General features: G+C 63.3%; 99 protein-coding genes (2 of these 99 cut by a window edge). 48 read left to right on the forward strand and 51 right to left on the reverse strand.

The features are described from left to right. Both ACT6VE_RS09775 and ACT6VE_RS09780 read right to left on the reverse strand, forming a co-directional pair. On the reverse strand, positions 1-362 hold the beginning of the coding sequence (locus ACT6VE_RS09775; RefSeq protein ID WP_444798420.1) for a polysaccharide deacetylase family protein. 376 nt of this gene lie to the left of the window's left edge; only the first 362 of its 738 coding nucleotides appear in the window; its start codon is at positions 360-362; its stop codon lies beyond the left edge, outside the window. After that, complete coding sequence (locus ACT6VE_RS09780) at positions 359-1,459, reverse strand: glycosyltransferase family 4 protein (RefSeq protein WP_444798421.1); 1,101 nt, start codon at positions 1,457-1,459, stop codon at positions 359-361. The genes ACT6VE_RS09775 and ACT6VE_RS09780 overlap by 4 nt, the downstream gene beginning before the upstream one ends. A 169-nt stretch (positions 1,460-1,628) precedes the next feature. Here ACT6VE_RS09780 and ACT6VE_RS09785 point away from each other — a divergent pair, with 169 nt between their 5' ends. From ACT6VE_RS09785 to ACT6VE_RS09800, 4 genes are all read left to right on the forward strand, one after another. Further along, entirely contained in the window at positions 1,629-2,972 is a 1,344-nt protein-coding gene (locus ACT6VE_RS09785) for a nucleotide sugar dehydrogenase (RefSeq protein ID WP_444798422.1), read from the forward strand. Positions 2,973-2,974: 2 nt separating this feature from the next. Continuing rightward, positions 2,975-3,460, forward strand: a complete 486-nt coding sequence (locus tag ACT6VE_RS09790; RefSeq protein ID WP_444798423.1) for a class I SAM-dependent methyltransferase — start codon at positions 2,975-2,977, stop codon at positions 3,458-3,460. Positions 3,461-3,465: 5 nt separating this feature from the next. Next, the gene (locus tag ACT6VE_RS09795; protein ID WP_444798424.1) at positions 3,466-5,142 is read left to right on the forward strand and encodes a metallophosphoesterase family protein; all 1,677 of its coding nucleotides are present in this window, start codon (positions 3,466-3,468) and stop codon (positions 5,140-5,142) included. A gap of 188 nt (positions 5,143-5,330) precedes the next feature. Then, a complete protein-coding gene (locus tag ACT6VE_RS09800; RefSeq protein WP_444798627.1) occupies positions 5,331-6,785 on the forward strand; it encodes an NAD-dependent succinate-semialdehyde dehydrogenase in 1,455 nt (484 codons plus the stop codon). A 71-nt stretch (positions 6,786-6,856) separates the two neighbouring features. On the opposite strand, the gene ACT6VE_RS09805 is transcribed toward ACT6VE_RS09800, so the two are convergent. From ACT6VE_RS09805 to otsB, 6 genes are all read right to left on the reverse strand, one after another. Beyond that, the gene (locus tag ACT6VE_RS09805; protein ID WP_444798425.1) at positions 6,857-7,048 is read right to left on the reverse strand and encodes a DUF3008 family protein; all 192 of its coding nucleotides are present in this window, start codon (positions 7,046-7,048) and stop codon (positions 6,857-6,859) included. 56 nt (positions 7,049-7,104) lie between these two features. Continuing rightward, entirely contained in the window at positions 7,105-7,305 is a 201-nt protein-coding gene (locus tag ACT6VE_RS09810; RefSeq protein WP_444798426.1) for a hypothetical protein, read from the reverse strand. 174 nt (positions 7,306-7,479) lie between these two features. After that, entirely contained in the window at positions 7,480-8,511 is a 1,032-nt protein-coding gene (locus ACT6VE_RS09815; protein WP_444798427.1) for an ABC transporter ATP-binding protein, read from the reverse strand. Next, positions 8,499-10,193, reverse strand: a complete 1,695-nt coding sequence (locus tag ACT6VE_RS09820) for an ABC transporter permease (RefSeq protein ID WP_444798428.1) — start codon at positions 10,191-10,193, stop codon at positions 8,499-8,501. The genes ACT6VE_RS09815 and ACT6VE_RS09820 overlap by 13 nt, the downstream gene beginning before the upstream one ends. A 19-nt stretch (positions 10,194-10,212) precedes the next feature. Beyond that, positions 10,213-11,190 carry an ABC transporter substrate-binding protein gene (locus ACT6VE_RS09825; RefSeq protein WP_444798429.1) on the reverse strand — a complete coding sequence of 326 codons (978 nt, stop codon included), beginning with the start codon at positions 11,188-11,190 and terminating at the stop codon, positions 10,213-10,215. A 103-nt stretch (positions 11,191-11,293) separates the two neighbouring features. Beyond that, positions 11,294-12,109: a trehalose-phosphatase gene (gene otsB / locus ACT6VE_RS09830; protein ID WP_444798430.1), complete on the reverse strand. Its 816-nt coding sequence runs from the start codon at positions 12,107-12,109 to the stop codon at positions 11,294-11,296. Positions 12,110-12,214: 105 nt separating this feature from the next. Here otsB and ACT6VE_RS09835 point away from each other — a divergent pair, with 105 nt between their 5' ends. Further along, positions 12,215-13,297 carry an ROK family protein gene (locus ACT6VE_RS09835; protein WP_444798431.1) on the forward strand — a complete coding sequence of 361 codons (1,083 nt, stop codon included), beginning with the start codon at positions 12,215-12,217 and terminating at the stop codon, positions 13,295-13,297. Here the strand turns inward: ACT6VE_RS09835 and ACT6VE_RS09840 are convergent. From ACT6VE_RS09840 to ACT6VE_RS09915, 16 genes are all read right to left on the reverse strand, one after another. Next, complete coding sequence (locus tag ACT6VE_RS09840; protein WP_444798432.1) at positions 13,294-14,787, reverse strand: FAD/NAD(P)-binding protein; 1,494 nt, start codon at positions 14,785-14,787, stop codon at positions 13,294-13,296. The two genes, ACT6VE_RS09835 and ACT6VE_RS09840, sit on opposite strands and share 4 nt — an antisense overlap. Before the next feature lie 25 nt (positions 14,788-14,812). Beyond that, positions 14,813-16,228 carry an LLM class flavin-dependent oxidoreductase gene (locus ACT6VE_RS09845; RefSeq protein ID WP_444798433.1) on the reverse strand — a complete coding sequence of 472 codons (1,416 nt, stop codon included), beginning with the start codon at positions 16,226-16,228 and terminating at the stop codon, positions 14,813-14,815. 280 nt (positions 16,229-16,508) lie between these two features. Then, positions 16,509-17,723, reverse strand: a complete 1,215-nt coding sequence (locus tag ACT6VE_RS09850) for an SfnB family sulfur acquisition oxidoreductase (protein ID WP_444798434.1) — start codon at positions 17,721-17,723, stop codon at positions 16,509-16,511. Positions 17,724-17,746: 23 nt separating this feature from the next. Next, complete coding sequence (locus ACT6VE_RS09855; protein ID WP_444798435.1) at positions 17,747-18,787, reverse strand: isopenicillin N synthase family dioxygenase; 1,041 nt, start codon at positions 18,785-18,787, stop codon at positions 17,747-17,749. 39 nt (positions 18,788-18,826) lie between these two features. Continuing rightward, entirely contained in the window at positions 18,827-20,200 is a 1,374-nt protein-coding gene (locus ACT6VE_RS09860; protein ID WP_444798436.1) for an LLM class flavin-dependent oxidoreductase, read from the reverse strand. Between the two features lie 31 nt (positions 20,201-20,231). Further along, positions 20,232-21,497, reverse strand: a complete 1,266-nt coding sequence (locus tag ACT6VE_RS09865) for an SfnB family sulfur acquisition oxidoreductase (protein WP_444798437.1) — start codon at positions 21,495-21,497, stop codon at positions 20,232-20,234. A 76-nt stretch (positions 21,498-21,573) separates the two neighbouring features. Beyond that, entirely contained in the window at positions 21,574-21,921 is a 348-nt protein-coding gene (locus ACT6VE_RS09870) for a MetQ/NlpA family ABC transporter substrate-binding protein (RefSeq protein ID WP_444798628.1), read from the reverse strand. Then, the gene (locus ACT6VE_RS09875; protein WP_444798438.1) at positions 21,812-22,351 is read right to left on the reverse strand and encodes a MetQ/NlpA family ABC transporter substrate-binding protein; all 540 of its coding nucleotides are present in this window, start codon (positions 22,349-22,351) and stop codon (positions 21,812-21,814) included. Before ACT6VE_RS09875 ends, ACT6VE_RS09870 begins: the two co-directional genes overlap by 110 nt. Positions 22,352-22,371: 20 nt before the next feature. Beyond that, positions 22,372-23,031: a methionine ABC transporter permease gene (locus ACT6VE_RS09880; protein WP_444798439.1), complete on the reverse strand. Its 660-nt coding sequence runs from the start codon at positions 23,029-23,031 to the stop codon at positions 22,372-22,374. Next, positions 23,021-24,094, reverse strand: a complete 1,074-nt coding sequence (locus tag ACT6VE_RS09885; protein ID WP_444798440.1) for a methionine ABC transporter ATP-binding protein — start codon at positions 24,092-24,094, stop codon at positions 23,021-23,023. The genes ACT6VE_RS09880 and ACT6VE_RS09885 overlap by 11 nt, the downstream gene beginning before the upstream one ends. Before the next feature lie 5 nt (positions 24,095-24,099). Next, a complete protein-coding gene (locus ACT6VE_RS09890) occupies positions 24,100-25,332 on the reverse strand; it encodes an acyl-CoA dehydrogenase family protein (protein WP_444798441.1) in 1,233 nt (410 codons plus the stop codon). A gap of 233 nt (positions 25,333-25,565) precedes the next feature. Then, positions 25,566-26,927, reverse strand: coding sequence for an O-acetylhomoserine aminocarboxypropyltransferase/cysteine synthase family protein (locus ACT6VE_RS09895; RefSeq protein ID WP_444798442.1), 1,362 nt, complete (start codon positions 26,925-26,927; stop codon positions 25,566-25,568). 26 nt (positions 26,928-26,953) lie between these two features. After that, positions 26,954-27,253 carry a hypothetical protein gene (locus tag ACT6VE_RS09900; RefSeq protein ID WP_444798443.1) on the reverse strand — a complete coding sequence of 100 codons (300 nt, stop codon included), beginning with the start codon at positions 27,251-27,253 and terminating at the stop codon, positions 26,954-26,956. Then, positions 27,243-28,031 carry an ABC transporter ATP-binding protein gene (locus ACT6VE_RS09905; RefSeq protein WP_444798444.1) on the reverse strand — a complete coding sequence of 263 codons (789 nt, stop codon included), beginning with the start codon at positions 28,029-28,031 and terminating at the stop codon, positions 27,243-27,245. The genes ACT6VE_RS09900 and ACT6VE_RS09905 overlap by 11 nt, the downstream gene beginning before the upstream one ends. Further along, positions 28,032-29,033, reverse strand: a complete 1,002-nt coding sequence (locus ACT6VE_RS09910; protein WP_444798445.1) for an ABC transporter permease — start codon at positions 29,031-29,033, stop codon at positions 28,032-28,034. A 4-nt stretch (positions 29,034-29,037) separates the two neighbouring features. Then, positions 29,038-30,072, reverse strand: coding sequence for an ABC transporter substrate-binding protein (locus ACT6VE_RS09915; protein ID WP_444798446.1), 1,035 nt, complete (start codon positions 30,070-30,072; stop codon positions 29,038-29,040). A 248-nt stretch (positions 30,073-30,320) separates the two neighbouring features. Between ACT6VE_RS09915 and ACT6VE_RS09920 the strand changes: the two genes are divergently transcribed. From ACT6VE_RS09920 to ssuD, 5 genes are all read left to right on the forward strand, one after another. Beyond that, complete coding sequence (locus ACT6VE_RS09920) at positions 30,321-30,623, forward strand: XRE family transcriptional regulator (protein ID WP_444798447.1); 303 nt, start codon at positions 30,321-30,323, stop codon at positions 30,621-30,623. 371 nt (positions 30,624-30,994) lie between these two features. Beyond that, complete coding sequence (locus ACT6VE_RS09925; protein ID WP_444798448.1) at positions 30,995-32,026, forward strand: amino acid ABC transporter substrate-binding protein; 1,032 nt, start codon at positions 30,995-30,997, stop codon at positions 32,024-32,026. A 14-nt stretch (positions 32,027-32,040) separates the two neighbouring features. Beyond that, positions 32,041-33,225, forward strand: coding sequence for an amino acid ABC transporter permease (locus tag ACT6VE_RS09930; protein ID WP_444798449.1), 1,185 nt, complete (start codon positions 32,041-32,043; stop codon positions 33,223-33,225). Beyond that, entirely contained in the window at positions 33,222-34,271 is a 1,050-nt protein-coding gene (locus ACT6VE_RS09935; protein WP_444798450.1) for an amino acid ABC transporter permease, read from the forward strand. Before ACT6VE_RS09930 ends, ACT6VE_RS09935 begins: the two co-directional genes overlap by 4 nt. Positions 34,272-34,427: 156 nt before the next feature. Further along, entirely contained in the window at positions 34,428-35,597 is a 1,170-nt protein-coding gene (gene ssuD, locus ACT6VE_RS09940) for an FMNH2-dependent alkanesulfonate monooxygenase (RefSeq protein ID WP_444798451.1), read from the forward strand. A gap of 162 nt (positions 35,598-35,759) precedes the next feature. On the opposite strand, the gene ACT6VE_RS09945 is transcribed toward ssuD, so the two are convergent. After that, positions 35,760-36,338 carry a TetR/AcrR family transcriptional regulator gene (locus ACT6VE_RS09945; protein WP_444798452.1) on the reverse strand — a complete coding sequence of 193 codons (579 nt, stop codon included), beginning with the start codon at positions 36,336-36,338 and terminating at the stop codon, positions 35,760-35,762. Positions 36,339-36,387: 49 nt separating this feature from the next. Here ACT6VE_RS09945 and ACT6VE_RS09950 point away from each other — a divergent pair, with 49 nt between their 5' ends. Then, positions 36,388-36,912, forward strand: coding sequence for a dihydrofolate reductase family protein (locus ACT6VE_RS09950; protein WP_444798453.1), 525 nt, complete (start codon positions 36,388-36,390; stop codon positions 36,910-36,912). Positions 36,913-37,054: 142 nt separating this feature from the next. Here ACT6VE_RS09950 and ACT6VE_RS09955 read toward each other — a convergent pair whose 3' ends face one another. Together ACT6VE_RS09955 and ACT6VE_RS09960 are read right to left on the reverse strand one after the other, a co-directional pair. Further along, positions 37,055-38,800 carry a peptidoglycan D,D-transpeptidase FtsI family protein gene (locus tag ACT6VE_RS09955; protein ID WP_444798454.1) on the reverse strand — a complete coding sequence of 582 codons (1,746 nt, stop codon included), beginning with the start codon at positions 38,798-38,800 and terminating at the stop codon, positions 37,055-37,057. A gap of 207 nt (positions 38,801-39,007) precedes the next feature. Then, a complete protein-coding gene (locus tag ACT6VE_RS09960; RefSeq protein ID WP_444798455.1) occupies positions 39,008-39,373 on the reverse strand; it encodes a GAF domain-containing protein in 366 nt (121 codons plus the stop codon). A gap of 318 nt (positions 39,374-39,691) precedes the next feature. Here ACT6VE_RS09960 and ACT6VE_RS09965 point away from each other — a divergent pair, with 318 nt between their 5' ends. Next, a complete protein-coding gene (locus tag ACT6VE_RS09965; protein WP_444798456.1) occupies positions 39,692-40,657 on the forward strand; it encodes a DUF3616 domain-containing protein in 966 nt (321 codons plus the stop codon). A 24-nt stretch (positions 40,658-40,681) separates the two neighbouring features. Here the strand turns inward: ACT6VE_RS09965 and ACT6VE_RS09970 are convergent, their stop codons facing one another. Next, positions 40,682-41,149 (reverse strand): Lrp/AsnC family transcriptional regulator, encoded by a 468-nt coding sequence (locus tag ACT6VE_RS09970; protein ID WP_444798457.1) that lies wholly within the window; start codon positions 41,147-41,149, stop codon positions 40,682-40,684. 120 nt (positions 41,150-41,269) lie between these two features. Between ACT6VE_RS09970 and ACT6VE_RS09975 the strand changes: the two genes are divergently transcribed. From ACT6VE_RS09975 to lpdA, 3 genes are read left to right on the forward strand one after another with little or no spacing between them, the layout of a single operon-like run. After that, a complete protein-coding gene (locus ACT6VE_RS09975) occupies positions 41,270-43,348 on the forward strand; it encodes an alpha-ketoacid dehydrogenase subunit alpha/beta (RefSeq protein ID WP_444798458.1) in 2,079 nt (692 codons plus the stop codon). A gap of 2 nt (positions 43,349-43,350) precedes the next feature. Then, positions 43,351-44,562: a dihydrolipoamide acetyltransferase family protein gene (locus ACT6VE_RS09980; RefSeq protein ID WP_444798459.1), complete on the forward strand. Its 1,212-nt coding sequence runs from the start codon at positions 43,351-43,353 to the stop codon at positions 44,560-44,562. Continuing rightward, on the forward strand, positions 44,559-45,962 hold the full coding sequence (gene lpdA / locus ACT6VE_RS09985; protein ID WP_444798460.1) for a dihydrolipoyl dehydrogenase: 1,404 nt from the start codon (positions 44,559-44,561) through the stop codon (positions 45,960-45,962). Before ACT6VE_RS09980 ends, lpdA begins: the two co-directional genes overlap by 4 nt. 30 nt (positions 45,963-45,992) lie before the next feature. On the opposite strand, the gene ACT6VE_RS09990 is transcribed toward lpdA, so the two are convergent. The 4 genes from ACT6VE_RS09990 to ACT6VE_RS10005 form a co-directional block, all read right to left on the reverse strand. After that, positions 45,993-47,018 carry an acyltransferase family protein gene (locus ACT6VE_RS09990; RefSeq protein ID WP_444798461.1) on the reverse strand — a complete coding sequence of 342 codons (1,026 nt, stop codon included), beginning with the start codon at positions 47,016-47,018 and terminating at the stop codon, positions 45,993-45,995. Further along, a complete protein-coding gene (locus tag ACT6VE_RS09995) occupies positions 47,015-48,283 on the reverse strand; it encodes an O-antigen ligase family protein (RefSeq protein ID WP_444798462.1) in 1,269 nt (422 codons plus the stop codon). The genes ACT6VE_RS09990 and ACT6VE_RS09995 overlap by 4 nt, the downstream gene beginning before the upstream one ends. A 7-nt stretch (positions 48,284-48,290) precedes the next feature. Then, positions 48,291-49,547: a polysaccharide biosynthesis/export family protein gene (locus tag ACT6VE_RS10000; protein WP_444798629.1), complete on the reverse strand. Its 1,257-nt coding sequence runs from the start codon at positions 49,545-49,547 to the stop codon at positions 48,291-48,293. 64 nt (positions 49,548-49,611) lie between these two features. Beyond that, the gene (locus tag ACT6VE_RS10005; protein WP_444798463.1) at positions 49,612-50,289 is read right to left on the reverse strand and encodes a sugar transferase; all 678 of its coding nucleotides are present in this window, start codon (positions 50,287-50,289) and stop codon (positions 49,612-49,614) included. Between the two features lie 712 nt (positions 50,290-51,001). Between ACT6VE_RS10005 and ACT6VE_RS10010 the strand changes: the two genes are divergently transcribed. Together ACT6VE_RS10010 and ACT6VE_RS10015 are read left to right on the forward strand one after the other, a co-directional pair. Next, positions 51,002-51,325, forward strand: a complete 324-nt coding sequence (locus ACT6VE_RS10010; protein WP_069062835.1) for an exopolysaccharide production repressor protein — start codon at positions 51,002-51,004, stop codon at positions 51,323-51,325. Positions 51,326-51,435: 110 nt separating this feature from the next. Then, entirely contained in the window at positions 51,436-52,437 is a 1,002-nt protein-coding gene (locus ACT6VE_RS10015; RefSeq protein WP_444798464.1) for a glycosyltransferase family 2 protein, read from the forward strand. Here the strand turns inward: ACT6VE_RS10015 and ACT6VE_RS10020 are convergent. Further along, positions 52,434-53,384: a polysaccharide pyruvyl transferase family protein gene (locus ACT6VE_RS10020; RefSeq protein WP_444798465.1), complete on the reverse strand. Its 951-nt coding sequence runs from the start codon at positions 53,382-53,384 to the stop codon at positions 52,434-52,436. The genes ACT6VE_RS10015 and ACT6VE_RS10020 overlap by 4 nt on opposite strands. 60 nt (positions 53,385-53,444) lie before the next feature. Beyond that, positions 53,445-54,404: a glycosyltransferase family 2 protein gene (locus ACT6VE_RS10025; protein WP_444798466.1), complete on the reverse strand. Its 960-nt coding sequence runs from the start codon at positions 54,402-54,404 to the stop codon at positions 53,445-53,447. Between the two features lie 121 nt (positions 54,405-54,525). Between ACT6VE_RS10025 and ACT6VE_RS10030 the strand changes: the two genes are divergently transcribed. From ACT6VE_RS10030 to ACT6VE_RS10070, 9 genes are all read left to right on the forward strand, one after another. Then, positions 54,526-56,004, forward strand: a complete 1,479-nt coding sequence (locus ACT6VE_RS10030) for a lipopolysaccharide biosynthesis protein (protein WP_444798467.1) — start codon at positions 54,526-54,528, stop codon at positions 56,002-56,004. Positions 56,005-56,407: 403 nt separating this feature from the next. Then, positions 56,408-57,499, forward strand: a complete 1,092-nt coding sequence (locus ACT6VE_RS10035; protein ID WP_444798630.1) for an acyltransferase family protein — start codon at positions 56,408-56,410, stop codon at positions 57,497-57,499. A gap of 5 nt (positions 57,500-57,504) precedes the next feature. Next, the gene (locus ACT6VE_RS10040) at positions 57,505-58,290 is read left to right on the forward strand and encodes a glycoside hydrolase family 16 protein (RefSeq protein WP_444798468.1); all 786 of its coding nucleotides are present in this window, start codon (positions 57,505-57,507) and stop codon (positions 58,288-58,290) included. 19 nt (positions 58,291-58,309) lie between these two features. Next, positions 58,310-59,518 (forward strand): glycosyl transferase family 1, encoded by a 1,209-nt coding sequence (locus ACT6VE_RS10045; RefSeq protein ID WP_444798469.1) that lies wholly within the window; start codon positions 58,310-58,312, stop codon positions 59,516-59,518. After that, on the forward strand, positions 59,508-60,506 hold the full coding sequence (locus tag ACT6VE_RS10050) for a glycosyltransferase family 2 protein (RefSeq protein ID WP_444798470.1): 999 nt from the start codon (positions 59,508-59,510) through the stop codon (positions 60,504-60,506). Before ACT6VE_RS10045 ends, ACT6VE_RS10050 begins: the two co-directional genes overlap by 11 nt. Then, positions 60,503-61,423 (forward strand): glycosyltransferase, encoded by a 921-nt coding sequence (locus ACT6VE_RS10055; RefSeq protein ID WP_444798471.1) that lies wholly within the window; start codon positions 60,503-60,505, stop codon positions 61,421-61,423. The genes ACT6VE_RS10050 and ACT6VE_RS10055 overlap by 4 nt, the downstream gene beginning before the upstream one ends. Further along, positions 61,420-62,439: a glycosyltransferase family 2 protein gene (locus ACT6VE_RS10060; RefSeq protein WP_444798472.1), complete on the forward strand. Its 1,020-nt coding sequence runs from the start codon at positions 61,420-61,422 to the stop codon at positions 62,437-62,439. Before ACT6VE_RS10055 ends, ACT6VE_RS10060 begins: the two co-directional genes overlap by 4 nt. A gap of 4 nt (positions 62,440-62,443) precedes the next feature. Then, complete coding sequence (locus tag ACT6VE_RS10065) at positions 62,444-63,349, forward strand: UTP--glucose-1-phosphate uridylyltransferase (protein ID WP_444798473.1); 906 nt, start codon at positions 62,444-62,446, stop codon at positions 63,347-63,349. A gap of 87 nt (positions 63,350-63,436) precedes the next feature. Beyond that, on the forward strand, positions 63,437-65,791 hold the full coding sequence (locus ACT6VE_RS10070) for a polysaccharide biosynthesis tyrosine autokinase (RefSeq protein WP_444798474.1): 2,355 nt from the start codon (positions 63,437-63,439) through the stop codon (positions 65,789-65,791). An 18-nt stretch (positions 65,792-65,809) separates the two neighbouring features. On the opposite strand, the gene ACT6VE_RS10075 is transcribed toward ACT6VE_RS10070, so the two are convergent. The 5 genes from ACT6VE_RS10075 to ACT6VE_RS10095 form a co-directional block, all read right to left on the reverse strand. Further along, entirely contained in the window at positions 65,810-67,252 is a 1,443-nt protein-coding gene (locus ACT6VE_RS10075) for an amidohydrolase family protein (protein ID WP_444798475.1), read from the reverse strand. Between the two features lie 22 nt (positions 67,253-67,274). After that, complete coding sequence (locus ACT6VE_RS10080) at positions 67,275-68,993, reverse strand: dipeptide ABC transporter ATP-binding protein (protein WP_444798476.1); 1,719 nt, start codon at positions 68,991-68,993, stop codon at positions 67,275-67,277. Position 68,994: 1 nt separating this feature from the next. Continuing rightward, positions 68,995-69,891 carry an ABC transporter permease gene (locus tag ACT6VE_RS10085; protein ID WP_444798477.1) on the reverse strand — a complete coding sequence of 299 codons (897 nt, stop codon included), beginning with the start codon at positions 69,889-69,891 and terminating at the stop codon, positions 68,995-68,997. Then, positions 69,891-70,856 (reverse strand): ABC transporter permease, encoded by a 966-nt coding sequence (locus ACT6VE_RS10090; protein WP_444798478.1) that lies wholly within the window; start codon positions 70,854-70,856, stop codon positions 69,891-69,893. Before ACT6VE_RS10090 ends, ACT6VE_RS10085 begins: the two co-directional genes overlap by 1 nt. Positions 70,857-71,067: 211 nt before the next feature. Beyond that, positions 71,068-72,642, reverse strand: a complete 1,575-nt coding sequence (locus ACT6VE_RS10095) for an ABC transporter substrate-binding protein (protein ID WP_444798479.1) — start codon at positions 72,640-72,642, stop codon at positions 71,068-71,070. 158 nt (positions 72,643-72,800) lie between these two features. Here ACT6VE_RS10095 and ACT6VE_RS10100 point away from each other — a divergent pair, with 158 nt between their 5' ends. Next, positions 72,801-74,186, forward strand: a complete 1,386-nt coding sequence (locus ACT6VE_RS10100; protein WP_444798480.1) for an amidohydrolase family protein — start codon at positions 72,801-72,803, stop codon at positions 74,184-74,186. Next, a complete protein-coding gene (locus ACT6VE_RS10105) occupies positions 74,183-75,376 on the forward strand; it encodes an amidohydrolase (protein ID WP_444798481.1) in 1,194 nt (397 codons plus the stop codon). The genes ACT6VE_RS10100 and ACT6VE_RS10105 overlap by 4 nt, the downstream gene beginning before the upstream one ends. Before the next feature lie 76 nt (positions 75,377-75,452). Here ACT6VE_RS10105 and ACT6VE_RS10110 read toward each other — a convergent pair whose 3' ends face one another. After that, positions 75,453-76,013, reverse strand: coding sequence for a LysE family translocator (locus ACT6VE_RS10110; RefSeq protein WP_444798482.1), 561 nt, complete (start codon positions 76,011-76,013; stop codon positions 75,453-75,455). A 429-nt stretch (positions 76,014-76,442) separates the two neighbouring features. On the opposite strand from ACT6VE_RS10110, the gene ACT6VE_RS10115 reads away from it, so the two are divergent. The 13 genes from ACT6VE_RS10115 to ACT6VE_RS10175 all read left to right on the forward strand — a co-directional run bounded on the left by ACT6VE_RS10115 (position 76,443) and on the right by ACT6VE_RS10175 (position 91,569). Further along, complete coding sequence (locus tag ACT6VE_RS10115; RefSeq protein WP_444798483.1) at positions 76,443-77,921, forward strand: sugar ABC transporter ATP-binding protein; 1,479 nt, start codon at positions 76,443-76,445, stop codon at positions 77,919-77,921. Between the two features lie 56 nt (positions 77,922-77,977). Then, positions 77,978-78,982 (forward strand): ABC transporter permease, encoded by a 1,005-nt coding sequence (locus tag ACT6VE_RS10120; protein ID WP_069063723.1) that lies wholly within the window; start codon positions 77,978-77,980, stop codon positions 78,980-78,982. Positions 78,983-79,065: 83 nt separating this feature from the next. Beyond that, complete coding sequence (locus tag ACT6VE_RS10125; RefSeq protein ID WP_444798484.1) at positions 79,066-80,052, forward strand: substrate-binding domain-containing protein; 987 nt, start codon at positions 79,066-79,068, stop codon at positions 80,050-80,052. Between the two features lie 64 nt (positions 80,053-80,116). Continuing rightward, positions 80,117-80,890 (forward strand): SDR family oxidoreductase, encoded by a 774-nt coding sequence (locus ACT6VE_RS10130; protein ID WP_069062814.1) that lies wholly within the window; start codon positions 80,117-80,119, stop codon positions 80,888-80,890. A 35-nt stretch (positions 80,891-80,925) separates the two neighbouring features. Further along, positions 80,926-81,918 carry a dihydroxyacetone kinase subunit DhaK gene (locus ACT6VE_RS10135; RefSeq protein WP_444798485.1) on the forward strand — a complete coding sequence of 331 codons (993 nt, stop codon included), beginning with the start codon at positions 80,926-80,928 and terminating at the stop codon, positions 81,916-81,918. A gap of 15 nt (positions 81,919-81,933) precedes the next feature. After that, the gene (gene dhaL / locus ACT6VE_RS10140) at positions 81,934-82,575 is read left to right on the forward strand and encodes a dihydroxyacetone kinase subunit DhaL (RefSeq protein WP_444798486.1); all 642 of its coding nucleotides are present in this window, start codon (positions 81,934-81,936) and stop codon (positions 82,573-82,575) included. Positions 82,576-82,725: 150 nt separating this feature from the next. Then, complete coding sequence (locus tag ACT6VE_RS10145) at positions 82,726-84,840, forward strand: bifunctional sugar-binding transcriptional regulator/dihydroxyacetone kinase subunit DhaK (protein WP_444798487.1); 2,115 nt, start codon at positions 82,726-82,728, stop codon at positions 84,838-84,840. Positions 84,841-84,868: 28 nt separating this feature from the next. Continuing rightward, positions 84,869-85,504: a dihydroxyacetone kinase subunit DhaL gene (gene dhaL / locus ACT6VE_RS10150; protein WP_444798488.1), complete on the forward strand. Its 636-nt coding sequence runs from the start codon at positions 84,869-84,871 to the stop codon at positions 85,502-85,504. A gap of 138 nt (positions 85,505-85,642) precedes the next feature. Next, positions 85,643-87,226 (forward strand): Na+/H+ antiporter, encoded by a 1,584-nt coding sequence (locus ACT6VE_RS10155; protein ID WP_444798489.1) that lies wholly within the window; start codon positions 85,643-85,645, stop codon positions 87,224-87,226. 86 nt (positions 87,227-87,312) lie between these two features. Beyond that, positions 87,313-89,067 carry an alkaline phosphatase gene (locus ACT6VE_RS10160; protein ID WP_444798490.1) on the forward strand — a complete coding sequence of 585 codons (1,755 nt, stop codon included), beginning with the start codon at positions 87,313-87,315 and terminating at the stop codon, positions 89,065-89,067. Positions 89,068-89,138: 71 nt separating this feature from the next. Continuing rightward, the gene (locus tag ACT6VE_RS10165; RefSeq protein WP_444798491.1) at positions 89,139-89,603 is read left to right on the forward strand and encodes a hypothetical protein; all 465 of its coding nucleotides are present in this window, start codon (positions 89,139-89,141) and stop codon (positions 89,601-89,603) included. A gap of 2 nt (positions 89,604-89,605) precedes the next feature. After that, on the forward strand, positions 89,606-90,292 hold the full coding sequence (locus ACT6VE_RS10170) for an ABC transporter ATP-binding protein (RefSeq protein ID WP_444798492.1): 687 nt from the start codon (positions 89,606-89,608) through the stop codon (positions 90,290-90,292). Continuing rightward, positions 90,289-91,569: an ABC transporter permease gene (locus ACT6VE_RS10175; RefSeq protein ID WP_444798493.1), complete on the forward strand. Its 1,281-nt coding sequence runs from the start codon at positions 90,289-90,291 to the stop codon at positions 91,567-91,569. Before ACT6VE_RS10170 ends, ACT6VE_RS10175 begins: the two co-directional genes overlap by 4 nt. A 12-nt stretch (positions 91,570-91,581) precedes the next feature. Here the strand turns inward: ACT6VE_RS10175 and ACT6VE_RS10180 are convergent, their stop codons facing one another. The 4 genes from ACT6VE_RS10180 to pstS all read right to left on the reverse strand — a co-directional run bounded on the left by ACT6VE_RS10180 (position 91,582) and on the right by pstS (position 97,004). Then, positions 91,582-92,547 (reverse strand): magnesium and cobalt transport protein CorA, encoded by a 966-nt coding sequence (locus ACT6VE_RS10180; RefSeq protein ID WP_444798494.1) that lies wholly within the window; start codon positions 92,545-92,547, stop codon positions 91,582-91,584. Between the two features lie 27 nt (positions 92,548-92,574). After that, complete coding sequence (locus ACT6VE_RS10185) at positions 92,575-94,032, reverse strand: CYTH and CHAD domain-containing protein (RefSeq protein ID WP_444798495.1); 1,458 nt, start codon at positions 94,030-94,032, stop codon at positions 92,575-92,577. Between the two features lie 121 nt (positions 94,033-94,153). Continuing rightward, positions 94,154-95,884 (reverse strand): Na/Pi cotransporter family protein, encoded by a 1,731-nt coding sequence (locus tag ACT6VE_RS10190; RefSeq protein ID WP_444798496.1) that lies wholly within the window; start codon positions 95,882-95,884, stop codon positions 94,154-94,156. Positions 95,885-95,927: 43 nt separating this feature from the next. Further along, positions 95,928-97,004: a phosphate ABC transporter substrate-binding protein PstS gene (pstS, locus tag ACT6VE_RS10195; RefSeq protein ID WP_444798497.1), complete on the reverse strand. Its 1,077-nt coding sequence runs from the start codon at positions 97,002-97,004 to the stop codon at positions 95,928-95,930. A gap of 264 nt (positions 97,005-97,268) precedes the next feature. Here pstS and ACT6VE_RS10200 point away from each other — a divergent pair, with 264 nt between their 5' ends. The 4 genes from ACT6VE_RS10200 (at position 97,269) to ACT6VE_RS10215 (ending at position 100,454) form a co-directional block, all read left to right on the forward strand. Continuing rightward, on the forward strand, positions 97,269-98,075 hold the full coding sequence (locus ACT6VE_RS10200) for a 3-hydroxybutyrate dehydrogenase (RefSeq protein WP_444798498.1): 807 nt from the start codon (positions 97,269-97,271) through the stop codon (positions 98,073-98,075). 39 nt (positions 98,076-98,114) lie between these two features. Then, positions 98,115-98,858: an acetoacetate decarboxylase gene (locus ACT6VE_RS10205; RefSeq protein ID WP_444798499.1), complete on the forward strand. Its 744-nt coding sequence runs from the start codon at positions 98,115-98,117 to the stop codon at positions 98,856-98,858. An 11-nt stretch (positions 98,859-98,869) separates the two neighbouring features. After that, on the forward strand, positions 98,870-100,042 hold the full coding sequence (locus ACT6VE_RS10210; RefSeq protein WP_444798500.1) for a patatin-like phospholipase family protein: 1,173 nt from the start codon (positions 98,870-98,872) through the stop codon (positions 100,040-100,042). 133 nt (positions 100,043-100,175) lie between these two features. Further along, entirely contained in the window at positions 100,176-100,454 is a 279-nt protein-coding gene (locus tag ACT6VE_RS10215; RefSeq protein WP_444798501.1) for an amphi-Trp domain-containing protein, read from the forward strand. Positions 100,455-100,589: 135 nt separating this feature from the next. Here the strand turns inward: ACT6VE_RS10215 and ACT6VE_RS10220 are convergent, their stop codons facing one another. Both ACT6VE_RS10220 and ACT6VE_RS10225 read right to left on the reverse strand, forming a co-directional pair. Then, entirely contained in the window at positions 100,590-102,926 is a 2,337-nt protein-coding gene (locus ACT6VE_RS10220; protein ID WP_444798502.1) for a mechanosensitive ion channel family protein, read from the reverse strand. Between the two features lie 272 nt (positions 102,927-103,198). Further along, entirely contained in the window at positions 103,199-103,948 is a 750-nt protein-coding gene (locus ACT6VE_RS10225; protein ID WP_444798503.1) for an SDR family oxidoreductase, read from the reverse strand. 109 nt (positions 103,949-104,057) lie between these two features. Between ACT6VE_RS10225 and ACT6VE_RS10230 the strand changes: the two genes are divergently transcribed. Continuing rightward, positions 104,058-104,963, forward strand: coding sequence for a LysR family transcriptional regulator (locus tag ACT6VE_RS10230; RefSeq protein WP_444798504.1), 906 nt, complete (start codon positions 104,058-104,060; stop codon positions 104,961-104,963). A gap of 96 nt (positions 104,964-105,059) precedes the next feature. Here the strand turns inward: ACT6VE_RS10230 and ACT6VE_RS10235 are convergent, their stop codons facing one another. After that, positions 105,060-107,084, reverse strand: a complete 2,025-nt coding sequence (locus ACT6VE_RS10235) for a methyl-accepting chemotaxis protein (RefSeq protein ID WP_444798505.1) — start codon at positions 107,082-107,084, stop codon at positions 105,060-105,062. Between the two features lie 389 nt (positions 107,085-107,473). Continuing rightward, entirely contained in the window at positions 107,474-108,364 is an 891-nt protein-coding gene (locus ACT6VE_RS10240) for a dihydrodipicolinate synthase family protein (protein ID WP_444798506.1), read from the reverse strand. A gap of 233 nt (positions 108,365-108,597) precedes the next feature. On the opposite strand from ACT6VE_RS10240, the gene recX reads away from it, so the two are divergent. Then, complete coding sequence (recX, locus tag ACT6VE_RS10245) at positions 108,598-109,152, forward strand: recombination regulator RecX (RefSeq protein ID WP_444798507.1); 555 nt, start codon at positions 108,598-108,600, stop codon at positions 109,150-109,152. A 13-nt stretch (positions 109,153-109,165) separates the two neighbouring features. On the opposite strand, the gene ACT6VE_RS10250 is transcribed toward recX, so the two are convergent. Next, positions 109,166-109,462 (reverse strand): putative quinol monooxygenase, encoded by a 297-nt coding sequence (locus ACT6VE_RS10250; RefSeq protein WP_444798508.1) that lies wholly within the window; start codon positions 109,460-109,462, stop codon positions 109,166-109,168. 201 nt (positions 109,463-109,663) lie between these two features. Next, on the reverse strand, positions 109,664-110,857 hold the full coding sequence (locus ACT6VE_RS10255) for a helix-turn-helix transcriptional regulator (RefSeq protein WP_444798509.1): 1,194 nt from the start codon (positions 110,855-110,857) through the stop codon (positions 109,664-109,666). 148 nt (positions 110,858-111,005) lie between these two features. On the opposite strand from ACT6VE_RS10255, the gene ACT6VE_RS10260 reads away from it, so the two are divergent. Further along, positions 111,006-114,971, forward strand: a complete 3,966-nt coding sequence (locus tag ACT6VE_RS10260) for a tetratricopeptide repeat protein (RefSeq protein ID WP_444798510.1) — start codon at positions 111,006-111,008, stop codon at positions 114,969-114,971. 80 nt (positions 114,972-115,051) lie between these two features. Here ACT6VE_RS10260 and sctU read toward each other — a convergent pair whose 3' ends face one another. Continuing rightward, positions 115,052-115,343, reverse strand: the end of a protein-coding gene (sctU, locus tag ACT6VE_RS10265) for a type III secretion system export apparatus subunit SctU (RefSeq protein ID WP_444798511.1). The gene runs 824 nt beyond the window's last position; 292 of the gene's 1,116 nt are visible here — the last part of the coding sequence; its start codon lies off the right edge, out of view; it ends in the stop codon at positions 115,052-115,054.

The following is a 115,343-nucleotide window of genomic DNA, read 5'->3' on the forward strand; positions in this document are numbered from 1 at the left end:
AGCGTGGCCAGGGTTTCAAGGCTCGCGCCGAGTTCCGCCAGAACCTGCTCTTCGGGCCGGTGAGGGCCGAGTTCCTGGTTCTTTTCGCCGGAAGACGCATGGCTTTTGTGTGCCCAGCCGTGCACGGCAACAGAAGCATGGCTTTCCCTTGCCAGCCGGCCCACCAGCGCTTCGCCCGTGAGGGCTGGAATGACGGCGAGCAGCACCGGCACCGCATGCGCGGCCGTCAGGGCGAGCAGATGGTCAAGCGCTTCGGTGGGCTCGACGGCATCGTCGTCGCGCAGCCAGAGGCTGAGCGGCTTGCCGATATCCGCGCGCCGCGCGATCTCGTCCTGCAAGGAGCGGGTGGCTGCCGTCGTCATTGTTTGCGCGCTCCAATATGGCGTTGAAGGATGGCATCGAGCGTTCTGGTCGCCGCAGAAAGTGAGTGATCGTTCCGGACGCGGCTACGGGCATCGTCCGCCATGCGTTGACGCTTCTGCTCGTTGCCGAGAAGGTCCATGATGGCGGCGGCATAAGCCGCGTGGTCGCCGGGTGCCGTCAGGAGGCCGCTGATGCCGTTCTCTACGACTTCGGGAACACCTGCCGTCGCCCAAGCCACGACGGGAAGGCCGGCAGCCTGGGCCTCCAGATAGGCAAGCCCGTAGGCTTCGCCACATCCCGGCCAGACATAGACTGCGCCCCTTGCCAGAATTTTTGCCACATCGATGGGCTGTTTCTGCCCGAGCCATTCGATGCGCTCCCCGGCAAAATCCGCAAAGAACGCCATGACGTCGTCCCGTACCGGCCCGTCTCCGACAACCGACAGTGTCCAGGGGATATCCGTGATCTGCCGCAGGCTTGCCGCGAGTGCGCGATAACTCTCCATCTTGTCGCCGGGGCGCATCATGGCGACGGTGCCGAGACGGAACGGCTCCGGTTCAGCCGCTTTTCCGGTAAAAATTCCGTCATCGATAAAGGGCTTTAGCGTTGCCATCACCGCCTCCGGCGCAACCTCGCGAATCCCCTCCATATCCCGGGCGGTCAGGCCGATATTGACGGTAGCGCCGCGTATCGCCTCCAGCACCTTCGCCTGCATGTCGCGCCAGATACCGATGTTCCGGCGATGGGAATAGGATGCCTCGACCGTGACGTAAGGCAGGCCAAAGGTTTCGCAGAGCGCTGGTCCGATCAGGTCGGGCGCTTTGTAATACAGATGGTAGCAGAACCAGAGATCCGGCACGCCTTCTTCCCGCCAAAGGGCCGAAAGCCGAGCAATCTCGGCCTCGGCACGGCTTTGGAGGGCCCCATAGCCCGCCTCGTCCGCACTGTCGCCCAGCAAAGCACGAAGCTCCGAGGCGAGGTCGACGTCATGACCGGCGCGGCGCAGGCAGGTGATGATCTGCCGCGCCATCAGGCGGTCCCCCGATGGAACGGGGTGTTCCGGCGATTTCAGCGGGGCATAGAATGCAATCTTCATGAATGCCGGCGGCCTTGTTTTCGCATTCGTCGACAGAGCGACACCGGCGCCCGCACAGCTAGCGCCACGGAGCCAGAACGCAGCGTCACCTATATTTTGCGAGGCTTGACAGGCGGGGCAAACTCTCCCATCTGAACTCGCCGACCCTGTATATGAGCCCGGAGCACGGATGCCAACTGCCTTGCATGCTTATGAAACGCTGCTCGCGCGTATCCAGTCGCGTGAGGCGCATATCGGCGTTATCGGCCTCGGCTATGTCGGATTGCCGCTCGCCATCACGGTCGCGCGTGCCGGGTTCAGCGTGACCGGTTTCGACATCGATCCCGGCAAGATCATCGCGATCGATGCCGGGCGCAGCTATATCGAAGCGGTTCCGAGCGACATTCTCGCCGAAGAACACCGCGCCGGCCGATTCGGCGCGACCTCCGATTTCGGCAGGCTTGCCGACTGCGACGTCATCGCCATCTGCGTGCCGACGCCGCTGACCCATCATCGCGATCCCGACATGAGCTTCGTCGAGAAGACGTGCCAGGATATTGCCCGCACGCTGCGACGCGGCCAGCTCGTGGTGCTGGAATCGACCACCTATCCCGGCACGACCGACGGCCTCGTGCGTCGCACGCTGGAGGCCGGCGGCCTGAAATCGGGCGAAGATTTTTTCCTCGGCTTCTCGCCGGAGCGGGAAGATCCCGGAAACAGGGAATTCCAGACCTCGACCATCCCGAAGGTCGTCGCCGGCGATGGCGCCGAGGCGCAGACCCTCGTGGCCGCCTTCTACGGCGCGGTCGTCAAGACCATCGTGCCCGTCTCATCCACCGCCACCGCCGAAGCCGTGAAGCTGACGGAAAACGTCTTCCGCGCGGTCAATATCGCGCTGGTGAACGAACTCAAGGTGATCTACGAGGCGATGGGCATCGACATCTGGGAGGTGATCGATGCCGCCAGCTCAAAACCCTTCGGCTACATGCCGTTCTATCCTGGCCCCGGCCTTGGCGGGCATTGCATCCCGATCGACCCCTTCTACCTGACCTGGGCCTCGCGCGCCTACGAGCTGCCGACCCGCTTCATCGAGTTGGCCGGCGAGATCAACTCGGCCATGCCCCGCCATGTGATCGGCAAGCTTGCCGAAGCGCTCGACAGGCGTCTGGGCAAGGCGCTGAGCCGCTCGAAAGTGCTGATAATCGGTCTCGCTTACAAGAAAAACGTCCCCGATATCCGAGAAAGCCCCTCGCTCAAGCTGATCGAATTGATCGAGGAACGTGGCGGTTCGGTGGACTATTACGACCCCTACGTGCCCGAAATACCGCCGACACGCGAATATGGCGCCTTCAAGGGACGCCCATCGATCGTCTGGAGTGAGGATGCGGTCCGGGCCTTCGATGCCGTGCTGATCGCCACCGATCACGACAGCGTCGACTACGCGGCGCTCGCCGCATGGAGCGACCTCATCATCGACACTCGCAACGTCTTCGCCCGCCGCAACATCGCCGGCGACGCGATCATCAAGGCATAGCCATGAGCCGTCTGGAAAGCTTCATCCGCCGCATGTCGGCGCAGCGCGACGTGATCAACCATGTCAGCGAAACGCTCCCGCTTCCCGCCGACGGCGTCATTCTGGAGATCGGGCTCGGCAATGGCCGCACGTTCGATCACCTGCGTGAAAAATTCCCGGGCCGGCGGATCATCGCCTTCGACCGGGCGCTCGGGGCGCATTCGTCCTCCATGCCGGAGCCGGATGACCTGATCCTCGGCGAGATCGCGCAAACCGCCGAAGCCTATGCCGACGGAACCGCAGCGCTTGTCCACGCAGATATCGGCACGGGCTATGACGAGAAGGACGCGATCACCCTGACCTGGCTGCCGGACATCGTCAGCCGGGCGCTTGCAACGGGCGGCATCGCCATCAGCGGCCTGCCGCTCGACCACGCGGCGCTGGAGCCGCTGCCGGTCCCCGCGATCGTCGACAGCCGCCGTTACTTCCTCTACCGCAGAAGGGCCTGACGGCCATGCCGGCGGTCGCCGTCATCGCGGACGCTCACTTCCACGATATCGAAGGCGACTACGATTTCGCCGGGATTTCGGTAAACGGCCGCAAGCTGACGGTCAGGACCTGGGCGGATACGGCGGGCTCGTCGCGGGTTTTCAACGAGAGTTTTGCGGCACTCAAGGCGGCCCTGGACCGGGTGGTCGCCAAGGATATCCGCCATGTCGTGCTGCTCGGTGACTATACCGACGACGGCCAGCGCGAGACGGCAGCAAGCCTCGTCCGCCTGCTCGAACGCTACCGCGCCCAGCATGGGCTTTCCTTCTATGCCACGCCGGGCAACCACGACGTCTTCGGGCCGCTCGGCAAACACCGGGACACCCGCTACGTCGATGCATCCGGCGGCACCACACTGGTCACGAGCGATGCCGAAAAAGCGGCAAGCGATCCCGGCCAGCCGGTCGTTACGCCGAAAATGTACTGCGACGGCGTTCCCGCCGGCCTTATGGCCATGCGGGATTTCGGCTATTTCCGCCAGCCCGGCTATCTGCACTGGGAAACGCCGTTTGGCGAAAGCGACGAGCCGGATCTTCGCCAGCACGACCTTGTCTCCGCCGACGGGCAGACCGTGCGCCGGCTGATGGACGCCTCCTATCTGGTCGAACCGGAGGACGGCCTCTGGCTGCTGATGATCGACGCCAACGTCTTTGAGCCGCGCAACGGCAAGCGCGACATCGCCCGCAAGAAGGCATTCCTCGACAGTTCAGATGCCGGCTGGAATGCGCTGCTGCGCGTCAAACCCTATCTCGTTGACTGGATGGCGGACGTCGCCCGGCGCGCGAAGGAGCAAGGCAAGCAGTTGCTCGCCTTCTCGCATTACCCGGCGATCGACCCCTTCGAGGATGATACGGGCAGCGAAAGGACACTGTTCGGCGACACGACCGTGGCCAAGCGCACGCCCCATCGTCAAGTGGCGGAGACGCTGGCGAAGGCGGGCATCAATCTCCATTTCAGCGGCCATCTGCATGTCGAAGCCCGCTCAGGGCTTGATATCGAGGGCGGCCGGCTCACCAACATCGCCGTGCCCTCGCTTGTCGCCTTCCCGGCAGGCTTCGTTGTCGTCGAGACAGCGAGCGGGGCACCCGTGATCGAGAGCGTGTCGCTCTCCGGCGAGCCCCTCGATGCGGACCTCGTTTCGCTTTACCGCACGGAACAGCGCCAGTCCGGTACGGCGTCGGATTCTGCCCTAGAGGCAGATACTTACGGCGATTTCCTCTATCGCCACATGCGCTCCCTGACCATCCAGCGCTACCTGCCAAAAGAGTGGCCACCGGAAATGGCAGTGCGCGTGCGCGGCATGACGCTCTGGGATCTTAGTCTGCTGATGGCGGGCGGCACGGCCCACGCCGTCGAAGAGCAGGCATCGGCATGCGGCGTCGACGCTGCCCGGTTGCGGGATTGCCCGATGCTGGATCTCGTCGTGGATTGGTACTGTCTGCGCCAATCTCCGGCACAAGCACCGGATTACATTCTAGCCAAAACACTGGACTGCTACCGCTTCCTTGCCCAGACCTATGGCGCCCTGCATGCCCCTGCCCCGCATGAACCAAAAGGGTTCTTCGCCATCTTCCTCGGGATCCTGGGGCGCAGCCTGGAGCGCGCCTCGCAGGAGGCGTTTTCCTTCAAGTCCTGGAAATGAGAGCCACAGGAAATCAAGAGCGAGACGTCGCATTCGACGCTCTGACCTGTCATTTGTGTCGGTGACAATTCGTCCCTTCCCTGCCGAGACGAACGTCGGGCATTGTCTGGCGGAGAATTCAGCTGTAGCTCCCGAAGGTAAGAGCAGGACAGCCGGGAGGATACAACGTGAGTCTGTCAGAAAATCTTATGCGCCGGCTTGCCGAGCAGGGCCTGTTCGAACGCATTGCGGATGCCTCCTGGCTTGGCGGGCTCGCAAACCGGGCAACGTTCGAAGTCTTTAATCCCGCAACGGGTGAAATCCTGGCAGAGCTTCCGGATATGGGGGCCGAGGAAACACGCGCAGCGATCGAGCGGGCATCCGAAGCGCAGACCGAATGGGCGGCGCAGACTGCCCGCGAACGCTCGGACACGCTGTGGCGCTGGCACCAGTTGATCGTGCGCCACACCGATGATCTCGCCACCATCCTGACCGCCGAGATGGGCAAGCCGCTCGCGGAGGCGAAGTCCGAAGTCTCCCACGCCGCCGCCTATCTGCAATGGTATGCCGAGGAGGCCAACCGCATCTATGGCGAGACGATCCCCGCGCCGTCGCGGGACCGCCGCATGCTGGTCATCAAACAGCCGATCGGCGTTGTCGGTGCGATCACGCCGTGGAACTTTCCGGCCTCGATGGTGGCGCGCAAGATCTCGCCGGCGCTCGCTGCCGGCTGCACGGTCGTGCTGAAGCCGGCCGAACAGACGCCGCTGGTGGCGGGCGCGATGTTCGCGCTCGCCGAGCAAGCGGGCTTTCCGCCCGGCGTGGTCAACCTGATCTATGCCGCGGATGGCGATATCGTCGGACGGGAACTCTGCTCGCACCCCAAGGTTCGCAAGATCAGCTTCACCGGCTCGACGGAGGTGGGGCGGCTCCTCATGCGCCAGTGCTCCGACCAGGTGAAGAAACTCAGCCTGGAACTCGGCGGCAACGCGCCGTTCATCGTGTTCGATGATGCCGACGTGGATGCTGCCGTGGATGGCGCCATCCAGGCCAAATTCCGCAATGCCGGGCAGACCTGCGTTTCTGCCAACCGGCTCTATGTCCAGTCGGGCGTCCATGATGAATTCGCGCGGAAATTTACCGAGCGCGTCGAGACGCTTTCCGTCGGCGACGGTTTCGAGCCAGGCGTCGCGATCGGCCCGCTGATCGACACGCGGGCCCGCGCCAAGATCGAGGCGCATGTCGCCGACGCGGTCGAAAAGGGCGGAAGCATCCGTTGCGGTGGCCGGCGGATCGACGGGGTGGGCACCTTTTACGCGCCGACCGTGCTGACGGGCATATCCCATACCATGCGCGTGGCGCAGGAGGAAACCTTCGGCCCGCTGGCGCCGATCATCCGCTTTGACGATGCCGACCAGGTGGTGCGCGAAGCGAACGACACGATCTACGGCCTCGCCGCCTATTTCTATGCATCGAACCTCAGCCGGGTCTGGCGGGTGGCGGAAGCGCTGGAATACGGCATGGTCGGGATCAATACCGGCCGTATGTCCTCCGAAGCGGCCCCGTTCGGCGGCATGAAACAGTCGGGCATCGGTCGCGAAGGTTCGCGCCACGGGCTGGAGGACTATCTTGAGATGAAGTATCTCTGCATGGGCGGCATCTGAGCGGCGCTTTCGACAGGCGCCTTGCCCTCCTTTTCCGGGATTTGACGTCTGCCGCAGCGCTGCGGTGGACGTCAATCGGCTTTCGGTACATGCTCGGGCTTGCCCTTGTGTTTCGTCGATGCCAGTTCATCCAGCTGTTTTTCGGACATGGATTTTTCCATGCTCTTCGAGGCACCCCTCAAGTCACTTTTCTTGATGTCGCCGCGTTTTGCCGCCAGAGCGGCGCCGGCGGCTTTCTGCTGCGCTTTTGATTTTGCCGGCATGACCGGAACCTCCTGTTGACGACAGAGCATCCTATGCTTTCCCGTGGGGTGCACTTTCACCGCAGCCAGATTGCGACGTCGCCGGAGGGTGGATCCTTGAAGCCGAGCTTTTCGCGGACGAATGTCTGCGCCGCAGCATGAGCTGCCTCCCGGCTCGGATAGGTATCCGGCAGGAGATACTCCTTGCCCGCGCAGCACAGGAGCGCCCGACAGCTCAAGACATCGAAATGCAACTGAATTTCCGATTGGTTTTCCATCGTCTCCTCCTTTCAATAGAGTAAGGAGAAGGCGCGTCGACGGGCGGAAGTTCCCTGCTCGCCCTGTTTTGTCCAACCCTTTCATTTTGCACGCTCTGCCACCAGGCGTGACAAGGTCAATCACTTCGCGCCGAAATTCCCGGCACTGCCTTTGGTTTCGATGTCGAAGGTTCGTTACAGCCGCCAGGCGCTGGCGATCGTCACATGCATCGTTTCGTCAATTTGCGGCCGATGGCGGCTGAAGGCGCGCAGGATCTCGCCGTTGCCGAGTTCGAGGGTCAGGCTGTATCGCTCGCCCTCATAGAGCGAGGCGCGGACGCGCGTCGCAATCCCCTCTCCCGACAGCTGGACATCCTCCGGCCGAACGAGGACGTCGGCCATCGGTCTATCGGCGGGCGATGGCGTATCGAGGGTCTCGTGCAACATCTGCGAGGGAATTTTTCGTGGTGCGCCATCCGGCAGGGCAAGGGACAGAATGGCGCCGCGGCCGATGAGGCCACCGACGAGCCGGCCCTCCGGCCGGGCGTAGATTTCTTCCGGTGGTGCCACTTGAAGAAGTTTTCCCTGCGACATGACGGCGATATCCGTCGCAAGTGCCATGGCCTCGCTCTGATCGTGCGTGACATAGACCATCGTGGCGCCGGAACGCCGGTGGAATTCACGAAAGGTTTCTTCCATTTCCTGCCGCAGATGCCGGTCGAGATTGGCGAGCGGCTCGTCGAGCAGCACCACGTCCGGCTGGGTGACGAGGCAGCGGGCGAGCGCCACCCGTTGCCGCTGGCCACCGGACAGGTCCGCCGGACGCCGGTCGGCGTAGTCTGCAAGCCGGACGGTATCGAGCGCTTCGCCTATTCGCGTGCGATGGATATCCTTCGACACGCCGCGCACCTTCAGCGGATAGCCGACATTCTCGGCGACGGTCATATGCGGCCAGAGGGCATAGGACTGGAACACCATGGCCATGTTGCGCCGTTCCGGCGGCAGGGATTTTTCGGAATCGGCAAGCAGCCGCTCGCCGAGATAGATCGCCCCGTCGCTCGGCGCCTCGAAGCCGGCGATCATGCGCAGCACGGTGGTCTTGCCGCAGCCGGAGGGGCCGAGCAGCGCCAGAAAGCCGCCCTCGCGGACATCCAGAGACAAGCCACTCACCGCCGGCCGGCCCGTGCCGAAATCCTTGCTGACATTGTTGAGGATCAGCTTCGCCATGGCACGACCCCTCTCGGCAGGTATTTTGCCATCAGTTCGAGCAGCAGCATCATGAGGACGACCAGGACCACCACGAGCACCGACAGCGCCGAGGCAAGATCGGAGCTGCCGCTGTCATCGAGATTGTAGATGACGACGCCCAGCGTCTGCGTACCGGCCGACCAGAGAAGGGCCGATACCGTCAGCTCGTTGCAGGCGATAAGGAAGACGAGAATGACCGACGCGCCGGCTGCCGGCGCCACGAGCGGCAGGAGAATATCCATGAGGCGCCGGAAGAAACCGGCGCCAGCCAGCCGCGCCGCCTCCTCGAGTCCCGGATCGAGCTGTCGGTAGGCGCTGACGACCGGTTTGAGGCTGACGGCGAAGAAGCTCGCGAAGTAGGCAAGGAGGATGATCCAGATCGTGCCGTAGAGCGTGACGTTGAACACCGGCAGCGGCGCGGCAAAGACGAGGATGAAGGCGACGGCGACGATGATGCCGGGCAGCGCATAAGGGATCTCGATCAGGCTGGCGACAAGGCGCGCGGCGGCATCGCGCCGACGGGTCAGCACATAGCCGGCGAGCACCGACAGGCCGAGCAAACCACCCGCCGTGACCGCGGCGAGGAAAACCGAATTGGCAAAGGCGGTGCGCGTCACGACCTGCCGCAGCAGAACCTCCTCGAAGGCATGGAACGACAGGGTTTCGAAGGTCAGCGGCACGCCGAAGGCCGGGACCAGCGCACCGGCGACGAGGGCGAGGAAGGGGGCGACGAGCATGAAGAAAAGCGCGACCACAAGCAGGGGTATCAGGACGAATTTCCACCGCCCGACCTGGAAAGAGGTCGCGGCGCCCGACTGGCCGAGAATGCGGTAGTCGCGGCCGCCGAGCGCCCGCTCCTGCACGGCAAGCCCTGCCACGGCAATCAGCGCGATGACACCGGAAAGCACGGCCACCTCACCAAAAGTCTGATCCGTAAAGGCAGCGAACTTGGTGAAGATCAGCGTCGCCAGCGTGTAGATCGAGGCCGGTATGCCGAGGATCGCCGGTATGCCGAAATTGCCGATGCACGAAACGAAGGCGACCGCCGCGCCCGCGATCATGCCGGGCAACGCCAATGGCAGTACGATATCGCGGAAGGTGCGCAAGGCCGACGCGCCGGACAGGCGCGCCGCCTCGATGCCATCGCGCGGAATGATCAACAGCCCGGCCCTTAGCGCGAGATAGACGAGTGGCGCGTGCTGCACGCCGTAGAGCAGCGCAATGCCACCGACCGAGTAGAGCGGCTGCGGCGAGCCGAGCGGTGGCGCGATGTGCAAGGCCTTGAGCAGCGGGCTGGACGGACCGGACATCTGTACCCAGGCAAGTGCCGTCACCTGGGGCGGGATCATCATCGGCAGAACGAACAGAAAGCTGAATGGTCCCCTGGCCGGCACGTCCGTGAGCGTCAGCACGAAGGCGAAGAACGCGCCGATCACCAGCGAGATGGCGGTTCCGAGAAAGGCGGTGACCAGCGTGTAGTAGGTGGCCGACCAGAGGGTGCGATCGGTGAGCACGGCAAACGCACCACCGCCCGCAAAGGCGGCGATACCCGTCACGGCGAGCCGCGCAAGGGGCAGCACGCTAAGGACGAGGACCACGCTGACGATAAGCGGAAACAGCCAGGCCGGCTGGCTGTTTCCCGGACGAACATATCCGTGCATGAAAGGCCGCAGCCGAGCCTCAGTTCGAGCCGAAGTGATCGGAGAAGGTCTTCAGGTCCGCATCGGTGTTCTTGAGTGCGGTTGCGGCATCGAGCGGCAGCACGCGGATGGTCTCGCGGGCCGGGAAGCCTTCCGGCATGGCGATGCCGTTGCGAGCCGGGATGTAACCGAGCTTCACAAAACCCTCCTGGCCCTCGACCGACAGGACGTAATCAACGAATTTCTTGGCAGCCTCGGCGTTCTTGGACGAAGCGAGGATGCCGACCGGCTCGGTGACGGCAGAGACGCCTTCGGCCGGGAAGACGAATTCGACCGGCGCGCCCTTGGCCTTCTCGCGGATCGGCATGTAGTCGACCACCATGCCATAGGCCTTTTCGCCCGAGGCGACGGCCTTCAGCACGGCGCCGTTGCCACCGGCGGCCGTCGTGCCGTTTTCGGCGAGTGCCTTGTAATAGGCCCAGCCGAGGCTCTCGACGCCCGTCAGCGTTTGCGCATGAATGAGGGCGGCGCCCGAGGTGAGCGGGCTCGGCATGGTCACGAGGCCCTTGGCATCGGCCTTTGCCAGGTCCTGCCAGCTTGCGGGCTTCATGCCGGCGGCGGTGTTGTAGACGATGCCGGTGGTGATCAGCTTGGTCGAATAGTAGTGGCCGTCCTTGTCGTAAAGGCTAGCGTCATAATTGGCGGCTTCCGGCGAGGCGTAGGCGAGCAGCTTGCCGTCCTGCTTCAGGCGTTCGAGCGTCACGGTGTCGGCGATCAACAGCACGTCGGCAACCGGATTGCCGGCGGCGATCTCGGCCTGAAGCTTGGCCATGATCTTCGGCGTTCCGTCGCGGACCCAATCCACCTTGATGTCCGGATTGGCAGCCATGAAGCCGTCGACAGTCGCCTGCGCGTCTTCGTTGGGCTGGCTGGTGTAAAGGACGAGGTTTTCGGCAAAGGCCGGAAGTGCGACCAGGCTGGCGGTGAACAGGGCAGCGGCAGAAACGAGCGTTTTCATGGGAGCATCCTTCGGAAACAGAACCGCTCCCTATCCCTGCCACTTGACACCCGTGTGACATCCGCCTGTACGGCGGCCGCGCGCGAGCGCCGAAGCCGTTGCTTCAGGATGCCGCCGTCCGGTGCTCGCCGGCGGTTGCGACGGCTATGGTGGCGAGCGCCGAGCGGACGGCCGAAGGCGACGATGCTCTTGAAAGCGCGCAGGTGGCGGGATTGAGAGAACCGACCCGGATCGATTGTCCACCGCGCGCATTGGCAAGGGCGAACATCGTCTCGTCCGTCAGGTCGTCACCGATCGCGATCGGCAATCTTCCTGCAAAACCCGGCTCCTCCAGATAGGAGGCGACGGCTTCGCCCTTGTCCGCGCGGGCGGGGCGAATTTCGAAAACCATCTTGCCCGGCTGAAGCACCCAGTCCGGCCCGGCCTCCTCCGCGACATTCTGCATGAGGTGTTCAAGCGCCGTATTGTAGGCGGGCGCCAGCCTGTAATGCGCGGCAACAGCCGCGCCCTTGTCCTCGATCAGTACCCCCTCCATCCAGGCGGTCTGCTCGACGAGGCGCTGCTTCAAACCCTCGAAGGATGGCGTCGCAGACACCATGGCCGTCTTGCCGTCGGCGCTTCGAAACTCCGCGCCATGCAGCCCGGCGATCGGAAAGCGGAACGGCGCAAACAGCCTGTCGGCGTAAGGAAGGCTGCGCCCCGTGACGAGCGCGAGAGCCCCACCCAGCCGGGCAGAAACCGCATTGAGGTCGTGCGGCAACGACAGGGGAACCTGAATGTCATCCGGCCGCGCCGCCAGATCGAGCAGCGTCCCGTCGATATCAAGAAAAAGCGCCCAGCGGTCCGGCTCGTCGGTGAGACGTCGGATCAGATGACGGATTGCGGCATCCGACGGCCGCAACTTTTCCTGCTCGCTCATCGACCAGCAAGTAGATCGCTGTCTCCAGTCGGCAAGCCCCGACAGGAACAACTTTTTATCCGCTGCATTGTGCTCTCGCATTTCTCGCACGGGCAAGGAGCCGGCATGGCCAAGCAGAAAACGAAGCCGAAACCGACGCAGGACAATGACCCGCCCGTCACCCATGGCGCCGACGACCTGCCCACCGTGAACGTGGCAAGCTACAATCTGGAACTGCGCAACAAGGATGGTTTTATCGGCGACCGCGCCAACAAATCCGCCTTCCGCGATATCATCCAGGAGTGGAGAAAGCGCGTCCGTGAAGGTGGCGCCGATCCGCTGGGCGCGGTTCTGACCGACGAGCTTTCCAAGAAGGAAATCGACAAGCTGCTTGAGGAGCAAGGGACCGAAGCGGCGACCCTCGTGCGTGCTGCAATCGATGATTTCGCACAGGAACTGGCGACCATCCTCATGCGCTACCTCAAGGAGGAAACATGGCAGGAAACGCGCAGGATCGTCGTCGGAGGTGGTTTTAGCGACAGCAAGGCCGGTGCACTGGCAATCGCGCGCGCGGCGCTACAGCTAAAGGCGGCAGGCCTGAAGGTCGAACTGGTCGCGATCTCCCACCACCCCAACGAGGCCGGACTGGTGGGCGCGGTCCACCTCATTCCCGGCTGGATGCTCAAGGGGCATGACGCAATCCTCGCCGTCGATATCGGCGGAACCAATATCCGTGCAGGCGTCGTCAAGCTCAACCTCGAGGACAAGCCGGACTTCTTCCGTGCCAAGGTTTGGAATTCCCGGCTGTGGCGCCATGCCGATGAGGAACCTCGGCGCACCGCGACTATCGAACATCTTGTCAGGATGATCGAGAGCCTCATCGCGAAGGCCGAGAAGGCGAAGCTCGCGCTCGCCCCGGTGATCGGCATCGGCTGCCCTGGTATCATCGCAGCCGACGGGTCCATCGCGCGGGGCGGGCAGAACCTTCCGGGAGGAAACTGGGAAAGCACGCATTTCAACCTGCCGGAAGCGCTTCGCAAGGCAATCCCGCGGATTATGGATCAGCCGACCTTTGTCATCATGCACAACGATGCCGTCGTGCAGGGATTGTCGGAGGCCCCGCGCATGGCCGACGTGGCGGGCTGGGCCGCCGTGACGATCGGGACGGGGTTGGGCAATGCGAGCTACATCAACAAGCCGGGCGGCTAGAGAATGCCGGTCGCCCTGCCGACGCGGCTTTGAGCGGCACGCACCGTCAGGGCGATCCTCTCGGCGACGAAAACGGCGTGCTCGGTCACCTGAGGCAGGCCCATCAGCTCCCCGAACGTCCCGCGCGCCAGCGGGCCCGCGACGTAGAGCGTTTCCGCGATGCCGCCATCCGCACGGATGACGCGGCTGTTTTCGTCCACCGCAATTCCAAGGCCTACCGGGTCGGCTTGCAAGAGGCCGACTGTGGCAAGCTGTGCGACAAGCGGCTGGCTCGACAGGATGGATCGATGGTCCGGCCCGGTCGTCACGATCACCGCGTCGTAGCGGTCTTCAAAGGTTCCCCGCCCGTGGCGCGGCCGGAATGTCACGGAGATTTCATCGTTCTCCACCGCGCGCGCGACCTCACGAACCGACGCGGCGTAAAAGGTGAGCGTGGCCGCGGCCAGACGCCGGTCTATTGCGCCTTCGACCTGCGGTGCAATGCGGAACCTGTGCACGTCCCAATAGGGACGCAGGAAGCGCACGACGCGTCGGCGTTCGATTGTCGACAGGGCACGCCAGATGTCACCACCCTGCGCCCGCAGCCGGTCGAACACCGCATGCCAGGTCACGCCCACGACTTTCGCCTCCGCGAGGGTGCTGCGGACACGCCGAAGAAGGGCGCGTGCAGTGCGGGCCGGTGGGACGACGAATTCGCCGAATGGATCCTGCGGGGCGAGGTTGTGCCCGCGCGAACGCAGGCCGCGACGCGAGACGGCTGTGATCGGCCCCTGATGTTCGGCCGCATCGAGCGCTGCGATGACATCGGCGGCGGTGAGGCCAGCCCCCAGCACGAGGACACGATCCTGTGGCCGGATTTTTGACAATGCGCCGGCCACGGTGGCGTCCGCTATGTAGCGGGGATGTCCGGCAAGCGGCCGGTCAAGGACGGCTGGAGCTGTCGGGCTCGGATGGGTTGTCGCCAGCACCATCAGGTCGGCCGTGAGCCGGGACCCGTCATCGGCGTCGATATGCCAGCCTCCGCTCCAGGCCGGGGTCGCGGCCTCCACCCGGATTCGGCGATGCTCGATCCTTCCTGCGGCGATGAACGGCTGGAGCTGTGCGGAAACATACTGGCCGAAGGCCGACCGGCGAGCGAAGACATGGCCATCCGCGGTGGTTGCCTGCGGGTCGTCTGCGAGCGCTCCGGTCTCCAGGAGCCAGCGTTGAAAATGCTCGTCATCGCCCGGCACGAGCGTCATGCGGGCAGCGGGTACGTTGATGCGGTGGACCGGATCGTCCGTGCCGTAGGCGAGGCCGGCGCCTAGCGTCGCCCTTGGTTCATAGACGATGATCCGCGCCGCACTGGCAGGAAGACTTCCGGCCAGGTGATAGGCAAGCGCCGCCCCGGTAAAACCGCCACCGATAATTGCCACGACCGGACGATCCGCGCTGTTGCCCGACGTCGTCAAACCCAGCCGTGGCGTCATCTCGTCCGTGGTGGCGGTCAACGCCTCATTCCTTCCGGCTGGCATGTCATGCGCCGACGGATTTCAGGGCCGGCACCGCCTCGGCCTCGCGACGCTTCACCGCCTCGATATCGCGATACCCATCGGCAGGATGGGTCTTGGGCAGGTATGCCCCCTCGCCAAACAGCTTTTCTCGCAGCGTGCCCGGCTTGTAGGCGGTGGGGTAGGCGCCGCGCTTCTGCAATTCAGGCACGATATGGGCGACAATATCCTCGAAACTGTCGGGCGTCACGGCATAAGCGAGGTTGAATCCGTCGACATCCGTATCCGCCACCCATTCCTGAAGGATATCGGCGATGCGTTCCGGTGAACCGACGAAGACCGGCCCCATGCCACCGATGCCCCCAAACTGGGCGAGTTCGTCGATCGTCCAGGACTTGTCGCCGCCGGCGATATGCTCGACGAAGGAATGGATGGCATTGGTCTCGATCTTTTCGACGATGTCGGTCGGGGCATACTGCCCGAAGTCGATACCGCTCCAGCCGGACATGAAGGTGAGCGAGCCGTCATAAGAGACGTAGCTCTTGTAGTCCTCGAACTTCTTCTGCGCCTTTTCCTCGGTCTCGTCGGTGATGACGGTGACGAGGGTATAGATGAAGACCTTCTTTGGATCACGCCCGGCCGCGGCGATGCGCTGGCGGATATCGGCGACATAGGCCTTCAGGACGGATTTCGTCGGCGCGGCGACGAAGATGCATTCGGCATGGGCGGCCGCGAAAGCCTTGCCCGGCCCCGAGGCGCCGGCCTGGTACAGCAAGGGCGTGCGCTGCGGCGACGGCTCGGTGAGACCGTAGCCGGGCACCTCGAAGAATTTGCCCTTGTGGGCGATCTCGTGGACCTTCTCCGGATGAGTGAAGATGCGTTTGTCGCCATCCCGCACCACGGCACCCTCTTCCCAGGAACCTTCCAGCAGCTTGTAGAGTACCTCGACATATTCGGCGGCGACCTCATAGCGGTTGTCGTGCCCGCGAAGACCGCCCTGCCCGACATTCTTCGCCCCGCTTTCCAGGTAGGAGGTGACGATGTTCCAGCCGACACGGCCTTTGGAGTGATGATCGGCCGTCGCAAGGCGGCGCGCGAAGGTATAGGGGTGCTCGAACGAGGTGGACGCGGTGATGCCGATTCCGAGATGCTCGGTGGCAAGCGCGATGGGCGCCGCCAGTTGCAGCGGATCGTTTACCGGCAACTGCGCTGCCTGATGGATCGCGTGGTAGTTCGAGCCCTTGTAGACATCGTAGTAGCCGACGACATCGGCGATGAAGATGCCATCGAAGACGCCGCGCTCCAATGTACGCGCGAGATCCTGCCAGTAGTCCAGATCCTTGTATTTCCAGGATTTGTCGCGCGGATGAGCCCAGAGGCCCGGCGACTGATGGCCCACGCAGTTCATGTCGAAGGCATTGAAACGGATATGGCGCGCCATTGTGGTCTCCAGCGTCTTGAGGATGCCGTGCGGCCTCCTGTCCCGGCGGAGAATAGCGCCTTGGATGGCCAAATACAGGAATTCTATCTTTTATATGTATTAACTTTAGAAATGGCATTTCTGTTTGTCGGATAGAGGCAAGCAGTTCTGTCGCGCATGCGGGAGCGCAAGAACCAAGATCAAATGCGGCCCTCCGTCGCCTCTATTTCATGAGCAAAAAAAGGGCCGCAACCCCGAAGGATTGCGGCCAGGTGACCACCCCCACCACGAGGGTTGGATTTCAGAGCGCGCCGTTGCGCGGCGGAATGACGCCGTTGAGGTGATAGTTGCCGACCACGTGGTACTTCCAGCGCACCGGATCGTGCAGCGTATGGGTGCGGGCGTTTCGCCAGTGCCGTTCGAGATTGAGGCCGCGCTTCGTGGCCGAGGTGCCTGCGAGTTCGAAGAGCACGTTGGTGGCGTCGATCGCAAGCTCCGTCGTCAACACCTTGGCGGCGGCAACTGCCAGCGTCGCCGCCACGGAATTTTCCTGGCTGAGACTTATCTGCGCCTGGTCTACCCTGCGCCCGGCCCGCTCAAGTGTCGCCTCGGCGGCCTCGATGCGGATGGCAAGCTCGCCGATGCGGGATATGGTCAGCGGATCGTCCGCCGCACGCTCGACGCCGCTGTCGGTCCACGGACGCGCCCGGTCGCGTACATAGCCGATGGTTTCCTTCAGCGCCGCGCGTGCAATGCCGAGATCGACCCCCGCATGGATGATCTGCCCGACGGAGCCGATCGTGCCGGGACGCTCGAACCCCTTGTGGTGCTGGACCACGGCATCGGCCGGGACGTAGACGTCGGTCAGGATCGTCGTTCCGCTGCCCGTCGTGCGCTGGCCGAAACCATCCCAGTCGTCGACGATCTCGATGCCTTCCGTCTCGCGCGGCACGAAGGACATGGTCAGCCGCTCCTCGCCATCGAGCGCGAAGATCACCACCCAATGGGCAAAGAGCACACCGGTGGAATAGAATTTCCGGCCGTTGATGCGAAAGCCCGCGCCATCCGGCGTAATGCGGGTGTTGTAGTCGCCAACCGTCTTCGTTCCGACCTCAGAAAGCGCGTTGCCAAAGCGGTCGCCGGCAAGTGCCCGCCCGAAATAGAACCGCTTCTGCACCTCACTGCCATCGTGGCGCAGGGCTTCAAGGATATAGAAATGGTTCTGTGGGATCTGGCCGATCGAACTGTCGGCTTCGGACAGGATCGCCGTAACCTCCGCCAGCACCGCATTCGATACATCGATGCCGCCATACTCAGAGGGAACGGTGATGGCGAGCAATCCGGAGGCCGACAGGCGGTCGAGCTCTTCATAGGGAAGCGCGCGCTCGTAGTCTCGCCGGCTTGCACCGCCAATGAAATCCCCGGCGAGTTCGCGCGCTACGGCGAGGGCCTCTTCCTCGCTCGCGATGCGACGGGCTGTCTCTGGTGGCTGGACGAGCGTCGTGACACTGCTCATGGTCGTTCCTTTCGGGAGAGGGATCAGGCCTTGGCCGGCTTTTCCAGAAGATGCAGCAGGTCGGGATGGTGTTTCGCCGCGACATCAGGATGGGAGCGCAGGCGGCTCTTCAGGTGGTTGATGCCGACTTCCCGGAAGATCGGGTTGAGCGGGTCGACTGTCACGCCGCGCTCACCGCGCTTCAGGGTCTCAGGCAGCGGAATGACCGGGATCGTCGCGTCGTAGCGGGCGCCGAGGAAGAAGGCGACGGAGAACCGCTCCGTGCCGGCCGGCGGGGTCACGACGTCATGGACATCCGCCCGGACAAAGCCGTTCGTCGCCAGTTCCAGAAGCTCCCCGCTGTTGATGATGAAGGTGCCGGGCACCGGCGGCGCCTCGATCCACACACCCTCTTCCGTGCGGATACGCAGGCCCGGCGTGGTGTCCTGCAGGAGCACGGTGACGAAGCCACCGTCCTTGTGCGCGCCGACCCCCTGATCGCTCCCGGCGGCCTCGCGACCGGGATAGCGGATGATCTTCAGGAGCTGGGACGGCGAGGGTTCGTAGATTTCGGAGAAGGCGTTTTCCGGCTGGCCGAGGGCCAGTGCAATGGCCTTCAGCACATCGATGCCGATGCGGGTGACTTCCGCCTGGTAGCGAAGAAGCAGCGGCTTCAGTTCCGGCAGGGCGTCGGGCCATTGGTTGGGGCCATAAAGCCGGTTCCACGGCGTATCCGCTCCGGCGTCGACGGGCGCGCCTTCCGTGTTGATATCGAGCTGCTCGCGCCAGTCCTGCTCACCGCGGGTGCGCTCGTAACCGGCGCGATTGTAGCCGCGGAAATGCGGCGACTTCACCATCTCGATCGACAGCTTGTCCGCTTCCGGCAGCGCAAAGAAACGCTTCGAGGCCGAAAGCACGTCGTCGATCAGGCTTTGCGGCACGCCATGGCCGGTGAGATAGAAGAAGCCGTGGTCGTGCAGGACGCGGGTCAGTTCCTTGACGAAACCCGCGCGTTCCGCGGCGTCGCCGTAAAAGCGCGAGAAATCGATCGTCGGCAGATGGACGGGCTTGGTGTGGATGGTCATGTCATGCTCCTCGAATGAATAGTTTGGACACAGGTCTGGTCATTCCGCCGCCCGCATAAGGGCGTTCGCCCGGTAGGTTGCACCGTGATGTCGTTCCGGCAACCGGTCGCCTTCGCCGAACAGGCGGCTGCGCAGGCTGCCCTCGCCATAGGCGGTCTTGTAGCGGCCGCGCTCCTGCAGCACGGGCACCACCAGATTGATGAAATCCTCGTAGCTTTCCGGCGCCACGGTGCGGGCAAGGTTGAAGCCGTCAATCTCGCCTTCGGCAATCCATGCCTCCAGCGCATCGGCGACCTGGTAGGGATTGCCGACGATCAGCGGATAACGCCCGCCAAGCGGCATGTCGGAGAGGATGCTGCGCTTCGTCCAGCCGCGTTCGCGTGCGAGATCGACGGAGGTCTGCACGAAATTGCCCTTGCCGTAGGTGATCGGCTCGTCGAGTTCATACTGCGAAAAATCGATGCCGGTGCCGGCGGAGAAATGTGCGAGGCCCGCCTCGGGGCTCGCGTAGCGGGCATAGTCCTCGTACTTCTCCTTGGCCGCCCGCTCCGTCCGGTCGACCACGACGGTGATGCCGGCGAAGATGCGGACGTCTTCCGCCCGCCGCCCCGCCTCGACTGCGCCCTTGCGGATGGCGCGCGACGCGGTGCGGGCGACCTTCGTATCGGGCGATGAGATGAAGACGCATTCAGCATGGCGGGCGGCGAATTGCCGGCCGCGGCCGGAGGTACCGGCCTGATAAAGCACCGGCGTGCGCTGCCGCGAGGGTTCGCTGAGGTGATAGCCCTCGGCCCGGTAATAGGTTCCCTTATGCCGAATTTTTCGCACGCGCGATGGGTCGGCATAGGTCCGGCAACGGCGGTCGCGCAGCACGGCGTCGTCGTCCCAGCTACCTTCCCAAAGCGCATAGAGCAGATCCAGGCATTCATCTGCCCGATCGTAGCGTTGGTCGTGTTCGCCGAGCGCCGTCTGCCCAATTGCCCGTGCGGCACTGTCGAGATAGCCCGTCACGATGTTCCAGCCGATGCGGCCATCGGTCAGGTGATCGAGCGTCGACATGCGGCGGGCAAAAATATAGGGCTCCTCCGCATTCACATTGACCGTGACTCCGAAACCGAGCCCCTTCGTCACCGCAGCCATCGCGGACACCAGCATCAATGGATCGTTGACCGGCAGCTGGATGGATTCGCGCAGCGTAAGGTCAATGGACTGCTGGTAGACATCATAGACCCCGACAATGTCGGCCAGGAACACACCATCGAACAGGCCGCGCTCGAGGGTGGCCGCCAGCTCAATCCAGTGGCTCAGTTTGGTATAGCGATGCGACTGGTCGCGCGGATGGGTCCACAGGCCATGGTTGATATGGCCGGCGCAGTTCATGGTGAAGGCGTTGAGCAGAATTTCTTTTGGCATGTTCCATGCGAGGGCGCATCCGCCCTCTCCGTCAGATCCAGGAATGCAGCGGCGGCTGCACACCGTTGAGGTAATACTGGCCGACCGCGTGGAACTTCCAGCGCACCGGATCGTGCAGCGTATGGGTTCGCGCATCGCGCCAGAAGCGGTCGAGATTGTGGGCTCCGAGCGTCGAGCGCGTGCCGGCAAGCTCAAAGAGCTTGTTGGCCGCCGCAAGCGCGACTTCCGTTGTCAGCACCTTGGCCTCGGCGACCGCGATCTTCGCCTTGCCGATCGTCTCGCCGGTGACATCGGCAATTGTTTCGTCGAGCTGCCGGCCAGCGCGTTCGAGAAGTGCTTCGGCCGCGTGCTGGCGGATTTTCAGGTCGCCGATCGCCGCAATTGTATAGGGATCGTCGGATGCCCTGTCCGCGCCGCTGTCGATCCACGAACGTGCATGGTTGCGCACAAGATCGATCGTCGCGTCGATGGCACCGCGCGCAATGCCAGAATCGATCGCAGCGTGGATAAGCTGGCTCTGCGGCCCTACGGCGCTCTGGTTTTCGTAGACGATGTGGGCGGGTAGCACCCGGCTTGTGGGAATCGCAACTTCATTGAGGATAACCGTGCCACTCGCCGTGGTCCGCTGGCCAAAGGCCGACCAGTCGTTGACGACCTCCAGCCCTTCGGCATCCCGGTCGGCAACAGCAACCACAACATGGCCCTCTTCGTCCAGCGCGACGATCGGCACCAGATGCGCAAACAGTGCACCTGTGGAGTAGAACTTACGGCCCGAGACGACGAAATGCTCGCCCTTGCGCACCAGTCGCGTTTCGAAGCTCTCGACAGTCTTGCCGCCGAATTCGGAAAACGCATTGCCGAGCCGCTTTCCGGCGAGCACGGCGCCGAAGAGTTCGCGCTTCTGCGCTTCACTTGCGGTCTGGCGGATGACGTCGATGATCTCGAAACTGTTCTGCGCGATCTGCGTCAGCGACGGATCGCCAGCGGCAAGCGTGGCGAAAACCTTTGCGAGCGTGACCTGCGAGACGCCGGCTCCGCCATAGGCCTTGGGAATGGTGATGCCCCAGAGGCCGCTCTGCGAAAACAGGTCCACCTCCCGGAACGGCAAGAGACGATCCCGGTCGCGCTCCTTTGCCTCTGCGGCAAAGAGCGGCCTCAGCTGCTCGGCAACCGCAATCGCTTCCGCATCGTTGCGGATGACATGCGCCGCCGTTGCCGGCGGGTTGGGCAGCCAGCCGGGCTCGCCGGGAGCGGGATCAGGTGGGAGAAGTTTTGCAGTCGCGTTTGTCGTGGTCATGTCTCAGCCGTCAATCGGGTCTTGAGAGGAGCCGGGCTGCGATAGGGCGCAGCCCGGCGGCGAAAGACTAAAAAGCTCAGAAGGCAGCGACTACCTGTCCCTTGTAGCGCTCTTCGATGAACTTTCGGGTCTCCTCGCTGTTGAGCACCTTGGCGAGCTTTGCCACGCGTGCGTCGCCCTTTGTCTCCGGGCGGGTGACGAGATACTCGCTCCAGACATTGTAGCCGTCCTGGCCGCGGTCGATGAGCAGCGCCTTCGTGATGTCGAGTTTCGCCTCGAAGACGTAGTTGCCGTTGAGCGCGGCCAGATCAACCTCACCCAGTGCGCGCGGAAGCAGCGCGGATTCCAATTCGACGATCTTCAGGTTCTTCGGGTTCTCGGTGACATCCTTGATGGTCGGCAGCGGGTCTTCCGGTGAAGTCAGCTCCGGGCAGCAGCAGACCGCGGCCGCCATTGACCGGATCGTTCGGGATCGCGACGGTCGCGCCATCTTCCAACTTGTCGACCGCGTCGATCTTCGTCGAATAGGCGACGAAGGGCTCGATGTGGACAGGCACGATCGGCACAAGTTCCGTGCCGCGCTGCTTGTTGTAGTCATTCAGGAACGGGCGGTACTGATAGTAGTTGGCATCGAGCTCGCCGGAGACGAGCTGGGCGTTCGGCTGGATGTAGTCCGTGAAGACGCGGATATCGAGATCGAGGCCTTCCTTGGCAAGGATCGGCTTGACGAATTCAAGGATCTCCGCATGCGGAATAGCGGTGGCGCCGACGACGAGCGTTTCGTCGGCTTTCGCGGTGCCGAAGGCGGCGAGTGCCAGGCTGGCGACGATGGTGAGTGATTTCAGGATGCGCATGTGGGTCCTCCGAGCGCTGGTCATTTGCGGGAAAAGTGGGTGACGAGGCGGTTGCCGCTCACCTGGATGAGCTGGACGAAGACGATGAGGATCGCGACGCAGACCAGCATGATTTCCGTCTGGAACCGATGGTAGCCGTAGCGGATCGCGAGATCGCCGAGCCCGCCGCCGCCGATGGCACCGGACATGGCCGTGTAGTCGACGAGTACGATTGCGGTGACGGTAACGGCGGCCAAGAGGCTCGGCAGGGCTTCGGGCAGCACGGCGCGCAGGATTGTCTGCGACGTCGAGGCCCCCATGGCGAGGCTCGCCTCGATAATGCCGCGATCGACCTCGCGCAGCGCCGTTTCCACGAGCCGAGCAAAGAACGGCGACGTGCCGACGACCAACGGGAAAATGACGCCGCGAATACCGAGCGATGTGCCGGTGACGAGCACGGTGACCGGCATCAGCACGATGAGCAGGATGATGAAGGGCACCGAACGGATGATGCTCAGCACGAAGGACAGGCCGCCATAGGCAACAGGCGCCTGGAACAGCTGCTGCCGGCCGGTAAGGAACAGCAGGATGCCGAGCGGCAGACCGACGAGCACGGTGAGCAGCAGCGCACCACCGACCATCGCCAAGGTCTGGCCAAGCGCTGCGCCGATATCACCCCAATAGAGGTTCTCAAACGACATAGCGCGGCCTTTCCTGAAGACGTGGCGGAGCGGCTGGCACATCGTCGGCAAGCGCCCCGCCCTGCAACTCCACATGCACGCCGCTGGCGCGCAGGCCCGCGATGGCGCCCGCCACGTCACGGCCACTGAGCGACACGATGAACTGGGCATAGGGCGTCTCGCGGATATGGCCGACGCGGCCGGCGAGGATGCTGTAGTCAACGATGTTTTCACGCGCGATGCGACCGAGGATCGGCTTATGCGCGGACGGCCCGGTAAAGGTGAGCCGCACTGTGCGCCCGCCGAGGTCGGACGCTGTGATCGCATCCAGCGCACCACCGTCCGGTTCCGTTTCGCGCACGAGACGCAGCGTTGCCGGGTGTCGCGGATGCAGGAAGACGTCCGCCACCCGCCCCTCCTCCACCACACGGCCGCGGTCGAGCACCGCGACGCGGTCGCAGGTGCGGCGGATCACATCCATTTCATGGGTGATGAGCACGATCGTCACGCCGAGATCGCGGTTGATCTGCCGAAGCAGATCGAGCACGGCACCGGTCGTCTGCGGATCAAGCGCGCTCGTCGCCTCATCGCAGAGCAGCACCTGCGGCTCGCAGGCGAGCGCACGGGCAATGCCGACGCGCTGTTTCTGGCCACCGGAAAGCTGCCGGGGATATTTGTGCGCATGTTCGCTCAGCCCGACGCGGGCGAGCAGCGCGGCCACCTGCTCGGCAATCTCGATCTTGCCATACTGGCCGGTCAGTTCGAGCGGATAGGCAACGTTGCCGGCGACGGTGCGGGCGCTCAACAGGTTGAAATGCTGGAACACCATGCCGATAGACCGACGGAGTTCCCGCAGGCTCTTGCCCCTGGCATCCGTCACCCGGTGGCCGGCGACAAAGACGTTACCGCCGGTCGGGCGTTCAAGCAGGTTGATCAGCCGCACCAGCGTCGACTTGCCGGCCCCGGACGAACCGATGATGCCGAAGATCTCGCCCTTGGCGATCGACAGATCGACGCCGTCGAGTGCAGCCACCGGACCATCCTTGCCGGCAAAGCTTTTGGTGATGCCTTCGAGCCTGATCATCGTCGTCAGCCCGCGCTCGCGCCGATGCGCCACTGGTAGGGCGGCGGCGTGCCGTTGACGGCGAAGTCCCCAATGATGCGGTGCTTGTAGATGCGCGGATTGTGCGAGGCGAGCGTGCGAGCATTGCGCCAGTGCCGGTCGAGGCCGGCCGGCTTCTTCGTCGCCGAGGCGCCAAGTGCGTCGAAGAGCAAGGTCGAGGCTTCGAGGATCAGGTCAGAGACCACAGTCTGGGCTTGTGCGGCTTCAAGTTCCGCAATTGCGTTCGCTTTTTCCTCGGCGTCTGGATCATCGATGAAATGCGCTTCGTAAGCGCGCTGAAGGCTTCCGGCCGCCTGGAGGGTGATCGCGCTTGCAGCATAGGCGGCAGCGCGGATGCGGCCGACGACCTGTAGCACCTGCGGGTCCTGGCTGGAGCGGGCAGCGGCGGCGTGCGTGTAGGTCCGCCGACGCTCCGCCACCGCCTTGGCGACATCCGCCGTAATCGCGCGGCCGATGCCGGCAAGCGTTGCCAGATGCACGAGCTGGTAGAAGGCCGCGCTGTATTTGAAGCGCTCGTCATCGATGACGATGTCTTCCGGCTGCACCGCGACATCCCGGAAGGTGGTGGTGCCGCTTGCTGTCAGGGTCTGGCCGAAACCATCCCAGTCGTCGATGACCTCGACGCCCTCGGCCTCGCGCCGCACGGCGACCGAGATGCCTTCGCCGTCCGCATTCGACGCGCCGACATCGATCCAGTCAGCAAAGAACGAGCCGGTCGTATAATATTTCGCCCCGTTCAGGACGAGCCTTCCGTCCTTTTCCGCAACATTGGTGGCGAAGCGATCAAGGGCGGCACCGGTGCCGATTTCGCTCCAGGCGTTGCCCGTAATCTCGCCACGCGCGATACGGCCAGCCCAAAGATCGCGCCGCTCCGAATCCTTCGTGTTGAGGATATCCTCGGTGAAGCCGAAATGGCCGCGCAACGCCTGGGTAATGTTCGAATCCGCCTCGGACAGCTCGATAAGCAGATTGAAGAACTGCGGCAGGCTCGCGCCCTTGCCGCCATCCGCGACTGGAAGGCGCGTGGCGCCGAAGCCTGCTTCCTTCAGGCGGCGGATCGCCTCGTGCGGCAGGTCGCGTTCCAGGTCACGCTCCGTTGCCCGCGCCGCAATGTCTGCGAAAATCGGCCGGAACGGGGCTGCAAGCCCCTCGTAGTCATCTCCGGGGCCAGCGCCCCAGGCATTCTCAATCTGCGTCATTCGTATCGCACTCATCGCTGCCGTGATCGGACAAAGGTCCCTCACGCTTGGAATTGACGGCGAGAGTAGCGTCTGGCTGGCTCGAATACAGGAATTCTATCTTTTTTATGGATTATAAAATGGAATGGCGTTTCTTTTTGCGTGAGACCTGTGTGCGACCCTGCTCGCAAAGAAAAACCCCGGCGCGAGGAGGGAGCGCCGGGGTTAAACACCGATCGGAGTCGTGCCGGTTTTCAAGCCAGCGCGATTGCGCGCTCCAGGTCGGCGATCAGGTCGTCCGGATGTTCCAGGCCGATGGAAAGCCGCACGTAGCCGGGCGTGACACCCGTCGCCAATTGGTCTTCCGGCGAGAGCTGCGAATGCGTCGTCGTCGACGGGTGGATCGCCAGAGACCGGGCATCGCCGATATTGGCGAGGTGGTAGAAGAGTTGGAGGGAATCGATGAACCGACGCCCAGCCTCGCGTCCCCCCTTCAGCTCGAAGCCGACCAGCGCGCCGAAATAGCCGGGCTTGAAGTATTTCTCCACCCGCGCCTTCGCGCTTCCATCCTGGTATTTCGGGAAGATCACCCGCTCTACCTTCGCATGGCCCTTCAGGTATTCAGCGACCTTCACCGCATTCTCATTGTGCTGGCGCAGGCGCAGCGGCAATGTCTCGAGGCCCTGGATGAACTGGAATGCGTTCTGCGGGCTGATCGCCGCACCGAGGTCGCGCAGCAGCACCGCGCGGGCGCGCAGGATGTAGGGATGGAAGGCGATCGTGGCAGCCTTCTCGATCCAGGTCTTGCCCTGGTAGCTCGGGTCCGGCTCATTGAGGTTCGGCTGACGCTCGGCATGCTCCGCCCAGGGAAAGGTGCCGCTGTCGACGATCGCACCGCCGATCGAGGTGCCGTGGCCGCCGATGTATTTTGTCGTCGAATAGACCACGATCGCCGCACCGTGCTCCAGCGGACGAATGATCAGGGGGGCTGCCGTGTTGTCGACGATCAGCGGGATGCCGTGGCGCCGGCCGATGGCAGCAACTTCGGCGATCGGGAAGACGTCCAGCTTCGGGTTCGGCAGCGATTCCGCATAGTAGGCGCGGGTCCGATCGTCCGTCGCCTTCTCGAAGGCTTCCGGATCCGTCGCATCGACGAAGCGTGTCTCGATGCCGAAATTCTTCAGCGTGGCCGCGAAAAGTGCCCAGGTGCCGCCATAGAGGCCGGCGGCGCTGACAATGTTGTCGCCGGCACGCGCCACGTTGAGGATCGCGAAGGCGGACGCCGCCTGGCCGGAGGCAAGCGCCAGGGCCGCCGCACCGCCTTCGAGTTCCGCAAGGCGCTGCTCGAAGGCATCCTGCGTCGGGTTGGAGACGCGCGTATAAAGATGACCGGGGGCTTCGAGGGCGAACAGCTTGTCGGCGCCGTCCGTACCCGGCAGTTGGAAAGAACTCGTCTGGTAGATCGGCACGGCCACGGCGCCGGTCGTCGGATCGAAGCGGAAGCTTCCGCCGTGCAGCGCTATTGTTTCCGGGTGCCGACTCTTGAACGTGGCGGTGCCGGCCGGCGGCTGCACGATGTCTTGCTCGGCAATCTCTGGGGATTGGTGGATCGTCATGACGCTTTTCCTTGAGTGGTGCGCATTCAGGCGCGCGAGGGACGGGCTGACAGAAGGACACCCGCGACGAGGATGGCCGCAGCGGCCCAAAAGGCCTCCGGCGCGTACCAGCGGATGCCATAGAGATGGTCGTTGGTGCAGAGCGCCTGGGCGAGCGAACAAAGGTCGGTTGCTCCTGCAATGCAGGTGACGGCCTGGCCGACGGTCAGGTAGTCGTTCTCGACGACCTTGCTGAAGATCAGCCACCACCAGCCGAGCGCGATGAGTGCGGAGATGCCGCCGGCGATTGCGACCGCCGGGTAGCTGGTGCGGCTGCTAGACGTCATGGGAAATTCCCAGCTTTTCGAGCAAAGAGGCGCGCAGCGCGATGAGGTTGGCATCGTCTCGCCGGCGCGGATGGGGCTGGTCGATACGCAGTTCCGCGACGATCGAGGCTGGCCGATCCGAGAGAACGATCACCCGGTCAGCCAGGAGCAACGCTTCCTCGACATCATGCGTGACGAGCAGTGCGGTGAAGCCGGCGCTCTTCCAGAGATCGAGAAGCTCCTTCTGCATTCTGAGCCGCGTCAGCGAGTCGAGCTTGCCGAAGGGCTCATCGAGCAGCAGCAGCTTCGGATCGTTGACCAGTGCACGGGCAAGTGCCGCGCGCTGCGCCATGCCGCCCGAAAGCTGGTGTGGATAGAAATCGGCAAAGCCTTCCAGCTTCACCAGCTTCAGCACTTCATCGATGCGGTACTCCCGCTCGCGGATGAGCCCGCGCGCTTCAAGTCCGATCGCGACATTGGCCCGCACGGTGCGCCACGGGAACAGCGTCGCATCCTGGAAGACGAGGATGCGGTCCGGGTTCGGTTCCAGGATCGGCCGGCCGTCTTCGCTCACGCTTCCAACCGTCGGCGCCTCCAGCCCGGCGGCAAGGCGCAACAGCGTGGACTTGCCGCAACCCGAGGGGCCAAGCAGGGCGACGAATTCGCCCGGCTCGACGGCAAGGCTCACATTGTCGAGAACCTGAAGCGCCTTGTCGTCGACATCGTAGTGGTGGGAAACACCTTCGACATCGAGGGCAATGCTGTTGACGACGCTGGCTTCTGCGAAGGCGACGGACATCTAGAGAATTCCCTTCTGCCAGCCGAGCAGGCGATCGCGCGCCACAAAGAGCAGGCGAACGAGGCCGGCGCAGATCAATGCCATGATGATGAGGGCGGCGTAGACATTGGCGTAGGCCGAGTAGGCCGTGTTGAACTGCAGGTACCAGCCAAGGCCAAATTTTGCGCCGAGCATTTCGGCCACGACGAGAACGGCGAAGGAGTAATAGAGGCCCATGAAGATGCCGACGAAGACGTTCGGCAGCGCTGCCGGAATCGCGACCTTGAAGATCAGGAAGCGGTTGTCGGCCCCGAGCGTGCGGGCGACATCGTAGAAGGACCGGTTCACCTGGCTGACGCCTGCCGCCGTGAGAATTGCGACCGGGATGCCGGAGGCGAGCGCCACGAGGAAGATCGAGGCGTGAAAGGTCGATGGGAAGATGAAGAAGGTGCAGGGTATCCAGGCGCTGGCCGGCACCGGGCCGATGAGTTTCAGGAGTGGCATGCCCCAATAGGCGAAGCGTTTCGACCAGCCGAGCGCCACGCCACCGGCAAAGCCCACAAGGATACCCGAAAAGAAACCGAGCCCCCACAGCCGGCCGGTATAGGCGATGCAGATAAGCAGCCGATCCCAATCCGTCATGTAGACGTGCAGCAAACCCTGCGGCGGCGAAAAGAAGGGTTTTGGTAGCCAGCCGAGCTTTGCCGTCAACACTTCCCAGACGGCAAGCCAGAGCCCGAGCACGATGAACCACGGTCCATAGTGCACGAGTGTGCGACCGGCGCTGCCGAGGCGATGGACGGTGACCGAAAGCACCAGAAAGATGAGCGCGCCGACGAGAGTGACGGCGGCAAACAGCCCCGTCGCCCCCCAACTGATGACGTCGGGCAGCCCGTAGGTCAGTGCCGACGCAAGAAACCAGGTCGCGGCGGCGAGCAGTCCGTTTCGCCAGATCCCCGTCAGGGGCAGGGTGACGGATCGCCGCCCTGCCCCGCCGAATGTTTCGTCTACCGCAGCACTCATCGGATCACGCGAAGATGTCGATGGTGATGCGGTTGGCGATCTCTTCCGGATCGGTGGCGGCGTCGATGACGCCGGTCAGCTTGAGGTCTTCGTAGCCGATCCTCACTTCCTTAAGGAGATCCTTGCCGAACCAATGGTCATGATAGGTGAAGGAGGCGAGAACCTCGGTCAGGTCTTCCAGCGGCAGGCCGGGCCTCAGCGTGTCGAAATACCACTTCGCCACTTCGTCCGGGTGCTTGGACGTGTATTGATGGATTTCGAGGTTCGCCGACGCCACGCGTTTGATGGCATCCTTGTTGGCCTCGTAGTAGTCGCCGTTGACGCCGAGCACACAGCAGACGCGATCCTTGAACGTGCCGGTCTGCGTATCGGCGACGCGGCGAAAACCGTGCTGCTTCTCGTAGGAGTAGGCCCAGGGGTCCATGTGCGCGACGGCGTCCGCCTCGCCCTTCAGCACGCCTTCAGCAACGAGATCGAACGGGAAAACCTTCCAGGTGACGTCGGTTTCCGGGTTGAGGCCGGCCTTGGCAAGCGCCACCGAGAAGGCGACGCGCGAGGGCGACATGACGTCGAAGGTGCCGATCGTCTTGCCCTTCAGATCCGTCAGCGTCTTGATGTCGGAGTCCGGCTTGACGAGCACGCTCTGGCAACCGCCATGCGAGCCCGCAAAGAGCCGCACGTCAAAACCCTGCTCGATCGGCTTCAGCCAATCGTAGAGGAGCCCCGGACCGGCCTCCGCCTTGCGGGTGGCGAGTGCCTGGATGAGCGTCTGGCCGCTCGCGCCCTGATAGAAGAGTTCGACATCGAGGCCGTGTTTGGCATAGATGCCCTTGGAAAGGCCGAAGCCGACGGGCGAATGACAGGCGGCCACTTCGGTCCATTCCAGCTTGATCGGAATGAGATTGCCGGCAATGGCATAGCGCGTCGAACGCGCACCGATAACACCGGCGGTCGCGGCCACAGCCGTTACGCCCGCCGCCTTGATCAGGCTGCGGCGCGAGAGGCCCTTGGAGAAAATGGTTTCGGATTGCTGGCCCATCGGATGTCCCCTCGATGCGTTGATGGGACTAGCCTAACAAAAATCATATTAGTTTATAGAATTTATAGATTATTTCTTTTCGACCGCGGAGAATATTCTTTCATCGGAAGGCTGTCGCTTGGATCGGCGTCCTCACGCCAGCAGCCCGACCTTCTCTTCTCGCCAAGGGGCGCCTGTTCAGGTGCGGGAAATCCGGCGCGTTGACCCGCCAAAGCTGTTGAACGATACTGCCGCGAAAAGGAGATCCCATGATTACAGGCTCTCAGTGCCGGGCAGCGCGCGCACTCGTCGAATACAGTCGGGAGCGTCTTGCCGTCGCCTCGAGCGTCGACATCTCGACGATCGAGAGCTTTGAGCGCAAGCTCGGGAAGCCTGATGACGAAAGCATCGCGGCACTCCGCGCTTCCCTGGAGGCTGCCGGCGCCGCTTTCCTGCCGGATGGAGATCGTGGCGGGATCGGCGTGCGACTGAAGTTCAACCGCTCCGAAACCCGGCGTATCCAGACAATGGAAGGTGAAGGCGGCATCGTAGCACACGATGACGTTCCATAAGCCCCCATCCTCCTCACCCGATTTCAAGTCATGCTCCCGAAGTATTTGAACACCCGCTAGCGGCCATACTCGATTGACCTTGAGGCGCAACGCGCGCGCCTCGCCGCCGCCCGTCCGGACGCTTCTTGAAAGCACGGTTCAGACACGGGCCGTCTCCTGTGTGAGATGAGCCTTACGACCGGGTCATCTGAAAATCAGCAGATCGGAACGCACGGCCAGAGAGAAGCAATTTGCTTCGGAACCGGGCAAATTTGGATGTCGGTTTCTTAAGTACACTAATTTTATAGATAATATGAACAGACCTTCAGCGCTTCGGGTAATTCACCCATGCGGCGGAAGTTTAGTTCTTTTGAAAACGGGGACATTTCAATATGATAGCGCACAAGACCCTTCGGCGGGCCGTCAAATCGGCGGTCGCAGCCGCCTTTCTCGCCACCACCATGCTTTCGGGCATCGCCCATGCCGGCCCGACACTCGACAAGATCAACCAGCGCGGCGCCATCAAGGTCGGCGTCGGCACGACGCCCGGCTTCTTCGCGCCGGACAGCAACGGCAAGTGGCAGGGTTTCTTCATCGATTTCGGCCGCGCCCTGTCAATTGCCGTGTTCGGCACGCCGGACAAGGTGGAGTTCACCTCCTCTTCGCCGCAGCAGCGCCTTCCCGCCCTCCAGAGCGGCGAATTCGACATCCTGCTTTCGGGCGTGACGGTTACCACCACGCGCGCCTTCAAGCTTGGCTTCCATTTCGGCCCGACGGTCTTTTATGACGGCCAGGGCATTCTGGTGCGCAAGGACCTCGGCGTGACGAAGGCCGCCGATCTTGACGGCGCGACCATCGGCGCCCAGAGCGGCACGACGGGCGAACTCAACGTCGCCGACTTCTTCCGCAAGACCGGCAAGACATTCACGCCGGTCACCATCGAGGATACCGGGCAGTTCATCGATGCGCTGGAATCGGGCCGCGTCGACGCGATCACGCAGGATTCTTCCGATCTCGTCGGCAAGCGCACGCAGCTGAAGAAGCCGGACGACTACGTTCTCCTCCCCGAGCGCCTGTCCAAGGAGCCGCTCGCACCGGCAATCGCCGGCGGTGACGATCGTTGGCTGGAACTGGTGAACTGGACCGTGAACGCCACGATCCAGGCCGAGGAATGGGGCATCACCTCGGCGAATGTCGACCAGTTCCTGGAATCGGAAGATCCGGCCATCCAGCGCTTCCTCGGCGTCGATCCGTCCTTCGGCACGGAACTCGGCCTTGATCCGAAATGGGCCTACAACATCATCAAGACCGTCGGCAATTACGGCGAGATCTTCGACCGCAACCTGAAGCCACTTGGTTGGGAACGCGGCTATAACAGCCTGTGGACCAATGGCGGCCTGCTCTACTCTCCGCCGTTCCGTTGATGTCGGACAGACGCGTGTTTCGAACCGTCGTGCCGGGCCCTTCAAGGCCGGGCATCGTCGAGAAAGTCCGCGGCTGGTGGGGCGGCTGGCCGCTCGGCCAGCTCGCCTTTCTTGTCGTGATCGCCGCGCTTGGCGCTTTGTTCGTGCACAACGTGCTCGAAACGATGGCGCGGATCGGCATCCTGCCCGGCTTCGGCTTCCTGTCGAGTTCCGCCAATTTCGAGATCGGCGAAAGCGCCATTTCATTTCGCGCGGGCGATACGTATCTGCGGGCGATCCTTTCGGGTCTTCTCAACACGCTAAAGGTCTCGTTGCTCGGCTGCCTGTTTGCGACGATCCTCGGCGTTGCCATCGGCATTGCCGGCCTCTCGCGCAATCTTTTGCTCTCAGGCCTTGTGCGCTGGTTCATCGAGATCACCCGCAACACGCCGCTGCTGCTCCAGCTTTTCTTCTGGATGTCGCTGGCAAAGGCCCTGCCGGCGCCGCGCCAGGCCTCCGCGCTGTTCGGCACAATCTTTCTCACCAGTCGCGGCGTCTACATCCCCTCGGTCTCACTGGAGGGTGGGCCATTCGGCCTTGCCGCTGCATTGGGATTTGTCGCAATCCTCGGCGTCGCGCTTCTTCTTATCCTGCGCCTCACCCAGCGTCTCACGCGTCGCACCGGAACGGTGGCAATAGCATTGGCTTTTGCCGCAACCCTTGCAGCCCTCTTCCTCTCCGGCACCCGGCCGGCTGTCGAAGTGCCCGCGCTCTCCGGCTTCAACATCCGCGGCGGGCTCAATCTTTCGCCTGAGTTCGCAGCGCTCCTCACCGGTCTCGTCATAAAATTCTCCGCCCTCATCGCCGAGATTGTGCGGGCAGGCATCCAGTCGGTGGGTAGCGGCCAATGGGAAGCGGCGCGCGCGCTCGGCCTGCATGAAGGCCAGATCATCCGTCTTGTCGTGCTGCCGCAGGCGCTGCGCGTCATCACGCCGCTGACGACATCGAGTTATCTCGATCTCACCAAGGATTCGAGCCTTGCCGTCGCTATTGGCTTTCCCGATCTTGTAAGCATCATCAACACAACAGCCAACACGACCGGCCAATCCATGGAAGCCCTGATCATCCTGATCGGCACTTTCCTTGCGATCAACCTTTCCCTCTCCGCCTTGATGAATGCCTACAATACCCGCGTTGCGCTGCGGGGAAGCACACGATGACCGCCGCCGCCCGCACCTTTGCAACGCTGCGCACCGGCCTGTTCGGCACTCGCACCAACACGCTCATCACCGCGGCAACGTTGTTGCTGCTGTCGCAGATCCTGCCACCTCTCTTTCGCTGGGCGGTGCTCGACGCCACGTTTACCGGCAATGCGGAGGCCTGCACGCGGGCCGGCGCCTGCTGGGCGTTTGTCACCGCCAAGCTGCGCTTCATTCTTTTCGCGTTTTACCCACCGGATCTGCAATGGCGGCCGGCGCTCGTTATCCTGCTGCTTGCCGCGATCCTGACGGCAAGTGCCTTGCCGCGTCTCTGGGGCCGGCCGCTGCTTTTCGCCTGGCCGTTGACGATTCTTACCTGCTGGCTGCTGATGCAGGGCGCCTTTACCAGCACGCCCATCCCCTCGAACCAATGGGGCGGCCTGCCGGTGACGCTTTTTGTCTGGGCCGTCTGCTTTGCTGCCGCCACGCCGATTGCGGTTCTGCTGGCGCTCGCCCGCCGCTCGACACTTGGTGGACTGCGCACCTTCTCCGTCCTCTATATCGAGCTGATGCGCGGCACGCCGATGGTTGGCATCCTCTATGTCGCCATGCTGATCCTGCCGATGGCGCTGCCGGACGGGCTGTCCTTTGACAAAATGCTGCGCGCCATGCTGATGGTCACGCTGTTCTGGGCGGCCTATATCGCCGAAGTCATCCGCGCCGGTCTGCAGGCCCTGCCCTCGGGGCAAACCGAGGCGGCAACCGCCCTTGGCCTCGGCTACTGGCGAACACAGCACCTCATTATCCTGCCGCAGGCCTTTCGCTTCGTCATTCCGGCATTGGTCAATCTCGCCATAGGCTTTCTGCTGGCAACCTCCCTGCTCGCCGTCATCGGCATCTTCGATCTCCTGAACGCCGCCCGTGCCTCCGCCGCCGACCCGAAATGGCTCGGCTTCTACAACGAGGCCTACATCGTGGTGGCCGCCGTCTATTTTGCTATCTGCTTTGGCGCATCGCGCTATAGCCGGTGGCTCGAGCGGCGGCTTGCCGCGGGCCGGCGCCTGTAGCTGGCAGGCGACCCCGCCGGGCGATGAATAATCCCAAGGCGGCGCTGAACAGGGAATAGAATTTCTTACAGAAACTATAGAAATAATTATTCTGCACTGAACCGCACATGCACCCGGCATGCGCGACCCTTTCAGACGACCGGCAGGACCCTATTCATGAGCAAGACCGACCAGCCCCTCGATTTCCTGTGGTTCATCCCGAGTTCCGGCGATGGCGCCTATCTCGGTTCGGACGAATTGAGCCGCCCGCCGGATCCGGGTTATTTTCGCGAGATCGCGGTTGCCGTCGACCGCCTCGGTTACTCCGGTGTGCTCATCCCGGTCGGTGCAGCCTGCGAAGAATCCTTCGTGCTCGCCGCCGACCTTGCCGCCCGTACGGAAAAGCTGAAATTCCTGGTCGCAATCCGCCCTGGTACGGCGACGCCGGCCTACTATGCGCGCCTAGCCTCCACCCTCGATCGCGTATCGAACGGACGGCTGCTGCTGAACATCGTGGTGGGCGGCAGTGCGCAGGAACTGGCCGGCGACGGCATTTTCCTGCCGCACGACGAACGCTACGACCACGCCGCCGAATTTTTCCACGTCTTCAACGAGTTGATCGAAACCGGCCGGTCGACGCTGGACGGCAAGTACATCAAGGCCATCGACGCACGCCTCGGCCTGCCGCCGGTGCAGCAGCCGCGCCCGCCGATCTACTTCGGCGGCTCATCGGATGCCGCGATCGATTTTGCCGGCGGCCTCGTCGACAAGTACCTGACCTGGGGTGAGCCACCGGCACAGGTGGCGGAAAAGATCGCCCATGCCCGCAAGGCCGCCGCCGCGAAGGGTCGCGAAGCGACCTTCGGCATCCGCCTGCATTTCATCGTGCGGGAGACGGACGATGAAGCCTGGGATGCCGCCGACCGGCTGATCTCGAAACTTTCCGACGAAGCCGTCGCCTCCGCGCAGGAGGTTTTGACCAAAAACTCCGACTCGGTCGGCCAGGCCCGCATGGTGGCCCTGCACAACGGCCGCCGCGACAAGCTGGAAGTGTCTCCAAACCTCTGGGTCGGCATCGGCCTGGTGCGCTCGGGCGCCGGCACCGCGTTGGTGGGCTCGCCAAAGACCGTCGCCGCACGGCTTCGCGAGTATCAGGCTCTCGGTATCGACACCGTCATCGCCTCCGGCTATCCGCATGTAGAGGAGGCCTACCGCGTCTCCGAACTGCTGTTCCCGGAACTCGGCTTGCCCGGCCCGCGCAACCAGTTGCGTTCGACCTTCGGCGGCCACCAGGTTTTTGGGGGGGGCGGCCACGGCGGCAACGTCAAGCTCACGTCGGCCTCGTAGCGCCAGTCGAGGGGCCGAGGGATATAGTCCTCGCGCCCCAGATCTCATGCTGAACGCCGCGCCGACAGGTTCGCGTGGCGGTCAGCGGAAAGAAATGCTCGGGCACGGACGTTTCCCGTCACCGGGGCCGGAAAACAGCCGTAGGAACATCAACGGCTCGTCCTACGCCGTCTTGCCCTTTCCTTCCACTGCGTCTCTCACCCACTCCTCCAACGCATTTCGTATCGCCCGTTCCGCCGTGTCCTGGCGCGTGAAGCCCCACCAGGTATGCGCGCCCTGCCAGACGCTCGCCATTTGCCAGCCAAGGCGCCGCCCCTTCTCCGGATCCGGTGACAGGCGCCGGCCGAGAGCCTCTGCAAGCCGGTATCCCCAAGCGGCGCCGCGGGCGCGCAATATTGGGTTGCGAATGTCTTCCCGGAGCAGCAACAGCCCATCGGTGACATCGCGTTCGGCGCGCTCCGGCGACATGAGGCGCAGGAGAAGGGCAATCGCGCCCTCCGGTGTCGGCGCCTCTTGAGCATCGGCAGACGCCGTCTCCGCGTCGAGACAGTCCCAGGCCCGCAACATTATGGCCTGCACCAATGCATCCCGGTCGCCGTAGCGCTGCACCAAGGTGGCCGCCGAAAGGCCAGCGGTTTGAGCGGCCCGGGCGAATGTCAGTCCGGCAGGCCCGGCCTCCATCAGGGCGTCGAGAAGCGCGTCGAGAACCTGCGCATCGGGGATTGTCTTGCGTCTTGCCATGGCTATATATAAATGTACGTTCGTTTATTTATTATTCAAGGAGGCTTCCTTGGCCCGCATCCTAGGATACATCGCCACCAGTCTCGATGGCTATATTGCCACCGCGGACGACAATCTCGATTGGCTGTTCAAATATGACGGCATGGATCTCGGTGAGCACGATTACCGCACCTTTATCAAACGCATCCGCACGATCGTCATGGGACGCGGCACCTACGACTTCGTTGCAAATGAGCCGTCCCCCTGGGCGTATGGGAACCAGCGGGTCATCGTCGTCACTTCGCAGCCGATCGATGAGCCCAAGGGACCGCTCGAGGTGCGCAACGACGTCGACACATTGATCGCAGAACTTCGCGCACTGGACGACGGTGACGTTTGGATGGTGGGTGGCGGCCAGTTGCAGATGGCCTTCATCGAGCGCGGTGCGCTGGACGAGATCGAAATCTATGTCATTCCGGAGATGCTGGGCAATGGGCGCCGCCTCTTCCCGCCAACCGGATTTCGCGCCAGCCCGACACTCATTAGTGCGCAAACGCTGGATCAGGGCTGTGTGCGACTCCACTACCGTTTCTAAATCTTGGGCGTTTGCCGAAACAGCATGGAGATCATCGGGAAAGACTGTCCTAGCCCCTTCACGCGCCGCACCGGATCACGGAAATCGTCCGCCGCGCGTTATACCTTGAAGAAAACGCGACCCATATGCAGTAAACCTGAGGTCAATAATCGACCAGCAACTGCGGATCGTCCTCCGTTCCGAAGCGGGGTTGAACGCCAAGCATTGCGCCGCTGCGCCGGATGATCTCGCGAACGACGGGACCGGCCGTATAGGCGGCCAGACGCCCACCGTTCTCGCCCGTCAGCGGCGCATCGACGATGGAGAGCACGACGTAACGAGGCTTATCCATGGGAAAGCCGGCGAGGAAGGCGTTGAAGTTGATATTCGTCGCATAACGACCGTTGATCACTTTGTCGGCCGTGCCGGTCTTTCCGCCGACGCGAAAGCCTGGGACCTGTGCGCTGCGGCCAGACCCGTTCAGGCCGTTCCAGGTGAAGAGATAGCGCATATCCGCGCTGGTTTTTTCAGCGAGAACCTGCACGGCGCCGCCGCTCGCCTCTTCCAGGCTTCGGGGCATAAAGGTGGGAGAAACCAAGCTTCCGCCATTGAGCAGGGCGGCAGCGGCGACAGCGGTTTGCAGCGGCGTGGTGGCGGCACCATGACCGTAGGAGATCGTCGCCGAGTTGATCTTCCGCCAGGTTCTCGGCTGCGTCGGCGTCGCGACCCCGGGCATCTCCGTATCCATCTTGGTGAGAAGCCCGAGCTTCGTCAAAAACGCCTGATGGCCTTCGATCCCGACCATGTCGGCAATGGTCGCGGTTCCGATGTTGGAGGAAAACTGAAACACTTCCGGGATCGACAGGGGCCGCCTCTTTCCCCGGAAATCCTTGATGGTGAAACCACCCATGCGAATGGGGTTCGACGCGTCGATGACCGAGTTGAGGTTGATGCTGCCGGCGTCGAGCCCCATGGCCAGCGTGAACGCCTTGAACGTCGATCCCATCTCGAATGTCGCATTGCTCATCCGGTTGAACCAACCCTTCTCGTATTCCTTGTCGACGCTGCCGTCGGGAAGCTGGCGCGAGGGTTCGTTCGGATCGTAGTCCGGCACCGATGCCATGGCGAGAACCTCGCCGGTCGCGACGTCAAGGACCACCGCGCCCGCGGCTTCCGCCTTATAGTCGGTCATCGCCTTTGCGACGACATCGCGCACGATGGCCTGGACGCGCAGGTCGATCGACAGACGCACGGGCTCAAGCGCCATCCCGCTCGTCAAGCCGGCCTCGCGCAGCGCAATAAGGCCCTGCTGATCGAGGTAGCGTTCCATGCCGGCGAGGCCCATATTGTCGATATTGACGTGGCCGACGATGTGCGAGGCTATGGCACCGCCCGGATAGAAACGCCGCTTCTCCGGCCGGAAGCCGAGCCCCGGAATGCCGAGCGCCATGATATCCGCCTGCTGGCGCGGGGTCAGGTGACGCCGCAGCCACTGGAAGGCCGAGCCGGAGCGAAGCCTCCTGTTTGTCTCGTTCCAGTCAAGGTTCGGAATGACGGTCGCCAGCTTCTCGATAGCCTCGTCCGGGTCGACGATCCTGCGCGGCTCGGCATAGAGCGACACCATATTGAGGTCGGTTGCCAGCATCAGGCCGTTGCGGTCGAGAATGTCCGGGCGGGAGGCCATGGCGCTGAGATCGCTGCGCAACGATGCCGTCGCGGTGACGTCGTCAAGGCCGTACTGGATGAGGCGGCCGCCGACTGCCAGGAAGGCAACGGCGAAAATCGCTATCAGGATACCGATCCGCTGCCGTGCGTCCTGCCGCCGGCGCCCGCTGCCGACGAAGGCGCCGTTTTTGCTTTGCACGGCAAAGTGCGCACGGCTTCTCAGCCGGATGACGAACGAGATCATTCCGAACAAACCCATGGATGACGGGGTGGCGATCGGGCATCTGTCTGTACCCGTACGCTGGAGCCTGCATTCGATGGGGCGGGAAGCCAATGGTTAAGTTGGCACGTGAGCAATTTGAGTTAAATCGATGTTAATATACAATTACAATTGTCTTGAGGCTGTGAGAGGAAAATTAACATCTTCCTCTCCGGCCTCTGCAACCGATGCTCAAATACGCGGCGACGCCAGGAACGCGAGCTTGGCGGGGATGGAGAGCACATCCGTCACCAGCTTCACGCGTTCGGACGTGTAGAAATGCTCTTCGTGCAGGATGTTCATCGTGCCCATGAAGTCATCGGCGATGAAGATCGGCAGGTTGACGACCGAGCCGCAGCCGAGCGACCAGATCTGCTCATGGTCCGGGAAGACCGTGGCAATGTCGGCGATCGTATTGGCGACGAAGGACTGGCGCTCGACATGGATGGCATCGAACCAGCGGGTGCGGTTGATCGGCTTGCTGCCCGAGACGGGATAGCTCTCCGGGTCCGACGAATAGGAACGGCTGGAGATTTCTTCGGCAATGTTCGCTTCCATGACGATGAAGAGTTTTTACACCCACCACCGCCTGGGTGAGCTTTTCCAGCGCGGCATAGGCAGCGCTGGCCGAGGCCGACACGGCCAAGCGTGACGCGATGTATGTCGACCTTCAGAAGAAGGCACAGTAAACAAAGGTGGTGGCGGCTGAAGGGTCGCCACCACACCTCTCTGTCGTCGCGGAGAATGCTCTCGCGATTCTCGCATAACGCGAGAGAATCATAGCAAAACACGCCCCTCCAGTGTACATTCCCCCGCTATCTCGCGTTTGCTCGGGAGGGTGTCATGCGATCAATGCACTTACTTGCCGGATGCCTCTTGGCCGCCGTTTCAGCAGACCCCGCAGTCACTGCCGATGTCAAAGCTGAACATTGGCCTGCCGAGGGAAAGATCATCGGCAAAAAGGACAAGAAAGCGGAAGACGTCAGCGGATTTTCCTGTTCGACGACCACTGGCTTTCCCCGAACTTGCCTTATCATTGACGACAATATTCAAGCCGCGCAGATCATCACCCTGAAGGATGGCAAGCTGCTCGCGGGGGCCATGGTCCCGCTGATCAGCAACACTTTCGACGGTAAGGCGCTCGAGCTCGATGGCGAAGGTATCGCCTTTGCGGATGGCGCCTTTTACGTCATCGGCTCGCACGGCCACCCCCGCGACAAGGACCATGAACTCGACCCGACGAACGATGCGGAGCGCATCGCGGCGCACATTGCGGCAGCGAGCCAGATCGCGAAAGTGACGATCAACACGGGCGGCACGGCGACGGTCGAAACGACAGCTTTATCCCTGGCGAAAGCCATCCAAGACCAGCCCGACCTCGGGGACTTTGCCGGCAAGAGGCTCGATGAAAACGGCGTGACGATCGAAGGCATCGCGATCAAGGACGGCCAACTCTTCGCAGGCTTTCGTGGGCCTTTGCTTCCCGGCGGCCACGCTGCCGTGCTTGCGGTCTCGCTGGAGGGGCTGGCGACGGGCGGCGGCCTGAAAAGCAAAGTGTTCAAATTGCCACTCGGCGAGGGCATCGGCATTCGAGACCTTGCACGGGACGGCGACCGCATTCTGGTGCTCGCCGGCCCCGGCCCGGACACGGCAGGGGCGTATACGATCTTTTCCTGGGATGGCGCGGGCGACACGGTCACGCCCCTCGTTTCCCTGACGGACATCCCGGACGCTGGCGACAATCGCAAGGCGGAAGTCATCCTGCCCCTGGCCGACAAGAAGTTCCTGATCCTGTTCGATGGTGAAAAGGAAGGTGGCGCCCTTGCCATAACGCTGCCCTAGCGACGAGGCGCGAAACCTGCCGGCTCAAAGTGGCAGTTCGGTCGTATACTTCACGCTTTTCAGGGCGAAATGCGATGAGGAATTGGCGACCGCCTCATGGGTCAGGATCGCCTGCATCAGCAATTGTTCGTAGTCCTTCACATCCCGTACGACGACGCGGATGAGGTAGTCCCATTCGCCGGACATCGAATAACATTCCAGCACTTCCTCATGCCGTTGCACGAAACGCTCGAAGTCGCGCCGGGCGATGGGATCGTGCGATTTCATGCGGACCTGGCAGAAGACGTTGAGGCCACGCCCGATGCGGTCGGGATCGAGCAGGCGAACAGTTGGACCAAGGACACCCGCCTCCTCCAGCGCCTTGATCCGCCGCCAGCAGGAAGCGCTGGAGGCCCCGACCTCCTCGGCCAAAGCCGCATGGCTGATGTCGCCGCGCTGTTGCAGAACCTTCAGGATTTTTCTGTCGATTGCGTCGATCTGAATTGTATTCATCGGATTTTCCGGAAATCTGATACAGACGTTTCATTTGTATCGTAAAAGCCGACCCGTTTGAAACGCTTTTTCGGCCACAGCGTTCTAGACTTTCCATCCATGCACATGCGGGAGGAAACCATGGCGCAGGCTGCTTTCAAACCCATCATCCTGAACGCGCCGGACGCTTCCGTCGACTGGCGGCGTGTCGCCTATCTCGTGCACCTGTCCCGCGCGCTCGACGAGATGGAAGAAACCCGCCTCGTGCCGGAGAAGAAGGTGCTCTACCAGTTCTCCGCCCGCGGCCACGACATGGCGCAGATCCTGCTCGGCAGCCTCCTGACCGACCGGCACGACGCGACCTGTGGCTACTATCGCTCCCGCCCGCTGCTGCTGTCGCTTGGCGTCGACCCCACGGACGCGCTCGGCTCGGCGATGGGCCGTGCCGGCGGCTATTCCGACGGACGCGACATCGGCGTCGTCTTCAACTATCCGAACCTTGAGGGTGCATCCGCGCTGCCGATGTGCGGCGGGGTCGGCACGCAGTATACGCCGACGGCCGGCTGGGCGCAGGCGGTGAAATATTATGCCGGCGTGCTGGGCAAGACCGACTATGCCGAAAGCATTGCCGTCGTGCTCGGCGGCGACGGCTCGGTCGCGTCGAACGGCTTCTGGTCGGCGCTCACCATCGCCACCACCCAGAGCCTGCCGATGCTGTTCTATATCGAGGACAACGGCTACGGCATCTCCGTGCCCTCGACCGTCCAGACGCCAGGCGGCAACATCGCCGCCAACCTTTCGGGTTGGAAGAACCTGACGATCTTCGAGGGCGACGGCACGGACCCGGCGGCGGCCGCGCGCCTGACAAGCGAGGCCGTGGAGCATGTCCGCCGCAGCCGCGCGCCCGTGCTTCTGCGCCTTACCGTACCGCGCCTGCAAGGCCACAGTTTCCAGGATACGCAGGCCTACAAGAGTGAGGAAACGGTGCGCGGCGAGTGGGCGCGCGATCCCCTGCCGCGCCTCAAGGACTACATCGTGCCGGCCGTGCTCAGCGAAGCGGAGTGGAAAGCCGCAAACGACGATGCCAGGCAGGCTGCCGAGGCCGCGCGGATTGCCGCGGAGGCACGCCCGGTGGCCGCGCCGGAAACGGTGACCCGGCATGTCTTCTTCGAGGGCGAAGAGCAGGTGATGGGCGGGCAGTCCCGCCACGGCTACATGGCACCCGAGATGGCGGAGACCGCAGAGACGGCCGGCCAGCGCATCAACATGGTGACCGCCATCCGCCGCACGCTGGACCACGAGCTTTCGGTCAACGAGCGCGTCGTGCTGTTCGGTGAGGATATCGGGCCGAAGGGCGGGGTGCATGCCGTGACCCTCGGGTTACAGGAAAAATTCGGCCGCGAGCGGGTGTTTGATACTTCGCTATCCGAAGAGGGCATCGTTGGCCGCGCGGTCGGCATGGCATTGGCGGGGCTGATGCCCGTGCCGGAAATCCAGTTCCGCAAATATGCCGAACCGGCGACCGAGCAGATCAACGATTGCGGTACGATCCGCTGGCGCACCAACAATCGCTTTGCAGCCCCCATGGTGCTGCGCATGCCAGGCGGATACTTCAAATGCGGCGATCCCTGGCACAGCCAGACGAACGAGGTCGCCTTCGTGCACCAGCCCGGCTGGAAGGTCGCGGTGCCCTCCAACGCCGCCGATGCTGTCGGGCTGCTGCGCACCAGCCTGCGCGGCAACGATCCGGTAATCTTCTTCGAGCACCGCGCCATGCTGGACCATGCCTGGGCGCGGCGCCCCTATCCCGGTGATGCCTATGCCCTGCCCTTCGGAAAGGCCCAGTTCACGCGGCGTGGCGACCGGATCACGCTCGTCACCTGGGGTGCCATGGTGCATCGCTGTGAAGAGGCGGCCGATGGCCTTTCCGCGGATGTCATCGACCTGCGCACACTGATGCCTTGGGACAAGGAGGCCGTGCTGTTCTCCGTGCGGCGCACGCGGCGCTGCCTCATCGTGCATGAAGATCTCGGCACCGCCGGCTTCGGTGCGGAAATCTCTGCCGTCGTCGCCGACGAAGCCTTCATGGATCTCGACGCCCCCGTCTCCCGTCTCACCATGCCGGACATACCAAGCCCACATAACCCCGTGCTACTCGACTGGGCGCTGCCCTCGGTCGGCCGGATCCGGGCCAAGCTCGAAGCGCTTCTGGAGTTCTGAGCATGGCAGACCTGATCAACGTTCTCGCGCCTGAAGAACAGGAAGGCACCAAGGCGGTGGTGCGCAACTGGCTGAAGGCGATTGGTGAGCCGGTGGCGCTCGATGAGCCGCTGGTGGAACTGGAGACCGACAAGGTCACCCAGGAGATCCCCGCCCCCCTCACCGGCATCCTGCATGAAATCCTCATGCAGAGCGGCGAAAACGCCGAACCCGGCGCCGTTCTCGGCCGGATCAGGCTGGAGGATGCCTCGATTGCAGCTGTGGACGCGCCTGCCGCAGCGACGGCAACACAACCCGCACATGTCGACCAAGCCATTCGCTATTCCCCGGCGGTCCGGCGCGCGATCGAGGACTACGGCATCGATCCTGCAACGGTGAGCGGCACCGGCAAGGGTGGACGGGTCACGCGTGGCGACATGGATGCCGCGCACGAAGCAGCCCTTGCTCGCGGCCCCGTGCCCACATTGCAACCCGCAAAGGCACCTTCCCTGCCCTCGACCCTGGCGGACAAGCCGTCGAGCGATCGGCGCTCGCGCTTCGTCCCCCATTCGCCGATGCGGCTCGCCATTGCCGAGCATATGCAGATGTCCGTCTCGACGGCACCGCATGTCACTGCAGTGTTCGAAGCCGATTTCAGCGCGGTGATCCGACATCGCGACAGGAGCAAGGTCGCCTCCGGCATAGCGTTGTCCTACACCGCCTATATCGTCGCAGCCTGTGTTTCCGCCATGAAGGCGGTGCCTGAGGTCAACAGCCGCTGGCACAGCGATCGCCTGGAAATCTTCGAGGATGTGAACATCGGCATCGGCACGGCGCTAGGCAATGACGGCATTGTCGTGCCGGTCATCCGCGATGCACAGAACCTTTCGCTTGCCGGCATTGCCGCACGTTTGCAGGACCTCACCACCCGCGCCCGCGCGAACGCGCTGACGCCCGCCGACATGCGCGGCGGCACCTTCACCATCTCCAACCACGGCATGTCCGGGTCGCTCGTCGCCACGCCGATCATCATCAACCAGCCGCAATCGGCGATCCTCGGCGTCGGCAAGCTGGAAAAGCGGGTCGTGGTGCGTGAGGTGGACGGCATCGACACGATCCAGATCCGGCCGATGGCCTATGTTTCGCTCACCATCGACCACCGTGCGCTAGATGGCCACCAGACCAATGCCTGGCTCACCCGCTTCGTCGAAACGCTTGAAAGCTGGCAGCAATGACCGCTTCGCACGACTATGACCTCCTGGTCATCGGCAGCGGCCCCGGCGGTTATGCCTGCGCCATCCGCGCCGCCCAGCTCGGTCTGAAGACGGCCTGCGTCGAGGTGCGTCCGACACTCGGCGGCACTTGCCTCAATGTCGGCTGCATTCCCTCGAAGACGCTGCTACACGCGACCCATCTGCTCGAAACCGCCCGCGATGGCCACATGGCCGGTTTCGGCATCCGTACCGGTCCCATCTCCATCGACCTTGCGACACTGATGGAGCGCAAGGACGCGACAGTTACCTCGCTCACCAAGGGCATCGATAGCCTGTTCCGCAAGAATGGCGTGACGCGCCTCACCGGTCGCGCGCGTCTCGCTGGGCAGGGCCGCGTCGATATTGCTGGAAAGACGGTCAGCGCCGCATCCGTCGTCATCGCCACCGGCTCCCTGCCCGCGACGCTGGCCGGCGTGCCGGTGGACAATGCCGCCGGCATCATCGTCGATTCGACCGGCGCCCTGTCCTTGCCACGCGTGCCGGAACGGCTTGCCGTCATCGGCGGCGGCGTCATCGGTCTCGAGCTTGGCTCGGTCTGGTGTCGTCTCGGCGCGAAGGTAACGATCGTCGAATATGCCGACCGCATCCTTCCCGGCATGGATGACGATGTCCGTGCAACGATGACGAAACTGCTGACAAAACAAGGCCTGACGATCCTGAGTTCGACATCCGTCTCAGCCGCCACGCTGGTGAATGGTGGGGTGCACTTGTCCCTGACGGTTGCGAATGGAAAAACCTCGGAACTGGCAGCAGATGTCGCGCTCGTTGCCACCGGACGCCGGCCGAACACACACGATCTCGGACTGGAAGAGGCCGGCATCGCACCGGACGACGGTGGTTTCATCCCGGTCGATGGGCGCGGACGGACGAGCGCGAACGGCATCTATGCCCTCGGTGATGTGACGCGCGGCCCCATGCTGGCCCATCGCGCGCAGGATGAGGGCATCGCTATTGCCGAGCGACTCGCCGGCAAACCCGGCATGGTCAACCATGACCTTATTCCGGCGGTCGTCTACACCAATCCGGAGGCCGCCTCCGTCGGCAGGACCGAACAGGCCCTCAAGGCGGACGGTGTACCCTATCGCGCCTCGACGTTTCCGATGCTCGCCAACAGCCGGGCGAAGGCCAATGGCAGTACCGAAGGGTTCGTCAAGCTGCTGTGCCACGCGGGCTCGGGCGTGGTGCTCGGGGCGCATATCGTCGGTGACATGGCGGGAACGATGATCGCGCAGATCACGCAGGCCATGGAGTTCGGCGCAACCGCGGAGGACATCGCCTATACCTGCCACGCCCATCCCACCCACAGCGAAGCGATCAAGGAAGCAGCGCTTGGCCTCAGTGGTAGCGCCATTCACATCTGATGCTGAGGCCGGATCCTGCCTTCCGTCTTTTCAGGCGGGCAAACTCCTCGACTTGAGAATGCCGCCCGCACCGCGCAGAAGCGGTCGTTCGATCAGGTAATAACCGCAGAGCCCCACCAGCGTACCGGCAGCGAACGAGGCCACCAAAACAAGCCATGATGCAAGGCCGAGCATCATGCCGACCTTCGCCACCACCGAGATGGCGAAGGTGTGCCAAAGATAGATCGAATAGGACGCGTCGCCGAGGACAGCCGGGATCTTTAGCCGCGGCACGCCGCGCTGCGTCTCAAGCGCTGCGGTGCCGTAGACGAGCGCACAGGCGAGCGGCCCACAGATCCATTCATCGAAAGGCAACCTCAGAATGCCGATCAACGCAAATCCGGCGAGTGCCCCGACGATCAGGACCAGCGAAGCGAATGCGTTTGGAACCCGACCTGCGAGCCAGAGCCGCCCCACCAACATGCCCGCGACGAACTCCAGGATGATCGGTCGCGTATAAGTGACGAACAGCGGATTGCTGCTCTCCACCGCAAATCCGATGGCAACAAGGCCGACGAAGACAACCACCATTGCGGGAAGCAGGAGGCGCCGAGGCAGGGCAAGGCAGGCGGCGAAGACGACGTAGAAGAACATTTCATAGTTGAGCGTCCAGCCCTGCACGAGCACCGGCCAGAGACCGCCGCTGCTCGGCGAGGGCAGCGGCACAAAGAAAAACGATGCGAGGACATGGGCAGCCGTCAGCACCAGATTGGGAAACAGGCCGGCAAGCCCGCCCGCCACCATGAGGGCGGTCGCCAGCCAGTAGATCGGCACGATGCGGCGGATGCGGTCGATCAGGAAACGCCCGGGTGAGACGGGACGCCGCTCCACGATGACCCACATGATGAAGCCGCTGATGACGAAGAAGACATCGACGCCGGCCGCGCCGATGGCAAAGGCGTAGCCGCTGCGTTCCGCCGCATGGAAAAGCACGACAGCGAGCGCGGCGAAGGCCCGCAGATACTGGATGCCGTAAAGTGTACTGCGCTGTCCCGCCGGCCGATCCACGCCCGTCATGTCAGCGCCGCCCCGGACTGGCGAAGCAGGGGCCGCCTGTCTTCCACTGCAACGTTCCGCTGCGTATCGGCAAGTTTCCCGGCCGCGAAATAGAGCAGGAAGGAACCCACATGATAGGGGTTCAGAATGTCGATTTCGACGAAGGTGCGCACCACAAGCAGCGCGGCCACGGTGCAGAGCACCAGCGCCTCCAGATCATGCGCCGCTGAAAGCAGGCGACGCAGGTGCCCGGCAAACGTCACGATCAACACCATGGAGAGCAGCAGGCAGCCGATCAGCCCCGTCTCGACCGTGGCGGCGATGAAGGTGTTGTGGAAGTGGAACCCGGACCGTGTACCGATGAAGAAGGCGGCCCAAAGCCGCTCGGCCTCGGCAAAACCCTGCACCCAGAACGCCTGGTAGCCGATGCCGACAAGGGGCGCCTCGCCTGCCGCCTCGATGCCCTGCTGCCAGAGATAGGTGCGGCCCGTCAGGGTCGCGTCCTTGCCGAAGGCCCCAAGCAGCATTTCATAGCCGCCGCCATAGGCCCCGGCGATGAGGGTGAGAACGGTTGCGATCGCAAGGCCCAGAAACAGCATCTTGCGGTGGGCCGGCGCCAGCAGTTCGAGCCCGCGCAGGGCAAGGCACAGGCCGGCAATGGCGATCGTCGTCAGCACCGAGGTCGCCGATTGCGAGGCCTTGAGGCAATAAAGGGCGATCACGATGCAGCCAACGGCAGCCAGCCGCCAGAGGCCGCGCTCGGCACCGAGAAACAGCGCCGCAAAGGCGAAGAGCACGGCCAGCGAGGCATAGAAACCGAGCTGGTTTTTCGAGGCGAAAGCGCCGACGAAGCTGTAGGTGCCATCCAGCGGATCAAGGTGATAGACGCCGAAGACAAGCGAGTAGAACAGGACGAGGCCGGTCCCGATCAGTCCTCCGCGCACGAGGGTGCGCGTGTCCACGACCCGCATGGCGATCAGCGCGCAGGCGACATGGGAAAGGTACTGCACGCCGGCGCGGGCGGTGGCGCCGGGCGCCTGCGACCAGAAGACGGACAGGCAGGCAAAAATGGCGAATGCGAAGATCCAGAGGTAGCGCGTGTAGTTGCCGAGCACGCGCCGGTAATCGACGACGACCAGCGGCAACCAAAGCGCATAGTAGGCGAGAATCGATATCGGGCCGAAGCGGAAGGAATAGGCGAAGACGAAGAAGGACAGCGCGACGGCCGCCGCGGCATAGGCCTCGTTGCCGACAGGTCCGATCAGGCGTGTCTTCGCTATCCGCATGCCCGCCTCACTGGGTCCCGACAGCGACATCCACCTTCACGACGTCACCCGGCAGGACCGGCGTCGTTTCGGTGGCGCGGATCTGCTCGGTCTTGCCCTCGACCGTCCGCAGGATGGAATAGGCGATGTTAGCGGCCGAAAGCCCGCCCTTGAGGGCTGCGGCATCAGCCGACTGCATCAACGCCTCGGACATCAGGTCCCGGCTCGTGCCAAGCTTCAGGGTGAGCGTATCGAGTTCCTGCTCGGTATTTTGCAACTCCTGCGCCAGCTGCGAATCCCAATCGTTCTGCAGGTTGGTCTCGTCCTGCGTCGCCTTGTTGATGTCCTGCTTGGCCTTCAGCGAGGCCGTGTCGATGTCGAGCAAGGCGGCCTGGAGGTCGGCGGTACGCTGCTCCAGCGCCAGGCGGCGGGAACTGATGGCGAGACCCTTCTCGGCAAGCGTATCCACCTTCGTCAGGTCGCCCTGCACGAGTTCAAGCTGGCGGGTCTGCGTTTCCGATTTCTTGCCGAGCGCCTCGATTTCGTTGGTGAGCAGCGACTTGAGGTCAGCAAGCGCGGTCAATTGCACCCGCAGCCGCCTTTCCCGCGAGGTCTTCAACGCCTTTTCGCTTTCCAGGATGGCGCCGGCCTCCTGCGACGTGGCGAGTTCCTTTGGCATCTCGATGCCCTCGGTTCCGCTCATCTCAGCCGCGACGCGCGCCCGGCGGATCAGGAGACGGTTGCGCTCGGCGAGGTAGACGGCCGCCTCGCCTTCGGAACGCAGGAAGTCGCGGGCGAACCGCTGGCCGGCATCCGCGCGCCGCAGGCCACCGCCGAAGCTGACGGCCTTGAGCACGGTGAGGCCCGGCGAATAGGGATAGGCGCCTGGCGTCTGCACCTCGCCGGCAAGATAGACCGGTCGGTATTCGGCAATCTCCACCGAAGCGGATGGTCGATCGCGCAGGCCGAAGAGGATCTGCATCTTCTTGCCGATCTCCTCGGCAAGTTCGCCGGACGTGCGGCCATCGGCCGGCAGTTGCCCGATGAACGGCAATGAGACGGAGCCATCGGCCCCGACGCTGTAGTCGCCGCTGACGGCGCTCCAGTCGCGGATGGCACCTTCGGCGGTCTGCCATTCCGCAACGCGGATCCGCAGTTTGTCCATTACCCCCAGCCGGTACTCGGCCGCGGAGACGGGCTGGGCAGAAAGCGCCAACAGCAGGCAAAACCCGCCAAGCACCGCCGTGCGAAAAGAAGCCGCGGCGGAGGCCGCGTGCGAAATCATCTTCATGGAAACCTCTGTCTCTGGTCTCCCGCAGCCACGAGGGCGTGCGGGAGAGAGCTTCGGATCAATAGCTGCCGCGTGACATGCAAACGGCCGGAATGGTGCGGGCAACGATGACGAGGTCGGCGGCAAGCGACCAGTTGCGCACATAGTGCGTGTCGAATTCGATTCGCGCCGAATAGGACACGTCGTTGCGGCCGCTCACCTGCCACAGGCCCGTGAGGCCTGGACGGGTCTGGAGGTAGTAGACCGCCGAGGCCTCATAGAGCTCCAGTTCGTCCTCAACGACCGGTCGCGGGCCGACGATGCTCATCTCGCCGCGAAGGATGTTGATGAGCTGAGGCAGCTCATCAAGGCTGAGCTTGCGCAGGACGGTGCCGACGACGGTCACACGCGGATCGTCCTGCAGCTTGCGCGTCGCGCGCCATTCCTCATGGGCGGCTGGATTCTGCTCGAAATATTGCTGCAGAACGGTGTCGCCGTTTTCCGCCATGGTCCGGAACTTCAGGCACTGGAACATCGATCCGTTGTATCCGATGCGGCGGTGTCCGTAGAAGACACTGCCGCCGTCGGAATATTTCACAAGCGCCATGATCAGCACGAAGATCGGGCTGAGCACGACTAGGGCAGCAAGCGCCACCAGAATATCAAAGCTCCGCTTCGATATTCCCCCTATCGGTGGAGCGCCGGTTAGGGCCGAACTGAAAAACGGCGAACTGGCCGATCGACTCGCGGACTTCATAGAGATGGCTCCATTTCGATTTGCGATTTGGTCGGGTCCCCCCGGATGTGTTCAGACATCCAATGCGGAGTGTATGGTCACAGTTTGTTTTTTGAAGCGTTATCTACCGATTAAAAAACGGGCATGGCGTATTTAAGAGGATCTTGATATCCTAATTTAAAGATTAAATAAAAAACTTCCAGTCATAACCCTCAGACCGACGAAGCATAAACTGAGAACAAACGGCTCATTTCAAGGGATTTAAGCTTCGTATCAATTCTTTTGACGCGCGCGCTCCGCCCAGTAAAACACGAAAAGTAAGAATATTCACATGTCGGCTTCACATTCACCCGCATGTATACCTTGCTAAGGCGTAAATTTTTGCGATGCAATATTATATTGCGTCGCACATTTTTCCGTGACGTCCCGCTGGTTTTGTAACAAAAGTTGATCACGCACCGTGGAGCGCGCAACCCATCGGGTGCGCGCCTCATGGACAAACTCGCGTCATCGGCGTAACCGGCCTTCAACGCGAAAAAACCATGTCGGAATCTGGGCAGGAAGAAGGCGTGCGTTTCCGCAACGGGACCGATTCTGCCTTAACCGAACCAAAAGACAAATCGGGGAGAATTGGAACCGGGCCCGTCGCCAACCGGTTGATACCAGTGATTGCGAAGGCGGCAGCAGGCCCTTATAGTCTGATCGAGCCTCAGAGGAGAAGGCGGAACCACCCATGAAACGTGCGCCGGAAACGAAATGGCGAGATAGCACGGCCTACGCGCCGCGCTTCTTCTTGAGCATGGTGGTCGCGCTCGTCGCTTTCGCCATCGTGACCTATTTCGCGACGGGCTCGATCACGACGACGGCGATTCAGACGCTGATCTGCGCCGTTCTCATACAGGTCGGTTATTTCCTGATGACCCTCTTCCTGGTCTGGCGGACGGCCAAGCAGCGCAAGGCCGAAACGGACCAGGGCCTGCGCGGCAAACAGGAGCTCGACGCCGCCAAGCCGAAGGTGCCCGTGTCGATCAACGAGCCCGGCCACTCCAAGTTCTGATCCGCACAATTTGCGGCGGGCCGTTTTTGTGCCCCCTTTGCCTTTCATGCTGCGTTGCAGCGTAGGCTTGCCCTGCGCCTCGACAGTTCAACGCGAGAGAGGAATGGATCGTGACCCAGCAGGAAAAGGTCTGCGTTATCATTGCCGCGAAGAATGCGCAGGAGACGATCGGGCGTGCTGTGCGCTCGGCGCTGGCAGAGCCGGAAGTGGCGGAGGTCGTGGTGGTGGACGACGGCTCGGACGACCGCACCATGGCGGCGGCGGGCGAAGCTGACGATGGAAGCGGGCGGCTCGATATCATCCGGTTTCGGGTAAACCGGGGACCGTCTGCGGCCCGAAACCACGCCATCGCCATCTCCCGCGCGCCGTTGATCAGCATCCTTGACGCCGACGACTTCTTCTTTCCCGGCCGCTTTCGCCAGCTTCTCGCCTGCAAGGACTGGGACTTCATCGCCGACAACATCGCCTTCATGGAGACGCCCGACCTCGCCCAACAGCCTGCGCGCTTTGCCCCTCGCCCGCGCCAGCTCGACCTCAAGGCCTTCATTCTCGGCAACATTTCCCGCCGCGGCGCGCCGCGCGGCGAGCTGGGCTTTCTCAAGCCGGTGATGCGACGGGCGTTCCTCGATGCGCACGGACTGCGTTATCGCGAGGACATGCGTCTAGGCGAGGATTACGAACTTTATGTGCGCGCCCTCCTGAAGGGTGCACGGTATACCGTTATCGAGAGCTGCGGCTATGGTGCCGTGGTGCGTGCCAACTCGCTCAGCGGGCAGCATCGCACGAAGGACCTTGAGGCGCTTCGCGACGCGGAACGCGCGATCCTTGCGACAGGCGACGTGCCCCCGGAGGCTGTCGGTGTCATGCGCCGGCACTGCCGGGAGATCGGCGACCGGCATGCATTGCGCCATTTCCTCGACAGCCGGCGGGAACGCGGAGCCGGTGCTGCGCTGGCCTATGCCTTTGCGAACCCCGCTGCCGTGCCGGCGATTGCCGGCGGCATCCTGCGCGACAAGGTCGATGCCGCACGCCGCCGGCCGCTACCGCCCGCGCCGCAAGACCGCGGGCTGCGCTACCTGCTGCCCGCAACCTCGGCAGCACGCCGCGACTAGAGATAGTCGCGGCGCACACTCTCCAGCACCTCATAAAGCCGCGCCTTGCGCTCGGTGAGGCGCGCATCGGTGCTGAGCTGGGGGGCTGCCCGGCTTGCCTGCCAGAGCGCCAAAGTTGAGGGTGCCGCCAGCACCTGCTTGGCCGCTAGGCGCAAACCGGGTTTGTGCGCCACCTGCGCGACGACAACGTCGCCCTCCTCGACCTTGTCAGGCTCCACGGCAACGGCTGCCGTCCCTTGCCTGTCATAGTCGACACCCCAGAAGCGTGCGCCCTTGATGATCGCTTCCGCCCGCGTCGAGATAGGGATGCGCCTTGGTTTGTGCTCGACGCCGACCGTCGACGCCCAGTCGCGCCATTTGAAGCTGTTGATGCTGTCGGATGTGCTGACCGCCACCCACGGCACACGGAAGGCATCGGCGAGGATGGCGCCGTGCATGGATTCGGCGACGATCAACTCCGACTGCGCGATCTGGCGGATCACGTCCTTCGCCTCGCCACGCGGATCGATGTAGTGCAGGCCGGCCATGGCGCAGATGACCGGCCAAAGCCCGGCCACCGCCGATTCCCAATGGGGAACGAAAGACTGCTTGTAGCGCTTCGGCAGGTTTGCGAATTCCGGCATGTCGGCGACGAGAACCGCCGGATCGATGACGCCCAGATCCGCCGGCACGCCCACCTTTTCCGCCGTCAACGGACCGCGAACGCAGCGAATATCCCAAAGGTTTCTGTCGCGCATGTCCGGCAGGTTTCCGTAGCCGAAACCACTGCCGAGCACGAGCTTGTGCCCTTCTTCCGGCAGCAGCGCCCGGTTCAGGACCGTGCCGACACCGACCAGAAGCACATCCGGATGCACCTCCCGGAAGCCAGGCAGCAGGAAATCCCAGAGCCAGAGATTGAGGTCGTCACCGAAATTGCCGTGTTCCGATTCCCAGTAATAGGGCTTCATGTCCCACTCCTTGCAATGGCGTTTCTCGAAAGGACGGGCCGCCAGCGGCCCGCCGCTGGGTCAACGGGAGAATTTGCCGACGGCGAGCCCGAAAGCGCTGGTGATGATGCGCGGGTCGCGCATCGCCCAGCGCGCCAGCATGTCGAACTGGGGAAGCTTGCGGCGCTTGACCAGCCGCGCCTGGCTCCACAGCGCCTGGCGCCGTGCCGTCTGTTTGTAGGAGCGCAGCGATGCGGCCTCCACCGGCCGGCCGGCAAACCGTGATTCCAACCGGTCGAGCGCCACCCAGGTGTTGAACTGCTGGTGCAGGAATTGCGGCGAATCGTTATCGACGCCGTGGAAAATATTGAGGCCCTCGCCGCGCACCGCGCCGGCTTCACCGCTCAGCACCACGCGACGGGCAGCGAGCACGCAATCGCAGAAGAACAGCACATCCTCCGCCGCAAGGCGGAGGGCCGCGTCGAAACGCACCTTTTCGAACAAAGGCCGACCGATCACCATCGAGGAGAGGTGGAGAAAGCTCCAGTTCTTGAGCATGACCTGCGTCAGCCCGGGTATCTCGATGAGCAGCGGATCATCGCTCAACCGCTCGACCGCTTCGGTCTTTTCGAGGTCGGCGACGCCGAAGTGATAGTAGAAGGCATCGCCGCCGGTAATCGAGGCGAAGTAGCAGTCAGCCTCGAACGCCGTCATCGCTGCATGGGCGACCGCGAGGTGATCGGGTGTCCAGACATCGTCCGAATCAAGGAAGGCGACGAAGGCCGAATCGGCCGGCACATGATCGAGCCCGGTGTTGCGCGCGCCGCCCGGCCCGGCATTCTCCTGGCGGATGATACGCACCCGCGCGCGCTCCGCTTCCGAAAAAGTCACGATGTCCCCATCGGCCGGATACGGTGATTCATCGTCGACGACAATGACGTCGAAGTCGTTGAAACTTTGGGCAAACACCGATGCGAGTGCACGCGTCAGGATGCCCGGCTCCTTCTGATAGAAGGGGATGATAACTGTCAGCTTCGCCATCTTTTCGTCCCTGTGGTTTCTCTAGAAAGAGTTTCGCATGGTCTCCTCCCACCGGGGCGCGGCCGTTTCCGGCGCAGGCTTTTCGTCGTCGTCGAGGCTCCTTTTTCGATAGGAATCCGCCATGTCCCAGCAAGTGAACGCGACGTCGGTGACACGAAACGTCGGCTGGAGCGTCCTATCCAAGACAAGCACATTCGGGCTTAAATTTGTCACGGTGCCCATTCTGGCAAGGTTGCTGACGCCGGAAGAGTTCGGCGCGGTAGCGGTGGCGCTGGCCGTCGTGCAGTTCCTGGCGATGATCGGCGGGGCCGGTCTTGCCTCCGCCCTCATCCTCGAGCCGAAGGAAGACGAGGACACAATCCACTCGGTTTTCTGGGCCAATCTGGCGCTCGCCTGCCTGATGGCGGCAGGGCTCTACATCTGGGCCGAACCGCTCGCCGAGTGGTTCGGCGCGGCCGATGCGGCCTATCTGCTGCACCTGATGTGCCTGCTCATTCCCTTGCAGCTCGCGGGCGACGTCGCCTATGCGCTCGTCGCGCGGCGCATGCAGTTCAGCAAGGATGCGCTGTGGAGCATGATTTCCGAATCGGTCGCAGCCATCGCGGCGGTCATCATGGCGCTTGCCGGCTTCGGCATCTGGGCGCTGGTGACGCAGCTCTTCGTGTCAGGCGTCATCCGGCTTGCGGGCCTCTTCTTCGTCTCTCGCTATCTGCCGCGCCTGCGTTTCCGCCCGCGCGAGGTCGTCAGGCTCACGCGCTACAGCCTCGGGCTGATGGGCTCGGAAATCGCCAATTTCGTCACCTTCCAGTCGCCGATGGTCGTCATATCGCGGTCCCTCGGCCTTGCGGACGCGGGCGCCTATTCCGCCGCCAACCGCTTTTCCAGCATTCCCAATCAGGTTGTGCTGTCTGCCGTCATGGGCGTGCTTTTTCCCGCCTTCAGCGCCATGATGCATGACCGGGAGCGCCGGTCGCAGGCGCTGATGCTGAGCACACAGGTGACGACGCTGCTGCTCGCGCCCATGATGTTCGGCCTCTGGGCGCTGGCAAAGCCCTCCATGCTGCTGCTCTTCGGCGCGCAATGGGCCGCGGCGTGGCCGGTGCTCGGGCTGCTCGCGCTTTCCAAGGGCCTGCTGACGCCGTGCAGCACATTCATTCCCTACCTCAAGGGCTCCGGCCACGGCGGCGCGCTGTTCTGGTGGGCGGTCGGCCGCGCCGTCGTCACCACGGGCGCGGTCGCATACGGCGCCTATAACGGCTCGCTGGTCGAGGCGATGGTGGCGCTCTGCATCGTCAATGCGCTGGTTCTCGTCGGCTATTCCTGGGTGGTGTTTCGTGTCGATGGCACGCCGTTCCTCTCCGGATTCTATCCGTCGATCCGGCCGATGCTCACGGCCGCACTGATGGCGATCGTGGTGCGTTACGTGCTGGACAATTATCTAGCGCTCCACGTCCACACGGTTCTGCAGGTCGGCCTCGGCATCGTGCTTGGCGGCGTGATATATGCGGCCCTGGTGTTGTTGACCGAACGCCCGCTGCTGCGAAAACTGCTCGACCTCGTTCGCCGTCGCAAGCCACAAACCGCTGCAAGCCTGCCGTAAGCTGCCCCAATTCGGCATCGCCCCGCCTCATTTGCCGTCTTGTTCGTCCGGAACGATTAAGCAGTGCGAAAAAAATTCCGGCCCGTTTGCAGCCATAAATTGCGGCTAAATCAGTATATTCGAATACGCTGCAAAGTATTGTTGCCCTAGCGCTCGCTCGTCCTGCGCCAACCCCCGCGGGACTATTTTCAGCAGCTATCGGCATAGTTCGCCATGCTGCGATGCAACCAAGCAATCACGAAAATTTGCTGCACCGCCATATTTTCCACGGTCCCGTCCGTCACACTCCTCTTCGTAGGCTCGAGTCTGCTCTTGTTTGAACGGCTGTCCGGGGGGAACGGCCCACAGAGGGGTGACCCACACCGTGGATATCGACGCGACCGTTTCAGCGCGCATCAATGTGATGCGCATCGTGCTGATCTCCGGGATCATCTTCGTGCATGTTCCCTATGACCCGGCGACCAGCCCGTATCTCGGCCAGTTCGGCGGGCTCGACTGGATGCGCGTGTTCCTGGCCGACAGCCTTTTCCGCATCGGCGTGCCGTGCCTCAGCGCCATTTCCGGCTATCTGCTGTTCCAGCGCGGCTGGGGGGCGTTCAATTACGCCAAGACATTGCGCACCAAGGCCTCGACGATCCTTCTGCCGTTCCTGCTGTGGAACGCGACCTTCCTTGTCGTCGTCTATGCGGTCCAGTCGCAGGGCATCGGCTTCGGCTACCTGCCGGATGTCGTCAACGCCTCGCCACGCGACCTGATGAACCTCACGTTCGCCATCGAAACCTGGCCGATCAACATCCCACTCTATTTCCTGCGCGACCTGCTGCTTTGCCTGCTGCTGTCGCCGCTTATCGCTCTCGCCGTGCTGCGCTATCCGCGCACGGTGCTCGCCCTGATGCTCGCCTATGCGGTGCTGCCAGTGCCGAACGGCATCTTCCTCAAGAAGGCAATCCTGTTCGGTTTCAGCTTCGGCGTCTGCGCCGCCCTGCACCGCGTCGACATCAAGCGCCTGGACCGATTTGCGGCGCCTGTCGTGCTCGCGGTGCTCGCCATGGCCGTCCTGTTGTCGCTGGCGCTCTATGCCTATGGCCCGGAGTTCCCGGTCTGGCTCGATGCGGCGCGCAGTCTTGCGGCCATCGCCGGCATCTTCGGCGCCTGGGCGCTGTCGGCGCTGCTCATTCGAACCAACACGGGCCAGGCCCTGTCGCGGCTCGGCGGGCTCAGCTTCTGGATTTTCTGCGCCCACTATCCGCTGCTTATCCTGTTCTGGATGATGTGGAACCGTCTCGGCATTCCCGATTATCCGCTGTTTTACGCGGCAAGCCCCGTGCTGGCGCTTGCCATCCTCGTTTCGACGCACGCGGCGGCACGGCGCTTCCTGCCCTCGCTGCACGCAATCCTCACCGGTCGCCGCCTCGGCGGCCAGAAACGGCAATCGGCCGAACGATCCCAACACGCGCCGATGAAGCCCTCAGACACCCTCGCTCAAAGGAGGTGACGGCAATGACGTCTCCCTCGAAAACGATCCTGTGGACCACCGCAATCCTTGCCGCGATGGCCACAGTCAGTCCCCTAGCCGCTCAGGAGGATGCAGACGGCACCTCCTTCGTCGAAGAATTCGACCAGTTCGACAAGAAGCTCTGGTACGTCTCCGACGGCTGGAACAACGGCGCCCACCAGAACTGCACCTGGTCGGCCAAGCAGGTCGCGGTGCGTGACGGCAAGCTGCAACTCTCCTTCGATGCCGCGTCAGGCGGGGAGCGCCAATATGCCTGTGGCGAGGTGCAAACGCGCCAGCGCTACGGCTACGGCACCTATGAGGTGCGTATGAAGTCGGCGACTGGCCCCGGGCTTAACTCGGCCTTCTTCACCTACATCGGCCCCACCGACAAAAAACCGCATGACGAGATCGATTTCGAGGTTCTCGGCAAGGATACCTCACGCGTCCAGGTCAACCAGTACATCGCGGCCAAGGGCGGCAACGAAAAGCTGGTCGACGTGCCTGGCGGTGCCGACAGCGGGTTCAACGACTATGCCTTCGTCTGGGAAAAGGATCGCCTTCGCTACTACCTCAATGGCGCGCTGGTGCACGAGGTGACGGATCCGCAGAAACTCCCCACCAACGCCCAGAAGATTTTCCTCTCGCTCTGGGGCACCGACACGCTCTCCGACTGGATGGGACGCTTCGCCTTTGCCGGGCCGACAAAGCTTGAGGTCGAGCGCATTGCGTTCACCGCCGAAGGTGAAGCCTGCCAGTTCGACGGCTCCGTCGCCTGCCTCATGAATTGAACCCGATCGGATCTGCCTGATGCTCCGTGTCCTGTATCTCGTCCATGACCTATCCGATCCGGCCGTGCGCCGACGGGTGATGATGCTGCGCGCCGGTGGTGCCGAAATCACGCTTGCCGGTTTCCGGCGCGGCGAAAACCGGCTTGCCGATATCGAGGGCATCGTCCCCCTGGAGCTTGGCGCAACCGAGGACGCCCGCTTCGCCCGACGCCTTCTGGCAGTGATTGGCGCGACGGCGACACTCGGGAGCCGGCTGCACACTGTCGCTCGACCAGACGTCATCATCGCGCGCAATCTCGAAATGCTGGCGCTTGCCAACAAGGCGGCGGCATATTTCGGCGGGGCGGTTCCGATCGTCTACGAATGCCTCGACGTCCATCGACTGCTCCTGCGCAACGATCTGGTCGGCCGTGCCTTGCGCGCGGCGGAAAGCCGTTTCGGCCGGAATGCCAGCCTGCTTGTCACCAGTTCGCCAGCCTTTGTCGAACACTACTTCAAGCCACTCTCCGGCATCCGTGCCCCCCTGCATCTGCTGGAGAACCAAGTCCTGGAGCTGGATGGCAACGTGGACAAACTGCCGGCGCGGACGAAGCCGGAGAACGAGCCCTGGCGTATCGGCTGGTTCGGGGCGATCCGCTGCCGCAAATCCCTGGCACTGCTGTCGGATTTCACCCGGCGGATGGACGGGCGCTTCGAGGTCCTGTTGCGCGGCCGGCCGGCGCGCTCCGCGTTCGAGGATTTCGATGGCCTGGTGGCGCGCGAACCCTTCATCCGCTTCGAGGGGCCTTACCGTAACCCGGAGGATCTTGCCGCGATCTATGCGGGGGTGGATTTCTCCTGGGCGATCGATTTCTTCGAGGAAGGCCAGAATTCGGCCTGGCTCCTGCCCAACCGGCTCTATGAAGGCTGCCGGCATGGCGCGCTGCCGATCGTGCTTGCGGGCACAGAAACCGCGCGGCTTGCCCTTCAACGCGGGGTCGGCATTTCGCTTGCCGACGCGCGGCCTGAAACGCTGATCGAGCAGTTCACCGCCTTTGACGGCAAGGCTTACCGCAAACTCCACGCCAATCTCGTTGAGCTCGGGCCGCGGCCATGGATCATCGACCGGGCGGATTGCACGGCGTTTGTCCAACGCCTTGCCGCACTTCGGCAACCGGGCGCTCTGCCGGTGGTGCCGCACCCTCTCCCTTCCCTCGTCGCAACCAAGGTGGATGTCCATGACCGTTGACGCTGTAAAATCCGTGCGTTGCCTGATCGTGATTCCGTGCCTCAACGAGGCGTCCTATCTCGAGCCGCTGATCCAGCAGCTCGAGCCAACACTGAATGAACTCACGGCCACGCTTGTGGTGGTGGATGGCGGCAGCACGGATGGAACGCGCGACATCGCCAAGCGCCTCGCGCAAAGCCTGCCGAACCTGCACGTGCTCGACAATCCGAGGCGCATCCAGGCCGCCGCGATCAACCTCGCCGTCGAAACCTTCGGCCTGGAGCACGACTATCTGATCCGCATCGACGCGCATGGGACCTATCCGCACGACTATTGCCGCGTGCTGGTCGAGGAGGCGCTGGCGACCGAGGCTGATTCCGTTGTCGTCGCCATGCAAACCGTCGGTTTCGGCCTGTTCCAGAAGGCCACCGCCGTCGCGCAGAATTCGGTGCTCGGCAATGGCGGCGCCAAACATCGCGCCGGAGCAGAAAGCCACTGGGTGGATCATGGCCACCACGCGCTGATGCGCATTTCGGCCTTTCGCGCGGTCGGCGGCTATGACGAGAATTTCAACGCCAATGAAGACGCCGAATGCGACTACCGCCTCAACAAGGCCGGCTACCGCATCTGGATGACGGCGCGAACGAGCATGATCTACTATCCCCGCGCCAGCGCGCCGCTGCTGTTCAAGCAGTACTTCCGCTATGGGCGCGGCCGGGCCCGCAATTTCCTGAAACACCGCTCAAGGCCGAGCCTCCGGCAGATGATCCCGCTGATGGTCGCCCCGGTCGCCGTCGGCGCCTTTCTGGCGGCCATCACCTGGATTGCAGCGGTGCCGGTCGTGCTGTGGGCGGCGGCCTGCCTCGGCTACGGCGCCTGGATGGCGCTTGGGCAGCGCAATCCCTACGGCCCGCTCGCCGCCGTCTCCGCGATGATCATGCATTTTGCCTGGTCGGCCGGATTCTGGCGCGAAGTGCTGGATCTCCGACAGCGGAGGGTGGCGGCATGACCCCGCTTCGCATCGACATCGCCGTCTGCACCTTCCGTCGTGAGGCGCTTGACGACACCTTGGCATCGCTCGCCCGGCTGATCGTGCCCGAGAGTGTGCATCTGCGGATCATCGTTGCCGACAACGATGCCGAGCCCAGCGCTCGCGAGCGCGTGGACGCCGCCCGGACGGGGATGCCGGTGGAGCTGGTGTATGTGCATTGCCCGGCCGGCAACATCTCGATTGCCCGCAATGCCTGCCTGGAGGTGGCTGATGCCTATTTCCTCGCCTTCGTCGATGACGACGAGACGGTGGAACCACTCTGGCTCGACCGCCTGCTTGCCGAAGCAGAGGCAAGCGGCGCCGATGTCGTTCTCGGACCCGTCCAGGCAGTCTATGCACCGGAGGCACCCGGCTGGATGCGGCATGGCGACTTCCATTCCACCCATCCCGTTTGGGTGAAGGGCGAAATCCGCACCGGCTATACCTGCAACGTCCTGATGCGCCTTGCAGCCCCAACCCTCGCGGGCCGGCGCTTTGATCTCGCACTCGGTCGAAGCGGCGGCGAGGACACGGCTTTCTTCGATCAGGTGCATGCAGCCGGCGGGCGCATCGCCTTTGCCAAGGACGCCTGGGTGCGCGAACCCGTGCAGGCTTCCCGCGCGCGCTTTTCCTGGCTGGCGCAGCGGCGTCTGCGCATGGGCCAGACGCATGGCCGGATCCTGGCTGAACGACATGAAGGCGCAGCCCGCTGGGCGGCGGTGGTGCTCGCGACGGGCAAATGCGCCGCCTGCTTTACCGCAGCACTGGCGCTCGCTTTACTGCCGGTACGACGCAATCGCTTTCTTCTGCGCGGCCTCCTTCATGCCGGTGCCATAGCCGGCCTGTTCGGCGCCCGCACCATCGAACCCTATGGAAAGTTGGAGGCAGCCCGATGAGCGACGCGCCTCAGCCTGATGTCAGCGTGGTGATCGCCGCCTACAACGCAGCCGACACGATCCAGCGCGCTATCCTCAGTGCCGCGGCCCAGCACGATGTGACGGTGGAGATCATCGTCGTCGACGATTGCTCGACGGACGACACCCGCCACATTGTTTCCTCCATGGGCGAGGCCGATGTGCACCTCGTCGCGCTCGATCACAATCGTGGGCCGGGCGGGGCACGCAATGCCGGCTTTGCGATCGCCCGCGGCCGCTGGATCGCCGTACTCGATTCCGACGACACGATGCGACCCGAGCGCCTGCGACGCCTGATCGGCGTTGCGGAGCGCCAGGACGCAGCCGTGGCCGTCGACAATCTCGACGTTCTGCATCTCGATGGCCGTGTGGAGCGAATGTTCCCGCACGACCTGCTGGCCCGCACCCCCGTGCTGACCCTATCGAACTTCATCGACTCCAACCGGATTTTTCGCAGCACGCACAATTTCGGCTACATGAAACCTGTCTTCCGCCGGGCATTTCTCGAGGGCAACACCCTTTCCTTCGACGAGGATTTGAGGATCGGCGAGGACTATCTGCTGCTCGCCTCCGCGCTTGCTAGCGACGGCACATGCGTCGTGGTGCCGGACGCGGGCTACAGCTACCACATTCGCGATACCTCGATTTCGCGCGTGCTCCACCTCCACCATGTGGAGGCGATGCTGGCGGGCGACCGGCGTTTCCTCGCGCGGTTTGTGCTGAAGGGCGCCGACGCTTCCGCACAACGTCGGCGCACGCGCAACCTCGAAGAGACCCGCTCTTTCCTGGCGCTCATCCATCATCTCAAGAATCGTTCGTTCGGGCCTGCCCTCAGGGTGGCGCTCGTCGATCCCGTCGCGCTCCGGCATCTCAGGATGCCGCTCGCCGCCCGATGGCGCCGCCTGATGGCCGCGTCGTCCCATCGCAAAACGGCCGCGCCCCGCGCGGCTCCCTCCCCATCGACAGCGCAAGATCTGCCGCTCAAGAACAAAGGATAATGCCATGGAGCGAACCAAGACTGTCCGCAAGGCCGTCATTCCCGTCGCCGGAAACGGCACACGCTTCCTGCCGGCCACCAAGGCCATGCCGAAGGAAATGCTGACCATCGTCGACCGCCCGGTCGTGCAATACGCCCTCGACGAGGCGCGTGAGGCCGGCATCGAGCACGTGGTCTTCGTCACCAGCCGCAACAAGCAGGTCATCGAGGACCATTTCGACGACACGCCGGAGCTGATCTCCTCGCTGGAGAAATCCGGCAAGGACGACAAGGTCAGCGAACTCGGCCGGCTTCTGCCGACCGCCGGTTCGGTGAGCTTCACCCGCCAGCAGGCACCGCTTGGCCTCGGCCATGCCGTCTGGTGTGCGCGCGACGTGATCGGCGACGAGCCCTTTGCGCTCCTCCTGCCCGACATGATTTCCTTCGGCCCGCGTGGCTGCCTTGCCGGCCTCATGGACCTCTACGAGGAAGTCGGCGGCAATGTCGTCGGCGTCGAACAATGCGCCCCGGAGGACGCTTCCCAATATGGCATCGTCGGCAAGGGGAAGGCCGTGCGCCATGGTTTTGCTGTCACCCACATGGTGGAAAAGCCGAAGGCAGGCGACGCGCCGTCCAACTTCTTCCTCAACGGCCGCTACATCCTGCAGCCGGAAGTCTTCGGTCATCTCGCCCATCAGAAGCGCGGTGCAGGCAACGAGATCCAGCTCACCGACAGCATGCTGAAACTCTCCGAAGCACAGGCCTTCCACGCCCACGTCTACGAGGGACGGACCTATGACTGCGGCTCGAAGCACGGCTTCATCGAGGCCAATGTCGCCTTCGCGCTTGCCCGCCCGGACATCGGCGCCGCCGTCTACGAATCCCTTCGCGACATGGTGATGTCGCACGAGAGCCGGATTCGCGCGGCATAATTCCTGGTCCCGGGCCGGTGCGGCCCGGGACCACCGCCTGCGGGAGGACGAAAGCCCCCACCGAGCCGAAAGGCAGAACGGAGCCACATGCATCAACGCACCGTACCGCACAGCCGCGTTTTCCGCGGAGAACCGGACCCGTCCGATTCCTTCATCGACCTCAACCGCCTGCTCACGATCCTCGTGCGCCATACGCGGCTGATTGCGATGACGGTCGTCCTCGCGGTCGCGCTGGGCGTCTCCTACCTCGTCTTCGCGACGCCGATCTATACGTCGATGACGCAGGTGCTGCTCGACGAGAACCTGTCGCGTTATGCCGAGGAAACCGAGCCTTCGGCGCAGAGCAGCCAGCAGGCCGATATGCGCTTATCCAGCGCCGTCGAAATCCTGAAATCCGGCCGCATGGCGCTGCGCGTGGTTGACGATCTCAAGCTTGGGGACAACGAGATCATCCTCAACCCGCCGCAATCCCCCATCGCGATCGCCAAGGGCTGGATGAAGTCGTTGACCTCGTTCGCCTCCACCGGTCCCGGACCATCGGAGGCCGACCTGCTGAACGGCCGGCGCCAGAAGGCGGCGGCGATCCTGCAACAGTCGCTGAACGTCGAGCGCGTCGCCCGCAGCTCCGTCGTGGCGGTTTCCTTCCGCTCGTCCGATCCGCAGCTCGCCGCCACGATCACCAAGAAATATGCCGACGCCTATCTCGAAGATCAGCTCAACGCCAACTTCGACGCGACGGAACAGGCGACGATCTGGCTGCAGGAGCGCCTGACCGATCTCCAGGGCCGCGCCCAGTCTGCCGCGCTCGAGGTGGAGCGCTACAAGAACGAGAACGGACTGACCTCCGCCCGCGGAGAGCTGATGTCGGAGCAGCAGCTTTCCGACTTGAACAGCCAGCTTATCGTCGCGCAGGCAGATACTGCGAGCGCCTCGGCGCGCTACAACCAGTTCAAGGCGATCATCGAGCAGGGCGCGGAAAAGGCCGTCGACAATGCGACGATCCCGACACGCCAGACGGACAATTCGCTGATCCAGGAGCTGCGTGGCCGCTACATTTCCGTCGTCAAGCGCGAGCAGGAAATCACCCAGAATTTTGGCGCGGACCACCCGCAGGCCGTGGCACTCCGCACCGACAAGGAAGACCTCACCCGGCAGATCTACCAGGAGCTCCAGCAACTGACGGCGAGCTACCGCAACGAATACGAGGTCGCCCGCTCACGGGAAGATTCCTTGCGTGAGAGCATTGAAAAGGTCGCCGGCAACAATGCGGTGGCCAATCGATCGCTGGTGCACCTGCGCGAGCTGGAACAGAAGGCGACGGCGCTGAAGGTGCTGTCGGAATCCTATCTCAGCCGCTACGAACAGGCCTCGCAGCAGCAATCCTTCCCGATCGCCAAGGCGCGCGTGATTTCCGATGCCGGCGTGCCAGTCTCGCCGTCGAGCCCCAGCAAGACGATGGTCATCGGCCTGTCGCTGGTGCTCGGCCTGATGGCGGGCGCAGCACTCACCTTCGTGCAGGAAATGCGCGAGCGCTATTTCCGCGTCGAGGGCGATGTGCGCACCGTGCTAGGCCTGAAACCGCTCGGCTACCTGCCGCTGGTCGGTGGGCAGAAGAAGCGCAAACCGGCGATGATCGGTGCGAAGGCGATGAAGGCGGAGCCGACCAATCCGGACGAGGAGGACGTCATTCCGCTCGAACGCATGACGCGCATCGTGCTGGACGCACCGCGTTCGGCCTTTGCCGAGACGCTGCGCAACGCCAAGCTTGCCAGCGACGTGATGCTGCAAGGCCAGGAAAGCCGGGTGATCGGCGTCGTGTCGTCGCTGCCCGGTGAGGGTAAATCCACCGTCGCGACCAATTTCGCCGCCCTGCTCGCCGCCAGCGGCAAGCGTACGCTGCTGATCGACGCGGACCTGCGCAAACCGAGCCTCAGCGCCATGCTGAAGCCGACGCCCGAGGTGGGCCTTGTCGAGGCCATTCTCGGGGACATTCCCTGGAACCAGGCGATCAAGATCGACCGCCAGACCAAGCTCGCCGTGCTGCCGATCGCGCTCCGCCCGGGCAGCGGCGCGCTGCACCATACCAACGAACTGGTCTCCTCCCCCGGCATGAAACGGCTCATCGCTGAGGTTCGCAAGGCCTTCGATTATGTGATCGTCGACCTCGCACCGCTCGGCCCGGTGGTCGATGCCAAGGCCTTCGAACCGCTTGCCGACGGCTTCGTCTTCGTCGTGGAATGGGGTAAGACCCCTTCGGCCCTGGTGCGCGACCTGCTCAACGCGGAAAACCGCATCGAGGCGAAGGTGCTGGGCGTCATCCTCAACAAGACTGACATGGCAGCGCTTCCCCGCTACAGCGACTTCGGGGCGGCGGAAAAATACCGGCAGCTCTACGACCAGTACTATACGGAGTCGCTGCAGGATGCCCCGCGCCAGGTTTGATGCGGGGCAGCGCCGGGATTATTCGATCAGGTCCAGATCGCGGCTGTGGCCCCAGAACATGCGCGGCGTCTCCAGCGCGTAACGCAGGCCCAGTCGGTCGATCATCTTGTCCGCCTCGCGCTGCGCGGCGTCGAGCACCGCATCCTGATCGACATGGACCGGCTGCCGATCCCGCAGCAAAACCTTGCCGCCGACGAGCACGGTGTGCACGTCGTTGCCATTGGCGAAATAGGTGACGCGGAATTCCGGCATATGGGCCGGGTAGAGATGCGGGCGGCGCAGGTCGACGAGGATGATGTCGGCCTTCTTGCCCGGCTCCAGCGAGCCTATCTCAGTTTCGAGGCCGAGCACGCGGGCGGCGTCGATGGTGCACATTTCCAGCGCCTTGCCCGGCGGCAGCCAGCTCGGATCGTGGAAATGGGTGCGGTGATAGTGCATGCATTGCTGCATATGGCGGAACATGTCAGCCGAGCGATCCGGCGCCGTGGCGTCCGAGCCGATGACGACAGTGACGCCGGCATCGATCAACTCCGTCACCGGGCAGCGCGCCAGAATGGCGGCGACGGCGCTTGGATTGTGCACGATGGTGGTGCCGGTCTCGGCGCAAATCGCGATTTCTTCGTCGTCCAGCCCCGTGGCATGCGACAGCAGGGTGCGCGGGCCGAGAATGCCGACCTCGTGGGCGATGCGAACGCTGCCCTTCGTGTGCCCGTCCTGCGTGAAGACGAGGCCACGTTCCTCGGCAAACTGCTTGACCGCGCGCGACTGGGCAACGGCCTCTTCCGCGCCGGGGGCTTCATGATATCCCCGATGCAGCGTCGGCGTGAGCAGGGCAACGTGCAACTGGCCGTCATGGCTGCCATGCCAGCGATCGATGAGCGTCTTGCAGGTGGCAAACTGCTGCTCGAAGGAAACGGGATAATCGGTGCGCTTCTCACCGTCCCAGCGGGCATAGGTCAGCGGATGTGGCGGGCGCGTGGTGCCGACGGCCACCACCGAGCGCGTGCCGATGCCGAGCACGCCCTCCATATGGGCGTCACCATAGACGGGATCGTCGGTGCGCATGACGGAATCACCGCCGCCGAGCAGCGAGACACCGGTGGTGACGCCGAAACGCAGGCGCTCCAGCGCGGCAAGCTGCGCCTCCGCAAACCAGAACTCCGGCGTCGAGCCAACCGTATAGGCACCACGGCAGGCCTGGTACCAAGGATCGCTCTTGCCCCCGCCGAGCGTCTTGATCAGGCCGTGACCGGCGTGGGCATGGGCATCGACGAAACCCGGCATGATCGCCATGCCGCGCGCATCGATGACCTCGCGGGCGGGATGGGCAGCCTCCACCTCCGCCGTCGGACCGACGGCCACGATGCGGTCGCCGGTGATGGCGACCGCCCCATCGGCGATGATCCGGCGCTCCGGGTCGATGGCAATGACGGTGCCGTTCTTGATGAGGATATCGGCCATGGTGGGTCTCCGGTCTGTCAGGTCACTCCGCGGCAGCCTGCCGCGACAGGATACGGTCCAGCGAGGGTGCGAGGCGCAGCAGTTCCCTGGTGTAGTCGTGCTTCGGCGCGGTGAACAGCGCCTCGGTCTCGGCCAGTTCGACGATCTCGCCCGACTTCATAACCGCGATGCGGTCGCACATCTGGCGGATCACCGCGAGATCATGGCTGATGAACAGCATGGAGAGGCCGGCAAGGTCGCGCAGGTCTTTCAGCAGGTTGAGAAGCTGCGCCTGCACTGAAACGTCGAGCGCCGACGTCGGTTCGTCGCAGATCAGCAGCGACGGACGCGGCCCCAGGGCGCGGGCAATGGCGATGCGCTGGCGCTGGCCACCGGAAAAGGCGTGCGAGAAACGCGAACCCGCATCGGCCGGCAGGCCGACCGCTTCCAGCAACGTCTTCGCATCCTGCCGGGCCTCTTCGGCATTGGAGGCGAGCTTGTAGAACAGAATCGGCTCGGCGATGGCGGCATTGATGCGCAGGCGCGGGTTGAGCGCGGAATACGGATCCTGGAACACCATCTGCAAGGATTTCCTCACCGACTTTTCGCGCTTTGCTCCGAGCGCCGTGCCCTGGAAATCGATGGTGCCGGAACTTTGGGTGACGAGGCCGGCGATGGTGTTGGCGACGGTGGTCTTGCCGCAGCCGGATTCGCCGACGAGACCGAAAATCTCGCCACGGCGGACATCGAAGGAAACACCCTTCACCGCCTTGAAGACCGAGGCCTTGCGGCCCGGGATCAACGAGCGCGCGCCATATTCGACACAGAGGTCGGTGACGGAGAGCACTACGTCGTCGCGGCTTCCGGTTTCGGCCGTCGTGCTGTTGCGACGCACGCTCGCGCGGGCATCGAGCGTCACCTGCGTTTCCTCGCTCGGCACCGGCAGGCGGTCGAGCCGGGTTTCGATCGGCGGCACGGCGGCGATCAGCGTACGGGCATAGGCGGCCTTCGGCGCCGTCAGCACCTCGCGGGCCAGCCCGCTTTCCACCACAGCACCGTTCTGCATGATGGTGACGCGGTCGGCGATTTCGGCGACGACGCCCATATTGTGGGTGACGAGCAGCACGCCAACGCCGCGCTGATCTGCAAGGTCGCGGATCAATTTCAGGATCTGCGCCTGCACGGAGACATCGAGTGCCGTCGTCGGCTCGTCGGCAACGATGAGCTGCGGGCCACAGGCGAGCGCCGTGGCGATGACGACACGCTGGCGCTGGCCGCCGGAAAGCTGGTGCGGATAGCTGCCGAGCCGGCGTTCCGGTTCAGGAATGCCGACAGCCTTCATCAATTCCAGCGCGCGGGCCCTTGCCTGCTTCTGGGAGAGTTTAAGATGGGCGAGCATGCCCTCGCAGAGCTGGCTTTCTATCGTGAACAGCGGATTGAGGCTGGTCATCGGATCCTGGAAAATCGCGCCGACATCGCGGCCGGGCACGATGCCTTCGGTGCGGCCGGTGCGCAGATCGATCGGCTTGCCGGCGATCTCGATGGAGCCTGAGACGATTTTCCCCGGCGCCTGCAACAGGCCCATCAGCGCATTGCCGACGGTGGTTTTTCCCGCGCCGGATTCGCCGACGAGGGCGTGGATCTCGCCGGGGCGGATCAGGAGGTCGATGTCCTTGACGGCGACGAGCGTGTCGCCATTGGCCAGCGGATACTCGACGCGCAGCTTGCGGATGTCGAGGACGGGAGTGTTAGCGTCAGTCATCTCAGCGGGCCATCAGTTTCGGGTTGAAGCGGTCGCGCAGATAGTCGCCGATCACGTTGACGGCCAGCACGAGGACGACCAGGACGGCCGCCGGCATTACGGCGATCCACCAGAGGCCGGAGAACAGGAACTGGTTGCCGATGCGGATCAGCGTGCCGAGCGAGGGATAGGTCGGCGGCATGCCGGCACCGAGGAAGGAGAGTGTCGCCTCCGTCAGGATCGCGCCGGCGAGGTTGATGGTCGCGATGACCATCACCGAACTCATGACATTCGGCAGGATGTGCCGGCCCATGATGCGGCCCGGTGGCAGGCCGATGACCTTGGCGGCACGCACATAATCCCGCGCGACTTCCACCATGGTCGAGGCGCGCACCGTTCGGGCGTACTGCACCCACTCGTTGACGGCGATGGAGAAGATCAGCACGAGTGGCGCCCAGGTGAGCATCGTGTCCGCACTGAGTTGGGCGCGGGCGATGCCGCTGATCAGCAGTGCTACGAGAATGGTCGGGAAGCTGACGAGCACGTCGGCGATGCGCATGACGATGCCATCGACAATGCCGCCGAAGAAGCCCGCGACAAGCCCCAGCACGACGCCGAGCGTTGCGGCGAAGAGCACGGCGCCGAGGCCGATCACGACGGAAATTCTAAGCCCGAACAGGATGACCGAGAGGAGGTCACGGCCCTGGTTGTCCGTGCCGAGCAGAAAGCGCGGATCGCCACCATCCATGAAGGAGGGTGGGATTTCCATGTCGATCAGCGAATAGGAAGAAACGTCGCGCGGGTCCACTGGTGCTATCAGCGGGGCGAAGACGACGAGGATCAGCATGATGAAGACCACCAGGCCGGCGATCATCACGGAAACCGGCGGAAGCCGGCGCATCAGGGATTGCGTGGCCATTATCGTGTCCTCAGGCGGGGATCGATGAAGGTATAGAGAATGTCGACAACCATGTTGATCATGACAAAGAGGAAGCCAACGAAAAGCAGGTAGGCGGCGAGCACCGGCACGTCGGGATAGCCGACGGCATTGGTGAAGAGCAGGCCCATGCCCGGCCACTGGAACACGGTCTCGGTGACGATGGCAAAGGCGACAAGCTGGCCGATCTGCAGGCCGGTGACGGTAACAACCGGCATCAGCGCGTTGCGCAGCGCAAGCCGCCCGTAAATGTAGGTGCGCGGCAGGCCGCGAGCGAAGGCGAAGCGGATATAGTCCGACGACAGCACGTCGATCATCTCCGAGCGCACCAGCCGCATGATCAATGTCAGCTGGAACAGCGCCAGCGTGATCGACGGCAGGATCAGCGATTTCAGCCCGGAAAGGGTGAGGAAACCGGTTTTCCACAGACCTAGATCGACAAGATCGCCACGCCCGGACGACGGCAACCAGCGCAGGTTTACGGCAAAGACGAGGATCAAAAGCAGGCCCGTGACGAAGGTGGGCATGGAAATACCGATCAGCGTCGTTGCCTGGGTAAGCCGCGAAAGAAAGGAATTCGGCTTCAGCGCGCAGAGCACACCGAGCGGAATGCCGATCGCGAGCGCCAGGAACGTCGCGACGATCACCAGTTCCAGCGTGGCGGGAAGCCGGCTCATCAGCAGGCTCACCACCGGTTGCTGGTAGCGGAAGCTCGTGCCGAGGTTCCCCGTCAGCACCTGGCCGACGAAATCGAAGAACTGCGTCAGGATCGGCTTGTCGAGGCCGAGCGCCATGCGAAGCGCATCCTTTTCCGCCTGGGTAGCACCCTCGCGCACCATGGAGGAGATGGGATCGCCGACGAAACGGAACATGACGAAGGCAATGGCCGTCACGGCAAGCATGACGAGGGCGGCCTGGAGGAGCCTCACCGAAAGAAGTCTGAGCATCGGAATAGTCCTTGGGAGGGAGCGCTCAAGCCCCGCGAGCAGCTCCGGCAAAAGCGCGAAAGCGGCTTTGCGTTCGGAATTGCATCAAAACAATGCGTAGAAGGAACGAGCCGTTTCGCTCCGTCTTCGGCCTGCGAAGAAACCGGTTGCTCTTGCGGGACGATCCCGGCCTGCTTGCGCCTGCCGGGATCGTGTCCTGGGAGAAACCCCGTTACTTCTTGATCTGCGCGAACCACGGACGAACATATTCGTCCGGGAACTGCGGGATATCGACCTTGTTGCTCATCGCCCAGGCGACCGGCTGCTGATGCAGCGGAATGAACAACGCCTCGTCATGGGTGATGCGGAAGGCTTCCTTCAGCATGTCGATGCGCTTGGTCTCGTCGAGCTCGACCGAAGCCGAGCGGGTGAGCGCATCGATCCGTGGGTCGGACAGGCCGTTCGGGTTCGAGCCGCCATAGGTGCCGTCATTGGTGGCCAGCAGTGCCTGGAGCACGCTGTAGCCATCCATCGCCGGAAGCGAGGCCCAGCCGAGCATGTAGACGTCGAGTTCGCCATTATCCATGCGCGGGAAATAGGTCGTCTTGCTCTCGACGCTGAGATCGACCTGCACGCCGATCTTCGCCCACATGGAGGAGATCGCCAGGCAGATCTGCTCGTCGGCGATATAGCGGTCGTTCGAGCAGGAAAGACCGGTCTTGAAGCCATCCGGATAGCCGGCTTCGACAAGCAGCGCCTTCGCCTTGTCGACATCGTATTCCGGAGCCACGTCGATAGCGTCATCATGGCCGGTAACGGCGGGGGCGACCAGCATGGAGGCAACACGCGACTTGCCACGCATCAGCCGCTTTTGGATCGTGTTGAGGTCGATGGCCTGCCAGAGCGCCTGGCGCACCTTGACGTTGAGCATCGGGTTCGCCACGCCGGGCGCCGCATGCAATTCCTTGTTGAAGTTCAGCGCAAGCATGATGGTGCGCAGCGACGGGTTTTCGACGACCTTCAGCCCCTCGGTGGAGGCGATGCGATCGACATCCTGAAGCGGAACCGGAACGACCATGTCGACTTCGCCGGACAACAACGCCGCGATGCGGGTGGCGTCGGAGGCGATCGGACGGAATTCGATTTCCGTCAGGTTATGCTGCGGCTTGTCCCACCAGTCCTTGTTCACCTCGAAGATCGAGCGCGAATCGGGCTCGTAGCTCTTCAGCTTGAAGGCGCCGGTGCCATTGGCGTGGCTGCTGGCATAGGTCACGACGCCGGTGGCGGTGTTGCCCGGCTTCAGCGCGTCATGTTCTTCCATCCACGGCTTGCTCATGATGTAGATGGCGGCGAGATCGTTGAGGAGCAGCGGATAGGGACCGCGCAGAATGAGGTCGACCGTGTGGTCGTCCACCTTCTCGACGCCGGTGACGGCGGAGAGGTTTTCACGGTTGCGCGAACCGGGGTCGATCTGGCGCTGGATCGTCGCCACCACGTCGTCGGCATTGAAGGCCTGGCCTTCGTGGAATTTCACGCCCTCACGCAGCTTGAAGCGCCAACGCGTCGGCTCGATGACTTCCCAGGACGTGGCAAGCGCCGGCTCCAGCTTCAGTTCCTTGTTGCGACGAACCAGCGGATCGAACACGACGTGCTGGACGCTCTGGGTGAAACTGTCGACCTGCGCATTCGGGTCGTAGGAGATGACGTCGCCGGATGCTGCCCAGCGCAGCGTTTCGGCAAAAGCGGGCGCGGAAAGCGGCGCCAGCATGGCAAGCCCCGCCAAAAGGGTCTTCACAGTGGTCTTCACGAAGAATTCTCCCGGGTAGGTATGCATGTTCCCAAAAATTGCATACGATTATTCTCAATATGACTGTACATAATATGCGGACAATATCAAGATACCAGAATTAGAATTTGCGCACACAATGCGCATAAGATGTATGCAATTCTAGCGGGAGAATGCCTATGAAAAAGGCCTTGCTGATCGAAAACGGTGCAATCGTCACCATGGATGCCGACCGGCGCATCCTCGACAAGGGCTATGTGCTGGTGGAGGACGGGCGCATCACCGCCATCGGCGAAGGCGCGCCGATGGCCCCGGCGGACGCCGAACGTATCGATGCGAGCGGCATGGTGGTGATGCCGGGCCTGATCGATACGCACGCCCATGCCGGCCATATGCTGACCAAGGGGTTGGGCGGCGATTCCGAGGATTGGATGAACATCACCGGCCGCATCTATGCCGAGGCGACCGATCCGGAATTCTGGGCGGCCGAGGCCGCTCTTTCCGCTGCCGAACGTATCAAGTGCGGCACGACCACCGCCGCCCTGCTCTTCGGTGGTGGGCCGGATATCATGCGGACCGAGGCGCTGGAAGCCGCCGAAGCGCACCTTGCCGCCGTCGCCGAGATGGGCGTGCGCGAAATACTCGCCGTCGGCCCCAATCGCCCGTCCGCTAAAAGTGTATACCGTGAATATCGAAACGGCTCATACAATGAGCTCGTCGTCGTTCCCGATGCACAGCTCGCTGTCAGCGCGGCCCTGATTGATGCCTGGGCAAACCGCGACGACCGGCTGCAACTGGCCGTCTCCCTCCCCGTCTTCAACGCGGAAGAACTGGAGGACGCCGCTGTGCTCGACCTGTCGCGAAGGGCACAGCGATTGGCGCGCGAGAAGAACGTGCTCCTGATACAGGACGGCCATCGTGACGGGTCGATAGCCGCCAACGATGCCAAACTCGACCTCTTCGATTCACGCTCGCTGCTCGCCCATTGCGTCGACCTCACCGATGCCGACCGCGCCGTGCTGAAGCGCACCGGCGCAAAGGTGGCGCACAATCCGAGCGCGCTGATGTCGGTCTTTGGCCGCTGCCCGGCACCGGAAATGATGGCCGAAGGGATCACCGTCTCGCTTGGCACAGATGCCGCAGCACCCGACCGCTCCTTCGACATGTTCCGCAACATGTTCCAGGCGCACCGCTACCACGCCCGCCATTTTCGCGATGACGCCGTCCTTCCGCCGCTCCAGCTTCTCGAAATGGCAACGATCAATGGTGCCCGCGCGCTGTCGATGGAGGCGGAAATCGGTTCGCTGGAGGCCGGCAAGCGCGCCGATATCGTGCTCGTCAACATGCGCCAGCCCCATCTCTGGCCACCGACCAATCCCGTGCAGCGCCTCGCGCGCTTTGCCAACGGCGCGGATGTGGATACGACCATCGTCGGCGGTCGCGTGCTGATGCGTGGCCGCAAGCTCACCGCTCATGACGAAGGCGCTATCCTCGACCGCGCGGAAAAGGCCTTCCGGCTGGCGATGCAGCGTGCCGGGCTGGCTGGCGAGGAGACCCGTACATGACCGCCGACATCGTCATCCGCAATGCGCGTCCGATGGGCGGGGAACCCGTGGATCTCATCATCCGCAACGGCCGCTTCAGCGCCGGCGGTGCGCGGCCGGCGCAGGAATTCGACGCAACGGGGCACATCGCGCTGCCCGGCTTCGTGGAGGCGCACACCCATCTCGACAAGACGCTGATCGGCATGGACTGGTTCGAGAACAGTATTGGAGCCAACCGCAGCGACCGCATTCTCGCCGATCGCAAGGCAAAGCGTGACCTCGGCACCAACGCGCGCCGCCAATCCGCCCGGCAGGCGCTGCAGACGCTGACGTACGGCGTCCTCCACATTCGCAGCCATGTCGACGTCGACACGGAAATCGGCATCGCCAATATCGAAGGGGTGCTTGAAACCCGCGAGGCACTGCGCGACCTCGTCGATATCCAGGTCGTCGCCTTCCCGCAGAGCGGCATGCTGCCGCGCGCAGGCACGCTCGACCTGATGGATGCGGCCATGCGGACCGGCGCCGACATTGTCGGCGGTATCGACCCCGCCACCATCGAGCGCGACCCCGTCCAGCATCTCGACGCCATTTTCGCGCTGGCGGAGCGTTATGGAAAACCCATCGACATCCATCTGCACGAGCTTGGAGAGCTGGGCGCCTTCTGCCTGGACCTCATCATCGAGCGCACCCGGGCGCTCTCTATGCAGGGCCGCGTGATGGTCAGCCACGCCTATTGCCTCGGCATGCTGGATCCTACCCGCCAGCAAGCGCTGATTGCGGCACTCGCGGCGGAGCAGATCGCGGTGATGACGGTCGGCAGCCCCGCGGCCCCTGCCCTGCCGCTACGCCTGATGCGACAAAGCGGCCTTGTGCTCTCCTCCGGCTCGGATGGCATCCAGGGCACATGGGAGCCTTGGGGCAATGGCGACATGCTGGAGCGGGCGAAATATCTCGCGCAGCGCAACGGCATGACCAACGATGCGGATCTAGCAGAAACTGCCCGCATCTGCACCTTCGGCGGCGCGGAAGGCATCGGCCTTTCCGGTTACGGATTGTCCGAAGGGGATTTTGGCGATCTCGTGCTGGTGCCGGCACGCACGCTTGCCGAGGCCGTGGCGTTGACGCCGCAGGCGCGCACCGTCATCCGTCGCGGCCGCATCCTTGTCCGCGACGGCGTACCGGCCGCCGATCTGCCATCGATCGATTGACGTCGTGCAAAGGGGCGGCAGTGGTCGCCCCTTTGCAATCAGCCCATTGGGCAATCCGACTTTCAAAGCCGGATGATCAGCTCGACAGCGCGCTCGCCACGGCAGCCATCGAAAAACCGCCCAGCACCAGCGACGCCAGCTTATAGGAATGTTGCCGCACACCCAGCGGCAGGCAGGCGCCGAAGACCACCCAGCCAAGACCGGCAAGCGTCGAGAGCCCGGCATAGACCGCAATCCAGAGCGACGTGTGGATGGGTGCCGCCGCGGGGATCAGCACCGTGCCAACCAGCATGGCCTTCGGATTGACCAGCGTTGTCAGGAAGACGCGAAGGAACGATTCGCGCGCGGAGCGCGCATCACTCCTGAACGGCATGCCCCAGAGCCGGACCGCGGAATAGAGCAGCCAGCTTGCCGCCAGCAACTTCATTGCGGCAAAGGCCAGGGCATTGCCCCGAACGGCATCCGCCACCGCAACGAACACGGATATCGCCAGAATATATCCCATGGCTTCCGCGAGCGGCATGATCGCCGCCCGGCGCACGCCAAGCGATGCGCCACAGGTCGCAAGCACCGTGTTCGTTGGCCCCGGCGTCACCAGGATCAGAATGGAGGACAGGACGAAAGACAGGGTGACCATGAGCAGATCCGATAGAAGAGAACGGCGATATCCTTACTGCTGATAGGGTCGAACACCTTTGACGCATGTCAAGTGAGACCAGTTTGCGCATAGGCCACGGGACCATTCTCCGGTCAAGGCCGCTCCTTCAACACCTGAAAGTACATCGGTTTTGCCGGAGCTGGAAACCGCGTGCATCGAGAAATATCCGGTTGTTTCGCATCATGACGGACCGTGAAAGCGGCGCCGGCTTTCGCCGGAAAGGCGTGCCCTCTCAAGACATTGCCTCCGTCCATAGAGTCGCCTGATCTCATGTCGGCGCGGCACAAACCTTACAAATGACATCTGCAGTTCAACGTTTGTCGATTCATCATATTGACATGTGTCGATTACGATGTGTATTTTGTAAACAAGGGATGGGGAGCATCCCCTGAATGCCGGGAGGAATGCATGCAGCCACTGTTGAAAGTGGAAGGGCTGAAGAAGTCCTTCGGCGGCGTCGCAGCGCTTCGCGATGGTCGTTTCGCGCTGGAAGCCGGCTCGGTGCATGCGCTCTGCGGCGGCAATGGCGCCGGCAAGTCCACGTTCCTCTCGATCCTCATGGGCATTCACAAGCGCGACGGCGGCACGATCCTGCATCGCGGCCGGCCGGTCGAGTTCAACAGCCCGGCCGAAGCGCTCGCCTCCGGCATCGCCATCATCGAGCAGGAATTGAGCCCGGTTCCGCATATGACCGTGGCGGAGAACATCTATCTCGGCCGTGAACCCTCGACCCGCTTTGGCGGCATCGACTTCAAGACGATGAACCGCAATGCGCAGGCGCTACTCGACCGGCTGGAATTCAGCATCTCCGCGCGAGAGTACATGATGAACCTCTCGGTGGCGCAGATGCAGCTCGTCGAGATCGCAAAGGCGCTGAGCCACGACGCGGACGTCATCTTCATGGACGAGCCGACCTCGGCGATCGGCGAAAAGGAGGCCCAGCATCTCTTCCAGGCGATCGAGCGCCTGAAGGCCGACGGCAAGGGCATCGTCTACGTCTCGCACCGGCTGTCGGAAATCTTTCAGATCGCCGACAACTACACGGTCTTCCGCGATGGCGGCTTCGTCGGCGACGGCAAGCTTGCCGAGATCGACCGGCCCGGCCTCATCCGCATGATCGTCGGCCGCGAGCTTGGCGAGGAATATATCAAGACGAACACGCCGACCGCGATTGCGGGCCTGGAAGTCACCGGCCTTTCTGCCCCCGGCAAGATCGAGGACATCTCCTTCACTGCGCACAAGGGCGAGATCTTCGGCATCTACGGCCTGATGGGCTCCGGCCGCACGGAAATCTTCAACTGCCTGTTCGGCATGGATCGCGCGTCTGCCGGCGACATCCGCCTCGACGGCCAGCCGGTCGCCATCCGCCAGCCATCCGACGCGATGGCCGAGGGCATGGCCTTCGTGACGGAAGATCGCAAGCTCACCGGCCTCAACCTGACGGACAGCGTTCGCAACAACATCTGCCTGGCCAGCCTGCCGGAGATGAGCCCGGCCTTCGTCATGCAGCGCCGGCGCGAACAGTCCTCCGCCGCGGACATGATCACGCGCTTCGGCATCAAGGCCGCACGCGACACGATGCCGGTCTCCGGCCTTTCCGGCGGCAACCAGCAGAAGGTCGTGCTGGGCAAATGGTTTTTGCGCGAACCCCGCGTCCTGCTGCTCGACGAGCCGACGCGCGGCGTCGATGTCGGCGCCAAGCGCGAGATTTACCGCATCATCTGCGACTTCGCCGCCGAAGGCGGGACGGTCGTGATGATCTCCTCCGAAATCGACGAAATCCTGGGCATGTCCGACCGCATCCTCGTCATGCGACAGGGCCGCTCCGCCGGTATCTACAGCCGGAAGGACGCCGACGCCCAGTCGCTTGTGCACCTGTCGACCTGAATTGAAGACCCGACGACCGCCGCAAGCATCCAACCCGCATGGCAAGAGGTGACACCGTGTCCAGCTTAGAGAACAAGACCTCCAGCACCTGGCTGAACGCCGATCGCCGCCGGCTGATCCTGCAGGAATATGGCATCTTTCTCGCCTTCCTGCTGCTGGTCGCCGTTCTTGCCCTGTCGAACGAGTTCTTCCTGACGCCGGGCAACATCTCCAACGTGCTGCTCCAGACGTCGATCAACGGCGTTCTCGCGATCGGCATGACCTTCGTCATCCTGACCCGCGGCATCGACCTTTCGGTCGGCTCGGTCGTGGCGCTCGCCGGCATGGTCAGCGCCAGCTTCGTCACCAGCTCGGCCACGGCCGGCATTGCCGGCGCGCCCTACCCGATGGTCGTGGCGCTTGCGGTCGGCATCCTCGTCGGCGTCTGCTGCGGTGCGCTGGTCGGCTTCATCGTCTCGCGCTTCTCCGTGCCCGCCTTCGTCGCCACCCTCGGCATGCTGTCGGCAGCGCGTGGCGCGACACTCATCTATGGTGGCGGGCGGCCGGTCCCGGCGCTGACACCGGAATTCCGCTGGATCGGCACCGGTAACATCCTCGGCATTCCGATGCCGGTCATCCTGCTCGCCGTCGTCTTCCTGGTCTCCTGGTGGGTGCTGACCCGCACGCGCTTCGGCCGCTACATCTACGCCGTCGGCGGCAACCCGCATGCCGCGAAAACCTCCGGCCTCAACGTCACGCGCATCCGCTTCCTCGTCTATGTGATCTCGGGCGCACTCTCCGGCCTCGCAGGCATGATCCTCTCGGCGCGAACGGGCTCCGCCCTGCCGCAGGCCGGCATCGCCTACGAACTCGACGCCATCGCAGCGGTCGTGATCGGTGGCACCAGCCTGTCGGGCGGCGTCGGCCGGGTAACCGGCACCCTCATCGGCGCCCTCATCATCGGCGTCATGAACAACGGCCTCGATCTGATGGGGATCCAATCCTACTACCAGCAGGTCCTCAAGGGCGCGCTCATCGTCGGCGCCGTGATGCTCGACCAGAAACGCAATCAGGGCGCTTGAGCCCCGGAAATACGGGCGCCCCGCGCCCGTCGTCGAAACGGCTTGCCAAAAGGCAGCCGGAATTCTCAAAGGAGGAGAATGTCATGAAGAAACTGATGATCGCCCTTGCCTCTGCGACGGTGCTGCTCGCCTCGTCCGCCATGGCCCAGGAAAAGCTGAAGATCGGCGCGGCCCCCTATGGTCTGAATGCGGAATTCATGCAGATCTGGTCTGCCGCCCTAGAAGAACATCCTGCCGTGAAAAGCGGTGAAGTCGAACTGACCGTCTTCGACGGCCGCTACGACGCGCTGGTCCAGCAGGAACAGTTCAACACGATGATCACCCAAAAATTCAACGCGATCATCTTTGTGCCGATCGACATCGAAGCCGGCGCCACCGCCGTGCAGGCCGCCCATGACGCCGGCATTCCGGTCGTCGGCTCCAACACCCGCGTGAATTCCGACCTGCTCACCGCCTATGTCGGCTCCGACGACACGATCTCCGGCTACATGGAAGCCAAGACCGTGCTCGACAAGATCGGCTGCAAGGGCAACGTCGTCATCATCGAAGGCCCGATCGGCCAGTCGGCGCAGATCTCCCGCCTCGAAGGCAACAAGAAGGCGCTTGCCGAATGCCCGGACGTCAAGGTTCTGGAACAGCAGACGGCCAACTGGTCGCGTGCCGAAGCCCAAACGCTGATGGAAAACTGGCTGACCTCGCATTCCGGCCAGATCAACGGCGTCATCGGCCAGAACGACGAGATGGCGCTTGGCGCGATCGAGGCGATCAAGGCTGCCGGCCTCAAGCCCCAAGACTTCGCCATCGCCGGTATCGATGGCATCACGGACGCACTCAGCGCCGTCAAGGAAGGCACGATGACCTCGATCCTGCAGGACGCCCGTGCCCAGGCGCAGGGTGCCCTCGACCTCGCGATCCTCCATGCTAAAAAGGGTGACTACAAGCCGCAGTCGGACATCTGGGCGCAGTATCCCGACATGGCGTTCAACGACGGCAAGGACAAGGAATACAATGTTCCGTGGACGCCGGTAACGACCGACAATGTCGATAAGCTCCTGGAGCTGCGCAAGTAACGAATGACATGCGGGGCGGCGATGCCGCCCCGTTCCACCCAACCGCTGAAAGCCGAGACAGACGATGACCGACACCCCTCCGCATATCGACCTCAACTTCCCGCTCGACGGCAAGGTCGCGCTCGTCACCGGCGGCGCTTCCGGCATCGGCGCGGCCATCGCCGCTGCCTTTGCATCGAAGGGTGCGAAGATCGCCGTGCTCGACATCAACGCCGACATCGCCAAGGCGAAGGCGGATGAACTTGGTGGTTCGGCAAGGCCTTTCGTTTGCGACGTGGCGGATGCCGCGTCGGTGCAGAAAGCGGTCGATGACGTGGTCGCGGCCTTTGGCGGTATCGACATTGCGGTCAACAGCGCCGGCATCGTAGCACTTGCGCCGGCGGAAGACCTCACGCTCATCCAGTGGGACAGGACGATCGACATCAACCTGAAGGGCAGCTTCCTCATCACGCAGGCTGTCGGCCGCAAGATGATAGCCGCCGGTAAGGGTGGCAAGATCGTCAACCTTGCCTCGCAGGCCGGTTCCGTCGCGATCGAAGAGCATGTCGCCTATTGCGCGTCCAAGTTCGGTGTCATCGGCATGTCCAAGACCTTTGCCGCCGAATGGGGCAAACACGGCATCACGGTTAATACCATTTCCCCCACCATCGTGCTGACGGAGCTCGGCAAGGCGGCCTGGGCCGGCGAGAAGGGTGAAAACGCAAAGAAGCGCATCCCGACCGGCCGTTTCGCCTTCCCGGAAGAGATCGCCGCCGCGGCAGTGTTCCTCGCCTCGCCAGGTGCCGACATGATCAACGGCGCCGATCTTCTGATCGACGGCGGCTACACCATTCTTTGAGCCCCGACCGGCTCGCGCAGTTTTGAGGAGTTACCATGCAGCGTTTCATCAACGATCCGGACCTGGTGGTCGAGGATACCGTCAAGGGGTTCGTGAAGGCGCATTCGGACATCGTGCGCGTCGCGGAAAACCCGCGCGTCATCGTCGCCAAGGATGCCCCCTTTGCCGGCAAGGTCGGCGTGGTGACTGGCGGCGGTTCCGGCCACGAGCCGGCCTTCATCGGCTATACGGGCAAGAACATGCTCGATGCGGTCGCCGTCGGTGAACTCTTTTCCTCGCCCACCGCCAAGAGCTTTTACGATGCCATCCGCGAAGCCGATGGCGGCAAGGGCGTCGTCGTGCTCTACGGCAACTATGCCGGCGACAACATGAACGTGAAGATGGCAATGAAGCTCGCCGCCAAGGCCGGGATCGAGGTCGCAACCGTCGTTGCCAACGACGACGTCTGCTCCGCCCCGCCCGAGGAGCGCGAGAAACGCCGTGGCGTTGCCGGGGAAATCTTCATGTGGAAGATGGGCGGCGCCAAGGCCGCGACCGGCGCCACCCTCGAAGAGGTGCGTGCCACCGCCCAGAAGGCGATCGACAACTGCCGCTCGATCGGCGTCGGCCTCGGCCCCTGCACACTGCCGGCCGTCGGCCATCCGAACTTCCAGATCGAGCCCGGCACGATGGAAGTCGGTATCGGCCACCATGGCGAACCGGGCGTTCGTGTCGAAGCACTGAAGACGGCGGAAGACGTTGCCAAGGACATGGTGAAGATCGTGCTCGACGATCACAACCTGCCGGAAGGCACCGAAGTCGCCGTGCTTGTCTCGGGCCTCGGCGCCACGCCCCTCAACGAACTCTACATCCTCAACGACACGATCGAGAGCGAGATTTCGGCCCGCGGCCTGAAGATCGTCAAGACCTGGATCGGCAACTACTTCACCTCGCTGGAAATGGTCGGTGCAACGCTGACCGTCATGGCGCTCGACGATGAACTCAAGCCGCTGCTCGATGTCGAGACGCGGTGCACGATCATCCTGTAACCGGAGGACGACCCCATGCAGACTTTCGACAACGCATCCTCCGGCGCCATCGTTCTATCGATGGCGGAGCGGATCGTCGAAAACCGCGCCTATCTCAGCGAGATCGACGGCAAGATCGGCGACGGCGACCACGGCGTCAACATGGCCAAGGGTTTTGCCATGGCGGCGGAGCGTCTGAAGGGCAAGGACGCCCCGCTCGCCGAATCCCTCGATACACTCGGCACCGTGCTGATGACGGAAATCGGCGGCTCGATGGGCCCGCTCTACGGCGTGATGTTCACCGAATTTGCCGAGACGATCGAGGGTGTCGAAAAGATCGACGCCGCGGCCTACAGCAAGATGCTGCATGCGGGCCTTGCCGGCATCCAGTCGATCGGCTCCGCCAAGGTCGGTGACAAGACGCTGATCGACACGCTCGTTCCGGCCGTCGAGGCGTTCGACAAGGCCACAGCCGAAGGCAAATCGTTCGGCGACGCGCTGGAAGCCCTGGTTGCAGCCGCCGAAGCTGGCCGCGACTCGACGATCGATCTGGTCGCAAAAATCGGCCGCGCCAGCCGTCTGGGCGAACGGTCGCTCGGCGTGCTGGATGCGGGAGCAACCTCCTGCGCCATCATTCTCAAGGAATTGTCCGACGGCGCGCGCGCGCGGCTGACCTGACATTCGTGACGCCCGGAATCTGCACGTTCCTCCCAGGAAGCGCGGCCTTGTCCTTCGTGACGGGCCGCGCACCGCTTTTTTGATGAAGGCAGGTTGCAAACCGGTGGCATTACTTTCATCTTCGCCGCCAGAAGGGGACCGGCGAAACTGATGGCAATGAAGACTTCCTCGCCGCGCAAAGGCGGCATCGGCCGGGCGAACGGGCCGGAAGGCGTGGATTCGATACCGCTGCGCTATGGCGACGATCCCTATGTCTGGGCCTGCTGGCTCTACTACGAAGACGGCATGACGCAGGGCGAGATCGCCGAGGCGATGGGTGTGTCGCGCGCGACCGTCAACAGCTACCTCGCCGACGCCCGCGAAAAAGGCATCGTCAACATCTCCATCGAGCCCGCGCGGCTCGCCTCGCTCACCATCGCGCAGGAACTGAAGCGCCATTTCGGCCTGTCGGATTGCCTGGTCGTGCCCAATGACGACAACACCCGGCCACTGATCGGCCGGCTGGGTGCGGCGGGCGCGCAGGCGCTTGCCAAGATGATCAAGTCCGGCGACACGCTCGCCGTCGCCTGGGGCCGCACGATCCTCTCGGTCGGCGAGCATCTGGAAGTGGGGGGCTTGCAGGACGTGACGGTCGTGCAGGCAACTGGCGGCACCACGGCAAGCTTCGCCTATACGCCGGAACTGACCACCGCCGCCGTCGCGCGCGCGATCTCGGCGCGCTGCGTCAACATCACGGCACCCGCCGTCGTCGCGTCTGCCGAAATGCAGCGTATGTTGCTTGCCGAGCCGCTGATCCGCGAGCAGTTCGATACGCTCGCGCGGGCCAACCGCATCGTCTTCGGCATATCGTCGCTCCGACCGAACTCCACGATCCACACCAGCGGTTTCTTCGAATCCGTGCCGCTGCAGCACTATCTGGCCAAGGGCGCAGCCGGCGTGCTGGCCGGGCGCTTCATCGATGAGCGCGGCCGCCCGGTGGATGGCCCCCTCGATGATCGCACGATCGGCATGTCGCTGGAGATGCTGCGTGGCATCGGCACCCGCGTCGCCGTCGCCGGTGGCTTCGACAAGGTGCCTGCGCTGCTGGCAGCCTTGCGCGGCGGCTATGTCAACGTGCTGGTGACGGATGCGGCAACGGGCGCCGGCATCCTGCGCGCCGATGGTGTCACGAGCCTCGACGGCAAGCTTTCGCAACGGCAGAAAAGCGCGCCCGTCGCCAATGCCTACCGCACCCACGTCAAGAAATTCCTCAACAATCCCAACGACGTGGTCGAGGAAATGCTCGACGGCCTGATTGCCGCGCACAAGCCCTATCTGCAACCCGTGGGATCGCGCCGCGCTCTCGTCGCACGCAACGGCCCCCGCCCCGGCAAGGTCGGCCTCGTCATCGGCGGCGGCACGGGACACGAACCCTGCTTCGTCGGCTATGTCGGCAAGGGGCTCGCCGACGCCGTGGCCGTCGGCAACATCTTTTCCTCGCCACCGCCCGACCCGATCGCCAAATGCGCCGTCGCAGCCTCCGGTGGCGCCGGAGTGCTCTTCGTCTACGGCAACTATGCCGGCGACGTGATGAACTTCGAGATGGCGGCCGAACTGGTCGAGGAACAGGGCATTCCAGTCCGCACCGTCCTCACCACCGACGACATCGTTTCTTCGCCGATCGAAGACAAGGAAGGCCGGCGCGGCGTCGCCGGCAATTTCTTCGTCTTCAAGGTGGCGGGCGCCGCCTGTGATCGCGGCCTGACGCTCGACGAATGCGAGGCGATCACCCGCAAAGCCAACGACCGCACCTTCACGGTCGGCGTCGCGCTCGAATCCTGCTCCATGCCGCAGACAAGGCGGCACAATTTCGAAATCGGCCCGGATGATATGGAACTCGGCATGGGCATCCACGGCGAGCCCGGCGTGTCGCGCGAGCGTCTGCGCACCGCTGACGAGATCGTCGACACGATCATGGACAACATCTTCAAGGAGATGAAGGCCGAGCCCGGCGACCGCGTGGCGGTGCTGGTCAATTCCTTCGGCGCAACGCCGCTGATGGAGCTCTACATCCTGTTCCGGCGCGTGGAGCAGCGGCTTGCCGCCAAGAACATCACGATCGAGGCCAACTGGGTGGGGCACTACTGCACGTCGCTGGACATGGCAGGCGCCTCCATCTCGATCCTGCATCTCGACCGCCAACTGACCGATCTGCTGCACCATCCATGCCAGTCGGCGATCCTGACCATCAACGCACCTGAACCGGACGAAGCGGCTCGGAGCTGAGGCCGCCTGCGCCCAAGGGGAGGAAGACATGTCGGAAAATGCGGCACAGGCTCTCGCCAGGATGTTCGAGAGAATGTCCCAGGTGATCGAGACGGAAAAGGATCGCCTGTCCGAACTCGACGGCGCGATCGGCGATGGTGATCACGGCATCACCATGTCGATCGGCTTCAAGGCCGTGAACGCGGCGCTTGCGAAGCTGGACCTCGGCACAGCGAGCCTTTCAGAGGTGATGTCGACGGCGGCAGCCGGCTTCCTTGACGCGGTCGGAGCATCGACGGGACCCCTCTATTCGACGGGCTTTCGCCGCGCCGCCCAGGTCCTTGCCGAGCGCTCCGAACTCGACCTCGTCGCCTGTCGGGATATGCTGGTCGCGATTTCCGAGGGCATTCGCGACCGCGGCAAGGCGCAACGCGGCGACAAGACGATGCTCGACGTCTGGCTGCCCGCCGCAGAGGCCGCCACCACGGCGGTTGCCGAGGGTCGGTCGAAACAGGAATTCTGGAACGCCGTTACGGCCGCAGCCGACAACGGAGCGGCCGCGACCGCCACGATGGTTGCCGCCAAGGGCCGCGCCGCCCGCCTGCGGGAACGCTCCCTCGGCCACCTCGACCCCGGCGCCGTCTCCGCAACAGCGCTCGTGAGGGCAATCTCGGAGACAGTCTAGAACGGGATTTTACACCCCGTTTGGCAGAGAAATTTTCCGTGGGTCCGATCCCCTGGTTATCCTTCAGCGATTGCGTTTTGGCAAAACGCGCTTTGTAATGAAGCGCGTCGTAATAAAGCCATTTCAGGATAAAGCCCTATGGATCCAACACATTTGTTCGAGCTGGTGATCGGCATGTTCGTGGCGATCATCGCGCTGCATTACGCAGCCCATCGGCTCGGGCTGCCGCCATCCGTGGCGCTGCTTGCGGGGGGCGCGCTGCTAGCCTTCGTGCCGGGTCTGCCCGTCATTGAAGTCGATCCGGAACTGGTGCTCGTCATCTTCCTGCCGCCGCTGCTGATGGACGGGGCCTGGTTCATTGCGCTCGGCCCCTTGCGCCGCCATATGATCGGCATCGCTTCGCTTGCTATCGGCGCGGTGTTTTTCACCTGCGCCGTCGTGGCTGTCGTCACGCATCTGCTGTTCCCGTCACTCCCCTGGGCGGCCTGCGCGGCATTGGGAGCGATCGTCTCGCCGCCCGATGCGGTCTCCGCCCGCGCCGTGCTGCAACGGGTGAAGCTGCCACGGCGCCTGCAGATCCTGCTCGAGGGAGAGAGCCTGTTCAATGATGCGAGCGGCCTGGTCCTCTTCCGCTTCGCCATTGCTGCCGGCGTCACCGGCGTCTTCAGCACGGTCGATGCCATGGGCAGCTTCTTCGTGCTGGCGGTCGGCGGCGCGCTCGTCGGCATCGCCATCGGCATGGCATGGGTTCTGCTGGTGCGCCGCCTTGGCGACGAATATCTGATCATCGCCGCCACGGCCCTGCTTTCCTGGGTGTCCTACCTGCTTGGCGAATTTATTCACGTGTCGGGCGTCATTGCCACCGTGACCACCGGCCTGATCGCCGGCTGGCACCAGCACACCGCATTTTCAGCCGCAACCCGGATGCGCGGCACTTCTTTCTGGACGGTGCTCGTCTTCCTGATGGAAGCGGCGGTTTTCATCCTGATCGGCCTGTCGCTGCGTGGCGTCGTCGAACGCGGCGGCGGCTTCGGCGTGGTGATCGCCGATCTCGGATGGCCGATCCTGGTGATCCTGGTGGCCCTCACCCTCGCCCGCTTCGCCTGGGTGTTCGGGTCGGACCTCGTGATCAGGCTCTTCAATGCCCTGGGGATCAAGCGATACACACCAGTCGGCGCCGGTGGCGCGACCGTGCTCAGTTGGGCCGGTGTTCGCGGCGTGGTCACGCTGGCGCTGGCGCTGAGCGTGCCGGAAAACTTTCCCGGCCGTGACTTCATCCTGGTGACGTCCTTCGCCGTCATTCTCGGAACCGTGCTGCTGCAAGGCACGACGCTGGGGCGCGTGATCGCCTGGGCGCGGCTGAGCGAACCGGAATCGGATAAGGCCCGGCTCACCATGAGCCAGGCCGAGGCCGCCATGGCCCAGGCGCAATTTGCCGTCGTGCAAAGCCGGGCTTACGACAGCGAAGGCAAGCTCATCCATCCGCAATTGCTGGACAAGTATCAGCGCAGAGCCGTGTCGATCGTCGATTATGCCGAACGTACGCAACACTATACGCCGTTGCTGCACGCCCATTTCGACGTCGTTCTCGAAGCGGTTGCGACGGGGCGTCGCGAACTCATCCGGCTCCATCGCACTGGCGAGATCGACGACGAGACGTTGCACGAGCTGGAACGGGACCTCGACCTCGAAGAGCTGAGCGCAATTTCCGCCAAGGGGTGAAGCCGCCTGCGACACGGCTGTAATACGCTTGTCATGCTGAGTTTCTATCGCAAGGGGGTAACGCACCGCTCAAGAGAGGCACCCCCATGCGTAAACTCATCCTCGCTCTGGCATCGGCAACGATGCTCGCCGGCGCAGCAAATGCCGCAACCGTTTATCCGCTGGATCGCGCGACGATCCTCGTCGGCTCGCCCTTCGACTTCAAGGTCGAGTTCGACACCGTGGTGAAGCCGGAAGACGTGAAGGTCACCGTCAACGGCCAGGATTACGAAGCCGTCTTCGGCAAGAAGGCCGAATTTGTCGCGGAAGAAAAGGGCGCCGAGGACAAGGTCCTGGGTTCGGCCCTCCTCCTGCGTGGCCTGACGATCGCTGAAGCCGGCGCCTATAAGGTCGAGGTTTCGGCTGGCAGCGAAGCCAAGTCGGTTAACTGGGACGTTTACGCGACCGTTGCCGAGCCGAAGGCCAAGAACATCATCTTCCTGATCGCCGACGGCCTGTCCGTCGCCCACCGCACCGGTGCGCGCATCATGTCCAAGGGCATGACCGAGGGCAAGGCAAACGGCCGCCTCGCCATGGACGACATCCCGCCGGTCGCCTTCATCGGCACGTCGTCCACCCACTCGATCGCCACCGACAGCGCCAACACCATGTCGGCCTACATGACCGGCCACAAGTCACGCGTCAACGCGCTCGGCGTCTATGCCGACCGCACGCCGGCAAGCCTCGACGACCCGAGGGTCGAGACCATTGCCGAAGCGCTCCGCCGCACGACGCAGAAGTCGATCGGCATCGTTTCCACCTCGGAAGTCGAAGATGCCACGCCGGCTGCCCTCGTTTCCCACACCCGCAAGCGCGCCGACAAGGCGGAAATCGTCGGCATGCTGCTCGACGTCAAGCCGGATGTGCTTCTCGGCGGCGGCTCGGCCTACTTCCTCGGCAAGGACGTGCCGGGCTCCAAGCGCAAGGACGACAAGGACTACATCGCCGAGTTCAAGAATGCCGGCTATGCCCTGGCAATCGACAAGACGGAACTTGCCGCTGCTGCCGGCTCGAACCAGGACAAACTGCTCGGCCTCTTCCACACCGGCAACCTGGACGTGACGCTCGACCGTGAATTCCTCAAGAAGGGCACCGTCGAGAAATTCCCGAACCAGCCGGGCCTCGTCGACATGACCAAGGCCGCCCTCGACAAGCTTTCGAAGAACCCGGAAGGCTTCTTCCTGATGGTCGAGGCCGCCTCGATTGACAAGATGAGCCACCCGCTCGACTGGGACCGTGCGCTCGTCGAGACGATCGAGTTCGACAAGGCCATCGCCGTCGCCCGCGAATTTGCCGATAAGAACCCGGATACGCTGATCATCGTCACCGGCGACCACACCCACGGCGTCGGCATCATCGGCACCGTCGACGACGAGAAGCCGGGCGACGAAATGCGCGCCAAGGTCGGCACCTATGACGATGCCGGCTTCCCTAACTACGAGGACAAGGACGGCGACGGCTACCCGGATCGCATCGACGTCTCGCGCCGCCTGTTCCTGGCCGCCAACAACGGTCCGGACCACTACGAAACCTTCCGTCCGAAGCTCGACGGCCCGTTCGTTCCGGCCGTGCAGAACGAGGCGAAGGAATATGTCGCCAACGAAGAGTACAAGGACGTGCCCGGCGCCGTCTTCGTGCAGGGCAATATCCCGAAAGATGGCGATACCGGCGTTCACGCCGTCGACGACGTGGTGCTTCAGGCGATCGGCCCCGGCTCGGAAGGCTTCCGCGGCTACATGGAGCAGAGCGACGTGTACCGCGTGCTGGCCGATGCCTTCGCGCTCGGCGTAGCGAAGGACTGAGCTACCCGTGACGGACAGGCGGCCCCGCGCCGCCTGTCCGCATTCTCGTCGATGAAGAAGGAAGCATGGCCATGACGGACGATTCCCGTATGTTTTTCGACAGGCGGCGGATGCTCTGTGCATTGGCTGCCCTGCCGATCCTGCCTCTTGCCCGCCCGGCGCTGGCTGCGGAGACGCTCGGCTTCGGCGAGCTCTACAAGAGCTTTGGCGTGCTGGGGCTCGAATTCTCCGACAAGGTGAAGCGGCTGACCGGCCAGGAAATCACCATCAAGGGCTTCATGGCGCCGCCGCTGAAGGCGGAGGCGAACTTCTTCGTGCTCACCGAAATTCCAATGTCGCTCTGCCCATTCTGCTCCTCGGATGCGGACTGGCCGGACAACATTCTCGTCGTCTATCTCGCCCGCAAGCAGACCTTCGTGCAGTTCAATGCGCCGATCAAGGCGCAAGGCGTGCTCGAATACGGCTCATGGACCGATCCGGATACCGGTTTCGTCAGCCAGTTGCGCCTGCGCGAAGCCGCGTTCGACACGGCCTGACGATGCTGGCTCTCGCTATTTCCGGTCTCACCATGCGCTTTCCCGGTCTCGACACGCCGGTGCTGTCCATCGAGCGGCTTCACCTTTCCGCCGGCGAACGCCTCGCGATCACCGGCGCCTCGGGCTCCGGCAAAAGCACGCTGATCAATGCGATGACCGGGCTCGATACCGTGACAAGCGGTTCCGTGTCCTGGGGCGGCACCGATATCACCGCCCTTGCCGCCGGCAAACGCGATGCGTTCCGCGCGGCCCATATCGGCCTCGTCATGCAGGACTTCCATCTGTTTCCCGGCCTATCGGCCTTCGAGAACGTCGTCTTGCCGGTCCGCCTTTCCCGGCGCCTCAAGCCGGCCGAGCGCGAACGCGCGCTCCATCTCCTCGAAACAACGGGCATTGCCCGCCCTGACCAGGCCATCGAGACCCTGTCGCGCGGTGAGATGCAGCGCGTGGCTGTAGCGCGCGCGCTGTTGCCGAAGCCCGGCGTGATCGTTGCCGACGAACCGACCGCCAGCCTCGACCGTCGTACTGGCAGCGAAGTGGCCGAGCTGATCGTCCGGCTCGCACGCGATGAGGGGACAACGCTTATCGTCGTTACCCACGATCCGGCGCTCACGGAACGGCTCGACCGACGTGTCGGCCTCGATGGCGGACGCATCGTCGAAGACAGCAGCGAGGTGCTTGCGGCATGATACGCTTCATCCTTGCCGATCTTCGCCGTTTCAAGGGCGGAGCACTTGCCGTCATCGTGCTGATTGCGCTTTCCGTTGCGCTCAGCGTCACCGTCACGTTGCAGGAGCGCGCCGTCCGGCTTGGCAGCGCCCGCGCGGCGGAAAAATTCGACCTTGTCGTCGGTGCAGCGGGCAGCGAAACGCAGCTCGCGCTATCGGCCGTCTTCCTGCAACCCTCGCCGCTGCCGCTGATGTCCGGCAGCGTGCTGGCAAAACTCTCCGAGGACCCCCGCGTCGAGTTCGCCGCTCCGGTCGGCTTCGGCGATTCCGCGGATGGCCATCCGGTCGTCGGCACGACGAGCAAGCTTGTTTCCGCGCTCTCGCCGAAGCTCGCCGAGGGAGCGATGTTCGCCCGTCTCGGCGAGGCGGTCATCGGCGCGGACGTGCGAAAACCCGTCGGCGCGGAGATCAAGCCAATGCATGGTGGCGCTGACGAGGGTGGCCATACGCACACGGAGCTCATCTACACGGTGAGCGGCCGCATGGCCCCCACGGGTACCGCCTGGGACCGCGCCATCCTCGTGCCGATCCGCGCCGTCTGGCAGCTGCATGGCATGGAGGGCGAGGCCGCGCATGATCACGACCACGCCGCCGGGGGGCTCGCGACGGTTGCTGCGGCCGAGCACGAGCATGCTGAAGAACAGGAGCACGAGGCGCATATCGATCCTGCGGCCGCGATTGACGAGCATTTCGACGCCGAAACGCCCGGTCTTCCCGCCGTTCTCGTCAAGCCGAAGACGGTTGCCGACGCCTATCGCCTGCGTCAGGAATATCGCGGCGAGACGACGCTCGCCGTCTTCCCGGCGGAAGTGCTGACGCGCCTCTACGCGACACTTGGCGATGCGCGCAGCCTGCTTCTGGCCATCGCCATCGGCACGCAGGTCATCGTCATCGCCGCCATCCTGCTCGTCACGATCATGCATATCGGCACGCGCCAGAAGCAGATCGGCGCGCTGAGAGCCTTCGGCGCGCCTGCACGCGCGGTTGTCGCCATCGTCTGGGGCGAATTGTTCCTGCTGTTCCTCGCCGGCTTCGGGCTGGGCATCGTGCTCGGTTACGGCGCCGCACAGCTGATCTCCGCCTCGCTCACTGCAACGACGGCCGTGCGCATGCCCGTGGAGTTCGCCCGCGAGGATATCTCGCTGGCCGTCTGGTTCGGCATTCTCGCCGTGCTGATATCGATCATACCGGCGCTTTCGGCGCTTCGTCTTAGCCCGGCGAGAGCGCTTCGCGCCTGAGCACCAGCCAGATCACAGCCATTTGGCGCGCTTGAAGCGCCAGTAGAGCGTACCGCAGAAGACGACGATGACGGCGAGCACGGCGAAATAGCCGTACTGTGTCTTCAGCTCCGGCATGTTCTCGAAGTTCATGCCGTAAATGCCGGCAATCGCCGTCGGCACAGCAAGGATGGCCGCCCAGGAAGCGAGCTGACGGGTAATCACGCCCTGGCGCTGCTGTTCAAGCAGGTTGCTCGCCTCGAAGACCGAGGTGATGACGTCACGCAGGCCGCCCACCATCTGCTCGATGCGGTGCATGTGCTGGAGCGCATCGCGAAAATAGGGCTTTGCCTCGACATCGAGGCACGGCAGGTCGAGATGCACGAGCTTGCCGCAGAGGTCCAGCATGGCATCCAGCACGCGCTGGAACAGGATGACCTCGCGCCGCAGCCGGAAGATACGTTTGATCTGGGCGCGGTCGAGGAAGGAATCGAGCATCTTGCGTTCCATGTCGAGCACGGAATCCTCGATCGTGCGCACGATCGGCAGGTAGCCGTCGACGATGAAATCGAGGATGGCGTGCAGGATATAGTCCGTGCCGTGACGCATCGTATGCGGCGAGGTTTCCAGCCGGCCGCGCAGCTCTCCGTGCCCACGCTCGGAACCGTGGCGGACGGTGATGATGTAGCGCTCGCCGACGAAGATCGCCGTGCGTCCATAGGTGATGCCATCGCCGTCGAGCTTGGCGGTCTGGGCGAGCACGAAGATCTGGTCGTCATAGGCGCTGAGTTTTGGCGTCTGCAACGGGTTCGCCGCATCGCTGACGGACAGTTCGTGCAGGTTGAAACGCACCTTCAGGATGGCGAGTTCTTCGGCGGTCGGCTCATGCAGGCCGATCCAGATGAAATCCGTCTTTTCCGTCGGCATCGCGATGGATTCGAGCGGAACCTCCTGGAATCGTCGTCCGTCACGGTAGAGATAAGAGGCGACGACCGTCATGGAAAGTCCTTGCGGGAGACAGGCGAACTAGCGCCAGAAGCGTTTCGTATCGACCAAGGCGTCATGGGCATCCGCCGCCGCCTTGATCACATCCCGTCTACTGTCGATCGCATTGGAAGGGAAGGCTTTTCGAGCGTCGTCCGCCAGGCCGAGTCGTGCCAGAAGCTCCGGCATCGCGGCGGCATCGTTCAGCGCACCGAGCTGATCCTGCAAGGGTTCCAACGCGGCAAGGAACCGGCCATGGCGGCGCTTTTGGCGCTTGCGATCGAAGAGTGAACCAAAGAACTCCGCCGCATATCGCAGCTTCTTGGCGTCCTTACGCACCTCATGGCGGGCGTCGTCGTCAAGATCGACGAGGTCGCGGCCACCCTTCTTGACCTTGCGGCGTAGCCGGTCGAGGGCTGAGGCTGCGAATTCACTGACCGGCTGCTCGCGCGTTTCCCGCGCGGACACAAGACCGTGCCAGGCGCCGCAGGCGAGCCAGTCGGCAAAATCCAGCATCAAGGCCCGGGCGCGCGGCGATTCAAGGTCGGCGGCCGCAGCCCGGAAGGCCGTCTCGCGCGCATCCGCAAGCACCTTTCGCAGCGCTTCATCCTTGCAACGGCGGATCAGCACGTCGAGGTCGCGCACCTCGCCGAGAGCACCGGCTAGCCATTTCAGCTCGTCCTTCATGTGCCCGAACGCATCGTCTTCCAGTACTGCCTTGAACACCCAAAGCGCAGAACGCAGCCTGCGCAGCGCAACGCGCGCCTGGTGCACCGCCTCCTCGCCCCCGCCCTCGAGCAGCATCTCGTTAAGGCGGAACTGCTTCAGACAGCCGTCGGCGATGATGCGGAAAGCGCCGGGAACGCTCATGTCGGGCGTCAGCGCGACCGGCTCGGCCTTGACGGCGCGGACAGCGGCACCGAGCAGGCGGTAGCCTCGCTCCGCCTTGCTCAGCACGCCGAGCCGCAACGGCGCGACCCGGTCCAGCGTGCGGGCATAGGAAAACAGCGCGGATGGCGGACCTTCCACCAGTTCCAGCTCGATTTCGCAGACCGGCGTACGCCGCTCGCCGACAACGATATCGCCACGGTCGAGCGCTACCTCGATGCGCGCATCCTCCCAGGCCAGCGACCAACGGCGCCGCTCGACGACCACCTCGAAAAGCGGCTCCAACGCTTCGGCGCGGCGGCCGAGAAAGGTCTTGAGTGGCGTCGTATCGTCGAGAACGGGTTTGTCACCTTCGACGTTTTGCTCCCATTTCGGGCGCGCAAAAAGGCTGGCGGCGCTGGCGCCGACCGCCTTGACGATCTGGACGCGCCCCTGTGCATCGTTACGAATTCTAAGGGAAAAGCCGGCAGCGCGCAGGTCCGCGTCCGGCGTGTCGAAATAGGTTGCACGCCGCTCGAGGATGAAGGGTTCGCTTGCGGCGAGGTCCGAGGCGAGAAAGTCCGCTGCTGCCTGCGGCGCAAGGTCGAGCTTCAGTTCGATTTCCTGTCCCAAACGCCGTTCTCCAGACTTACCGACACGCCAGAGCTACCGCACCGTTAGACAAGATCAACCCGGAAGCCACACAATACAAGAGGCGCCGCGGCGATAAAGCCGCGACGCCTCGTCGCAAATCCTATTCGGCCGGAACCGGGCTCATCCCGCCTTCGTTCATCTGCTGCTCGCGGCTTTCCTTGCGGTTGGTGGCGCGGGCGAGCACGCTCTGGCGGTTGACCGACTTGCGCTCGGCATCAATGCGGCGGATGAGGATTTCCGCGCGCTCGATGGAACCGAGCAGAGCGAGGATCGTGCCGCGTTCGGCAGCACCCGCATTCGGGCCAAGCGACAGCGTGCGGGCACGCAGTTCCTCGACCTCCGGGTAGTTGGCGTGACCGGCCGGCATCTGCGGATCGGCAAGGCCATAGGTCGGCAGGATGGCGCGCAGCGACGCATCGAGCTTGTCGAGCGCGGTATCGACGATCGGCTGGGCCTGGCTGCCGAATTTTTCACGCTTCACGCGGCGCGCGACCTGATGCATCGATTCCGTCAGTGCCGCTGTAAAGTCAGCCTCCTCGATCAGGCTGGCGATGAGGTCGAGTTGGTCGTAGGGCAGGTCTTCCTTCATCAGGTTGGCGGTATAGGCGCGGATGTCGCGGCTGAGAATATCGGTCGCGAGATAGTGCTCGCCAGGGTCCGACGGCGCTTTCTTGTCGCCACGCGCGATGCCGAGGAACATGGCGCCGGCCTGGAGGTGGCGCTGGGTTTCCTGCTGGATCGCGGGAACGGCACGCGCGAAGTCGTTGGAGAGCTTGCCGTCGAGGAATCGCGGGGTCGAATAGTCCTCGATGTCTTCCGCGTCGGTGCGGCCGACACGCGACAGCACGCGATCGAACACGCCGATGAAGGGGAAGAGCAACAGCGTGTTGAAGATGTTGAAGAAGGTCGAATAGAGACCCACGGCAACCGGCACCAGCGGGAATGTCTCCTTGCCATCGACCATCACGGCCGCGGCCGGATCACCGCCGAACCACTGCATCGCCCATTCGAGGACGCCGATGGAGACGAAGAACAGCGGCACGGTGATGCACACACCGATGATGTTGAAGGAGATATGGGCGTAGGCGGCACGTTTGGCATTCTTGGAAAGGTTGAGCGAGGCCATCCACGAGGTGATGGTCGTACCGAGGTCGGCGCCGAGCGAGAAGGCGACAGCCGTCGTCCAGTCGAGAATGCCGGCGGCGCCGAGGCCCATGACGATACCGATCGTCGCCGAGGACGAGTGGATCATCGCGGTGACGCCGGCGGCGATCAGCACGCACTTGATCAGGTTGAAGTAGGAGTCAGCCTTCAGCGTCTGGAGCAATTCCATGACTTCCGGCAGATTGCGCAGCGGACGCAGGCCGCCCGTCATCAGGTTGAGGCCGTAGAAGATCAGCGCGAAGCCCATGCAGGCGAGTGCGATGTTGCGCACCTTCTCGCTCTTGGCGAAGCAATAGATGAGCGCGAAGATACCGCCAAGAATGAGGCCGAGCGGCCCGAGCGGCAAGGCGATAAGACCATTGCCGAGCGTCGTGCCGATATTGGCGCCCATGATGACGCTGATGGCTGGTCTGAGACCAACCACGCCGGCATTGACGAGACCGACCACCATGACGGTCATCGCCGTCGAGGACTGGATGACGCCCGTGATGAAGGTGCCGGCGAGCACACCCTTGACCGGCGTGCCGGCGGCTCTGGCGAGGAACGCGCGCATCTTGTTGACGGAGAGGGCCTGGATGCCGTTGGCCATGAATTCGAGGCCGAGCATGAAGATGCCCAGGCCGCCGATGACCGGCACGAGGACGTCCTTGAAGATATTTATTTCCATGGGAAAACTCGTTTCTATTGGAGCAAATGCAGCGTTCTGGCGCCTAGTTGTTCGCGAAGCCCAGATTCGCGGTCCAGTACGCTTCGATCTTGCCGGCGAGCGCCGGCGACACGGGGATGTAGCCAAGCGCACTCGCCTCATCGCCGCCACGGCTGAAGGCGACGCGGAAGAGATCGAGCACGCGGTTGATACGCCCTTCACCGCGGTCCTTCGGCACGACCGCATAGGTGACGACCGTCATCGGATAGGCCTTTTCACCCGCAACTTCGGCGGCATCGGCGGCAGAACCCGTCGTGCCGTCCCAGGTGGCCGTCTCCAGGCCCGCCTGGAAGGCCTCCGGGCTCGGCCGGATGAAGGTGCCGGCCTGGTTTTGCAGCGAAACAAAGGGCAGGCCGAGGCGCACGACCTGGCCATATTCGAGATAGGAAATGCTGTTCTTGGTCTTGGTCGCCAGGCTCGCGAGCCCGCCGGTACCCTTCTCGCCCTTGCCGAGCGGCCACTCGATCAGCGTGCCGGCGCCCGGCTTTTGCGCCCATTCCGGGCTGCTTTTGGAGAGGAACCCCGTGAAGGCCAGGGTCGAGCCTGATCCGTCCTCACGATGCAAAACCTCGATTGCCGCGTCCGGCAGGGCCAGATCCGGGTTCAACGCCTTGATGGAAGGGTCGGACCATTTGGTGACCTTGCCGAGATAGATATCAGCAATCACGGGGCCGGACAGACGAAGCGCCCCGGCACCTATGCCATCGACATTGGCGACGACAACGATGCCACCCATGACGACGGGGAACTGGAGGAGGTCGCGCGCCTTCAGTTCATCGGCCGGCAGCGGGGCATCGGTTGCGGCAAAATCCGTCTCGATCTGACCGAGGCGCATCACGCCGGCGAGCGAGCCGACCGGCTCATAGTCGACGCGCCAGTCCGGCGACGTGAAGTCGCCGCCATCCGTGCGCATCGTCTCGTAATCATGCGACCAGAGCTGGATGATCGGCGCGGCAAAGGTCGATCCGGCACCACGAATGGGCTCCGCATGGACGCTCGCGGCGGAAAAAATTACAGCGCCAAGCACCAGCGCAAACCTGCTCCACACATTGCGGGCAAGGGGTTGGAATGCATTCATCATGAATCTCCCCTCGTCAATGCGCACTTTCAGACAACGGGAAGCCGCCCCGACAGTCATCACCGACTGCCAGGCATGAAAATGCGCATGACCATAAGACGTAAATTAGCAAACTGCGTTTTCAGCCATTCTTTACTATTAAGTTTGCTTGACGGGCACATGACAATATTGGCGGCATCGCCACAATCGCTCCGAGACGACTGTCATCTGCGTGAAATGTCGGCGTGCTCCAAACCACGCCACGCGCCACGTCCGATGGAGATCCCGATGAACGACGCATCCCAGCCGAAAACCCTCAGCAACCGAACGGCCATCGTCACCGGCTCGACCAGCGGCATTGGCCTTGCCATCGCCCGCCGTTTCGCCGCTGCGGGGGCGAACATCGTCATCAACGGGCTGGGTGATGCGGTCGCAATCGAGGCAGAGCGCGCCGGCATCGAGGCGGATTATGGCGTGCGCTGCCTGTATTCGCCGGCCAACATGCTTTCCGGCAGCGAAATCGGCGAGATGGTGAAGCTCGCGCTCGACACATTTGGAGGCTGCGACATCCTCGTCAACAATGCGGGCATCCAGCATGTCGCGCCGATCGAGGAGTTTCCGGACGAGAAATGGCAGGCGATCATCCAGATCAACCTCGTCGCCGCTTTCCATACCATCAAGGCTGCACTGCCGGCGATGAAAGACCATGGCTTCGGCCGTATCATCAATGTCGCCTCTGCCCACGCGCTCGTCGCCTCGCCGTACAAATCCGCCTATGTGGCGGCCAAGCACGGCATTGCCGGCCTGACAAAAACCGTCGCGCTGGAAGCCGCCACCAATGGCGTCACGGTCAACGCCATTTGCCCCGGCTATGTCTGGACGCCGCTCGTCGAAAAACAGATCCCCGACACGATGGCCGCACGCGGGCTTACCAAGGAGCAGGTCATCCATGACGTGCTGCTCGAGGCACAGCCGACGAAGCAGTTCGTGACGGTCGAGCAGGTCGCCGGCCTCGCCCTCTACCTCGCCAGCGAGGAGGCGGCCTCGATGACCGGTGCGATCCTTTCGCTCGACGGAGGCTGGACGGCGCACTGATCGCCGCCACCCTATTTTTCTCCTGTAGGAATCAATGACATGAAGGCCACCGACGTCCGCAACGCCTACGCCATGCCGCTGACGAACCCCGCCTATCCGCCGGGTCCCTACCGCTTCATCGATCGGGAATATGTCATCATCAGCTACCGGACGGATCCCGATGCGCTGCGCGCCGTCGTGCCGGAGCCGCTGGAGATCATCGACCCCATCGTCAAATACGAGTTCATCAAGATGCCGGACTCCACCGGTTTTGGCGACTACACGGAATCCGGCCAGGTCATCCCGGTTCGCTTCGAGGGTGAAGAGGGCGTCTACGTGCACGCCATGTATCTCGACGACGACGCGCCCATCGCCGGCGGGCGGGAAATCTGGGGCTTTCCCAAGAAACTCGCTTTTCCCAAGCTCGTGCACGAGGGCGAGGTGATCGTCGGTACGTTGCACTACGGCTCCGTGCTCTGCGCCAGTGCCACCATGGGCTACAAGCACCGTACGCTCGACGTCGCCGAGGTTGCCCACTCGCTCGCCAAGCCGAATTTCCTCGTCAAGATCATCCCGCATGTCGACGCGACACCTCGTATCTGCGAGCTGGTGCGCTATCATCTCGAGGACATCGCGGTGAAGGGCGCCTGGACGGGACCGGCCGACCTGCAGCTCTTCCGCCACGTCATCGCCGACGTCGCCCGCCTGCCCGTGCTGGAGGTTGTCTCGGCGGTGCATTTCGTCGCCGACCTCACATTGGGACTCGGCGAGGTGGTGCACGACTACATGGGCGAACCCGGTTGAAGGACGAGATCATGGACAAGCAGGTCAGGTTGCAGCCGAAACGCAAATCCGAAACGCCCGATATCGCCGATGTCGTCGGCGGCTATCCGGCGGTGGGCCTCGTCTTTCAGGGCGGTGGCGCGCTTGGCGCCTATCAGGCCGGCGTCTTTCAGGCGCTCGATGAAGCCGGTATCGAGGCGAACTGGCTGTCGGGCGTCTCGATCGGCGCGGTGAATGCCGCGATCATCGCCGGCAACACCAAGGGCAACCGGCTCGATCGGCTGCGCGACTTCTGGGAGACGATTTCCGCCCGCAAGATCTGGCACTTCACGCCGGAAGGCGACGTCTTCCGCAAGATGCGCAACCAGGCCAGCGCCATGATGACGATGACGTCGGGCCTGCCCGGTTTCTTTTCCCCCCACCAAATCAATCCCTGGTTCCAGCCGCCGGGTGCCTCCACGGCGACCAGCTTCTACGATGCGTCGGAACTGAAAACCACGTTGAACCGCCTGATCGACTGGGACGTCCTGAATGATCGCCGTCAGCGGCTCAGTGTCGGTGCCGTCAATGTCCAGACCGGCAATTACCGCTATTTCGACAGCCATATCGAGGTGCTCGGCCCGGAGCATGTCATGGCGTCCGGCGCGCTGCCGCCCGCCTTCCCCGCCGTGCTGATCGAGAACGAGTATTACTGGGACGGCGGCATCGTCTCCAACACGCCGCTGCAATACCTGCTCGAGCAGGAGGACGTGCGCGATACGCTGGTCTTCCAGGTCGATCTTTTCAGCGCGCGCGGTATCCTGCCCCGCGACATGGCGGATGTGCTCGCCCGGCATAAGGACATCCTCTATTCCAGCCGTACGCGTAACAACACGGACACGTTCCGCCGCATCCACAACCTGCGCCTGAAACTGCACCAGGCGCTGCTGCGTGTGCCCCCGGAAGCCTTGACGGACGACGACCGGGCGTTCCTCGCCGCCATGGAGGACGTGCCGCAGATCAACATCGTCCACCTTATCTACCAGCAGAAGATCTACGAGAGCGACGCCAAGGACTACGAGTTTTCCGGCACCTCGATGCGCGAGCACTGGGATTCCGGCTACGAAGACACCCGCAAGACCCTGAAGCACCCCCGCTGGCTGGAAAAGCCGCCGGAATCCATCGGAATGACCGTCCATGACGTGCATCGAGATGACCCTAGATAACTCAACAATAGAAATCCTAAATGAAAGAGAACTATAAAGCATAGTTTGTCACGAACTTAAATTTATACGGTCATCACCGCATTACAAATCCATGTTCTTATTAAAATGCCAACTCTTAAACAGGAGAGAGAACATGGATGCCAATCGCGAAATCGAAAAAGACTATTCGCTGACGGAATTTGTTGCTGAACTCCGCCGTCTGGCAGACACGCTGGAATCGAACGAGCGCTTCTCGATCCAGATCGACGAGGAAGACGTCCAGGTCCCCGAGCACGCCATCGCTTCTATCGCCTACGAGATCGAAGACGGCCGAGCCGAAATCGAATTCCAGCTGACCTGGGAAGCCGGTGAAGCCGAAGGCGACGTCGAGAATGACAAGGACGAAGACGAGAACGAAGAAGCGGCGGCTTAAGGCCTGTCGAGCCCCACAGGGGAACCGCTGAACACTACGAGACCCTGTGGCGACACCGCCGCAGGGTTTTTTATGTCCGGATCAGCCATCGCGTCCGACGGTCTTGTGCGTGGAAAGCCGGCCGGTTTCTACCGATCAGGCACTCGCCGCATTGGCAGCCGCTAGCGCCTCCTGCCGCCGGCGATGAGCCTCGGCGACAGCCGCGTCGGCATCGGCATCGCTATGATGCCCGCCGACCTGAACGGTTGGTGACGCGAACTGGATGCCGTTCTCCTTGAAGTCGAGCTTGATGCGGTTCATGATCTCACGGCGGATCATGAACTGCTCGCCCGGCTTGGTGGTGAAGCCGACGCGCACGATGATAGCGTACTCGCCGAACTCCCCCACGCCTTTCATCTTCAGCGGTTCCAGCAGGCTTTCCTTGTATTCGGGCTTCTCGGCAATATCCGTCCCGATGCGCTTGATGACCTTACGCAGTTTTTCAAGGTCCGTGTCATAGGGAACGGAGATGTTGAACTTGGTAACCGACCAGTCGCGGCTCATGTTCTGCACGGCGCCAAGTTCGCCGAAGGGTACGGTGGTGAGCGGTCCGCGATGGTGGCGCAGCTTGACCGACCGCAACGAGAAGCTCTCGACCACACCCTTGTATTTGCCGGTTTCGATATATTCGCCGATGCGGAAGGCGTCGTCCCACAGATAGAAGATGCCCGAGATCAGATCCTTGACGATGGTCTGGGCGCCGAAGCCGATGGCGACGCCCGCCACGCCGGCACCGGCGATCAGCGGGCCGATATCGACGCCAAGGCTGGTCAAAGCCATCATGACCGCCACGATGGCGAGGGCTATCGAAAGCATGTTGCGCAGGATCGGCAGCAACGTACGGATGCGGGCGTTGCGGCTACGCTCCTCGTCGCTCAGGTGGCGGCCAACCGGCTCGTCGGCCATGCGTACTGTGATTTCGGACTTGACGAACTGCCAGAGGATGTCGGCCACCAGAAGAACGGCGATCGCCTGGGCGACGGCATGGGCGACGCGGCTGATCACCGTATCGCCGGATCCCATCATCATGCCGGCAGCATCGACACCTGCGACGGCCGCGATCCACCAGGCGGAGAGGATGATGACGAGTGCGCGCGCGCCCCGTTCGCCAATGACGAAGCCCATGCTGGTCGGGCGCATGGTCTCGCTCCCGCCATGCAGGCGGGCGACGACCGCCGTCGTCAGCCGCAGGGCGGGTGGCAGCAGGAGGGCGACTACGCCGCCCCAGAACAACAGTCGCAGCCCCGCTATCCACACGACCAGGAGCAGGATGAAAGCCACCGTCGCCAGCCAGGACCAGATCTTGCGGGCGGTTTCGCTGTGGTCGGCGCGGTATGGACGACGCCAGAACGCATCGACAGCGATGACGAAGAGGGCCAGATCGAAGGCGAAGATGACGAGCAGCAACGCGCCCTGCGAGAAGCCGAACAGCCGCATGAGTTCCACCACCGTCCAGCCGGCAATGAAGACACGCAGGCCCCGCTGGAAACGGGAGAACCAGTAGCGGACCCGCTCCGGCGTCACGCGCGGCTGCACACTGTTACTGCCGTCAGGTTCGGATTTCGCGGCATGCGCTGAAGCGGTTGCCTCATGCGCGACCGGCACAGCCTTCCCTTCAGAGGGAGTAACCAGATCGGGCGACGGCATCTCGACCGCCGCCGCGGTGTCCGCCGAGACAGACGACACCTCTGGCGGCGTCTCGGCTGCAGCAGGCGGCGCACGCCCGACCGGTTGCTCGAGCAGCCAGACGATATAGGCGCCGAGAAGACCGGAAAAACGGATGACAATGGCCGCTATGGCCAGAATGAGCGCGGTGCGCTCCAAAAGCGGTGGCCAGGCTACAAGGGCAAGCGGCAGCAGGGCACCGAGCGCAAAGCTGATGGCCTTACCACAGGCATGAAGGCCGATTGGCACCGCACCCACCGGATCGGCCATCGGCCCAGCAGCCTGGCGACGCCAGTGTCGGCCGGACAGATGGTCGAACAATCGCTCCGCCCCGATGGCAAGCAGAGGCACGAGAAGCAGCAGCAGAAAAAAACGCAGTGGGCCGCGCTGGGTCACTTCGGCCTCAAGCCTGGTCATGGCCGTCTGTGCGCCAGGCCCGAACTCCATGCCGCCTTGCATGGCGGTGTCGATCCTTTCCTGGATCAGGCCGAGCTTTTCCGCAACATAGCCCGACTGCATGTCGGCCTCGGCGCCAGCGACCGGCGTCTGGCCGGCCTTGCTTTCATCAGCCTTCGTTCCACCCGCCTGGGCACTGTTGAGCCAGGCAGTGACATCGGGGTCGGCAAGCAGCCGCGAAATCTCGCGCAGCTTGTCGGCCGGCGGCGTCCCGGCCTCCTGTGCTTGTGCAGGAAAGGCAAGACCGATGAAAAGCAGAATGATCGCAATGCAAGAGGCCTTGCAATGCAGGATGGTGCGGACTGTCGTCATGGCTTTCGAAACCTCCCCACCTGCAACCTGCGAAGCCGAGCGGAAGATGGTCCGACGGCTTCATGAACGTGTCATGGATATGCGACGTCGATGTTACGTTGGCGCAGGGGGTTTTGTTTCAGCTCTTTTGGGTAGAATTCTAAAAGCCATCACGCCTCCCCTGCGCGACCGTCATCCAATTATTTCATCATGTTGACTGGCCGCGCAAGCCCGCATTGTGCCGATGGTAAGCGAATGAAACCGCCTGCCATCGGCGTGCCAGCCTGACCCGCCTACAGCGTGCCCATGCCGCCATCGATCATGATCTCGCTGCCGACCGTGTAGGCCGCCTCGTCGGATGCGAGAAAGACCACGGTCTTGGCGATTTCGGACGGCGTGCCGAACCGGCCGGCCGGGACGAGGCCCTTGATGTTCTCGGCGACGGCCTTCAAATCCGTCTCGCTGAAACCGAGTTTGCCGTAGAGCGGCGTCGAGACAGGTCCCGGCGAGACCGCATTGACGCGGATGCCACGGCTGATCAATTCGCCCGACAGCGTGCGGATGAGCGATTGCAGCGCTGCCTTCGAAGCACCGTAGACGCTGGAATTGGGCATGCCGATATGGGCATTGACCGAGGTATTCAGCACGATCGACGCGGGATTGGCGAGGATCGGCAGAAGTGCCTGGATCAGGAAATACGGGCCTTTGACATTAATGTCGAAGACGCGGTCGAAGCCCGCCTCATCCCAGGCATCGAGCGGCTTCAGCAGGGCAATGCCGGCGTTGACGAAGAGGATGTCGAGGCCACCGAAGGCCTCCTCGATGGCTGTCGCCACCTGTTTCTGGCCGATGACATCGGCGGCATCGGACTTGATGACCAGCACGCCGTCGCCGAGTTCCTTACGCGCGGCCTCCAATGTCTCCGGATTGGTTCCGGTGACGGCGACGCGTGCACCTTCAGCGAGAAATTGACGCGCCGTCTCCAGGCCGATGCCGCTGGTGCCGCCGGTGATGAGAGCGCGTTTGCCTTTGAGCCTGTCCATAGTGATGTTCCTTGTCGTTGGGGTTGGGTTGTTGAAGCGGACTATGGCGCAGGCAGAACGTTCGCACTAGAATGCGGAATGGGAACCTGTCTTCCGGAAAACCCGAACAATGAAACTCGACGGCATAACAAGCTTTGTGGCGGTTGCCGAAGCAGGCTCCATCAGCGAGGCGGCGCGGACATTACGGCTGTCGAAGTCGGTGGTGAGCGAGCGGCTCGCTGAACTGGAGCGCAGCCTCGGCGCGACGCTTCTCCACCGAACGACCCGCCGAATGTCGGTGACGGAGGACGGTGCCGCCTTCCTCGAACGCTCCCGGCGGATCCTGCGCGAAGTCTCGGAAGCCGCGACGGATCTTGCCGAGCGGCGCGGCACCCTTGCCGGCCCGATGCGCATCTCCGCACCCGTCACCTTCGGCCGGCTGCATCTGGGGCCAGCACTGTATCCTTTCCTTGCGGCCAATCCCAAGATCGAGATGTCGCTCGATGTCGACGACCGCCGTGTCGATATCGCTTCCGGCGTCTATGACGGGGTGGTGCGCCACGGGGCGATCGAGGACACCCGGCTGATGGTGTGGCGCCTCGCGCCCAGCCGCCGCGTGCTCGTGGCGTCGGACGACTACCTCGCCCGCCATGGCATACCGGCAACGACAGCCGAGCTCGACGCGCACAAGGGCATTTTCTACACGAACAGGGGCATTGCAGACTGGCGCTTCGCTACCCCCACCGGGGTCGAGATCATTCGCGCACATGTGGGGCTTCGGGCCAACAACGGCGACATGCTGCGGGATGCGGCGATTGCCGGCCTTGGCATCGCCCTGCTCCCCCTCTTCATCGCCGGGCCGGACATTCGGGCAGGAAACCTGACGGTGGTCGACGTCGGCGTCCGCCCCACGCCGGAATTCATCTACCTTGCCCATCCGGAAGGCCGCCGGCCGCCCGCCAAGCTGCGCGCCCTGGCGGACCACCTCAAGGCGGCCTTCGGCGACCCGCCCTATTGGGAAGAAGGGATCGCCTGACGCTCGTGTCAACGCATGGAAAAACCCACCCGCGATTGCCGCGGGTGGGTTCCTCTCTCAAGAACCTGCCGTTTCCCGAAGAAACGGGTTTTCGTCTCAGAATTCCTCCCAGTCGTTCTTCGCGGCAAGGGCGGCGTTGCCGTTGAAGGCGGAAGCGACCTTGCGGCCAAGGGCGCGGGCGGGAGAGGCGTAGGCGGCATCCGCGGGACGGGCAGAGCGAACCGAACCGGCCTGGGGCGCTGCAGCACCCTCTACACGGAACTGGCTGACGAGTTCCCGCAGACGGACCGCCTCGTTGGCAAGCGTGTTGGAGGCAGCGTTCGACTGCTCCACCATTGCCGCATTCTGCTGTGTCGTCTGGTCCATGGCGTTGACCGCAATGTTGACTTCGGCCAGCCCGACGGACTGTTCCTTCGCCGAGGTCGCGATCGATTCCATATGCGCATTGATCTCTACGATGAAGGCGCTGATGGTCTTCAGCGCCGCACCGGCATCCCGCACCAGCTTCACGCCGTTCCCGACTTCGGTAGAGGAATTGTGGATCAGCCCCTTGATCTCCTTGGCCGCCTGGGCGGAGCGCTGGGCAAGCTCGCGCACTTCCTGTGCAACGACGGCAAAGCCCTTGCCGGCATCGCCCGCACGCGCGGCTTCCACGCCGGCATTCAGCGCGAGAAGGTTGGTCTGGAAGGCGATTTCGTCGATGACGCCGATGATGTTGGAAATCTGCTGCGAGCTTTCCTCAATCTTGCGCATCGCTTCTTCCGCGTGGGAAACCACCTCGGCGGATTCGGCGGCCGAATGGTTCGCGCGGCTTGCGACATTCTTCGCCTCTTCGGTCCGCTTCGAGGAATTGGCCACGTTGACGGTGATTTCATCGAGCGCCGCCGCCGTTTCCTCCAGCGAGGCCGCCTGCTGCTCGGTGCGTTTGGAAAGATCGTCCGTACCGCTGGCAATCTCGCGCGTGCCGCTGTCGAGCGTCGCGATGGAGCCGGAAATCTCTCCCAGCGTCGTGCCGAGTTGGGCGACCGACCGGTTGAAATCGTGCCGCAGCGCCTCGAAATCCTGCGCGAAGGCCTCGTTGAGCTGGAAGGCAAGGTCGCCGCCCGCCAGGCGTTTCAGGCCAGCAGCGAGACCGGAGGTCGCAATGCGCAGCCGCTCGGCCGCGTCGGCCTCGGCTTTTTCCTGCACGGCGACGCGTTCGGCTTCCGCCCGTTTGCGGCTCTCTTCGGCTTCCTGTTCCAGTCGCCGGTTGGCAATGGCGCCCTGGCGGAAGACCTCGAGCGCCTTGCCCATGTCGCCGATTTCGTCGTCGTTCTTCGCAAGGCCGATTTGCGTGTCCAGCTCCCCGTTTGCGACCAGCCCCATCGACTTGCGCAGCGTATCCATGCCGCCAATGATGCGCTTGAAGGTGACGATACCGACAATGGCGAGCATCAGCACAAGCGCGGACATGGCGATGGTGATGAGGGTCCAGTAGAACGAGGCGCGCACGTTTGCCTCGTCCACGGCGCCCTGGGTGCGCTGCTCCAGCTTCAAGAAGAAACCGTCGACAGGCTTCATGATCTGCGCCTTGAAGGCGTGGTAGTCGGGCGAATTCAACATCGCCGTTGCCTTAGCCTTCGCCTCCGGGCCAAGCGTGGCGATATTGTCCACGAGGGCCATCGCCTCGGTCTCGATCTTGACCAGTGCATCGGAACGCTTGCTGGCTTCGTCCAGCAGGGCGAATTCCTCATCGGTGAAGCCGGCCTGTTTCATCAGGTCGTGCATGGAAACGGCAGCATCGTCAGGACGGGGCTTGGCTTCGCCACCTGCAACGAAATCCCAGTAGATCCGGTGATAATCCTGCGGGCGCGGGCGCGTTCCGTTGCGGATTTCGATGACGGCGTTGTACTGGTCCTTGAACGACGGATCACCCGTCTCGGCATAGGTTCGCACAAGGCGGGTCAGATCGTCGGAGGACTGACGGAAACCGTCGGCCAGCAGATAGGATTTGTATTTCTGGTCATAGGCGCTGGTGACGTCGCCGGCCGCGCCGGCATAACCCCACAGGCTGCCGACAAGCCCCGCGATCGCGACGCCCGTTGCCGATGCGAGGACGATGAATTGCGTCTTGATTCTCATGATGGACATTTCCTGGCGTGGACATGCCTCTTCTGCCGCGCCGAACTCATTTCTGACGTCATGAAGTCATGCCGCACATGAGTGCAATATCCGACCGCATCGCCGGAATACTGTGAACTGGTACTTTAAATTGGTTATGGAATCGCTAATCTCGCCATCATCGACGATTTTTACTGCATGCTCCAACCATGATTCCGGAAAATCCCAATATTCCGGCTAATTTTCAACCGTAAGTACTTTGCCATCAAGAAATTATGCAAAGACGAGCATAAGTTTCGTAAATATACCTACGGTTTACTACCATCGCGAAAATGCTCTTTTTTGTTGCTTGTCCGCTGGTTTTTTCTGTAGCCGGAGCCACACCAACAGTGACAACGCTTACCTGAACGTCACATCCGAAGGTGATCAACCGCTGCTCTTACCCGTGCGACGTCGTCGGGCTGCAAGGGCAGGACGGGTCGTGGCGGGTCGACCCGGCAGAGGTCGAGGATTTCCGCGATGGCAAACATAACGCGGAAACTGCCGAATTCCTTGAACAGGTTCCAGAGCGGCTGGAACGCCCGGTCGAGCCGCTCGGCTTCCGCCCCGTCGCCGGCCATAGCCGCCTGCGTGAGCGCCAGCGCTTCGGCCGGCAGGAGGCCGGCGACAACACTGTACCAAGCATCGCCACCCGAAAGCAGCGAGCCCGCCGCACCCCAATCGCCGCTGTAGCCAATGGCGAAATCCGCCGGCAACCGCGCGCGCAGCCGGACGAGTTCGCCCCTAAAATCGCCATCGGCCGGCAGCGGCATCTTGATGGCCGCGATGTTCGGCACCTCGGCAAGCCGCGCGATCAGATCGTCGCTGAAGACGAAACGCGTGGTGCCGGGATTGTTGTAGATGCAGAGCGGCAGCCCCCCCGCCGTCGCGACGGCGGACATGTGCTGGAAAACCTCCTCGTCCGTGAGCGGCGTATAGGACATGGGCGCAAGCAGCAGCCCGTCCGCCCCGGCCTTGCTGGCATCGTGCGCCAGCATCTCGGCTTCATCCGTGCGCAGCGCACCGACGCCGACGATGAGCGGAATCCGACCGCCGACGCTCTCCACGGCGGCAGCCACCGCGCGGCGCCGCTCCTCCCGTGAGAGGAAGGCATACCCGCCCGTGCTGCCAAGGAGGCCGATGGAATGGGCGCCGGCCATAACGATGCGTTCGAGCAGACGGGCAAGTGCTGCCGTATCGACGCGGCCCGCGGTGTCCGTCGGAGTAATGGAAAAGGCCGAAAGGCCGCTGAAAAGAGTCATTGTGGGTCTCCTGCCGCAAATCATATAGCCCGCCGGCGATCTTGAAGGCGATCGACCACATTGTCACCGCGACAAGTCCTCAAGCACACACCAACCCGCGGGATGGGCAAAGACGAACCGCAACGTCGTCGCACCGAACCTTGTGTTTCACCGGACGATCAGACTACCATTGTCGCAAATCACAACGCGGATAAACGCGATCGCAGCGACGAATGGCCGGACCTGATTCAAACGTGCAGGACGATACGACACCACCCGACACGCCGTCTGCGCGCATGTTCTCTTGGGCGCGCAATTCGACGATCTACCGCCTCGGGCGCAGCATGCATACGGAAAAGCAGCTGTTCGACGCCATCTCACGCAAGGCGCGTGAAAAGTTCGAAGATATTTCCGACACGCAGGTCAAGGCGCTCGCCGACTCGGCGGTGAAATTCGGTTACGACATCAGCGTCCTCGATGACTGCGCCTATGCGGAGACAAGCAGCCGCTCCGGGATGCGCAGCGGCAAATCCCGGCGCGCGGTGTCGCAGAAGCTGTCACAAAAGGGCGTTGCAAAGGATACGGCGGCCGCGGCCGTCGCCGAGATCGACGATTTTTATGCCGCACTCGTCCTTGCGCGCAAAAGAGCTTTCGGGCCCTTTCGCAAGGTGGAGCTGGATGACAAACGGAAAGCCAAGGAGTTTTCCGCCTTCGCCAGGGCAGGCTTCGGCTTCGACATCTGCAAAACCATTATGTCGATGCCGATCGAGGATGCCGAAGAAGCCTTGGATGCGGGCCGCCACTTCTGACGACGGGAAAGGCTCAGACAGCAGGGCCAAAAGCGTCCATCAGGATATAGGTCCCCTTCTCCCGCTGGTGGGCATCGATCTGGGGAACGAGGCGGCGGAAGTGCTCCGTCGCACAGTGAATATCCAGCGCTGCACGGTCAGGCCAGGTTTCGATGAAGATGAAGTGACCCGGGTCCTTCTGGTCCGTGAAGAGGTCATAGCCGATGCACAGCGGCTCCCGGCGAGTGAGTTCCACAAGCTCTCGATAGAGAGGTGCCACGATGCCGATTGCCTCGGCTCGAATGAAATCCTGTGCGATGACCTTGAGCATGCCGCTGCCGTCCAATTCTCGAAATTCCCGACGAAACCGCTTCATAGGGGATTGCGCGAAAGTCGCAATGACCACCCCACGCTGCGAAAGCAGCTGTAGTCCGCGCTCCATGCAGGCTCGGTCGCGTGCGCCATTGGGAACCTGCCGGCGAACGGCGCACTGGCCGTCGATAGCGATGGCTGTCGCCGCGGACTGGCGCTGTCAGCCTGCGCCCTCCAATTCGCTGGCTTGCGCTGACGCGAGCCAAGCCTCGACTGTCGATCGGTCATTCCATGTATTTTTCTGGGCCCAGCCCAGATACTTCGAGGCGCCTTGCGAGCGCTTGGTGAAGGCCAGGGCCGAGCTTGGGCTCATCTCATATCGCTTCCGGAAAGCGCGGCTGAAATGCGCTTCGCTGCGAAATCCGTGCTGGTGGGCAATCGCCGATATTTTCTGGTTGCCTGCGGATCTGACAATCGCTTGCAGGCTGGCCGTCAGCCGTTTGCCAAGCAGCCAGCGTTGCACGCCGCCATGCTCTTCAAACGAACGAAACAGTTTCGACCGTGACATTCCCAGCTCGAGCGCCAGATCTGCGGGGCCAAAGTCCGGATCAGACATCCTCGTTCTGGCCAGACGGTAGGCGCGATGCAAGACGGAGTGATCACCGCGCAGGGTTCTTGGGGCAGCGGTGGGAAGGGTGGCCGCTGCGAACTGCAGGATTCCATTGACGGCCGACTGAGCCTCGAGGACGTTGAGCCCGTCGATATGCGCCACGAGTGATCTCATCTGGCCCCCGAGAATGTTGCCCGCGCTGCTGTTTGCAGCCAACATCATGCCATGGACGTCACCTTGCAATTCGGAAAGCGTACTGGCTTTGTCGAATGTAAGCGCAATGCCCTCATACCCGGAAGTATAGGATTCATAAGGCAAGGAGTAATCGACGGCAACGACATCGCCGGGAACATGGATTCTCTTGCATCCGTCGTAGTCGGTCACCACGCTCCCGCCTGTGAGCAGATAGAGCGACATCTTGGAGATCGGTCGGTCGTCAATGACGTGCTGCGGTCGAGACATCGACATGGCCGACCCGCCGTTGACCTGCACAAAGGTCTCGGGAAGCTGCCATGAGCTACCATGAAACTCGAACGACGCCACATCGGCATCGGCCGGTATCGAGCAGTCGACCAATTGTGAGAGTGCCGCCTTCCAGGCAGCGTAACAGTCCTCGCCCCGAGAGAACGGCCAGACAACACGATGCGACGCACATGCCTTCGGATTGCCGTCAGCTTCCAACATCCCTGCCCCCTCTATGCCTGCCCCGGGCAGCTGGGCTGCGCGGCCAGAGGTCGCAAGCCTGCCACCACCAACGATCACACCGCTGCGCGCCTTGTAAGGCGAGAGCGGCGGCTCGATCACGGCAATGTTCCCCAAAATCTACAATAAACTGGTCGTCGTCTTTGCGGGCGTTACACCGGCGTGATATTGGCGTTAATTCAAGTGGCTGCGCACCAAAACCATCCGCATTTGCTTTTGAGGAAAATCATGGGAGCGCGCCGCCAGAAAAATGCATGAAAGTATCGCGCCTCCCAAATTTCGTCTCTCACTGCTCGGACGATTCTCACTGACGACAGGCGACGGCATCGTTCATTTGCCAAGCAGGAAGCTCTCGGGATTGCTGGCATATCTCGCCTGCACCGGACCGCAACCCCAACCGCGCGAGAGACTGGCCAATCTCTTCTGGGGCTCGCACTACGAGACACAGGCCCGGCAGAACCTGCGTCAGGCGCTTTTCCGGCTACGCCGAATTCTCGGGCAGGATGCCCTCCTCAACAACGACGACGAGGTCTGGCTGGCGGCCGGCGCAATTGATTGCGATGTGGCGCACTACAGGGCATTGATCATCGAAGGAAGCAGCACCTCGCTTGCCGCGGCCGTCGATCTCTACGCAGGACCGCTGTTGTCGGACTTGACCATAGCAGAAGACGCCTGGTCGGACTGGCTTGCAGCAGAGCGCGAACGGCTGGAAAGCCTCGCGCTCGACGCCATGGTCGGCCATGGCCAGAAGGCGGCGCAGGCGGGGGATGTGGAAGCTGCGCTTAAGGCAGCCCAGCGGGCAATCCAGGTGAATGCGCTCCGCGAGGACGCCCATCGCTTGATCATGCGGGCGCTGGGCAGCATGGGGCGCAAGGCCGAGGCGCTTCGGCACTATCAGAATCTCGTGGGGCTGCTGAAGCGCGAGTTAAACACCGAGCCCGATGCCGTGACGCAATCTCTGGCGGCAGAACTTCGTAGTGAACAGCCGCCGGGCTTGCGGACGATCAGCGAGCCGGAGTTCACCCCCTCGGCAGCATCCGGACGGGAAGTCGAAACCAGAATCACTGCGGCGCGGAATGCCGATACGTCGACGATAGTTGCTGCGAGTCCGGATGCTCTTGAGCAGCGCCAGCTAACAATCCTGGTTTGCAGCCCGATCGCCCCGATGGGCCTTTCGGCAAACCCGGATCCCGGGGATGCCCACGATCTGATCACCGCCTTCCACAAGACGGTGAGCGACGTCGCGACGCAGTTCGGCGGCTTCGTCGCGCAGTTCCAGGGCAATGGCGTCGTGGTGTATTTCGGCTACCCGGCCACTTGCGAGCATGATGCCGAACGCGCGGTGCGCGCCGGTCTCGCTATGCTCGCCTCAAGTGGCGGAGCGAACGGGTTGTCCACTGAAGCGCTTCCGGCGAGCGTTGGCATCGCCACCGGGCTCGTTGTCGTCGGGAAAAAGGCGACGGCAGACAATGGCTCGCACCTGGTCGCAATCGGCGAAGCCCCAACTTTGGCAACACGATTGCAGTCCAATGCTGCACCCGGCGAAGTCGTGATGGCGGCAAGCACGCAGTTGCTTGTGGGACCGCTCTTCGATTGCCGGGCGCTCCCGGCCAGCGACGGCAAGCAACAGCCGCACGCATGGCAGGTGCTTGGCGAGATCGCCGGCGTCAGCCGCTTCGACGCGCGGCGTGGCGATGTTTTGAGCCCGCTCGTCGGCCGGCAGGAGGAAATCGCGCTGCTGCTGCGCCGTTGGGATCAAGCCAGTTCCCATGAGGGGCGTGTCGTGCTGATCTCGGGCGAGGCTGGCATAGGCAAGTCGCGCATCGCCGAGAGCGTGGCGGCCAGGCTCGATGGCGCACCTCACACGCGTCGTCGCTACTCCTGTTCCCCCCATCATACGCACAGCCCGCTGCATCCGTTCATTGTCCAGCTCCAGCAGGATGCCGGCTTCGGGCCTGACGACAGCGCCGGCACAAGGCTTGACAGGCTGGCGGCGCTGCTCGCGCCGACATCGGTCGATTTACCACGCGATGTGGCGCTCTTTGCCGAGCTGACGGGCGTGGCCCTGGACAGCCGCTATCCGGCGCTGGCTGCCAGCCCGCAGCAAAAACGCGACATGACCCTCGGCCTGCTCATGGACCAGCTCGCGTCCGCCGCGTCGAAGATGCCGCTCCTGATCCTGTTCGAGGATCTGCACTGGATCGATCCGACGTCGCTGGATCTGCTCGAACGACTGGTAATCCGCGCCGCTCGGCTGCCGCTACTGTTGCTGGCAACGGGCCGGCCTGAATTCCAGCCGGGCTGGATCGACCAGCCGCATGTCACGGCGCTGTCCTTGAGCCGCCTCGGCTCCAACGAGAGCACCGGCCTCATCCGTGGTATCGCCCGGGACAAGGCGCTGCCCGATGCTGTCATTGGACAGATCCTGGCACATACGGATGGCGTGCCGCTGTTCATCGAGGAACTGACCCGTTCTCTTCTCGAAAGCGGGGTGTTGCGCGAGACCGGTGACGGCTGGACCGTCGACGGGCCGCTGCCAACGCTCTCGATCCCGACGACGTTGCAGGCCGCTCTCGCGGCCCGCCTCGACCTGTTGGGTCCAGCCAGGGACGTGGCCGTGATCGGCGCGACGATCGGGCGGGAATTCTCCCATGCTTTGATCACTGCGGTGGTGTCGGCCGTGGGTCCTGCGGACATCGAGGCACAGCTCACACGACTGGTCGAATCCGGCCTCATTTCGCGCCGCGGCGCACCTCCGGCACCGGTCTACGTGTTCAAGCACGCACTCGTACAGGACGCGGCCTATGTGACGATGCTCAAAAGCCGGCGGCGGGAGTTGCATGCGACGATCGCCGGAACGCTGATCGACCAATTTCCGGCATTGGCCGAGGAGCAGCCCGAGGTCGTCGCCCAGCATTTCACGAAGGCTGGGCTTGCCAGCGATGCTGTTCGCTACTGGGTCAAGGGAGCCCGGCTTGCGCAAGCGCGCTGGGCCAACCGCGAGGCCGCCGGCTTTTTCGAACAGGCACTGCGCGTTTTGGCAACCCTGCCCGAAACGCGTGAGACGCTCGAGCAAGCCATCGATCTTCGCTTCGATCTGAAGACATCGCTTACGCCGATCGGACAATTCGACCGCATCGTCAGCCACCTTCGGGAAGCCGAGGACCTGGCAAGGCGTCTCGGCGATCAACGCCGACTGGCACGGTGTTTTTTCCACATGTGCCAGACACTCGGGTTGAGCGGCGATCCAAAGGAAGCGACGGCCTTTGGCCAGCAGGCGCTGGAGCTTGCGGATGCGCTCGGCGACGTCCAGCTTCAGGTGGCAGCAACGCTGTTTCTTGGGACGGCCAGCTTCTCGACACTCGATCATCGGCAGGTCGAACCGCTTTTCCTGCGAGCGCTGAATCTTCTCGATGCGCAACCCAGCTTCGAGCGGTTCGGTCTCACCGGATTTCCAGCCGTGACGGTCCGGGCATTCTTGGCCCGCATCTATGCCGAGCAGGGCAAGTTCGAACTGGGTCTGGTGCACGGCGAGGAGAGCATTCGCATCGCTCATGCGGTTGACGATCCCTTCAGCCTGACCATCGCCTATTGGTGCCTCGCCGACCTTCTTGTCATCCGGGGCGAGTTCGCCGGCGCCATAACGAAACTGGAACGCGCTCAGGCCTTGGCCCGCACGTTCGATCTGCCCTTCATGCTCGCCGGCAGTTCCGGAACGCTCGGCTACGCCCATGCGCGGCTGGGACAGACGGCTCAGGGCCTCCCCTTGCTGGAGCAGGCGTTGGGCGCTCTCGAGGCCATGGGGCACCGGTTCGGCCAGGCCCTTTTCCTGGTGCCGCTTGGGGAGGCACATCTGCTTGCCGGCCAGCATGCGGATGCGTCCAAATATGCCGGACGCGCCTTGACCATGGCGCGTGAAAGCGGTCAACGCCGCGGCGAGGCGGGTGCACTGCGCCTTCTCGGAGACGTCCTGGTCCGCACCGCACCGGTGCATGAGGCCGAAGCCCACTACCGCGATGCGCTCGCGATCGCACAGGAACTCGACCTCGGCTCACTTGTCGCGCGCTGCCATCACGATCTCGGAAACCTGTACCGGCGCACAGGCCAGCCGGATCAGGCTCGCGACCAGTTCAACGCGGCGACCACGATGTACCGTGAGATGGGGATGCAATTTTGGCTGGAACAAGCCGAGACGGAGAGCCGCCAATCGCCGTAGACAGGACGTGAATGCTCCGCCTCCAGAAGGGCGCGGCGCGTTCGACGTTGGTCAACCGGTCGAGGTCGTGGCGGCCTGCGTCACATCTGCGGATCGTTTCGATGATCCGATGCCTCCATATCGATGACCCCGTGTGCGAGCCGACCCCGGTAGAGGGTCTCCTGGTTCCTTGTGACCCAGGCGAGGACTTCGGCCACCGCATCGAAAAGGTCGTCGGGGATCGGCTCGTTGAGATCGGCATCGGCAAACAGTGCGCGTGCCAGCGGCACGTTCCTGAAGACGGGCACGCCCGCCTCCTCGGCCTGGGACCGCAGATAATGCGCATGCAGGTTGCGGCCCTTGGCGGTGACGACCGGCAGCGGCATGCGCGCC

The sequence above is a fragment of the Shinella sp. genome, assembly GCF_052438155.1.
Taxonomy (GTDB): Bacteria; Pseudomonadota; Alphaproteobacteria; order Rhizobiales; family Rhizobiaceae; genus Shinella.

Bases quoted from the DNA above. Each gene is read 5' to 3' on its own strand.
- ACT6VE_RS10000 (WP_444798629.1), bottom strand. From the start codon at position 49,547: ATGATTTCGCACGCGGCCTCCGCCGCGGCTTCTTTTCGCACGGCGGTG.
- ACT6VE_RS09855 (WP_444798435.1), bottom strand. From the start codon at position 18,787: ATGACCATCCACACCAAGCCCGTCCATCTGCCGACGATCGATTTCTCG.
- ACT6VE_RS10205 (WP_444798499.1), top strand. From the start codon at position 98,115: ATGAAGGCCACCGACGTCCGCAACGCCTACGCCATGCCGCTGACGAAC.
- ACT6VE_RS10200 (WP_444798498.1), top strand. From the start codon at position 97,269: ATGAACGACGCATCCCAGCCGAAAACCCTCAGCAACCGAACGGCCATC.
- ACT6VE_RS09920 (WP_444798447.1), top strand. From the start codon at position 30,321: ATGATTACAGGCTCTCAGTGCCGGGCAGCGCGCGCACTCGTCGAATAC.
- ACT6VE_RS09975 (WP_444798458.1), top strand. From the start codon at position 41,270: ATGGCGCAGGCTGCTTTCAAACCCATCATCCTGAACGCGCCGGACGCT.
- ACT6VE_RS09810 (WP_444798426.1), bottom strand. From the start codon at position 7,305: ATGGAAAACCAATCGGAAATTCAGTTGCATTTCGATGTCTTGAGCTGT.
- ACT6VE_RS09835 (WP_444798431.1), top strand. From the start codon at position 12,215: ATGGCCAAGCAGAAAACGAAGCCGAAACCGACGCAGGACAATGACCCG.
- ACT6VE_RS09915 (WP_444798446.1), bottom strand. From the start codon at position 30,072: ATGGGCCAGCAATCCGAAACCATTTTCTCCAAGGGCCTCTCGCGCCGC.
- ACT6VE_RS09885 (WP_444798440.1), bottom strand. From the start codon at position 24,094: ATGATCAGGCTCGAAGGCATCACCAAAAGCTTTGCCGGCAAGGATGGT.
- ACT6VE_RS09880 (WP_444798439.1), bottom strand. From the start codon at position 23,031: ATGTCGTTTGAGAACCTCTATTGGGGTGATATCGGCGCAGCGCTTGGC.
- ACT6VE_RS10250 (WP_444798508.1), bottom strand. From the start codon at position 109,462: ATGCTCAAGGTCATCGCACAGGATTTCATTCGAGCCGAGGCAATCGGC.
- ACT6VE_RS09960 (WP_444798455.1), bottom strand. From the start codon at position 39,373: ATGGAAGCGAACATTGCCGAAGAAATCTCCAGCCGTTCCTATTCGTCG.
- ACT6VE_RS10155 (WP_444798489.1), top strand. From the start codon at position 85,643: ATGGATCCAACACATTTGTTCGAGCTGGTGATCGGCATGTTCGTGGCG.
- ACT6VE_RS10045 (WP_444798469.1), top strand. From the start codon at position 58,310: ATGCTCCGTGTCCTGTATCTCGTCCATGACCTATCCGATCCGGCCGTG.
- dhaL (WP_444798488.1), top strand. From the start codon at position 84,869: ATGTCGGAAAATGCGGCACAGGCTCTCGCCAGGATGTTCGAGAGAATG.
- ACT6VE_RS10090 (WP_444798478.1), bottom strand. From the start codon at position 70,856: ATGCTCAGACTTCTTTCGGTGAGGCTCCTCCAGGCCGCCCTCGTCATG.
- ACT6VE_RS10110 (WP_444798482.1), bottom strand. From the start codon at position 76,013: ATGGTCACCCTGTCTTTCGTCCTGTCCTCCATTCTGATCCTGGTGACG.
- ACT6VE_RS10160 (WP_444798490.1), top strand. From the start codon at position 87,313: ATGCGTAAACTCATCCTCGCTCTGGCATCGGCAACGATGCTCGCCGGC.
- ACT6VE_RS10010 (WP_069062835.1), top strand. From the start codon at position 51,002: ATGAAACGTGCGCCGGAAACGAAATGGCGAGATAGCACGGCCTACGCG.
- ssuD (WP_444798451.1), top strand. From the start codon at position 34,428: ATGAGCAAGACCGACCAGCCCCTCGATTTCCTGTGGTTCATCCCGAGT.
- ACT6VE_RS09905 (WP_444798444.1), bottom strand. From the start codon at position 28,031: ATGTCCGTCGCCTTCGCAGAAGCCAGCGTCGTCAACAGCATTGCCCTC.
- ACT6VE_RS10170 (WP_444798492.1), top strand. From the start codon at position 89,606: ATGCTGGCTCTCGCTATTTCCGGTCTCACCATGCGCTTTCCCGGTCTC.
- ACT6VE_RS10175 (WP_444798493.1), top strand. From the start codon at position 90,289: ATGATACGCTTCATCCTTGCCGATCTTCGCCGTTTCAAGGGCGGAGCA.
- ACT6VE_RS10225 (WP_444798503.1), bottom strand. From the start codon at position 103,948: ATGGACAGGCTCAAAGGCAAACGCGCTCTCATCACCGGCGGCACCAGC.
- ACT6VE_RS09800 (WP_444798627.1), top strand. From the start codon at position 5,331: ATGCGCCGGCTTGCCGAGCAGGGCCTGTTCGAACGCATTGCGGATGCC.
- ACT6VE_RS10135 (WP_444798485.1), top strand. From the start codon at position 80,926: ATGCAGCGTTTCATCAACGATCCGGACCTGGTGGTCGAGGATACCGTC.
- ACT6VE_RS09860 (WP_444798436.1), bottom strand. From the start codon at position 20,200: ATGCCAAAAGAAATTCTGCTCAACGCCTTCACCATGAACTGCGCCGGC.
- ACT6VE_RS09955 (WP_444798454.1), bottom strand. From the start codon at position 38,800: ATGATCTCGTTCGTCATCCGGCTGAGAAGCCGTGCGCACTTTGCCGTG.
- ACT6VE_RS09825 (WP_444798429.1), bottom strand. From the start codon at position 11,190: ATGAAAACGCTCGTTTCTGCCGCTGCCCTGTTCACCGCCAGCCTGGTC.
- ACT6VE_RS09790 (WP_444798423.1), top strand. From the start codon at position 2,975: ATGAGCCGTCTGGAAAGCTTCATCCGCCGCATGTCGGCGCAGCGCGAC.
- ACT6VE_RS10065 (WP_444798473.1), top strand. From the start codon at position 62,444: ATGGAGCGAACCAAGACTGTCCGCAAGGCCGTCATTCCCGTCGCCGGA.
- lpdA (WP_444798460.1), top strand. From the start codon at position 44,559: ATGACCGCTTCGCACGACTATGACCTCCTGGTCATCGGCAGCGGCCCC.
- ACT6VE_RS10130 (WP_069062814.1), top strand. From the start codon at position 80,117: ATGACCGACACCCCTCCGCATATCGACCTCAACTTCCCGCTCGACGGC.
- ACT6VE_RS10055 (WP_444798471.1), top strand. From the start codon at position 60,503: ATGACCCCGCTTCGCATCGACATCGCCGTCTGCACCTTCCGTCGTGAG.
- ACT6VE_RS10115 (WP_444798483.1), top strand. From the start codon at position 76,443: ATGCAGCCACTGTTGAAAGTGGAAGGGCTGAAGAAGTCCTTCGGCGGC.
- ACT6VE_RS10075 (WP_444798475.1), bottom strand. From the start codon at position 67,252: ATGGCCGATATCCTCATCAAGAACGGCACCGTCATTGCCATCGACCCG.
- ACT6VE_RS09850 (WP_444798434.1), bottom strand. From the start codon at position 17,723: ATGAGCAGTGTCACGACGCTCGTCCAGCCACCAGAGACAGCCCGTCGC.
- ACT6VE_RS09865 (WP_444798437.1), bottom strand. From the start codon at position 21,497: ATGACCACGACAAACGCGACTGCAAAACTTCTCCCACCTGATCCCGCT.
- ACT6VE_RS09820 (WP_444798428.1), bottom strand. From the start codon at position 10,193: ATGCACGGATATGTTCGTCCGGGAAACAGCCAGCCGGCCTGGCTGTTT.
- ACT6VE_RS09995 (WP_444798462.1), bottom strand. From the start codon at position 48,283: ATGCGGATAGCGAAGACACGCCTGATCGGACCTGTCGGCAACGAGGCC.
- ACT6VE_RS10220 (WP_444798502.1), bottom strand. From the start codon at position 102,926: ATGACGACAGTCCGCACCATCCTGCATTGCAAGGCCTCTTGCATTGCG.
- ACT6VE_RS09935 (WP_444798450.1), top strand. From the start codon at position 33,222: ATGACCGCCGCCGCCCGCACCTTTGCAACGCTGCGCACCGGCCTGTTC.
- ACT6VE_RS10005 (WP_444798463.1), bottom strand. From the start codon at position 50,289: ATGAAGTCCGCGAGTCGATCGGCCAGTTCGCCGTTTTTCAGTTCGGCC.
- ACT6VE_RS10020 (WP_444798465.1), bottom strand. From the start codon at position 53,384: ATGAAGCCCTATTACTGGGAATCGGAACACGGCAATTTCGGTGACGAC.
- ACT6VE_RS10085 (WP_444798477.1), bottom strand. From the start codon at position 69,891: ATGGCCACGCAATCCCTGATGCGCCGGCTTCCGCCGGTTTCCGTGATG.
- ACT6VE_RS09990 (WP_444798461.1), bottom strand. From the start codon at position 47,018: ATGACGGGCGTGGATCGGCCGGCGGGACAGCGCAGTACACTTTACGGC.
- ACT6VE_RS10050 (WP_444798470.1), top strand. From the start codon at position 59,508: ATGACCGTTGACGCTGTAAAATCCGTGCGTTGCCTGATCGTGATTCCG.
- ACT6VE_RS10260 (WP_444798510.1), top strand. From the start codon at position 111,006: ATGCATGAAAGTATCGCGCCTCCCAAATTTCGTCTCTCACTGCTCGGA.
- ACT6VE_RS10025 (WP_444798466.1), bottom strand. From the start codon at position 54,404: ATGGCGAAGCTGACAGTTATCATCCCCTTCTATCAGAAGGAGCCGGGC.
- ACT6VE_RS10145 (WP_444798487.1), top strand. From the start codon at position 82,726: ATGGCAATGAAGACTTCCTCGCCGCGCAAAGGCGGCATCGGCCGGGCG.
- ACT6VE_RS10080 (WP_444798476.1), bottom strand. From the start codon at position 68,993: ATGACTGACGCTAACACTCCCGTCCTCGACATCCGCAAGCTGCGCGTC.
- ACT6VE_RS10125 (WP_444798484.1), top strand. From the start codon at position 79,066: ATGAAGAAACTGATGATCGCCCTTGCCTCTGCGACGGTGCTGCTCGCC.
- ACT6VE_RS10165 (WP_444798491.1), top strand. From the start codon at position 89,139: ATGACGGACGATTCCCGTATGTTTTTCGACAGGCGGCGGATGCTCTGT.
- ACT6VE_RS09780 (WP_444798421.1), bottom strand. From the start codon at position 1,459: ATGAAGATTGCATTCTATGCCCCGCTGAAATCGCCGGAACACCCCGTT.
- ACT6VE_RS10215 (WP_444798501.1), top strand. From the start codon at position 100,176: ATGGATGCCAATCGCGAAATCGAAAAAGACTATTCGCTGACGGAATTT.
- otsB (WP_444798430.1), bottom strand. From the start codon at position 12,109: ATGAGCGAGCAGGAAAAGTTGCGGCCGTCGGATGCCGCAATCCGTCAT.
- ACT6VE_RS09815 (WP_444798427.1), bottom strand. From the start codon at position 8,511: ATGGCGAAGCTGATCCTCAACAATGTCAGCAAGGATTTCGGCACGGGC.
- ACT6VE_RS10235 (WP_444798505.1), bottom strand. From the start codon at position 107,084: ATGAGAATCAAGACGCAATTCATCGTCCTCGCATCGGCAACGGGCGTC.
- ACT6VE_RS10105 (WP_444798481.1), top strand. From the start codon at position 74,183: ATGACCGCCGACATCGTCATCCGCAATGCGCGTCCGATGGGCGGGGAA.
- ACT6VE_RS10070 (WP_444798474.1), top strand. From the start codon at position 63,437: ATGCATCAACGCACCGTACCGCACAGCCGCGTTTTCCGCGGAGAACCG.
- ACT6VE_RS09895 (WP_444798442.1), bottom strand. From the start codon at position 26,927: ATGACGATCCACCAATCCCCAGAGATTGCCGAGCAAGACATCGTGCAG.
- ACT6VE_RS09795 (WP_444798424.1), top strand. From the start codon at position 3,466: ATGCCGGCGGTCGCCGTCATCGCGGACGCTCACTTCCACGATATCGAA.
- ACT6VE_RS10060 (WP_444798472.1), top strand. From the start codon at position 61,420: ATGAGCGACGCGCCTCAGCCTGATGTCAGCGTGGTGATCGCCGCCTAC.
- ACT6VE_RS09785 (WP_444798422.1), top strand. From the start codon at position 1,629: ATGCCAACTGCCTTGCATGCTTATGAAACGCTGCTCGCGCGTATCCAG.
- dhaL (WP_444798486.1), top strand. From the start codon at position 81,934: ATGCAGACTTTCGACAACGCATCCTCCGGCGCCATCGTTCTATCGATG.
- ACT6VE_RS09970 (WP_444798457.1), bottom strand. From the start codon at position 41,149: ATGAATACAATTCAGATCGACGCAATCGACAGAAAAATCCTGAAGGTT.
- ACT6VE_RS09945 (WP_444798452.1), bottom strand. From the start codon at position 36,338: ATGGCAAGACGCAAGACAATCCCCGATGCGCAGGTTCTCGACGCGCTT.
- ACT6VE_RS09845 (WP_444798433.1), bottom strand. From the start codon at position 16,228: ATGGCGCGCCATATCCGTTTCAATGCCTTCGACATGAACTGCGTGGGC.
- ACT6VE_RS10180 (WP_444798494.1), bottom strand. From the start codon at position 92,547: ATGACGGTCGTCGCCTCTTATCTCTACCGTGACGGACGACGATTCCAG.
- pstS (WP_444798497.1), bottom strand. From the start codon at position 97,004: ATGATGAATGCATTCCAACCCCTTGCCCGCAATGTGTGGAGCAGGTTT.
- ACT6VE_RS10030 (WP_444798467.1), top strand. From the start codon at position 54,526: ATGTCCCAGCAAGTGAACGCGACGTCGGTGACACGAAACGTCGGCTGG.
- ACT6VE_RS09805 (WP_444798425.1), bottom strand. From the start codon at position 7,048: ATGCCGGCAAAATCAAAAGCGCAGCAGAAAGCCGCCGGCGCCGCTCTG.
- ACT6VE_RS09910 (WP_444798445.1), bottom strand. From the start codon at position 29,033: ATGAGTGCTGCGGTAGACGAAACATTCGGCGGGGCAGGGCGGCGATCC.
- ACT6VE_RS10040 (WP_444798468.1), top strand. From the start codon at position 57,505: ATGACGTCTCCCTCGAAAACGATCCTGTGGACCACCGCAATCCTTGCC.
- ACT6VE_RS10230 (WP_444798504.1), top strand. From the start codon at position 104,058: ATGAAACTCGACGGCATAACAAGCTTTGTGGCGGTTGCCGAAGCAGGC.
- ACT6VE_RS10100 (WP_444798480.1), top strand. From the start codon at position 72,801: ATGAAAAAGGCCTTGCTGATCGAAAACGGTGCAATCGTCACCATGGAT.
- ACT6VE_RS10035 (WP_444798630.1), top strand. From the start codon at position 56,408: ATGCGCATCGTGCTGATCTCCGGGATCATCTTCGTGCATGTTCCCTAT.
- ACT6VE_RS10210 (WP_444798500.1), top strand. From the start codon at position 98,870: ATGGACAAGCAGGTCAGGTTGCAGCCGAAACGCAAATCCGAAACGCCC.
- ACT6VE_RS10240 (WP_444798506.1), bottom strand. From the start codon at position 108,364: ATGACTCTTTTCAGCGGCCTTTCGGCCTTTTCCATTACTCCGACGGAC.
- ACT6VE_RS09925 (WP_444798448.1), top strand. From the start codon at position 30,995: ATGATAGCGCACAAGACCCTTCGGCGGGCCGTCAAATCGGCGGTCGCA.
- ACT6VE_RS09900 (WP_444798443.1), bottom strand. From the start codon at position 27,253: ATGACGTCTAGCAGCCGCACCAGCTACCCGGCGGTCGCAATCGCCGGC.
- ACT6VE_RS09890 (WP_444798441.1), bottom strand. From the start codon at position 25,332: ATGACGCAGATTGAGAATGCCTGGGGCGCTGGCCCCGGAGATGACTAC.
- ACT6VE_RS09875 (WP_444798438.1), bottom strand. From the start codon at position 22,351: ATGCGCATCCTGAAATCACTCACCATCGTCGCCAGCCTGGCACTCGCC.
- ACT6VE_RS10190 (WP_444798496.1), bottom strand. From the start codon at position 95,884: ATGGAAATAAATATCTTCAAGGACGTCCTCGTGCCGGTCATCGGCGGC.
- ACT6VE_RS09980 (WP_444798459.1), top strand. From the start codon at position 43,351: ATGGCAGACCTGATCAACGTTCTCGCGCCTGAAGAACAGGAAGGCACC.